The organism is Mesorhizobium sp. B2-5-11 (assembly GCF_006440835.1).
Classification (GTDB): domain Bacteria; phylum Pseudomonadota; class Alphaproteobacteria; order Rhizobiales; family Rhizobiaceae; genus Mesorhizobium.
Map to the genome: position 1 here is coordinate 112,275 of NZ_VFUK01000007.1, position 115,343 is coordinate 227,617.

Genomic DNA, 115,343 nt, shown 5'->3' on the forward strand with positions numbered 1-115,343 from the left:
CGCTGAACCCTTTGCCCTGTGCCGACGAGATCAGCCTGGCAAAAGCCGCGCTCTTCTGCTCGCAGGCACTGCCCGCCGAGCAGCCGACAATTGCCTGGTAGACCGGTGCCCACCGCGCGGCGACGGGAAAGTTATGCATGGACAACGCGACCGAGCCGAACACGCCGGGGATAATCGTTGCCGTCTTGATGGGATCAATTCCGACATTCGCAGGCGCCGGCGCAACGCCCGCTTGGGCATCGTCGATCGTGTAACTCATGGAAACCAGGTCGGGCTGGTATCCTACCGCCGATCGCCAAGGCTGGAATCTTTCCAGGGAAACGCCGCCCAGGCTGGGCGGCATCCGCACGTCTTCAACAAGCCCGCCGACCGAAGCGGTGTCCTCTAAATGGACGCTCGCGAGCGATGGCTGCGGCAGGCCTGCGAGGCTGATCGTCAGCAAGAGTAGCTTGAGGCCGGCTGTTCCCGGCGCGGTTTTTTCTTTTTTCATAACGCCCACCTTTTGACTGTGGACGGTATCGATCTTGTCTCAAATTATTGACAATGAAGGTAGATAATGGCGACGAAACTTGTTTCCCCTATTTTTCGTAAAATTTTATTTGAATTTATACTTCTATTTACCATGCAACCGGGGGCGAGGCCTCATCCGCACCGGCACATATCGACTTATATAACAGAATATATGCTCCCAGTTTACCACGCGTAAAAAATGCCATTGTAGGCATATAATGGTATATAAAGTAGATTGACGGACGGTTGCAAAGTAATGGTTGCCGCTGTCTCTTTCGGGGAAATGCCGGAGGGGTACAAGCAATGACCATCAATAACGAATTGGACGCCGTTTCGGGTTCGTGGGACGAGCATTCCATGGCCAGTGAACGTCACGACCAGACCTCGCCGGCAGAGTTCCAGGTCGCACAGGCGGCTTCGACGCAACAGGCCGCGCCGGCAGCGGCCGAACCAGTGCCGGTCGATGTGGGCAGTGGCGCGCCGGCGGAAGCACCCGCGGAGGCGAAGGCCCAGGCGGCAGCCGCGCCCCACGAATACGTCGCCGACGCCGGCAACGTCGTGAAGCTTCCGGCGAACGTCTCGATCGACAACATCAAGGTTGACGGCCACAATCTCGTGCTCGAACAGGCCGACGGCTCGGTCATCGTGATCAAGGACGGCGCGCTCAACGTGCCGACCTTCGTCCTTGGCGATGTCGAGGTGCCGCGCGTCGCCTTGATCGCCGCGCTCGAGGCGAGCCATGTGGATGTCGCCTTCGGCGCCGATGGTTCGATGTCGGCTGGCCCTGGAGGTTCGACCTCGAGCGCCGGTGGAAATTTTGAAATTCCTCCTGGCGGCATCGGCGATGGATTTGATCTTTCGGCGCTCTTGCCGCCGACCGATCTGCAGTTCGGGCAGGCCGAGAGGCGGGAACTGTTCCTTCCCAATGCGAACCCGGAATTTGGCGATCTCACCGTCCGCGTGTCGGAAGAAGGGCTTTCCGGCGCAAACCCGGACGGCGATCCCGGCTCACCCTTCGACGAATCGAATCTTTCGGTGATCAACGGCAGCTTCGGCGCTACGGATCCCAATGGCGATCCGCTGACCTACGGCCTCGGAGTGCCTGCCACGACGCTTACCTCGCACGGCACCGACGTCGTGTGGGAACTGGTCGATTCGACGCATCTCGTCGGCAGGGTCGGATCGGACGTCGTGATCAGCGTCACCATCACGGATGCGAGCACGGGAACCTTCCAGATCGCCCTGCTCGGTCCCCTCGACCACCCGCTGGCCGGTTTCGAGGATGACCTCTCCATCGTCGTCCCGGTTACCGTGCAGGATCCGTTCGGCGGCTCGGCAACGGCCAACATGACCGTGATCGTCGAGGACGACAGCCCTGCCCTGACGGTGGGCAACACGGCAGCCAGTTCCGCGGTGCTCGATGAAACCAATGCCGGTTCGCCGGCCGGCTTTCCGATCGATGTGACGAGCGCCAACCCGATTATTTCCGTTGCATCCAATTTCGGTGCCGACGGCGCCGCCGCCGGCGGCGGCATCGCCTATGCGCTGGGCCTGACCGGCAATGTCGCATCGCTCGATTCGGGCCTGAAGACGGCCATTGGCGATTTTGCGATCACGCTGCTGCAGACCAATGCGACGACGGTCACCGGCACTTATCAGAACGGCGGCACCCACACCGCCTTTACCATCGTCATCAACGGCAATGGCACGCTTACGGTCACCCAATACGCTCCGCTGGAGCACACTGTCGATGGATCGAGCGCTGCTGCCCATGACGACGTGCTGACCCTCTCGGGCAAGATCACAGCCTCGGTGACCGTCACCGACTTCGATGGCGACAGCGCATTCGGCGGTGCCCAGATCGGCGGCGCGATCCAGTTCCACGACGATGGACCTTTGGTAACAGTCGTCGCCGACGCCGGCGCCGTGGTCTCACTCGACGAAACGCAGGCCTTGAGCATGGCGGCTGCGATCAACACAGGAACCATCGTCAAGGGCGATGATCCCGATATCGGCGGTACCGGGGCGATCACCTCCGGCACCAGCAACGGCGCCCTGGTCAATGTGACGGCGCTGTTCGGCGGCGACGGCCCGGCGGCAAGCACCGCCACCGTCTATCAGCTGAGCGTCACGAACGCCGTTTCCGGCCTGACCGTCACCGACGGCTCAACGATCACCTTGCAGACGCTTGCGAACGGAGTGGTTGTCGGAGTCGTGCAGGGCGGCGCGTTCAAGGGCGAGGCCGCGTTCGCGCTGTCGATCGATCCGGCCACCGGCAAGGTGACCGTCGAGCAATATCTGTCGCTCCACCATTCCGACACCGGTAATCCCGACGACACGGTTGCACTCACCGCCGGCTCGCTGGCCGTGAAGGTCACGATCACGGATAGCGATGGCGACTCCGCCAGCGCCAGCGCCGACGTCTCGGGCCAGATCAGTTTCGACGACGACGGGCCGAAGGTGACGGCTGTCGCCGCCACCGGCGTTACGGTAGCGCTTGACGAGACGGCGACCACGAGCACCCCGGCTGGGATCGACACTGGTACGGTCACCAAGGGCGAGGATCCCGATGTCGGCGGCACCGGCGCGATCGCGCACGGCACCAGCGACAGTGCCTTCGTCAACATCACGGCGCTGTTCGGCGCCGACGGTCCGGCCGTTTCGGGCAGCACCGTCTATGCGCTAAGCGTCACCAATGCGGTCTCCGGCCTTGCCGTCACCGACGGCTCGCTGATCACCTTGCAGACGCTGGCCAACGGCGTCGTGGTCGGCGTCGTGCAGGGCGGAACGTTCGATGGCGATGCGGCGTTCGCGCTGTCGATCGATCCGGCCACCGGCAAGGTGACCGTCGAGCAATATCTGTCGCTTCATCATTCGGACGCCTCCAATCCGGACGACACGGTGGTGCTGGGCCTGCATTCGGTCGCAGTGAGCGTGACCGTCACGGATGGCGACGGCGACACCGCCAGCGCCAGCGCCGATGTCTCGGGCCAGATCAGCTTCGACGACGATGGTCCGAGCCTGACCATCTCGCAGCCGAACGGTGCCTTGAACGGCCTGTTCCTGGACGGCTTCGTCCCCAATGGCGACGCCTGGGGTGCGGGCAGCGGCACCACGACCGGTCCCGCCGGCGCCTGGACCGTCACGGCCTCGCCTTACGAGGGCGCCAGCAGCATCGAATTGCAGAAGGTCGGTGACGGCTATCGCGGTGCAGACAGCCCGACCAACAGCGTTATGGTCGACCTCGAGGCCAGCCCCGGCAACATCCAGATCTCGCAGACGCTGCATGGCCTCAGCGCCGGCGAATACCGCATCTCCTTCGAGATCGGCGCCGCCAACGACACCAGCCTCCTACACAGCGCCAAGCTCGAAGTGCTGTGGAACGGCGTCTCGGTCGGAACCTACGATCCCACGTCGGGCGTCATGCAGACCATCGCCATCGACGTCACGGCGACGGCCGGCGACAACTCACTGACGTTCCGTGAAATCGGCGAACAGGGCGACAACACCGGCACCTTCCTTGCCAACATCAAGGTCGGCGACATCATCGTTATCGACGAGACCGCAGGTGTCGATGCCGATTCCGACGACACCACCGATCCTGCCGTGGCGGCCCTGTTTGCCGGCGTCAATGCCGGGACCGATCCCGACATGCCGCTGCACCAATATGCGCAAGGCAGCGGCGTCGTGAACGCCACGGCGCTGTTCGGCGCCGACGGACCGGCAGCGAAAGCTTCGCTCGTCTATGCGCTCACCCTTGCCAGCAATACGGGCGTGGATTCCGGCCTGAAGACCACCGATGGCCACGCAATCTCGCTGTTCAACGACGGCAACGGCCACATCATCGGCGTCTATGACGCCAACAACAACGGCGTTACCGCCACCGACAAGGTCGCCTTCGCGCTGCATGTCGATGCCGCCACCGGCCAGGTCGCGGTTGCGCAATACGTCTCGCTCCACCATCCCGACACCAGCAGCAACGACGAGGGCATCGCGCTCGGCGCCGGCTCGGTCTCGGTCACCGTCACGGCGACCGACGGCGACGGCGACCACGTCACACAAAGCGCCGACATCTCCCAGACCATCGTCTTCGAGGATGATGGGCCGAAGGTCCTGAGCGGCCATGCCGCGCCGGTGACGATCGACGAGGACGACATTGCCAGCCTGCTGTCGCAGGGAACCTCGCCCTATGACGGGTCCGGCGACGGTTCGGGCACGGAATTCCCATTCGGTGCGGCGATCGCATCCGGCTCGCTGAACGGGCTTGTCGACTTCGGCGCCGACGGCCCGGCCGCCGGCGGCGGTTTCGGCTTCACCGGCACGGCGGCCGCAGACCTGACGGCCATCGGGCTGTCGTCGAAGGGCGTAGAGCTGAGCTGGGCGGTCCAGGGCAACACGTTGGTCGGCTTTGTCGACAGCAACCACAACGGCGCTTACAACGGGCTTAGCGACCGCACCGTAATGACGGTGACGCTGAATGCCTCGAGCGGCGCCTTCGTGGTGCGCCAGTTCGACCAGCTCGACCATGTCGCACCGGCGGCCGGAACATCGGACCAGAACACCGGGCTGCAGACGCATCTGGGCGGCAGCAGCGTGGCTGGCATCGACCTCGGCTCGGTGTTCCAGGCCAAGGACGGCGACGGCGATACGGTGACGCTGACCGGCAAGGCGACGGTCACCGTGGTCGACGACGTGCCGCAGGTGTTCATCGCCGCGACAGGCGTGTCGGTCGTGCATGACGAGACGGCGGGCAACCAGAACGACGACACCAGCAGCGCCTCGGTCGCGCACCAGTTCGATTCGCTTGGACTGGGCCCGGCAAGCCTGGGCTATGCGCATGGCAACCTGCCGGTGGTGCTGTTCGGCTCGCTGCCCGGCACGGACGAGCCGCGCGCGGCCGTGCTCAGCCTTGCGGTTGCAGAGCCAGGCACCGATTCGGGCCTGAAGACGACCGACGGGCACGAGATCTCGCTGTTCAAGGAAGGCAATCTGATCGTCGGCCGCGTCGACAACAACAATGGCACACCCAACGACAAGGGCGCTGTCGCCTTCGCGGTCTCGGTCGACCAGACCGGCCATATCTCGACGGCACAGTATCTGTCGCTGCAGCATCCGCTGGCCGGCAACGGTTCGGGCGGCTCTTATGACGAGCCGGTCAACCTGTCCGGCAAGATCAATGCGGTGGTCACGGTCACCGACTTCGACGGCGACACAGTCAGCCAGTCGCTCGCCATCGGCGCCAAGATCGTCTTCGACGACGACGGGCCGAAGGTCCTGAGCGGCCATGCCGCGCCGGTGACGATCGACGAGGACGACATTGCCAGCCTGCTGTCGCAGGGAACCTCGCCCTATGACGGGTCCGGCGACGGTTCGGGCACGGAATTCCCATTCGGTGCGGCGATCGCATCCGGCTCGCTGAACGGGCTTGTCGACTTCGGCGCCGACGGCCCGGCCGCCGGCGGCGGTTTCGGCTTCACCGGTACGGCGGCCGCAGACCTGACGGCCATCGGGCTGTCGTCGAAGGGCGTAGAGCTGAGCTGGGCGGTCCAGGGCAACACGCTGGTCGGCTTTGTCGACAGCAACCATAACGGCGCTTACAACGGGCTTAGCGACCGCACCGTGATGACGGTGACGCTGAATGCCTCGAGCGGCGCCTTCGTGGTGCGCCAGTTCGACCAGCTCGACCATGTCGCACCGGCGGCCGGAACATCGGACCAGAACACCGCGCTGCAGACGCATCTGGGCAGCGGCAGCGTGGCCGGCATCGACCTCGGCTCGGTGTTCCAGGCCAAGGACGGCGACGGCGATACGGTGACGCTGACCGGCAAGGCGACGGTCACCGTGGTCGACGACGTGCCGCAGGTGTTCATCGCCGCGACAGGCGTGTCGGTCGTGCATGACGAGACGGCGGGCAACCAGAACGACGACACCAGCAGCGCCTCGGTCGCACACCAGTTCGATTCGCTTGGACTGGGCCCGGCAAGCCTGGGCTATGCGCATGGCAACCTGCCGGTGGTGCTGTTCGGCTCGCTGCCCGGCACGGACGAGCCGCGCGCGGCCGTGCTCAGCCTTGCGGTTGCAGAGCCAGGCACCGATTCGGGCCTGAAGACGACCGACGGGCACGAGATCTCGCTGTTCAAGGAAGGCAATCTGATCGTCGGCCGCGTCGACAACGCGAACGGTACGGCCAATCCCGGCGGCGCCATTGCCTTCGCGGTCTCGGTCGCCCAGACCGGCCATATCTCGACGGCACAATATCTGTCGCTGCAGCATCCGCTGGCCGGCAACGGTTCGGGCGGCTCTTATGACGAGCCGGTCAACCTGTCCGGCAAGATCAATGCGGTGGTCACCGTCACCGACTTCGACGGCGACACAGTCAGCCAGTCGCTCGCCATCGGCGCCAAGATCGTCTTCGACGACGACGGGCCGAAGGTGACGGCTGTCGCCGCCACCGGCGTTACGGTAGCGCTTGACGAGACGGCGACCACGAGCACCCCGGCTGGGATCGACACTGGTACGGTCACCAAGGGCGAGGATCCCGATGTCGGCGGCACCGGCGCGATCGCGCACGGCACCAGCGACAGTGCCTTCGTCAACATCACGGCGCTGTTCGGCGCCGACGGTCCGGCCGTTTCGGGCAGCACCGTCTATGCGCTAAGCGTCACCAATGCGGTCTCCGGCCTTGCTGTCACCGACGGCTCGCTGATCACCTTGCAGACGCTGGCCAACGGCGTCGTGGTCGGCGTCGTGCAGGGCGGAACGTTCAATGGCGATGCGGCGTTCGCGCTGTCGATCGATCCGGCCACCGGCAAGGTGACCGTCGAGCAATATCTGTCGCTTCATCATTCGAACGCCTCCAATCCGGACGACACGGTGGTGCTGGGCCTGCATTCGGTCGCGGTGAGCGTGACCGTCACCGATGGCGACGGCGACACCGCCAGCGCCAGCGCCGATGTCTCGGGCCAGATCAGCTTCGACGACGATGGTCCGAGCCTGACCATCTCGCAGCCGAACGGTGCCTTGAACGGCCTGTTCCTGGACGGCTTCGTCCCCAATGGCGACGCCTGGGGTGCGGGCAGCGGCACGAACACCACGGGCACGGCCGGAGCCTGGACCATCGAGGCCTCGGAAACCCACGGCGCCACCAGCGTCGAACTGGAGAAGGTCGGTGACGGCTATCGCGGCGCCGACAGTCCGACCAACAGTGTTATGGTCGACCTTGAGGCCAGCCCCGGCAACATCCAGATCTCGCAGACCATGCTGCTCAGCGCCGGCGAATACCGCATCTCCTTCGAGATCGGCGCCGCCAACGACACCAGCCTCCTACACAGCGCCAAGCTCGAAGTGCTGTGGAACGGCGTCTCGGTCGGAATCTATGATCCCACGTCGGGCGTCATGCAGACCATCGCCATCGACGTCACGGCGACGGCCGGCGACAACTCACTGACGTTCCGTGAAATCGGCGAAGCAGGCGACAACACCGGCACCTTCCTTGCCAACATCAAGGTCGGCGACATCATCGTTATCGACGAGACCGCAGGTGTCGATGCCGATTCCGACGACACCACCGATCCTGCCGTGGCGGCCCTGTTTGCCGGCGTCAATGCCGGGACCGATCCCGACATGCCGCTGCACCAATATGCGCAAGGCAGCGGCGGCGTCGTGAACGCCACGGCGCTGTTCGGCGCCGACGGACCGGCAGTGAAAGCTTCGCTCGTCTATTCGCTCACCCTTGCCAGCAATACGGGCGTGGATTCCGGCCTGAAGACCACCGATGGCCACGCAATCTCGCTGTTCAACGACGGCCACGGCCACATCATCGGCGTCTATGATGCCAACAACAACGGCATCACCGCCACCGACAAGGTCGCCATCGCCCTGCATGTCGATGCCGCCACCGGCCAGGTCGCGGTGGCGCAATACGTCTCGCTCCACCATCCCGACACCCACAGCAACGACGAGGGCATCGCGCTCGGCGCCGGCTCGGTCTCGGTCACCGTCACGGCGACCGATGGCGACGGCGACCACGTCACACAAAGCGCCGACATCTCTCAGACCGTCGTCTTCGAGGATGACGGGCCGAAGGCCGTCGGAACCGCCTCGATCACGGCGAATGTCGACGAAGACGGGCTTGCCGGACACAACCCAGATGCCGGCAGGCCGGGTGAGACGGGAGCGATCGGCCTTTCCGCGACCGTCACGGGCGCTGCCGGCGCGCTGACCGCGCTCGTCGACTTCGGCGCCGACGGCCCGGGCGCCCAGGCGTTTCATCTTGCCTCGACGGCCGTGCCGGCGGATTCCGGCCTTACGTCGCAGGGCGCGCATGTGCTCATCGTATCCGATGGGAGCACCTTGCATGGTTATGCCGAGGCAGGAAACGGCGCCGGCTTCTCGGCCGGCGATCGCGAGGTCTTCCGGCTGACCGTGAAAGCCGACGGCTCCTATGTCTTCACGCTCAAGGATCAGATCGATCATCCGGCGCTGGACGGCCAGGCCAGAGACAATGGTGAAAACCAGCTGACGAGCCCGATCGATCTTTCCTCGTATATCGTCGCGACCGACGGTGACGGCGACTCCATCTCCCTTGGCACCGGGACCTTCCTGATCCAGGTCCTCGACGACATTCCGGTGCAGACCAGCGCCACCGTCTCCGGCAATGTCGGCGAGGACGCACTTTTGCTGGCGAACTCGAATGGTCATTCCGTCGGCAATCCCGACGGAGATGGCCTCGGCACGGTCGCGACCGGTTCGCTGAGCTCGCTGGTCTCCGCCGGGGCGGACGAACCCGGTTCCTTCTCGCTGATCCAGAACCCCGCTGGCTTGCCGGCGGCGACATCGAAGGGCGAGGCGATCGTCTACCACGTCGACGGCACGGTGCTGACCGGCTATGTCGAGAGCGGAACACCCGGCCTCGATGCGGGCGACCGCAAAGTCTTCACCCTCGATGTCCAGCCGAACGGCACCTACACCTTCACCTTGCTGGACCAGATCGACCACCTGCCGAACTCCCCTGCCAACGATGACAACCAGAAGCTGGTGCTCGACTTCACACATGCGCTCCAGTTCACCGACGCCGACGGCGACACGATCGCGATCACCGGCGAGACGACGACCACGACAGCCACAACAGGCATGAGCCTGCATCCCGGCCATTACGACACCTACACCGTAGGCGGGGTTACGTTCGATGGACTGACGTTCAAAGAGAATCCCGGTTCCGCGCACGATTTCAACAACGGCGCCGGCGGCGATTCCTTCAACGTTTCGGGTCAGGGCGTCGGCATCGGCGACAATCATATCCATGACAATGAGGGCTTCATCTTCTCGCGGCCCGGCACCGACGCGGTGAGCTTCACCATCAACGGCAACGGTTCGGGCACAATTTCCTGGGAAGCCTACAATGGCGCCGGCGTGCCGGTTTCCGGCAGCTCCGGTTTCCAGATAGGAACGATGACTGTGCCGGCCAACGGCTCAGTCGTCACGATCGACCCGGCGGGCACGTTCGACCATCTGGTGATCCGCTTCGATCTCGACAGCGGCGACAAGATCCGCGCCGAAAATTTCCTCTATACGTCGACCACCACCACCAGCGGCGGCGTCTTCACCATTGGCATCGAGGACGACATTCCGGTAGCGCTGAACGGCAGCGCCAATCTTCCGACCGTCTACGAAGACACGCTGACCGGCCTGTCGAGCGGAAATTCGGAAGGCGGCAGCCAGCCAACCTCGGTTACGTTTGGGGCATCGGCCTTCGTCCCACTGCTTTCGATCGGCGCTGATGACGACGCGACTTTCTCCTTCAACGTCGAAAAGAATGGAACTCAGGCGGGCGTGTCGTCGGGGGGATCGGCGGTTCATTTCGTTGTGGGTGTCGATGCCGTCGATGGCGTCGCGGCGGACGGTCGCACCGTATTCACGATTGCGGACAACAACAACGGCACCTTTACGCTGACGCTGCTCGATCACCTCGACCATAGCCTCAATTCCGGCGACAGCGGGACGATGGCGATCGACATCGGCTCGCTCTTCAAGGCGACCGACTTCGACGGCGACAGCGTCAACCTGGCCGGCACGTTGAACATTGTGGTCGAAAATGACAGGCCAGTGATCGTTGCGGCGGAGACCACCGTGGCGGAAAGCACCGCAGCGGGTTCCACAAACGCATTCAACGCGGCCTCCGCGACCGGCTCGCTGGGAATCTCGTGGGGAGCCGACGACGCCAATCCCAACAGCGGCATTCACGACCGCTCGGTTGCCTTCAATCCGGCGTTGGCCGGCGTCCAGGCTGGCCTGACGTCCAATGGCGATGCCATCACCTACACTCTGTCCAGCAACGACACCGTGCTGACGGCGACCGCCACGCACAACTCGGTCATCCGCACCATCTTCACCGTGTCGATCAACGATCAGACGAACGGCAACTATTCGTTCAACCTGCAAGACAATATCGACCATCCGGCTGGAGCCGACCACAATGGCAAGGCCCTGTCCTTCGGCTTCAACGCGACGGATTCGGATGGCGACAGCACGTCGTCCGCCTTCATCGTGCATGTCACCGACGACATTCCGGTCGTCACCAGCCCTGCGGGTACGGGCAATGTGTCGGAGAGCCTGCTGCCCCTGGTACAGCCGACATCCGGCGATCTCAACATCGACTGGAATGCGGACGACAAGGGATCGAGCCATCTCGAATTCGCGCGCGGTCCCGGCAACACTCTCATGGCGCCCGAAGAGCTGACCTCGGGCGGCGTTTCGCTGGACTACACAGTCCGTCTTGCCGCCAACGGCGTCGATGAGGAACTCGTCGCCTTCAAGCAAGGCGACACCGTATCCAATCCCGTCTTCATGGTGACCCTGAACGGCGTGGGCACCCCGACCTTTGTCTTCACCCTCTGGCAGCCGCTTGACCACGACCACACCGGCGGCAGCGACGCCTCGCTGCCGCTCGGCTTCACCATCAAGGCCGTCGACGGCGACGGCGACTCCGTCACCCAGAGCTTTACGGTCAATGTCGCGGACGACGTGCCGACGGCGTCGATGAACGCACAGGTTCAGCTTGATGACGATGCGCTGGCCGGCAATGCCGGCGGCACCGGCGATGTCACTCCCGACACAGCCCACACATCCGGTACGCTTGGTCACACCTATGGCGCCGACGGCGCCGGTACGATGCTGCTCACCGGTGCAACGCTGCCGGCTGCGGGCGGGTTCTCGGTGACCTCGAACTCGGGAACCGACCTGATCATCAGCCAGGTGCAGAACAGCGTCGTTGTCGATGTACTGAAGGTGCATCTTGCCGACACTACGTCCGGCGCCTACACGGTCACGCAGCTTCATGCGATCGATCACCCTGCCGGCGGCGACGAAAACGACGTGGCATTCACGGTCGGCTACACGACCACCGACCATGATGGCGACACGGTACCCGGTTCGCTGACGATCAACGTCGATGACGATACTCCGATGGCTTCGAACTACACGGGAGCGGCCTTCGCCGAGGGCAGCGGCGCGCACGACATTGGCGATGCGGTGATGCTGCTGGGCATCGGCGCGGGCGCCGACGGGTTGCAGGGAACGCTGCAAGGCCTGGCCTTCACCAACCAGGGCACGACCGGCGGAACGCTGTCGATCGACGGCGCCGGCCATCTGATCTACACCGCGCCGGCCAACGTCACCAGCGCCAGCACGGTGACCGAGACCTTCAGCTACATGGTCAGCGACAAGGACGGCGACACGGTCACCAGGCAGGTGACGTTCGGGGTCTCCGACGGTGCGGGCCCGGTGGCGGGCGCTCCGATCACGCTGGCGCTCGACGACCAGAACCTCGCCGACGGCTCGACGCCGGGTGCGACGAGCGACCATAACTCGATCACCTTCACGCCGGGTTCCGACGCGATCGCCTCGATCGCCTTCGGCACGGACCTAGGCGGGCTGAGCAATACGAACCTGACCTGGGAGCGGATGTCCGACACCCAGATCGTCGGCAAGGACACGGGCAGCGGCGTGACGGTGGTGACACTCGACCTGTCGGTTGCCGGCAATGTGGCGGCGGTGACGGCGACGCTGAACGACAATTACGACACGCATCCCGACATCACTCTCGACGATCTGGTCGACCTCGGCCATGTCGGCGTGGTCGCCACCGACACCGACGGCACCCAGGCAACGGGCACGGTCAACGTGACGGTGTCGGACGACGTGCCGACGGCATCGGCGGAGGCCTCGCAGGCAGTTGCGGAAGGCGCGACGGTGACGGGCACGCTGGACTTCGTCACCGGCGCCGACGGCGCGATGGTGACGCACATCAACGGCACGGCGCTGACGTTCGGCCTCAACGGCTGGACTGATGCGATCGACATCGGCGCGGGCACCATCAAGGTGAAGGCCGACGGTTCCTATTCGTTCACGGCCGATGCCTCGGTCAACAATGGCGGCGGCGCCGTGCCGGTCAACGCGACCTACACGGTCACGGACGGCGACGGCGACACCTCGACGGCGGGGCTTGCCTTCACCATCACCGACGGCGCAGGCCCGGCCGCAGGTGATCCGATCACGCTGGCGCTCGACGACCAGAACCTCGCCGACGGCTCGACGCCGGGTGCGACGAGCGACCATAACTCGATCACCTTCACGCCGGGTTCCGACGCGATCGCCTCGATCGCCTTCGGCACCGACCTAGGCGGGCTGAGCAATACGAACCTGACCTGGGAGCGGATGTCAGACACCCAGATCGTCGGCAAGGACACGGGCAGCGGCGTGACGGTGGTGACGCTCGACCTGTCGGTTGCCGGCAATGTGGCGGCGGTGACGGCGACGCTGAACGACAACTACGACGCACACCCCGTCATCAATCTCGACGATCTGGTCGCTCTGGGCCATGTCGGTGTGGTCGCCACCGACACCGACGGCACCCAGGCCACCGGTACCGTCACCGTCACCGTCTCCGACGACGTGCCGACGGCGCACGCCGATACCGACAGCACGCTTGCGGGCACTGCGACCGGCAATGTGCTTACCGGCGTGGGTACCACCAACTCAGGAGCGGACGCGCTTGGAGCCGACGGCGCCTCGATCACGGGCGTCGTGGCCGGAAACGTCGGCACACCGATCGTCAACGGCACAGGTGTCGGAACCAGCGTTTCGACCGCGCTTGGCACGCTGGTTCTGGGCGCCAATGGCAGCTACACTTATACGGCCAACGCCAATTCGTCCGGCACGGACGTGTTCTCGTATACGCTCAAGGACGGCGATGGCGACACATCGGTCACAACCCTGACGATTTCCGTCATCAACAGCTCGCCTTCATTGACGGCCGCGACATCAGCGACAAACGATGCGGCCGGCGATGACAATATCGTCAATTCCAATGTGGATGCTTTCGTCGCGCAGAACCAGACCGGCTCGATGAGTTTCAACTTCGGCGGCGACGGAGAGAACGCAACCACGCCATTCGCTTATATTTACGATGGCGGCCTGGGTTCGGCTGTCGCTTCGGAAACGATCATCGCCGGTCAGAAGGTCTTGACGCTGACGAGCGCGGCCTGGGTGCTTACCCTCAATGAGGTGACCGGCGCCTATTTGTTCACGCAGACCGCAGCCTACCAGCATGACGCGGGAGCTACCACCGACAGCGGCATCGTCACGGTCACCCTCACTGACGCAGATGGGACCACCGCGGCCAAGACCTTGACCATGACGATCGGCGACGATGTTCCGACGCTTGGGACCATCGACCACGGCACGGTGTCGAACGAAGCCAACATCTCAATCACCGGACAGTTGCCGATCGACGGCGGCGCCGATCACCCCCTCACGGCGAGCCTCGCGGGCAATGCCGATCCGGTTGGTCTGACAGTGGGTGGAAACGCCGTTCACTACTATGTCGATCCCACCCACCCCGAGACCCTGGTGGCCTATACGGGCTCCGACCACTCGCAGAACAACGTCTTTACCCTGACGGTCGATCCGACCAGTGGAACCTATAAATTCACCGAGCTGACACCGCTCGACACGTTCCACGCAAATACGCTGATCGGCGGCTCCTCATTCGGGTCCGGACCGCATGACTATCAGCAACTGACCGCCAGCGGCGGAGCACAACTGTCGATCGTCAGTGGTTGGGATACCAGTGGTTCGTTTGACCTCAATGCCTGGATGGCCGCCGGTGGGACCACGGCCACAACCGGCATCGTGTTCGACCAGGTCAACGGTTCCACTGGGGGTTGGGGTGTCCAGAACGCCAACTTCAACAATGGGGAGTTGCTCAGATTCGATTTCGGCAGTGTGACCGATTACGATGGAGCTGGGACGTTCGCTCCGCCAGCGGCCGCGTCGACAAATGTGACGGCCGCGACATTCAGTTTTGACGCCGCCGACGCCAACTCGATGGCCTATGTGATCCACTACACGGATGGATCCATCGCATCCGCCAAGTTCCAGCCTTCGGCGGCCGGAATTACCATACCTTCCAGCACGAACACGAAGTTCATCGACTACATCGAATTCTACGATATCAGCGCCAACAACAACAAGGTTCAGCTTGTCAGCGTCACGACTGTCGATAACAGCGGAACCAAGGACCTCACTTTCAACGTGACGGTCACCGATCACGACAATGACAGCGCTACTGCTACGATCGGCGTCACGGTCGATGGCGATCACACGTTCAACGCTGCTGCCAGCGTCAACAACGTCCTTGCCGGCGGATCGACCGCGGATACGTTGATCGGAGGCACGGGCAACGACTTGCTCATCGGTGGTGGCGGCAACGACACGCTGACCGGCGGCGCAGGTGCCGACCAATTCCGGATGGCGACCAACACCGGAACAGACACCATCACGGATTTTGCTGCGGGGACGGACAAGATAGGCCTGCTGGACGCCGGCATGAACGGCAGCGGCAGCGTCAATTTCGTCAACACGACGGGAACGTCCGCCGCCGCTGTTCTCAATGCCGCCGACTTCGCCTTCCGGGGTTCGATCGCCGCGATCACCGCCGCGGACTCCGCACACATCATCCAGATCACGGCGATGCAGACCCCAACGCAGATCGCCGCGGCGACGGTCGCGGTGGCAGCCAATGCCTATGTGCTCGTCTTCAATTCCACGACTCTCCACGGCGAATTGTGGTTCGATGCCGATTGGAGCACCGTCGGTGGTCGTACCCAGATCGCAACATTCAACAATATCACTTCACTGGGACAGCTAACCGCCATCACCAACACGGACTTTGTCGTCCACAACAGCACAGCCGACCCCATCATCCTCGACCTAAACCATGATGGCTTCGCCTTCTCGGACGTCAGCCACGGCGTCCAGTTCGACATCAACGCGGACGGGCACAAGGATCAGGTCGCCTGGAACACCTCGAATGACGGCATGCTGGCGGTCGATCTCAACCATGACGGCAAGATCGACGACGGCACGGAACTGTTCACGCCGAGCTTCGGCGGCGGCAAGTTCGCCAGCGGGGCGGCGGCACTCGCCTCGCTCGATGGCAATCATGACGGCGTCATCGATCACAATGACGCCGCCTTCGACAGCCTGCTGATCTGGAAGGACGCCAATACCAACGGCGCCAGCGATGCCGGGGAATTGTCGCACCTCGCGGATAACGGTATCGTCTCCATCAGCACGGCGGCCAGCCCGGCCGTGGGCGAAATCGACGGGCAGACCGTGACAGGCAACGGCACGTTCCAGATGGCGGACGGCACCACCGGCAACTATGTCGAGGTCGAACTCGACACCTCGCTCGGTGCCCCCGCACAGCCGACCGTCGCCTCCGACGGCACGAAGACCTTCGCCATCGGCTCTCTCGAGGTGACCGACCTGATCGCCGACTTCCATGACGGGGCCAAGGGTGACCAGATCGATCTTACGGCATTGCTGAAGGGCCTGGCCGGCGTCACCGATCTCGAAGCCGGCGGCTTCGTGGAGATCGCGCAGTCCTCCGCCAATGCGGCGAACGCCGAGGTCAAGGTCGACACCAATGGCGGCGGCGACAACTATCACACGGTGGCGGTGCTGGAGAACTATACGTTCCACAGTGCAGCCGAAGCAGTCAAAATACTCTATGACGACAGCCATGGTACCAAGCAGGACGTGGCCTAAGGGGCGAAAGGAACGGGGTGAGCAACATGAACAGAATCTTGCGGGTGGCTTTCGGGGCCGGTCTGCTGTCGATCTTGTCGACGGGCCTCAATGCCGCCGACATCATCGAAGGACCCACGGGCGATTATTGCGGTGTCGTCGGCACCTCCAACCTGGTGCTGAACGACAACATCGTCGATCTCAGGGATCAGGTGGTGAAGCTGATGGACGAGTCGGTCGCCGTCGCAAACAGCTCGGAGTGGATCAATTCGTCCCGGCCGGTTTTCGTCTGGGCCTCGGAAGCCAAGGTCGCCTGCGGCATGGCTTACGGCTATCTGAAGACGAACTACAAGGACGAGGACACGCTCAACAAATGCGAGTGTTTCCACGATCGCATGGTCGAGTACATGCACTGACCGGATAGGCAACCTGCGCCTGTTGGCCACCATGGCAGCGGACGGATCAACTCCTGAAGGCGATCGCCGCAACGATCGCCCTGGCCGGCATTGGCCAAGTCGTCACGCTGGCTTGCGCCGACCGGCTGGAGCAGCCTCCCATGGCACAACCTCCGTCGTCCGGCTCGGCGCAGCCGATCCCATTGTGACGCAACCGCAGTGTGGTCTGCGACAGACATTCAAGGCGTTCGCGAGCTATCAGCCGACCGTGCCGTTGCCGATGGCGACGTTCGGCGTTTCCGCGTTTTCGTCGGACCGCGATACCTTCTCAGGGCAAGCGCGACGGGGGCGCTGAGGGCCCGGCTCTTCGGCGGCTGAAGAAAAACAGGACGGCACGACCAGTTCGCCGTAACATGCGTCGGAGACCAGACCGGGAATAATAAGCCGGCGGTGAACAGGGTGGGACAATCATGGAAGCTGGCCGACGGGTCCGTGGGCTGAAGATTTGGGCAACCGCCTTCGCGCTCGCCGCGGTATTGTCGGGCTGCCAGTCGAAGGGGGGCGTTACCGAAGCGCTCGATCCGGCGGCGATTGCCGCGCCTGCCGGGCAGGACGGCGCCGCGGCCGCCGGCCCGGTCGAGGCAACCCAGTCGCTGGGTACCGGTTCGACGAAAATTACCATGCTGCTGCCGTTATCCGCCCCGGGAACGGCGGGGGAAAATGGCCGCAAGATGCTCGATGGCGCCAAGCTCGCGATGACCGATATCGGCAATGGGTTGCTTACGCTGACCGTGGAGGACACCAAGGGCGACAACGCACAGGCCGGCAAATTGGCGCTGCAGGCCCTGACGACCGGCACGAAAGTCGTCATCGGCCCGACCGAACTGCCGGCAGCGCAGCATATCGCCACATTGTCGGGATCGAAGCGGCCGCCCGTATTGGCGCTTGCCAACAATTTCGCGGGCGGCGCCGGTGTTTATGCCGTGCGCCTCAGCGAAGCGGACAGTGCGGCGGCGGGTGCCGCGGGCATCGCCGCGAAAGGCGGAAAAAAATTCGTATTGTTTGTCGCGGGTGGCTCGAACGCCAGCACGGTCGAGAAGCGGGTCGCCAACAGTCTCAGCATCTATGGCGCGACGCTCGCCGTCACTGTTCCATATTCGGCCGGCGACAGCGCCGCCAAGGCGGTCGACGAAATGGCCTCGCTCGTGGACACTCCCGACGCGGTCATCATTGCCAGCGGGGAGGCCAGCCCCTCGCCTATACTTGCCGCCCTCAAATCAAAGGGCATTGCGAGCAAAGCGACCTCCGTCGTCGGAACCAGCCGTTGGCTGGAGCATCCCATGGACCCATCTTTCGAGGGAGCCTATATCGCAACGCTCGATCCGGGCGAAACCGGGCCGATCGCCGACCGCTTCAGGACGACATACAATTATCCGGCCGACGTCAACGTAGCCTACGCTTATGATATGGTTGCGCTGACTGCCGGAATTGCCAGCGCGGTCGGACCTGACGGTTTCAGCAAACAGGTGCTCGAAAATCCGAGCGGATTTCGCGGATCGACCGGCCTGTTCCGCTTTCGCGCCGATGGATCCAGCCAAAGATCGATGCCATTCTATCGGATAGAAAAGGGTGCGCTCAAACTGGTTGCCAAATCGACCTCAGGGTTCTGACCGTCCGGTAACGAACGCTGTGCTGGCCCGCCTGGTCATTACGGTCGGAGGCCTCGAGCTGCTGTTCGGGATTGCCCTGATCATGCATGCCGGAGCCTTGCTTGCGACCGACAGGCCTGCCCTTGGGACTCGTGTCGAGAATGCCGGGCAACCAGCCCGGTCGCAGACGACTGTTCTCGACGGAAGATGGCGAGAAGCGCGCAGGGTTGCCGAGGGCATTGTCGCGCTGCCGTCGATTGACCTGCCCGAGATCGAGCGGATCGAAGCCCGGCCGCCGCTCGGCGACCTCGGCCTCGCCGTGCCCCCTAAAACGCCCATGCCAGATGACTGGCGCGAAACCCTGCTCTTCCGGCCAATGGCAACGTCATCGGCGACTTTCGAATCCATGGGACGCAAAGTGGCCGTCAGTGGCGTGGCCAGCATAGAACCGGAAGCCACCTGCTCGTTTCACGATGTCCGCTGGTCCTGCGGCCAGCGCGCACGCGCCGCCCTCAATTCCTGGCTGCGTGGACGCGCGCTGAAGTGCTTCATGCCGCCGGAGATCGAACGTTTTGCCATTGCCGCGCCGTGTAGCCTTGGCAAGCAGGATGTCGGCGCCTGGCTTGTGTCCAACGGCTGGGCGATCGCGCTGCCCACCGGCATCTATGGCAAGGCGCAAGCAGTCGCCGAGGACGCGGAGGTGGGAGTTTTCGGCCCGCCGCGATAGGCGAAATCGATTCACGATTCGCACATCGATCAAATTGTATGGTTTGCCGCAACTGAAATTGCGCATGCCGGCGCTATGCTCGCCGATCTGACAGGAGATTGGTAATGGCACAAGCCGAAACGACCGCCACCGAGCCGGTATGGAAGGGTGTCGCGTGGCTCGCCTTCCTGGGGACCGTTGGCAGCCTTGCCCTCTCAGTGGGCCTCAATTATCTGCTGTTGTTCAGCGATGTCTTGACGCCGTTCGGGCGCAGCATGGTCACTGCGGTGCTGCTGCCTCTGATCATCGGTCTGCCGCTTTTCGTATTGATCGGCTTGAAGCAGGCCCAGATCCGCGGCTACCGGCGGGAGCTCAACAGGGCCGAGACCTATGACAGGGTGACAGGCTGCCTGAACGGCCCGGTTTTCACCTCGATGGTCGAGCGGCGCGCGGCCAGGCCGTCAGCGCCAGGGCCGCGCGCCGGCGCCTTCCTGGTGATTCATGCCGAACACCTTCGCTCCATAAATCTTCGCTACGGTCCAGATTGGGGCGATGAGGCCTTGCGGCTCGTCGCCTCGGCCATTCAGTCTGCGGTCCGCAAGGAGGATATGGTAGGTCGCATAGGAACATCGATGTTCGGGGTCTTTCTTTCAGGTACGACCGAAGCGGAGGCCGCGGAAATTGGCGAGCGCATTCGGGCAAGCGTCGCACAGGTCTATTTCGCTCCCAAGGGGACCGAGGACGTTCTGGCGATCAGCCTTGGAAGCACCGTGTTTGAAACCGAGCTTGCATTCGAGGACATGTTTCGCTCAGCGGAAGCGCAATTATCCGCCCGCGCACCTGCCGAAACGCGCCCTGCAGGTCTCCAATAGCCCGGTGTAACGTGACCGAAGCCAATACCTGGCGGCAAATCGACGTTTGGACACATTTCTAAAGCTCAGCGAGCAGGGCCGCTCGACAGGCACAAGCATTTGATCGATCTCGTTGCCGGAAACCTCATCGGCGCGGAAAGAGAACCTCGCCCATTCCAAGCACCGCGTTGTCACCGCCATATTTATGTGGTGCGCTCCCCAGCAGCGGCCGTTTCAAAATGCCTTCTGCGATCAGATGACGATCGATGATGATGGCAAAAACGCTCTCCGGCGCGCCACACTCGACGAAGCTCGGTGACAGATGTCCTGGCGCGCGATCAAGAAGGATCGAACCGCGACGCATCAGGTAGCCGGGCATTTCACCGATGCCACCGGCTACCACCAGCGTGCCTGCGATCATGCGGCTGCCGGCATAGTCGCCCGAGCCTTTCAGCACCGAGATCAGACCGCGCCGCATCCGGTCCGCGGCGAAGGCGCCCGCCCTGCCCCTGACGATCAGCACGCCGCCATTCATGCCGGCCAGTTCGCCGACGAGCGGAGCGCCAAGGTGATCGCCGGCATTACCTGTTATCTCCAGCCTGCCGCCGCGCATGCCAGAGCCGGCGTGCGGCCCCGCATTGCCTTCGATCGTCAGCTTGCCGCCGCGCATGGCGCGCCCGGCCTGCGCGCCAGTATTGCCGATCACGCGAACCGATCCACCTCCCATGCCTTGCGCCACCCGGTCGAGGCGCGCGCTTCCACCTTCGAAGACGATGCTTAGCGGATCGCTGCCGGCGAGGCGAAAAATGTCGGCCACCTTCGATCCGTGCTTCGACATGCCGATTCGGATTTTTTCGATATCCCGTCTTTCGCTCCCAGCAAGCCGCTCCGGCGTCAGCGGCGACAGGTCGAGGCGCTCAGGCGGTTCGGCAACAAGAGTGAAGGTCAGCGCCTTCATGGCAACATATCCTTCAGCGAATAGATGAACTTACCGAGCTTGCCGCCGTAATTGCCGGCGCCGATGCGAACCGCGCCTTTCTTCGGTCCGATCTGGATGACGGCCTTGATGCCGGCCTTCATCGCCGCGGCAACGGCATCATTGGTCTCACCATCAATGACGATTTCCAGGACGGCGTTGATGTCGGGGCCGAGCTCACTCGCAACCACACCGCGCAGTGTCGGCGCGTAGGCTTCGTTGGCCGAGGCGATCATGCCCTTGTATTTGCCACCTATCTTGGAACCCGAACGGGCGATGCCGCCCGGGAACGGCACGATGGCACCGGGCACCATTCCGATCGCGGCGACCGCGGCCTCGGCCGCGACCAATGCGTTGGCGCTGCTTTCGGCCATGACAAAGAAATTGCCGCCGCCGACGGCTTCCTTCGTCAGTCCGGTTGTTGCCTCGCAGAGGAATTCACCATCCATGACGGGAATGCGCCAGAAATGCCTGTCGCCGATCTTCTTGGAAAGTTGCCAGCCGTCGCCGAAATAACGCAGTGCCGAACCGAGCTTGAGCTTAGCGCTGCCCTCCAGCCCGGCAAAGCAGGCGGAGCCCGGCGAAGTCAAAACACACTGCCCGACGCGATTGAGCAGTTGCTTCTGCAATTCATCGGTTCCCATCGCGAAGATCATCACGCGGCAGCCGGGCCGGCCATCCGGGGTGGCTGACGGCGGCAGGTCGGCATCGATTGCCGCTTCGCAGCCGCAACCGATTACCGAGGTGGCGAAGCCGGTCATCGTGATCGCCGCCTGCCGTGCCCATTTCCGGTTCGGCGCGGTGATGATGATGGCGGTTGCCCGCATCCCAAAGGCTTCGGCAAAAGTATCGTCGATCGTTACGCCATTTACGCTCACGTTCGGCATGGCACCTCGCCGAATGGCTGTTCACGCGCAATCGCGGAATCCGGGAAATTGAACCAATCCAAGGACAGGCCGTAGCGCTGCTGGTGATAGTCCTCCAGACGCCGCACCATCGCCTTGTCCACAGGTGGATTAAGCCTGAGGGCCTTGCCCCAGCGGTAATGGATGACCTCCCCGTCCTGCACGACGAGATCGCCATCCTTGAAAACATACGCTGCCCGTCCGAGCATTTTCGCAATACTTTCGTTCCTGCGATAGACAGCGATGTCGGCGATCGCGCCGACGCCGAGATGGCCTCGATCCATCAACCCGAGCAGCCTGGCCGGCGCTGCACGCGTCATGATGGCGATTTCCTCGAACGTGTATTCGCGGTCGATTGCGGACAGGGTAGAGAGCGCTAGGGCGGATCGTGAAAGTCCAGCGGCCATTTCGGTGCGCGCTTCCCGCCTCATCAGCAGCTCGAACAGAGCCGGATAAGCGGTAAAGGGTGCACCGTTGGGGTGATCGGTGGTGAAGAACACACGCCAGGGATCGTCGATGAGGAGAAAAAGCTCGAGCCCGATCGCCCACTGCATCGTGCCATAGAAGTCCTTGCCATAGCTGTAGGGCACGATGCCGCCGCCATTGCCATCCCCGTCATGAATGACGGTCTTTTTCGGATGCGCGCTGCCCCGCGCCGAGAACTGCCGCATGACGTCGGAGGAGACCGTGACCGTCTGACCGAACATCACCTGACCGATATCGATGGTGACTTCCGGCGTCGTGTTGACCAGTTCGGCAAGCCGCGCGGCAGCGGAGGAAAATCTTCGCTTTCCTTCCGTGCCATAGCCATAGAACTGGAGGTGGGCAAGGTGCAGCGGCTGCCCATCCGCCGCCGCAATCGTCGCGGCCGCCGTGTCCGCAGATCCGGGAATGCCCAGATTGTTGCAATGGACATGCAAAGGATGCGGCAGGCCAAGATTGTCGACGGCGGCCTGCAGCGTCTTGACGATGTTGCGCGAGCTGACGCCGTAGGAAGGCACCACATCGTCCAGCGCGAACGTGCGTGCGTTTTCCTTGAAGGCGGCCGCTGCACCGGCGTTGATCACCTTGACCCCGAGCGCTCGCGTCGAGGCGACCGTCCAGGCGACGTAGTCCTCGATCATTTGAGGTGTGGCGGTGTCACGGATCATTGACAGCAGGAAGTCGTCGTTGCCGAGAATGGCGAGCGTCGCCTTGTCGATGATCGGGATGTCGGCCAGCTCGAGATGGGTGTGGAGTGCAGATCCCGGCGACATCGCCGGTTCGACGACCGTCGTGAAGCCCATCTTGGCGTAGAGACAGCCGGTCTGGAAGGTCGACCAGCCGGCATTGGAGAGCGGCGTGGTCGCCGGTCGGGCCTGATGGGCGGCATGCTGTTCGGGCAAGAGAAGCCGCGCGGTATTCACGTTACCGCCGCCAATGTGGGAGTGGATGTCGATGGCGCCCGCCATCACGATGCAGCCGGCGGCTTCGATGGTCCGGTCGGCCACCCCCTCAGCCGGCGCCGCGACGATCTTGCCGTCCTTGATCCACAGGTCGCCCTTGCCGAGACGGCTGTTGACGGGGTCGACGATGTCGCCGTTGGCAATTTTCGTCAGCATGGCAATGCCTCGGCGAAAACCCGACTGGCGACCAGGCGAATGATCGTCGCGGCGGAGGGCAATTTCGAAGCAGCGCGGGTATCAGTCGACTTCAGCGAGCCGGTACGGCTGGAATAGACAACCGCATCGTGATCGACTCCAGCTTCGCCAATGGCGATGGTGACCGCGGCGCCTGTGACCGGCTCTTCCGTTTTAGCCAGCGCAATCAGTGCCATGCGTCCCCTTTTTCTCGGGAGTTGGGCAACCGTGGCGGAGATCCGCAGGTGCAGGTCGGCTTCGCCGGCGGCGATCATGCGCGCCACATCGTAACGCCAGGGATCGAATTCCGGGAAGCCCCGCGCAAAGCCCGTGCGCAATGGAAAACCTGTCATCCAGGTCGAGGCGAGCACGCTTCCCCACCCGTTTTCGCTCGCGGGCAGATGAAGACCAGATGCACGTGATTTGCGATTGAGATCGGCGATCAGCCCCTGCAGCATCTCCAACGCCAACCCATCGGTCGCATGGCCTGAAAACAGGAACACGGGAAAATGCGCAGCCGCCAGAGCCTTGGCGAAATCGTTGAAGTTCGACACCGGTCGCGATGTTTGCCGCCCCTTGTACTGCGCCCTCAGCGCCGCCAGCGTGGCGCCGAGGCTAGCCTGGCCACAGGAAAGGAGCGTTGCCTTGCGCCCGTTTTTCAACGGCGGCGCGGACACCCCGTTCGATCCCACCAGGAAGAACTCGCGCTCAATCCCGGTCGAGAGATCGGGCCTGGTCGAGAGATCGGGAACCGTGCCAGCGAGTTCGGTAACAAGATCATGATGGGTTTGTGCGAGTTCGCCCACGATCACCACGATATCGGCACGCCGGCGCGTCTCCCCAGGGGCGACGGTCATCGCGCCCCTGTCGGTAAAAAGCATGGTCTCTCGGGCAAGTGCCGCGCCGTCGGTGTGATCGTATGCCGCGCCAAGCCGCTCGGCCAGCGCGATCGCCGCCCTCGTGCCGTGTATGTCCGTATCAAAGCTGAAAACCGGGCACCGGCTTGACGATAACAGCGACGCGGCATGCGCAGCCGCGCGCTCGACCAGCGCTTCCCGGTTGCCTATCCAAGCAACCGCCATTCGCTACACTACTTTCTGGTGCCGGCCCGATCCTAGACGAAACTGGATTGGCCGTGAACCCCGCTTGCCAGCAGATTAACGAATGTTTTCATACGCTATCAACAAACTCCGACCGCGCTTAATCATATTTGATGTAAGCGAAGCGTTGATCGGTCGCCGGAGTTCCCTCCAGCGCTCCGCCTTCCTTGGCCGGCTGCCACTGGACAACGTCCTCGATCTTTCTCGCCAACTCGAAGTCCTTGTCGGTGATACCCTTCGCCGCGTGATTCATCAGGCGTACCTCGACCCAGGCATAGGAAGCGGTGATATCGGGATGGTGCCACGCCGCCTCGGCGAGATGGCCAACCGTGTTGATGACCATCAGCGTCGACTTCCAGCTGTGGGTCTTGTATTTGCGCCGGATCCAGCCGTTTTCGTAGCGCCATTTCGGCAGCTCTTTCTCAAGCCGGTCGGCAATCTCGGCATCCGAATAGACCTTCTCCTTGACCGTTTCGCTCATCTCGACCTCCCCTAATTGCTCGGTCCGTCAACACGACAGGCCAAGCAGAAACATGAATGCACTCTCTTTGGCTTGCTCCCTCGACGAAAACAGTTATCATCGTGTCGGGCACCTAAACTTCCATGATGCATCCATGATGCACCCATCGGGGGGCAGATGTCGAATTTTGTTACCGTACGAGTGCCCGCTCGCCTTCACCTTGGCTTCCTCGATCTCAATGGCGATGCCGGACGTCGCTTTGGCAGCGTTGGGCTTCCGTTGAGTGAACCCGAAACCGTTGTCACCCTGTCGCGGTCCGGCGAGACCATAGTCGAAGGTTCCGAGAGCGTTCGCGCCGGTGAGCACTTGTCGACGCTCTGCAGGCATCTCGGCATTCGCGGCCAGCACCATTTGGTGATCGAACAGTCGATCCCGAGTCACGCCGGCCTTGGGTCCGGCACGCAGATCGCCCTTGCCGTCGCCTCTGCATTGCGAACGCTCCACAACCTGCCTCTCGATGTCGCCGGCGACGCGACCCTGCTCGAACGAGGCGGCCGATCTGGAATCGGCATCGCAAGTTTCGAAGACGGCGGCGTGATTGTCGACGCGGGCAAGGACGAGCGTGGCGGACCGCCTCCGGTCGTGGCGCGGCTGCCGTTTCCCGAAGAATGGCGCGTCATCCTCATCCTCGACCATGCCGGGCATGGACTGCATGGCGAGGCCGAGGTCGCGGCGTTCCGTTCACTGCCACCCTTCCCGACGGCGGGCAGCGGCGAGATCTGCCGGAGGGTACTGATGGGTATCATGCCGGCCTTGGTCGAGCGCGATCTTGCGGCATTCGGCGCTGCCGTCACCGCGATACAGATGCTGATCGGCAGCCATTTCGCTCCGGCGCAGGGCGGTGTGTTCACCTCAAAGCGGGTCGAGATGGTCGCTCACCGTCTCAATAAAGCGGGCGCCGTCGGGATCGGCCAGAGTTCCTGGGGACCCACAGGGTTTGCCTTCGCGCCGTCGCATGACGCCGCGCTCAAATTCGTCGGCGCGGTTCAGAAGATAACCGTTGAAGACGGCCTTCAGATCAAGATCGTCAAAGGCAGGAACTCCGGCGCGAAGATCAGTTCGACCGGACTCGGTCTCGTCGGCAGCTGACGCTTCAGATTCCAAGCAGAAAGGCGAGAAATGGCCCGCAAACATATCCTGCATATGCTGACGCCGTTGAAGCACATGAGCCCGTTCGACGTGAACATGGCGCTCGACGCTGGCTTCGACAGCGTGGTCCCCTATGTCGATGTCGATCTTGGTGAGGTGACAGGCCTGGTTCAGGACGCGATCTTTTCGCGCCCGCCGGATGCGGGTGTCGATACCGGCATCTTTATCGCCGGGAAGGATGCTTCGTTGGCGCTCGACATGTTCGATGCCGCGAAGAAGGCGATGGTGCCGCCTTTCCAGGTTTCGGTATTTGCCGACCCGGCCGGCTCGTTCACCACGGCCGCGGCGATGGTGGCCAAGGTCGAGAAGGCGTTGGAGAAGAAATTCGAGCGCGGGCTGAAGGACACGAGGGTGGCTGTTTTCGGCGCCACCGGCGTGGTTGGCTTCTGCACCGCCGTCATCGCGGCAAGGGAGGGCGCCCGCGTCACGCTTGTCGGCCATGACGGCATCGAAAGGGTGAAGCAGATCGCTGCCGAGATCAAAAGCCGATTCAAGATCGGTGTCGATGCGGCTGACGGATCGACCGATGCCCGGAAAGCCGATCTGGTCGAAGCAAGTGAGGTCATACTGGCTTGTGCGAAAGCCGGCGTCCAGGTGGTTTCAAAGGCCCAGTTGAGAGGAAGCGGCTTGCTTATCGCCGCCGACGTCAACGCGGTCCCGCCCGCAGGCATCGAAGGATTGGCCGTCAATGCCAATGGCGACCCGCTAGAAGCGGCAAAGGTCGTCGGGATTGGCCCGCTTGCCATCGGCAACGTCAAATATAAGGTCGAGTCTGGCCTTTTCAAAAGAATGATCGAATCCGAAAAAACGATCGCGCTCGATTTCCAGGAAGCGTTTTCCCTTGCACGCGAGATTGCCAAATAGCGCCAGATCTCTGCTGATCGCGGCGATTTCAGGCCGGGCATTGGCCATGGCTGCGCGGCGTGCGGGCTACCGTCCGTTGGTCGCTGATTTCTTCTGCGATACCGATACGGTTGCGCTGGCAGAACGAACGACCAAGCTGCCGGGCAACCTACAGGACGGCATCGACGGCGAGCGCATCATCGAGACGCTTCGGGACCTGGTCGGCGAAGACCAGCCGGTCGCCGTCGTCCTGGGCTCGGGTTTTGAGCGGATGACGGAGACTGTCGACGCCGTCGCTCGCCATTTTCCGCTTGCCGGCAATCGCGGCGCGGCGATCAGCAGGATCAAGGACCCGCAATTGCTGGCCGCGGATTGTGCCGAACTCGGCATCCCACATCCGGAATTCCGGTGGGATCGACCGCCTGAGCCAGACAGCTGGGTGGCCAAGACCGTGGGCGGCGCCGGGGGTGGGCATATCAGACAGGCGGCCGGAGAAAGCCAGACCACCGGCCGCTATTTCCAGCGTTTCGTCGCCGGACGCAGCATCTCGGCCCTGTTCGTCGGCGACGGCCAGGCCGCGCGCATCGTCGGCTTCAGCCAACAATGGACTTCCCCCGTCTCCACGGCGCCCTACCGCTATGGCGGGGCCGTGCGGCTGAGACGCTTCGACCGCAAGCAAGCGGCGGTCATCGGCGGCTGGCTTTCAGCCCTGACGCGCCGTGCCGGCCTGGTTGGATTGTGCAGCGCCGATCTCATTCGCGGATCGGATGGCTACAAGCTCATCGAGATCAATCCGCGGCCAGGCGCCACGCTGGACATTTTTGACGAGGCCGACGCGCCGCTGATCGACGCACATCTGCGAGCTGCAACCGGCGGAACTTACCGTTTGCCATGCTTCGTCGATTCGATGGCTTCAATGGTGACCTACGCCGCGACGCCAATCGCGCGGTTTCCGTCGATTGCGTGGCCCGAATGGACCGCTGACCATCAGTCGCCCGGCACCCCTCTGATTGCCGGCGACCCCGTCTGCACCGTCTTCGCGCGCGGTCCGAACGCCGATTTGACCAGGCGGCTCATCAAGGGGCAAGCCCGCCGGTTGCAACGCCAATGGGAAGGAGACCGGACATGAAAGACGGTTCGGCATTCCTGAACGACAATGCACAGCGCATCGCTGACGGCATGATCAGCGACGCCGAACGGCTGCGGATCGCCGCTTCCAAGGGAACCTTGGGCGAGCTCCTTATCGATGTCGGCGCCAAGGCGCCCGGCAGCGTCGAGGCCGGGCTGCGCATGGCGGAGGCGGCGATGGGCGGTCTCGGCAGCGTTTCGGTGTTTATGGACCGCACGGAGCGGAAATGGCCGTTCACCGTCGAGGTGCGCTCGTCGCAGCCGGTACTAGCCTGCCTAGGCAGTCAATATGCGGGCTGGAACCTGTCTGCCCAGGACTATTTCGCCATGGGATCGGGACCGGCGCGGGCACTCGCCCGCGTCGAACCCCTGTTCGACGCGCTTTCCTATCGAGACACCGCATCGTCCGCCGTGCTTATCCTGGAGACTGCCAAACCGCCTCCCCCAGCAATCGTCGAGAAAGTGAGCAAGGCAACCGGACTGGCAACCGACAAGCTCACCTTCCTCTACGCGCCGACGCAAAGCCTTGCCGGCAGCCTGCAGATCGTTGCGCGCGCGCTCGAGGTTGCCCTGCACAAGGCCAACGATCTCAAATTTCCGCTGGAGAACGTCGTCGACGGCATCGGAGCGGCGCCAATCCCCGCCCCCCACCCGGATTTCCTGACCGCCATGGGCAGAACGAACGATGCCATCATCTATGGCGGCAGCGTCCAGCTCTTCGTAAAAGGGTCGGCAAAAGAGGCCAGCAACCTCGCGGAGAAACTTCCGAGCCGCGCCTCACGGGACTACGGTCAACCCTTTGCCGAGATCTTCAAGCGGTTCAAGGGGGATTTCTATGCCATCGATCCACTGTTGTTCAGCCCGGCCGAAGTGATCGTGACGGCGATCGAAACCGGCGATACGTTTCGCGCTGGCCGGCGTGATCCAAAGATGCTCGAACGGAGCCTCGGTTAGCATGGCGGCGCAAAGAGACCCGTCCGTCATCCGCCATATCCGAGGCACCACATGATCCCTCGCATCCTGATCGTCAGCGACAATTCGGACACCGGCTCAAGTGGCCTCGCGGCAAGGCTTGGTCGACGGGGCGCTATTGTTGCAACCGTGCCGCTGGCGGCGATCGCGTTCGACACCGGCAGCCCGGGCGGACTTTCGATCCCCGGTTTCGGCGGTGCGCTGCCCGATGCCGTGCTCGTCCGTTCGATCGCCGCAGGATCGTTCGAAGCGATCACCCGGCGCCTCGGGGTACTGCACGCGCTGAGCCGGCTGTCGGTTCCCGTGTGGAATTCGGCGCAGGCGGTCGAACGCTGCGTCGACAAGTCGATGACGACTTTCCTCTTGAAAAATGCTGGCCTGCCAACGCCACCGACATTCGCCGTCGAAGGACTTGCCGCCGCCAAGGAGATCGCGGCGCAGGAGCTTCGGGAGGGACCGCTGGTGCTGAAACCATTGTTCGGGGCGCAAGGCCGCGGGATAAGGCTGATCCGTACGCTCTCCGACCTTCCCGCCGCAGACGAGGTGAACAGCGTCTACTATCTCCAGCACTATGTGTCGCGCGCCGGCCCGCCCTTCCGGGATTTCCGCGTTTTTGTCTGCGCCGGCGAAACAGTCGCGATGATGAGCCGCAGCAGCGACGACTGGATCACGAACGTCAACCGGGGTGGCGTGCCGGAGCCGGTTTCGGGACCTGGCAAGGCTGAGCTGGCATCGCTGGCTGTCGCCGCGTCAGCCGCTGTCGGCGCGGATTTCGCCGGCGTGGACATCGTGCGAGCCGACGATGGCAGCTTGTTCGTACTCGAGGTGAACAGCATGCCCGCCTGGTCAGGACTGCAATCGGTGGTCGCTGTGAACATCGCCGAGGCGATCGCCGATGCCCTGCTGAAATTCCTGGCCGACCGCACCGAAGCGACCGCCGCGCCGCGGCCCTTCCGTTTCACCGCGCCGGCGAATTCGTAACGGAGCGGCAGGATGGCGTTATCGCGTGAACGCCTCCGGGCTAGCTACAAGGATGCCTGCCGGATGGAGATCGAAGCTCTGAAGCCGGGCAATGTCCACCTGTTCGCCGACGGACACGGCATGTCCGCCGCCCAGTTCATGATGAGTGCCGAGGTTTCGTCCGAGCCGCTGACCGATCCTCGCCTCTCGGTCGGGCAGCGCATGCTGGAGGCGGTGCGTGCGACACGCCTGGCGGTAGCAACCAACACCAATCTCGGCATCGTCCTCCTGGCGGGGCCTCTGATAGGCGCCGCCGAAATGAGGAGTGGCAGCTTGCAGGACAATCTCGACTCGCTGCTGCGCGCGTTGAGCATGGACGATACCAGGGCAGTGTTCGAGGCGATCGCCATGGCAGCGCCAGGCGGCCTGGGAGATGCCGCGAATGATGTGCGGCAGGAGCCGAAGGTTCATCTCTTGGAAGCAATGCGGGAGGCTGCCGACCGCGATATGATCGCCCGCCAGTATGACACCTGTTTCGGCGACGTGTTCGGGGTAGGGCTGGCCGCGTTGGTAGGGGCGCTAGCTCGCGGAGAAAGCGGCATGTGGCCGACCGTGTTCGCCTATATGGCGTTTCTCGCAGGCTTCCCCGACAGTCACGTGGTGCGCAATCACGGAATTGAAGTCGCAAATCAGGTGCGACAGGACGCTCTTTCCGTTCAGGCGACGCTCCATGCCAACGGCGACGAGCCGTCACGCATTCGCCTGCTCATGGAGTTCGACCGCCGGCTGAAGGCGGACAAAGTAAACCCCGGCACCTCGGCCGATCTGACCGTGGCTACTCTTTTAGTCCACACTCTAGGCACTCGCTTGCATAATCGCGGCGTTGGTGCTTGACTTCCAAAAGCGGGAGCTGTGCTTCCGCGGCTATCTAGCCAACCGGTCCGGGCAATCCGGGCGCTGCCAACAAGGATAGCTGTCCATCGAGCGCCTGCTCGGTTGCAGCGTCCGTGGACATCATAATTGTGTCTTGGAGGAAATTGGCATGGCAAAAATCTCGAAGGTAATGGTCGGTGAATCGCTGGTCGGGGACGGCAACGAAGTCGCGCATGTCGACCTGCTCATCGGGCCGCGAGGGAGCGCAGTCGAAACGGCATTTTGCAACGCGCTCACCAACAACAAGGACGGTTTTACCTCGCTTTTGGCGGTGATCGCGCCCAATCTTCAATGCAAGCCCAATACGGTGATGTTCAACAAGGTCACGATCAAGGGCGCCAAGCAGGCTGTACAGATGTTCGGCCCGGCGCAGCACGCCGTTGCAAAGGCAGTGCAGGACAGCGTCGCGGACGGGACAATTCCGGCAAACGAAGCGGACGACGTGTTCATTTGCGTTGGCGTATTCATCCATTGGGACGCGGCCGACGACGCCAAGATCCAGAAATACAACTACGAGGCGACAAAGGAGGCCATCCAGCGCGCTATCGCAGGAACCCCGACCGCCGCCGAAGCCACCGCTCAGCGCGACAACGTCAAGCATCCGTTCGCGGCCTAGACAAGAGACAGCCCCGCACAGGAAAAGCCATCTTCCGAAACGGATGGTCTGTTGCGCCGGCTGAAAAGGGTTCTGGGCTTTTGAAGCGACACTCCCGAAGGGCGCCCGCCTTTCGGGGGTGAGGAGCAACTGTGATCAGGCGCCGAGCGACGCCAGGTGACTAGGTGTGAGCGTGGCGTTGTGCAGTGAGGTTGCGACCAGCGCTGCGGCGATGCCCATCGCTGACAATGCGTGGATATCGTTGTCATCGCGGACGCCGCCGGCCGCGATGACCGCGCGACTTCCCGCCTTGACCTTGACCTCCTCCAGCCGCCTGAAGTCCGGGCCGGCGGCCGCACCGACTTTGGTCAGCGTCATGACGATCACCTTTTGCGGCCAAAGCTCGGGCTCAGCGAGAAGAGAACGCGGTCCGCAAAAATCATCGCCAAAGAAGTCAAGGGACAGGATGAGATCGGGATGATCGCGAAAATGCCGGAGCAGCACATCGTCCTGCTGCGATTCGGAGCCCAACACGGGGTGCACCGAACGTTCAGCAAGCGCCGCCAGAAGCGTTTTCCTGTCTGCTGCGCCGGCATCGACCCAGAGCTCAGGCGGCTGCGTCATCGCCCTCAGCCGGGCAAGTGCGTCACTGTTTGGAGACCCGCCTCCGATGGCGTCCAGATCGGCGATGTAGAAGGTCGAAAAGGGATAAAGCGTGCGCAACCCTTCGGCGACGGCGAGGACATCGGAACTTCGGCTGAGCGGCGTAACGATCGGCCGGTAGCGATCGCGTTTTCCTTGCTGGGCGCGAACCACCTCGCCGCCTTTCAAGTCGAGAACCGGAATGATGCGCAACGTTTTTCTCGCCGACCAACTGCTGTCATGAAAGCTTGAAGTGTGGAAAAAAGAAAGAGCATCATTGCGGGCTTCGACATTGGCGGCGCGCATCTGAAGGTGACGCGCGCGCAAGGCGGCCGCATCGTCGGCGCGGTAACGATCGCCACGCCGCTTTGGCAAGGGTTGCATAGCCTGACCTCGGCCCTCGACGAAACAGCCCCGATCTATGCGAAAGCCGATCTCAACGCGTTCACCATGACGGGCGAACTATCGGACATCTTTGCGTCCCGCGATATCGGCGTGACGACGCTGCTGGGTCAGATTTCCAATCGTTTTCCCACAGGCGAAAAGCTGATCTATGCCGGATCATCCGGCTTTGTCGAGGTCGAGCAGGCAGCGCGGCTGAGCACTGATGTCGCCTCCGCCAACTGGCACGCGACAGCCTCTTTGGTGGCAAAACTGGCCGGCGATGCCCTGTTCGTCGATATGGGCTCCACCACCACCGACATTATCGCCATCAAGGACGGCGCCGTCGTCAATGAGGGCTACACCGATGCCGGACGGCTTCTGACTGGCGAACTGGTCTATACGGGATTTACCAGGACATTTCTGTTCGGCGTAGCCTCGTCTGCTCCTGTCCATCGAAGACTGACGCCATTGATGAACGAGTATTTCGCCTCGATCGCCGACGCGCACCGGATCCTGGGTGTGCTCGATGAGGAGGACGACATGCACCCTTCCGCCGACGGCAAGGAAAAGACCGTCCACGGCTCAATCGCGCGACTGGCGCGCATGGTCGGGCGCGACGCCGCTGAACTTTCGCCGCCGGAATGGGGTGAAGTCGCACGCTGGTTCAGCGAGCAGCAATTGCGGAAAATCCACGACGCAGCATCCCTGGTTGCCTGGGGTCTTGCTCAAGATGTTCCGATCGTCGGCGCCGGAACGGGCCGCTGGCAGATCAGGCGGCTGGCCGAGCGCATGGAACGTCGCTTTGTCGATTTCGCCGACATCGTCCCCGCCCATGACGCTGTTCGCGGCGAGGCCAGCCGCGCCGCACCAGCATCGGCGGTGGCGCTGCTGGCTGGATATCGATCACAAGCAGCGTAGCGGCGCTCGCGCCGTCATGCTCACGCGTCCCCGCTGCTGGACCCTTTGGCGGCCAGGTGATCGCTGACACGCTGCATCAGCCAACCCCAGGCTTCCCGTTCGTCGGCGCCGGCTGTCTTTTCGATAGAGATCGAAAGATACGCGATCTCGGCCTCGATCTTGTCGCGGGATAGCATGCCGAGCCGGCTGACCAGGATGGCCAGTTCCAGAACAGCCGCCTTGGCGCGGTTAAGGCCGGTGAAGGGCGCATGCATTTCCTCTCGAACCACGCGGCAGAAATGGCGAGGGCGCACGCCATCATCGTCAACGCTCTCGACTTCGAGAACCGAATGCGCCAGCGCAGTCGCCAACCGGGGAACCAGAAAATCTTCAAGGGGAACGGTCGGCCAGTCCTTGCGCCCGGTCAGGCATCCAGCGAAGACGCGCACGTCGTCGGTGTAGTTGGCGATGGCGAACGGCACCGCCGCCAGATTGTCGAGCGTAACCGAGGGACGAAACGGTGCGATGACCCAGCCGTCTTTTTCGGAGATTATGCCGATCGGCGCGATATGGACCTTTCCTGTCTTGTCGACAGTGGTGATGATTGTCTCGCGAATGTAAGGCACCTAGCCCTCCTTCTTCGCGCGAAGCGTTTCGCCCGGTTTGGCAAGACGGGTACGGTCGGTTTCGGGAGCCGGTGCGGCAACGCCCCATGCGAGCGGCTCGTCCTGAACATAGCGCTTGCCGAGGCGCCACGCGATCTCGGCCTTCGTCAGTTCCGCGCCCAGATAGAAAGCATGCGCACCATCGGTCTCCACGCCAAGTCCGGCGAAGAATTCGAACGCATCCGTGGCAACCGCGTGCCCTTTGCCGTTGAAAATATGAATGCCGTCCTCCGCTGCCGCGATACGGTAGTTGGCGTCGCGCACCTCGGCCGCCAATCCAGCGATATCATCGGTCGAGGCCGTGAAGGGCTTGCGATCGTGGATCTGCAGCAAGCCTGGGTGATAGCTACGCGGCAGTGCACCGTCATTGCGGGCGGCGAACATGATGCGACGGGCAATGTCGTGCTCCTCGATCGTCCGCACCGTGTGAGGGCTGACATGTACGGCTAGCACGTTTCGAATCCCGAGTTCCGAGCAGAGCCCCGTTAGAACGGCCGTAACGCCAGAACTGTCGGCGTCGGTAAGTTCGGTGAGATTGCCGGTGCCCATCAGCAATTCGATCTTCGGCCAGCGGCGGCGCGCCTCGATGAAGCGGCCGAGCGATTGGGCGAAGCCGAAGTGGATCGGATCCAACACGGGATCGGCGATAAAGGAAATGCCAGCCCTTTGCGCCGCATCGATAGCGCGGCCAAGCGAATCCAGATCGCCGGGGGCGGACGGGATCAACACTGCCGTAGCCCCATGGCCGAACACTAACGGCAGCGTGTTCTCGTCGAGGCTGAGAAGATAGTCCGCACCGGCGCGTGCACCGATCGACAGTTCGTCCGCGCTGGCCGAATCGACGCTGACCTGAAATCCTTGTGCCTTGAGCTCGCGCACAGCCTCCGACAGCAACGGAAATGGCGTTTCAGGCAGGCAGCCAAGATCGATGACATCGGCGCCGGCCGCAGCTAGCGTCCCCGCCCGCAGCGTGAGCGCTTCGATCGACAGCATTGGCGCATCGACGATCTCGGCGAAGATGCGCATATCGTGACGCGTAAGATCCGGCGGCTCGCCGACACGGCCGAGAAAGGCCGGCAGGTCCGCGATCTCGTCAGGACCGCGCGCAAAGGGCACGCCGAAATGGTTCGACAATTGCTCGATATCGCCGCGATAGCGCCCTGGCAGGATAAAGCGGTCAACGGCGTTGGGCGCGATGAGACGCCGCTTTATGATGTCTTCGGTCATCAGTGCGGCGACCTTGACACCTATGTCGACCACCTCCCACGAAAACTCCGTCTCGCCCAGACCGGATAGCAGCTTTTCCAACCGTGCCCTGGCCAGATGTCCCGTGAGAAAGACCAGCCGCTCAGCCATGGCCGGACAGCTCGGCCCGGCGTTGCTGAACCGCCGCGTTGAGGTCCGCGAGCGACTCGACGACCTGGGTTCGTTCGAACCCCTTCAGCCGCTCGGTGTTTTCCAGGTCAATCCTGCGCGGATAGACTTTGACCAGGCCATGCGGCGCCATGGTTTCGAGTTCGGGTGCGGTGTCGCAGGCAAAGACGATGATCGGCACGCGGCACTTTCCGGCTTGCGCAAAGACGTTGGTGGCAAGCGTATCGGATATACCCCAGACGCATTTGGCAACCGTGTTGGACGAGGCAGGCGCCACCACGACCGTGTGGTAGACGCCGTGGTAAAATTCGCCGACGGGAATGGCGCTCGCCGTCTTGTCGTGCAGCACGCGCGTCGTCTCCGGAAAATCGAGTTTGAGCTTGTACATGCGCAGCACTTCATTGGCGGCTTTCGACACGAAGACATCGCAATGTTCGAGTTGGCGAACAAGTGCGAAGCTCTCCGTGAAAAAATGCCCGGACCCCGTCAAAACCCACGCCCAGCGCGGCACGTGCAGCTTCACCATCGGCTATCCTGCCTTCTTTGCCGAGCGGGTCGAAGCCACAATCCCGATGCCGGGCAGCTTGCCCGATGCGAGTAGCGCGCCCGCCTCGGCGGCATCCTTCGGACCGGCGAGACGGAAATCGATGCCGTCGGGCAGCATGGCGGCAAAGCCTGGGTCGACAATGCCCCTGGCCTTCAGGCTGTCAGGGGTATCGTCGTCGAAGAATGCATCGGTCTGCTTGATAAGCAACAGCGCGTTCGCGCCAAGCTTCCCGCCAAGCCAGGCAGCCAGGGAATCGGAGGTAATGTCCCAAGAGGCCGGAAGGTCCGGTGCCGGCAACGCAAGTGACGACGGCAGCCACACCGGAACCTTGCCTTCGTCCAATGCTCGCACAATCTCCTCCAGCGATCGTGCCGGCGTCAGTCTTTCGTCCCGATCGAGGATGATTTGGCCGAACTGCTCCATGGCGAGGATCGCCATGGCATGTGCGGCGGTGTCGGAAAAATCCATGCGGGTCTGCGTCTCGCGCACCTGATCGGCAAACAGGCCGCCGCCGGGCACGATGACGATCGGTAACCTGGAACCCGCCAGCGCCGCGATCCAGCTCGTCATTTCCGCCGCATGGGCAGTGCTGCCGCCAAGCTTGACGACGGCCCGCCCGAGGACGTCGGAGCCTTGCTGGCGCGGCCGGGAAACACTGCCTCTGTCTTTTCGGCCGGCAGAGCCGGAGGCGACACCGCGTCCTGCCGATTGGCGCTTGCGTTCGATCTCGACGCCGACACCGCCAGGCCCGAGCTCGAGTTTTTCCACCCTTACCGTGACGCGCACGACGCGCTGGTTCTCCAGAACGTGCGCCGCCACTTGCTCGGCCAAAGCCTCGCTGAGCTGAATGTGCCCCCGCGCGACGATGGTGCGAATGCCATCCATGATGATGTCATAGGAGAACACATGGCGCATGTCCTCGGGATGGTCGGTGACTTGCAGCACGTCGGCGATCACATCAAAGCGCACCTTTTGAGTATGACCATGCTCGAAGCTGTAGGCACCGATCTGGACCGGCAGAACAAAATCCCGCACGAAAATCCTGTCCGTGCCCAGTGTCGGATCGGTGCCCGGCGAATAGCCTCTCGCTGCCAACAGGCGATAGTCGATGCTCGATTTACCGCCCGTCCCAGGCTCTGCCGGGACCAATTCGCGAATCTGCGAGACCGCCTCGGCGCTGATTGAACCCGCGCGGTCGGCATGGCCACACAGCGCGCCGCGAAAGCCGAGGAAATCGGGAGCGAAAGGCAATAGACGTGGAATATCCGGGGCTTCGAGCGATCCGCTCAGGCCAACCATCAGACCGAGCGACTTGGCTCGATCGACGAATCCCGGAATCCGCTCCGGTGGCAAATGGTCGAGCAGCCGGCCCTTTCCCTTCTGCGCGGTATCAACCATCACGCCGTGGAAGCGGTGCCTGCCGAATACCGGCAGGAGCTCGAAGTCCGGCGCCAGATCGGCAAAGAGCACAGCGATCAACTTCGTTCGCGCGGCCAGCGGTTCGAGCGCCTCCGCGCAGGCAGGGATGTGAGCCGATGGGAAAAACCCGATCTTGACATAATCGACGCCGGTCGCCGCGATCTCTTCAGCCTTGGCGCGGATCGTTTCGGGTTCCATCGGCAGGTCGCCGCAGACCGCGCTGACCGGAGCCCGACCAGCGATGAACGAAATCGTTCGGCGGATGGTTTCCGTGGGTACCGCGCCCAACGCTCCCGCCTTCGGATCCTTCAGATCGACGATGTCGGCGCCGCTCGAAAGAACGATCTCCGCCTCTTCGATGCCGGTGACGCTGGCCAGCATTCTGGTCATTTGAACAGTTTCTCCAGTTTGGAGGACAAGATCTTTTGTCCTTCGTCCGCTTGATTCTCGCGCACGTCGCGGATGACATAGCTGCGAACGACCTCGAAATCGAAGATGGCAATCTTTTCAGCCGCCATGGCATGTTTGTCAAAAAGACACCGAGCCAGGGCAGACGCGAAAAGTCGTCCGATAGGGTTTGATAAATTTTGCGGGTCGGCTAAGTTGACCATGGGCACCTGGACTTGGCGCTGCTCCGACACCCGTCGGACCTCAGCGCAAGAATGGGTAATTACTATCGATGACGAGCGCGGTGCCGGGCACTCTCGCCGCCTTTTTGTGCTTTTTTTCCCTGACCGTCAACGCTCCGGGCGCGATAGCCCAGGAAGCGGCGGCGAAGCCGGAAAAAAAGGTCACTGAAATCAAGATAGGGTATTTGCGGGCCTACGCGCCGCAATTGACGCTTTCCATGCTCGACCTGCCGCCGCGTGATGAAGGTGTCGCCGGCGCCACTGTGGCAATCGGCGATAACAACACCACCGGAAAATTCACCGACCAGAAATTCAGCCTCGACGTGACCGAGATCAAACCCGAAGCCGACGCGGTTCAGGCATTCGAGGACCTGATCGCCAAAGGTGACCACTATGTCGTCGCAGACCTCTCGGCCAAACAATTGCTGTCGATCGCCGATATAGCCCGCGACAAGGGCGTGCTGATCTTCAACATCGGTGCCACCGACGATAGCCTGCGCGAGGAGGACTGCCGCATCAATGTTTTTCATATCGCGCCGACGCGCAGCATGCTTGCCGATGCGCTGGCGCAGTATCTCATGGTGAAGAAGTGGCCGAATTGGGTGCTGCTCTACGGCTCGCATGAGCAGGACCATCTCTACGCCGACGCGTTGCGCCGCGCGGCAACCCGTTTCGGCGGCCAGATCGTCGCCGAGAAGGAATTCAAGGACACCGGCACGGCCAGGCGTACCGACACCGGCGCCACGCAGATACAGCAGCAGATTTCCGTATTCACGCAGGATCTGCCGGAGCACGACATTGTGCTTGTCGCCGACGAAAGCCAGGTGTTTGGCACCTACGTGCCCTACCGCACCTGGACGCCGCGGCTGGTCGCCGGCACGGCCGGGCTTGTTGCATCGTCGTGGCATCCCGCCAGCGAGCAATGGGGCGGCATCCAGATGCAGAGCCGCTTCCTGAAGACGACGGGCCGGCGGATGCTTTCCAAGGACATGTCGGCGTGGACAGCAGTGCGTGCCGTCGGCGAAGCCACCACGCGCACCAAAGGCGACGATGCCAAAAAGATCAGTGACTACATCCGGTCGGGCGATTTCTCGGTTGCCGCCTTCAAGGGACAGAAGCTCACCTTCCGCAAATGGAACCTCCAGCTTCGCCAGCCGATCCTGCTTGGCGACACCAAGTCGGTCGTGTCGACATCGCCGCAGGAGGGCTATCTCCACCAATTCTCCGAACTCGATACGCTTGGTATCGATCAGCCGGAAACGAAATGCGTCCTCAAGTAGGGCCAAAGGGGAGGAATTTGCGTGCAGACACGAGCTTGTGCATTCGCCATTCTCGCGGCCGGCCTCACGGCCAGCCCGGCATCGGCCTATACGGCCTACGTTTCCAACGAGAAGGACAACACGATGACGGTCGTCGACACGGCCACCATGCAGGTGGTGAAGACCGTCGAGGTCGGCCAGAGGCCACGCGGCATCACCATCTCGCATGACGGCAAACTCGTCTATCTTTGCGCCAGTGACGACGACACGGTCGAAATCATCGACACCGCGACGCTGCAGATCGTCGGCACGCTGCCATCTGGCCCCGATCCCGAATTGTTCGTGCTCTCGCCTGACGGCAAGACGCTCTATGTCGCCAATGAGGACGACAACCTCGTCACCGCCATCGACGTCGAGAGCAAGCAGGTCATGGCCGAGATTCCAGTCGGCGTGGAACCGGAAGGCATGGGTATCAGCCCTGATGGCAAGACCATGGTCAACACCTCGGAAACCACCAGCATGGCGCATTTCATCGACACTGGCACCCACGATGTAACCGATAACGTACTGGTCGACACGCGCCCGCGCTTTGCCGAATTCAAGCCGGACGGCTCGCAGGTCTGGGTCAGCGCCGAGGTCGGCGGCACCGTCAGCGTCATAGATAACGCCAAACGCGAAGTGGTGAAGAAGATCCAGTTCGCGATTCAGGGATTGCGGGCTGAGACCATCCAGCCGGTAGGCATCGCCATCAGCGCCGACGGCAAGAAAGCCTATGTCGCGCTCGGCCCGGCGAACCATGTCGCCGTGGTAAATACCGACACCTACGAGGTCGAGAAATACATCCTCGTCGGCCAACGCGTCTGGCACCTGGCCTTCACACCCGACCAGAAAACGCTGATCACCACGAATGGCAACTCCAACGACATCACGTTCATCGATACGGCGACCGACGAGCCGGTCCAATCGCTCACCGTAGGCCAGCAGCCTTGGGGTGTGGCCATTTCGCCCAAATAGCAGACATTGATCAAGGGGAGGATCGCGACATGAAATTTCGCCATAGGTTTATCTTCGCCGCGCTCGCCGGATTTGTGCTTGCTCCGATCGGCGCAAGCGCGGATGACGCAACGCCAAAACCCTCGCGTGCCAGCAAGAACCTGCCGGAATTGATTATCGGCTCGGCCGATTCCACCTATGCCGTCAATCAGAAGGATTTCGAACTGATCGCCGGCCAAGGCTATCGGTGGAAGATCACCTCCAAGGGCGGTTTCGAATACAAGTTCGTGACCGACCTGTTCCGCAATGTGTGGATGGACCAGATCGTCATCGACGATCTGGAGGTGCATATGGACGGCGGACCGGCCTGGCTGGAATTCGACGACGCGGGAACAATCCAGGTGCAATTCCACACAGTTCGCCCGGGCGAATATACCTGGTCGGTTCCCGACCTCGCCGACAAGGGCCTGAAGGGCAAGATCACGATCAAGTGAGACCAAAGGCAATCAGGCGCGCTAGATAGCAGTGCGTCCTGCCAACGCGTCCTGAAGGAGCGATCCGGGCATGCAGCATGTGAGAACAAGCGGACCGGGAGACGAGGCGGCGGCGCTCGACGTCAGTGCCGTCAGCCACTCCTATGGACCGAAGCGGGCACTCAAAGAGGTCTCGTTCTCGATCTTGCCGGCGACGTTCACCGTCCTGCTCGGCCTCAACGGGGCCGGCAAGACAACACTGTTCTCCCTGATCAGCCACCTCTATGACACGCGTCACGGGTCGATCCGCATCTTCGGCCACGACATCCGCAGCGCTTCGGGCGAAGGGCTCAGACGGGTCGGCATCGTGTTCCAGGCGCGCACGCTCGACCTCGATCTCAGCGTCTATCAGAATCTTTCCTACCATGCCTCGCTGCATGGCATTGGCGGACGCGAAGCCCGGCAGCGCATCGCCGCGCTGCTTGACACAGTCGACATGCAGGGCCGCCAGCATGACAAGGCACGCAGCCTCTCCGGCGGTCAGATGCGGCGCATCGAGATCGCCCGGGCGCTGCTTCACCGACCTTCCCTGCTCCTGCTTGACGAAGCGACCGTCGGCCTTGACATCGAGTCGCGTGCTGGCATCCTCGCCACCATCCGCAAGCTCGTCGAAACCGATGGTATCGGCGTGCTCTGGGCCACGCATCTGATCGATGAAGTCGACGATACCGATCATGTCGTCGTGCTGCGGCGGGGTGACCTGGTCGCCAGGGGCAAGGTGTCGGATGTCGTCCAGGCAAATGGAGGAAATTCCATTCGCGATGCCTTTTCGAAGCTCAGCCGCGTCGACGAGACGGGCATGGCGGAGACATCGTCATGAGCGCTCCTGCGATGCCCGGAAAAGTCGTCGGCATCAAACCGGTAGGGTCTGAACCATTCGGCCTCCGCCACTATCTCATTTGCCTGAAAGGCATCGTCCTGCGCGAGTGCCTGCGCTTCCTGCACCAACGCGAACGGTTCATTTCCTCACTGGTGCGGCCGCTCGTCTGGCTGTTCATCTTCGCCGCCGGCTTCCGCCAGGTGCTCGGCGTGTCGATCATCCCTCCTTACAAGACCTATGTGCTCTACGAGGTCTACATCACTCCGGGTCTGTGCGGCATGATCCTGCTGTTTTCCGGCATGCAGTCTTCACTGTCGATGGTCTACGACCGCGAGATGGGCAACATGCGCATCCTGCTGGTCAGCCCATTTCCGCGCTGGTTCCTGCTGATGTCGAAGATGTTGGCCGGCGTGGCCGTATCGATCGTGCAAGTCTACGCATTTCTGATCGTCGCCTGGTTGTGGGGCGTCAGGGCGCCGCCGCTCGGCTATCTCTACGTGCTGCCGGCGCTGTTCCTGTCGGGCATGATGCTTTGCGCGCTCGGCATGCTTTTGTCGTCCATGATCAAGCAGCTCGAAAACTTCGCCGGCATCATGAACTTCGTCATCTTTCCAGGCTATTTCGCGTCGCCGGCGCTGTATCCTTTGTGGCGTATCCAGGAGGCAAGCCCCCTGCTCTACAAGATCTGCCTCGCCAATCCGTTCACCTATGCCGTCGAACTGATCCGCTTCGCCTTCTATGGGCAGATCGACTGGCTGTCGCTGGGCGTCGTCGCCGGTTGCACGCTGTTGTTTCTGGGCGGCGCCATCATTGCGTACGATCCTTCGCGCGGCCTGATGACCCGCAAACAGGACACGGGAGGAAACGGCTGATGGCGCGAATGAGACTTGTGCACACCCTGGTTCTGGTCGCCATGCTTGTCCCGATGGACGCCAGGGCGGCAAACACCGATCCCGACTGGCCCTGCATGCAGCGCAAGGTGCCGCAGCTCTCGCTCGGCCAGATCTGGAATGGGCCGGAGCTTCCCCCGGCGGCGAAGGATTGGTCGAAGGATTCGGGCGTCTCCGCGCTGGTCGAGGCGGTGGCGGCCCGACGGACGCCGATTGCCGAAGCCCAGAAGGAGATCAAGGACTTCGCGGCTTCCCTGCCGGCGGAGCAGGTCGCACCAAAGATGGCGATGCTGGTGCAGGGAATGTTCGATCACATGGACGCCGAGCGTTCGCACGTGATTTCCGGCATTTCCCGCTATGCCCACAAGCAGCTCGAAATGGCGGCTGAATTGCGCAAGGAAGCATCCGACGTCGACGCCCTGCGTGCCAAAGCCGACGCCGATCCGGACGAAGTCGAACGGCGTGCCGACCAGTTGAATTTCGCGACGCGCATTTTCAACGAACGTGTCCAGTCGCTGACCTATGTCTGCGACGTGCCGACGATAATCGAGCAGCGGCTCTATCAATTGTCCAGGACCGTCTCGGAAACGCTCGGTCGGAAGAAATAGACCTTCAGTCGACCTTGCGACGGATTTCACGTCTCTTGGCCGGCGACACGTCCGGCGTCTCGCTCCGGTCGATTCCGAACGCCATCCGTCGGTCATCCCGCTCAGGAATCGGGATAAAGCTTACCGAACAGGGGCAGATACATCGCGCCCTTGCGCATCAGGAAGTCGTTGAACGTAGCCATGGCCGGCGAGATTGCGTGATCGGTTCGTATCACCGAGAACCACTGTCGGCGGATCGGCATGCCGACAACGTCGAGGATGACGAGCCGGCCAGCTTCGGTTTCCGCGGCGATCGTGTGGGCAGAAATGAAGGCGATGCCCAGACCAGCCATCACCGCCTGCTTGATCGTTTCGTTCGAGCCCATCTCGACGCCGAGTTCGTCGATGCGGCCAGGCACGTCGCTCAGGAATATTTCCAGCGAGATGCGGGTTCCGGAGCCGGGCTCGCGAATAAGGAAATGCTCCTCGGCAATGCGCTCTTTGGAGATATCGCGCGCCGCCGCCAGCGGGTGTTCGGGCGGCGCGATGATGACCAGCGGGTGATCGCCGAAGACCGAAGCACGCACCGGTACCTCTTTCGCCGGGCGCCCCATCAGCGCGATGTCGATGTCGTGATTCTTGAGGTTGTCGATTGTCTGGGCACGATTGCCGATGGCAAGCCGCATGTCGATATCGGGATGTTCCTTCATGAACGCAGCCATCAACCGCGGCGCGAAATACTTGGCGGTGGAAACGACGCCGAGCCTCAAGCTACCCGTACGAACGCCCTTGATGGCGTCGATCTTGTCTTCGAGCAGACCGAGATGCTCCTCGATAGCTTGCGCTGCCTCAACGACGGCCAAACCTGCGGCAGTGGGACGCATGCCGTCCGACGTCCGGTCGAACAGAGCCAGTTGGAATTCTTCCTCCATTTGCCGCAACTGAATTGTCAGTGCTGAAGGAGACAGACCTAACGCCTTGGCCGCACTCACAATTTTTCCGTGCCTGATGATGGCCTGGATGGTCTTGAAATGCTTGAGCGTGAGGTTTCTCATGTCTCATACTAAATTATTTTTAGTACCAACGTAAAGTTATTGAATTTTACTTATCAAGTGTCGTTTGTTTTCATTCCCCCGATCCAGCCGATCCGAGGAGACGCGGCTGGATCGGGAGGTTACGATGCCAGCGGCAACGCTCGACGCTTTTCTGAACTCCTATCTCGGCCAGCCGGACGAACTTCGCTCCGCGGTCGTAACGACTGTCCGTCAGCTGACACAGGCCGCCAGCAAGATCCGCAATACCATCAATCAAGGTGTGCTCGGCGCCGCCTTTGCCGGGACCCGTGGCGCCAACGCCGACGGCGATGTCCAGAAGGATCTCGACGTCTTCTCCGACGACATCTTCCTCGACGCCATGCGCCACGCTCCGGTCGCGCTCTACGCTTCCGAGGAGCTGGAGCAGCCGGTCCTGCTCGACAGGCAAGCACCACTCGCCATTGCCATCGACCCGCTCGACGGCTCTTCCAACATCGACACCAACGTGTCGATCGGAACGATCTTCTCGCTCCTGCCCGCAACTGGCGCGCCGGATGCCGATCCGGCCGCCTCTTTTTTGCAGGCGGGCGTGAATCAGCTAGGCGCCGGTTTCTTCATCTATGGGCCGCAGTTGGCGCTCGTCCTGTCGCTCGGCAGCGGTACGCATATCTTCGTCCTGTCGGCCAGGCTCGGCACCTTCGTCCAGGCATACGAGAGCCGGATCATTCCGCAACGCACCCAGGAGTTCGCCATCAACGCCGCCAACTACCGGCACTGGGACGAGGCCGTGCGGCTCTATGTCGACGACTGCCTGGAGGGCACCGAAGGACCGCGAGAGAAGGATTTCAACATGCGCTGGATCGCCTCCCTGGTCGCCGACTGCTACCGCATATTGATGCGCGGCGGCGTGTTTCTCTACCCCGGCGACCGGCGCAAGGGCTACGGTCAGGGACGGCTGCGCCTGGTCTACGAGGCCAACCCGATTGCCTATCTCATAGAACAGGCTGCCGGTGCGGCCACCGATACGATCAACCGCATCCTGGACATCGAACCCGACAGCCTGCACCAGCGCGTGCCGATGGTCTTCGGGTCGGCGCGGGAGGTCGCGCGCGTCACCCGCTACCACACCGAGCCGAGCAACATCGGCGAACGAGCGCCGCTGTTCAGCCGCCGTGGCCTCTTCAGAGCCTGAGCAGCACCATGTCAGCCAAGCACCCCATCATCACCATCACCGGCTCGTCGGGCGCCGGCACCACTTCGGTCAAGCGTATCTTCGAGCTGATCTTCCGGCGCGAGAACATCGAGGCCGCGTTCATCGAAGGCGACGCATTCCACCGCTACGACCGCGCCGCGATGAAGGCAAAGGTGGCCGAAGAGGAGAAGGCCGGCAATCCGAACTTCACCCACTTCCATGCCGCGGCCAACGAACTCGGGATTCTCGAAGAGGTGTTCGCGGAATACGGCCGCCGGGGATCCGGAAGAACCCGCACCTACATCCATGACGAGGAAGAGGAAAAGCAGTACGGCACGCCACCGGGAAGCTTTACCGAATGGCGCGAGTTCGGTCCCAGCGACCTGCTCTTCTACGAGGGGCTGCACGGCTGTGTCGTCACCGACACGATCAATTTGGCGAAGCATGCGGATCTCAAGATCGGCGTCGTGCCGGTCATCAATCTCGAATGGATCCAGAAGATCCATCGCGACCGTTCGACACGCGGCTATTCCACCGAGGCGGTGATGGACGTGATCCTGCGCCGGATGCCCGACTATGTCCGCTACATTGTCCCGCAATTCTCGCAGACCGCCATCAATTTCCAGCGCGTGCCGATCGTCGATACGTCCAACCCCTTCATCGCGCGCTGGATTCCGACGCCTGACGAATCGATGCTGGTTATCCGCTTCGCCAATCCGCGCGGCATCGATTTTCCATATCTGCTGTCGATGATCCACGACTCGTTCATGTCGCGGCCAAATTCCATCGTGGTGCCAGGCAACAAGCTCGACCTTGCCATGCAGCTGATCCTGACGCCGCTCATCCTGCAATTGATCGAACGCAAGAGCCGTGTGTCGTGAGGAGGACGCCATGACCAGCCAAACAGCACTAAAGCCTGCCGCCGCCGCCGTCGTCTCGGAGCTCGACATGGCGAACGCCATTCGCGTGCTGGCGATGGACAGCGTCCAAAAAGCGAATTCGGGACACCCCGGCATGCCGATGGGCATGGCCGATGTCGCAACGGTGCTGTTCAACCGCTTCATCAATATCGATCCTTCCAGGCCGGGCTGGCCCGACCGTGACCGTTTCGTGCTTTCAGCCGGCCATGGCTCGATGCTGCAATACGCGCTGCACTATCTGCTCGGCTATGAAGACATGCAGATCGAGGAGTTGCAGCGGTTTCGGCAACTGGGCAGCCGCACGGCCGGACATCCCGAATATGGCCACGCGCTTGGTGTCGAGACCACCACCGGCCCGCTCGGACAAGGCATTTCCACGGCGGTCGGAATGGCGCTGGCGGAGCGCATGCTTGCTGCCCGCTACGGTGCCGATCTGGTCAACCATCATACCTATGTGATTGCAGGCGACGGCTGCCTGCAGGAAGGCATCAGCCACGAGGCGATCGACCTCGCCGGCCACCTGAAGCTTTCCCGCCTGATCGTGTTCTGGGACGACAATGCGATCTCCATTGACGGGCCAACCTCCCTGTCCACGTCGATGGACCAGCCGGCGCGCTTCAAAGCCGCCGGCTGGGATGTCCAAACGGTCTCCGGCCACGACATGGAAGCTGTCGCCGCGGCTATCGAGGCGGCGCGGCAGTCGGATCGACCGTCGCTGATTGGCTGCCGCACTGTAATCGGCAAGGGCGCCCCCAATCTCGGCGGTTCGGAGAAGACGCATGGCGCGCCGCTGGGCGAAGCAGAGATCGCCGCGACCCGCGAGAACATCGGCTGGACCTTCGCGCCGTTCGAGGTGCCGGACGACGTGCTTTTCGCCTGGCGCGAAATTGCCGGCCGCGGCGAAGCGATGCGGGGTGCGTGGGAGCAGCGGCTTGCCGCCTCGCCGCAGCGAGAGGCCCTCGAGAACGCGGTCGCCGCCAGACTGCCCGACGCGGTCTTCGAAGCGCTCGATGCCTTTCGCCGAGAGCATGTCGAGAAGGCAACCAAGGTGGCAACGCGAAAAGCTTCCGAAATGGCGCTGGAGGTCATCAACGGCGCCACGGAATTGACCGTCGGCGGCTCGGCCGATCTGACGCACTCGAATCTGACGATCACCAAGGGCATGAACCGCATTGCGCCGAGCGATTATGCCGGCCGCTATATTCACTACGGCATTCGTGAACACGGCATGGCCGCCGCCATGAACGGCATCGCATTGCATGGAGGCTTCGTGCCCTATGGCGGTACGTTCCTCTGCTTCGCGGACTATGCGCGTGGTGCGATACGGCTCTCCTCGCTCATGGGCCAGCGCGTCATCTACGTGATGACGCATGATTCCATCGGCCTCGGCGAGGATGGCCCAACGCATCAGCCGGTCGAGCACCTGGCGATGCTGCGTGCCACGCCGAACCTCAATGTCTTTCGCCCAGCGGATATCATCGAAACGGCGGAATGCTGGGAACTTGCGCTGAAGAGCAGGGATCGGCCGAGCGTGCTGGTGCTGTCGCGCCAGAACCTGCCGATGCTGCGTGAGGCGCACAGCGACGCGAACCGCTCCAGCCAGGGCGCATACATCCTGCGCGAGCCAGCCAGGCACCGTGCCGTCACCCTGATCGCAACCGGCTCGGAGGTCGAGATCGCGGTTGCCGCCGCCGAAAGGCTGGAGACCGAGCATGGCGTCGCCGCCGCGGTCGTCTCGATGCCATGCTGGGAGCTTTTCGAGGAGCAGGAAAGCGCCACCCGCAAGGCCGTTCTCGGCTCCGCGCCGCGCGTCGCGGTCGAAGCGGCGGCCCGGCTGGGCTGGGACCGCTGGGTCGGCGAGACGGGCGCTGTCGTCGGCATGGCCGGTTTCGGCGCCAGCGCCCCTGCCCCCGATCTGTACCGGCATTTCAACATAACGTCCGAAGCGGTTGCTGCGGCGGCGCTGAAGCTCATCATCTAGGAGGACCCACAATGGCCCGCATCACCCTTCGCCAGCTTCTCGACCATGCCGCCGAGCACGGCTACGGCGTCCCTGCATTCAACATCAACAACATGGAACAGGGCCTCGCAATCATGGAAGCGGCCAAAGCCTGCGACGCGCCTGTCATCATCCAGGCCTCACGTGGGGCCCGGTCCTACGCCAACGACGTCATGCTGGCCAAAATGATGGAGGCATTGACTGAAATGCATCCGACCATTCCGCTGTGCATCCATCAGGACCACGGCAACGACGAGGCCACCTGCCTTTCCGCGATCCGCCACGGCTTCACCTCGGTGATGATGGACGGATCCCTGATGGCAGATGCCAAGACGCCGGCAAGCTATGCCTACAACGTCGCCGTAACCGAACGAGTCACACGCATGGCGCATTGGGTCGGGGCTTCCGTCGAAGGCGAACTGGGCGTGCTCGGATCGCTGGAAACCGGCCAGGGCGAGGCCGAGGATGGCCACGGCGCCGAGGGCGCGCTCTCCCACGACCAACTCTTGACCGATCCCGATCAGGCGGTCGACTTCGTGGCCACAACCCAGGTGGACGCGCTGGCGATCGCCTGCGGCACCTCGCACGGCGCTTACAAATTTACCCGCAAGCCGGACGGCGACATACTGGCCATGCAGGTGATCGAGGCGATCCACGAGAAGCTACCCAACACGCATCTGGTCATGCATGGCTCTTCCTCCGTGCCACAGGAACTGCAGGACATCATCAACAAATATGGCGGCGAGATGCCCCAGACCTTTGGCGTCCCGGTGGAGGAAATCGAGCGCGGCATCCGCTACGGCGTGCGCAAGGTCAACATCGACACCGATTGCCGCATGGCCATGGCCGGGCAGTTCCGCCGCGTCGCGACGGAGAATCCGCGCGAGTTCGATCCCCGAAAATTCCTGAAGCCCGCCATGGATGCCTTGCACGATCTTTGCCGAGACCGCTTCGAGCGTTTCGGCACGGCGTCCAACGCCTCGAAGATCAAGGTCATCGCCATGGACGAGATGGCCAAACGCTATGCCGCGGGAAAACTCGCGCCCCATATCGCAACCGCGAAAGCCGCCTGAGCAACAAACAGGAGACCTGTCATGAACAAGATCGATATGCTGCCAGCGGGTACGCTCAAGGAAGGCAAGGAACGCTACAAGTCAGGGGTCATCCCTTACAAGAAGATGGGCTACTGGGAGCCGGACTACAGGCCCAAGGAGACCGATCTGATCGCGATGTTCCGGATCACGCCGCAACCCGGCGTCGACCACGAGGAGGCAGCGGCCGCCATCGCCGGTGAATCCTCAACCGCGACTTGGACCGTGGTGTGGACCGACAGGCTGACAGCCTGCGAGCTCTACCGCGCCAAGGCGTTCAGATCCGAGCCGGTTCCAAACACCGGTCCCGGCACCAAGACCGAGCAACAGTACTTCGCCTACATCGCCTACGACCTCGACCTGTTCGAGCCGGGCTCGATCGCCAACCTGACCGCATCGATCATCGGCAACGTGTTCGGCTTCAAGGCGGTCAAGGCGCTGCGACTGGAAGACATGCGTATCCCGGTCGCGTATCTCAAAACCTTCCAGGGACCCGCAACCGGCATCGTGGTGGAGCGTGAGCGGCTCGACAAGTTTGGCCGTCCGCTGCTCGGCGCGACGACGAAGCCGAAGCTCGGCCTGTCAGGCCGCAACTATGGCCGCGTCGTTTACGAGGCCCTGAAGGGCGGCCTCGACTTCGTCAAGGACGACGAGAACATCAACTCGCAGCCCTTCATGCACTGGCGCGACCGCTTCCTCTACTGCATGGAGGCGGTGAACAAGGCTTCAGCTGCCACTGGCGAGGTCAAGGGCCACTATCTCAACGTCACCGCCGGCACGATGGAGGAGATGTACGAGCGCGCCGAATTCGCCAAACAGCTTGGCTCCTGCATCATCATGATCGATCTCGTCATCGGCTACACGGCGATCCAGTCGATGGCCAAGTGGGCACGCCGAAACGACATGATCCTGCACCTGCACCGCGCCGGCAATTCGACCTATTCGCGCCAGAAGAACCACGGCATGAATTTTCGCGTCATCTGCAAATGGATGCGCATGGCCGGCGTCGACCATATCCACGCCGGCACTGTGGTCGGCAAGCTGGAAGGCGACCCGCTCATGATCAAGGGGTTTTATGACACGCTGCGCGAGGAGCGCACGCCGCAGAATCTCGAGACCGGGCTGTTCTTCGATCAGGACTGGGCCTCGCTCAACAAGGTGATGCCCGTCGCCTCGGGCGGTATCCATGCCGGCCAGATGCACCAGTTGATCCATTATCTCGGCGAGGACGTCATCTTGCAGTTCGGTGGCGGCACGATCGGCCATCCCGACGGCATCCAGGCAGGCGCGACGGCCAATCGCGTTGCATTGGAAGCGATGATCCTGGCCCGCAACGAGGGACGCGATTATTTGCGCGAAGGAACCAAAATCCTCGAACAGGCGGCCAAATGGTGCACCCCGCTGAAGGCTGCCCTGGAGACCTGGAAGGATGTCACCTTCAACTATGAATCGACCGACACGGCCGACTTCGTGCCAACCGCAACGCCCAGCTTCTAGAAGAAAGGAACCGTCGCCATGATGACCAATCCGGGAAACAAGGTCACGCAGGGACAGTTCTCGTTCCTGCCCGACCTGACCGATGAGCAGATTTCGGCGCAGATCAAATATGCGCTGAAGAACCACTGGGCCGTCAGCGTCGAGTACACGGACGATCCGCATCCGCGAAACACCTATTGGGAAATGTACGGCAACCCGATGTTCGATTTGAGAGACCCGGCGGGCATCCTGCTCGAAGTCAACGCTTGCCGGAAAGCCTGTCCGAACATGTATGTCCGGGTAACCGCCTTCGATTCGACCAAGGGATGGGAAGCGCCGCGCATGTCGTTCATCGTCAACCGGCCGCCCAGCGAACCCGGGTTCCGGCTGCTGCGCCAGGAGCGTGACGGCCGCAGCCAGGGTTATTCGATCGTGCCTTATGCGACCGACAGGCCCGAGGGCGAGCGGAGCTAGCTGAGCCATGCTGGACACGATAGCAAAGGGCGCTGGCGCGCAGGACGAATCGGTTGATCTGCAGGCCGAGTTCGAAGCGTCCAACATCGACGAGGTGATGGACAAGCTCGATCGCGAACTCATTGGCCTGAAGCCAATCAAGAACCGCATCCGCGAGATCGCGGCTCTTCTCCTGGTCGACCGGCTTCGCCGCAAGTTCGGACTGACGTCGGGCGCACCGACGCTGCATATGAACTTTACGGGAAACCCCGGCACGGGCAAGACCACCGTGGCGCTGAGGATGGCCGAAATCCTGCATCGACTCGGCTATGTCCGCGAAGGCCACCTGGTCGCGGTGACGCGCGACGATCTCGTCGGCCAGTATGTGGGCCACACCGCACCCAAGACGCGCGACGTGATCAAGCGTGCCATGGGCGGCGTGCTTTTCATCGACGAGGCCTATTACCTCTACAAGCCCGAGAACGAACGCGACTACGGCCAGGAATCGATCGAGATCCTGCTGCAATGCATGGAAAATAATCGTGACGACCTGGTCGTGATCCTTGCCGGCTACAAGAACAAGATGGATCGTTTCTTCGACAGCAATCCCGGCATGCGGTCGCGCATCGCCCACCACCTCGATTTTCCCGACTACGGCGTCAGTGAGCTGAAATCGATCGCCGGGATCATGCTGGCGGAGCAGAATTATCGCCTCAGCGAGGCGGCCGCCCAGGCCCTCGAAGAGTATCTTCCGATCCGAATGAGGCTGCCGCATTTCTCCAACGCGCGCTCGGTGCGCAATGGGCTGGACCGGGCGCGGCTTCGCCAGGCCAATCGGCTTTTCGCATCGCGAAGCCGTGCCCTGACCAAGGCAGACCTTATTACCATCGAGGAATCCGATATCCGCGGCAGCCGCGTATTCGCGGAAGGGAAGCTCGAAGGCGAACCGGAGACGAAGACGCGCTGAGGGCGAAGCCGGCTGGCGGGCGGCGACCCGACACGGAAGACAGAAATTGGAGACGACGACCATGGTCACCAGGACAATCATCGCGCCCTCCGTGCTTTCCGCGGATTTCTCGCGGCTCGGCGACGAGGTCGAAGCTGTCGTTCAGGCGGGCGCCGACTGGATCCATCTCGACGTGATGGACGGGCATTTCGTGCCCAACATCACCTTCGGTCCGCCGGTCATCAAGGCGATCCGTGGTCGAACGGACAAGATCTTCGACTGCCATCTGATGATCGCGCCGGCCGACCCCTATCTGGCCGCCTTCGCCGATGCCGGTTGCGACATCATCACGGTGCATGCCGAGACTGGACCGCATCTCGACCGCTCATTGCAGGCGATCAGGAATCTTGGCAAGAAGGCCGGGGTGTCGCTCAATCCGTCGACGCCGGAGAGTGTCATCGAGTATGTGCTCGACCGGCTCGATCTGGTGCTGCTGATGACGGTCAATCCAGGCTTCGGCGGCCAGGCTTTCATTTCAGCGGTCGTCGAGAAAGTCAGACGGATCAAGGCTTTGGTTGGCCATCGCCCGATTGACATCGAGATCGACGGCGGAGTCACGGCCGAGACCGCCCCGCTGGTCACCGCGGCTGGCGCCAACGTACTGGTCGCCGGTTCGGCTGTATTCAAGGGATGCACCGAGGCAGCCTATCGTGCCAATATCGGCGCCATCAGACAGGCGGCCGATGGCGCGATCCGGAAAGCCGCGTAAACCGTTGTCGGGGAGACGAACATGGCTGCGGTCCCACCTGTATGCGATTTCGGCTGGCCCGCCATCGATGCCGTTTTGCCCGGCGTCGACGGCACGTCGCATTCCATCTTCGGTCACGCCGGCCCGAATGGCCTGGTCGTGGCCTTCATCTGCAATCACTGCCCTTATGTGAAGGCCGTGATCTCTCGCATCGTGCGCGACGCCAATGACCTCAAGGCCGAAGGTATCGGCTTCGTCGCCATCAACTCCAACGATGCCGACACCTACCCGGACGATTCCTTCGACCACATGAAGCGCTTCGCCGTGACGAACGGCTTCAGCTTCCCTTACATGCACGACGAGGCCCAGACTGTAGCGCGCGACTACTCAGCGGTGTGCACTCCCGATTTCTTCGGTTTCAACAGCGAACTGAGACTGCAATACCGCGGCCGGCTGGACGCGTCGCGACGCGAATCTGGACCGCTCGGGCTGCGACGCGATCTGTTCGAGGCGATGAAGCAGGTTGCTCGAACCGGGGATGGTCCGTTCGACCAAATCGCCTCGATCGGCTGCTCGATCAAGTGGAAGGATGCTGCATGAATGTCGGCGCGGGTAGGTCGCTTCGACCGCCGAAGGCGATCCTGTTCGACCTCGACGGCACACTGGTCGATTCGGCGCCTGATATAACGGCCGCCGTCAACGAGTTGCTGGCCAGCCGCGATCTGCCGCCGTTGCGCCTGGACCAGGTCAAGGCCATGATCGGTGGCGGCGTCAGGAAATTGGTCGAGCGGGCCTTCGCGGCGTCGGGAGCGCCGCTCGTCGGCAACGCGCTCGATGAGGCCAACCGCGTCATGGCGCCGATCTACAGCCGACATCTGACCGGCCTGACAAGACTGATGCCTGGCGTCAGGGAGGTTCTCACACACTTCTACGCGAAGGGAATGGCCATGGGCGTGGCGACCAACAAACCGCAGTTGGCGACTCGCGAGATCCTGCTGCATTTCGGACTGACGGAATATTTCCGTGCGATCATTGGCGGAGACGCGGTGACATGCCTGAAACCCGCGCCCGATGCTCTGCTGCTGGCGCTCGCCCAGCTTGGAGTCGACCCCTGTGACGCGCTGCTGGTCGGAGACAGTGGCGCCGACGCAGGCGCCGCACGCGCCGCCGGCATGCCCGTCATTCTGCTGCGCGGCGGATACACCCATTTTCCGGTTGAAGAGCTTGGCGCCGACCAGGTTTGCGACAGCCTTTTCGACCTGCCTGCGGCGATGCAGGGGCTGCAAGCCGGTGCTTGATCGGGGCGAACGCCGGCCGGACGCAAGTTCGAACGGCCGGCGGCGCCGCTATTTAGAGAATTGCTTCAAATAGGCGATGACGTTGGCGATGTCTTGGTCCTGCTTGAGGCCGACGAACGCCATCTTCGTTCCTTTGACCATGGCCTTGGGATCGCGAAGGTAAGTCGTCAGCGTGGGTTCGTCCCATTTGACGCCGGACTTGCCTGCCGCGACCATCGCTTGGGAGTAACTGAACCCCGGGTGTGTGCCAGCCGTCCGGCCGATGACGCCGTTCAACGACGGGCCGACCTTGTTCTTGTCCTGGTCGGCGACATGGCAGACCTTGCATTTGGCGAAGACCTTCTCACCCGCCGCGGCATCCTGTGCCTGGGATTGGCTTGTAATGAAGGACACAGCAAACACGACTGCGAAAAATGCGATTGCGCGCATGGCATTTCCTCATGGATCGTCTGGGTGCCCTGGACGATTTTGCGCATGCCGATCTTTCATCCATTGGCATGCACCTTACGCGGTGGGGTGGAGTATCCGCTTTCCCTTTGTGAAGCGGCGCCGCGCGAATCGAAAAGCTAGTTGGCGTGGGGTGAAAGTCAATCGTATAAAGGTATAGAGGCTTGGGTACCCAGGGTACCGGTATTCGTCTTTGTTGACGGCTATCGGGCGAATGCGTAGCTTCAAGACATCCGGTTTCTCCACTGGCACCTCGGGAATCCGGCAACTGGCGATTTTGTCCAGGCTCCTCATTGGGCCGGACCAGTCGAGACAGGCGTCCCGGAGCGCAAGAGGTGCTAAATGGATATGGTCGATCTCATATTAACGGTGTGCCTCAGCACCAATCCGGGCAATTGCCGAGACGAACACCTCTATTTCGAGAGCCGCGGCTCTCTGCTCCAATGCATGTTCCTTGCACCCAGCGAGATCGCGAAATGGTCTCAGGAACACCCGGCCCTCAAGGTCATGCGCTGGAAATGCGCCTTTCCGAGCAAGGAACGAGCGATCTGATTGACGTCCTGGAGCCCGGGGAGGAGGTGTCATGATGATTTCACGGCGCAACACGCTGCGTCTGGCGGTTCTCGGCACGGTCGCTGCTCTTGCCGCAAGGCCTGTCTTTGCAGCAGCCAGGATTCGCGTTGGTGTCCTGAAGTTTGGAACCGTGAGTTGGGAACTCGACACGTTGAGGCAACACAAATTCGATGTGGCGAACGGGATCGATCTGGAGATCATCGATTTCGCCGGGGAGGACGCGACCAACGTCGCCTTGCTGGCCGGTGCGATCGACATGATCGTCTCCGACTGGTTGTGGGTCTCGCGCCAACGGTCGGAAGGCGGCGACCTCACATTAGCCCCCTATTCGACCGCCGTGGGGGCGATCATGGTGAAGGAGGGGTCGCCGATCCGGACGGTCGCCGACCTCAAGCACAGGAAGATCGGCGTCGCCGGCGGCCCGCTCGACAAGAGCTGGCTCCTGATACAGGCTCTGACCAGACGCGACTACGGGGTCGACCTGTTGGCAACCAGCGACATCATCTTTGGCGCGCCACCGCTGATTTCGGAAAAGGCCATGCAGGGCGAACTCGATGCGGTGCTGAATTTCTGGCATTTTTGCGCCCGTCTCGAGGCCAACGGCTTTCGTCGATTGATGGGCGTGAACGATGCGGCGCGTGCGCTCGGCGCCTTGGGACCTGTGTCGGCACTCGGTTACGTCTTCCACGACCAATGGGCGAACGAGAACCCGGAGGCCGCCAGGGGCTTCGTCAGGGCCTCCGCGCAAGCCAAGGACCTGCTGGCCAGATCCGACGAGGAGTGGCTGCGCCTGGCGCCGATCATTCGCGCGGAAGGCAAAGAACTGGAAAAACTGCGCGACCGCTACCGCCAAGGCATCCCCAGGCGGGCGGTCGCCGAGGAAGCGGCCGACGCCGGCAAGCTCTATCACGTGCTGGCGGCGATCGGTGGCGCGAAGCTGGTCGGCAGCGCGCCCGAGATGGCGCCCGGCACATTCTGGCAGGACCGCACGGAATGACCGCACCGGAAACCAGCAACGGCACGCGAGGTGCCCCGACGAGCATGTCCGGGCGATCCAGCTTGGCGACAACGCTGATGCCCGCGCTGACCGTGGCGGTTTCCTTGCTCGGGCTTTGCCTGCTGTGGAGCCTTGCGGCGAGTGTCTGGCGGAGCCGTGCCCTCCCGGGGCCGGGACAGGTCTGGCAGGTGCTCCTCAGGGAGGCTGCGAGCGGCGACCTCTTCTATCATCTCGGCGCGACCCTCGGCCGGGTCGCCGCGGCCTATATCGTCGCGATGATCATAGGATCGGTCATCGGCGTTCTGCTCGGCAGCTATCGTCGCGCCGACCGCTTTTTTAACCCATGGGTAATTCTATTCCTCAACATCCCGGCGCTGGTCGTCATCGTCCTCGGCTATATCTGGTTCGGACTTAACGAGGCCGCGGCGATCGGCGCGGTGGCGGTGAACAAAATCCCGAATGTCGTAGTGACGATGCGTGAGGGCGCCAGGGCGCTTGATCCGAGCTACGCCGAAATGGCCACTGTCTATCGCTTCGGTCCTCTCGATCGCATCCGCCACATCCTGCTGCCGCAATTGCAACCCTATCTTGCCGCCGCGTCACGATCCGGCATCGCCCTCATCTGGAAGATCGTCCTGGTCGTCGAACTGCTCGGCCGGTCGAACGGCGTCGGCTTCCAGATCCATCTCTATTTCCAGCTCTTCGACGTCGCCGCCATTCTTGCCTACACACTGGCTTTCGTGGCGGTGATGCTCGTCATCGAACTTCTTCTGGTGCAACCCGTTGAACGACATGCAACCCGTTGGCGCCGTCGTCCCGCTTAGGGTCGATATCGCTGAAAAGACTTTCAGGTCCGCGCAAGGCGTCTCGATCACGGCGCTTCAGGACCTTTCCTTCGAGGTCCGGCAAGGCGAATTCGCCTGCTTGCTGGGACCGTCGGGCTGCGGCAAAACCACGACGCTGCGTATCCTGCTTGGGTTGGACAAGGATTTTTCCGGATCCTTCCAGTTGCCGCAAGGAGGCTCCAACCGCATTGCGGCCGTGTTCCAGGAGCCGATCTTGCTGCCGTGGCGAACGGTGGAGCAGAATGTCAGGCTGGCCTTGCCGAAAAGCTTGAGAACGAAGAACCTCGACGGTCTGTTTGAAACTCTCGGCCTCGCCGGCATGCGCTCGCTCTATCCTGCGGAACTGTCGCTCGGCCTTGCGCGCAGGGCAGCACTTGCCAGGGCCTTCGCTACCGAGCCGGCGATGCTTGTCCTGGACGAACCGTTTGTCTCGCTCGACCACCAGACCGCCGAGCGGCTTCGTCACCTGCTTCTGTCGGTGTGGTCGGCACGGCCTACGACCGCCTTAATGATAACGCACGATCTGCGCGAGGCGCTGATGCTGTCGGATCGCATCATCGTGCTCGCGCCGCGACCAGCACATGTGCTGGGCGTGTTCGACGTGCGGTTGCCTCGGCAACATCGCAATTCACAGGTGATGAGCGACCTTCTGCGGTCGTTCCGGCAAAGGTTCCCGGGCGTCACCTGAACGCCCTGATGGCGAATGCATATCGGAGGACCCCATGTCGATTGATCGGCTACGACGCAGGGTTGTGAGTGGGTTTGCCTGCACCGCCGTCAGTGCTGCCTTGCTGCCGTGCTGCCTCGGACGAGCCGCCTTGGCCGCGGCCGGCGGCCTGCGGTTCTCGGTCCGCCAAATCGCCGACGGCGTCTTCGCCTTTCAGGGCGTGGATGAATTGATGACTACAACCAACGACGGTGCGATCTGCAATCTGGGGGTCGTCGTCGGCACCGATGCAGTTGCCGTCGTCGACAGTGGCGGCAGCCTGATCGAGGCGCACGCCTTGCTCGCCGCGATCGGAAAGATAACCGCAAAACCGGTTCGCTTCCTGATCAACACCCACATGCATCCCGACCACATTTTCGGCAATGCGGCATTCCGGGAGATCGGCGCGACCATTGTTGGCCATCGCAATCTGCCGCGTGCCCTCGAGGCGCGTGGCGCGTTCTATCTGCACAATTATCGCGAACAGGTCGGCGAGGCGCTTATGAAGGGAGTCGAGATCGTTTCGCCGGCGATGCTGGTTGACGATCGCCTGGAACTCGACCTCGGCGGGCGCATGCTCGAACTGCGGGCATGGAAGGCTGCGCACACCGATAACGACCTGACCGTCTTCGACCCCGAGACCAGCACGCTCTTTGCCGGCGATCTCGTGTTCATGGGCTCCTTGCCGACGCTCGACGGATCGCTGCTTGGCTGGCTCCGCCAGATGGATGCGCTCGCCGCGATCGGCGCCGCGCGCGTCGTTCCGGGTCATGGTCCGGTACCGGCCGACTGGCCGCAGGCGCTGGCAGGAGAACGGCGCTATTTCGAGATTCTGGCGCGCGATATCCGCAACGCGATCGTCGACGGGACGCCGCTCCGAGAGGCCGTCAAAACCGCCGCCGGAAGCGAACGGGGCAAATGGCACCTGTTCGACGACTACAATGAGCGCAACGCAACAGCTGCTTTTGCTGAACTCGAATGGGAATAGACCACACCGACATGCGCCAGAGATCATGAAGTGGGGCGATTTGCCAACGCGTCGTCAAAGGCATATTCTAAATGCCAGCCTGGGCACCACCTCTGTTGCATTGGTGGAGGCATCGAAATGCAAAATCACGCTTACGCGAGCAGGCAGTTCGCCTTGTCGCTTGCACCATTCTTGGCCGCAATCATCTTGACCATCGGTACGCTGTTCGGCGTCTCCTCAGCCGCCAACGCACAGCAAACAACGGCTTCTTCGGAGAAGATCTGGGAAGACTTGAAAGGCGACGTATTCGGCGACCGAGCTATTCTGGTCGATACCGGCGTGGTCAGGATCGAAGCGCCAAAGCGGGCGCAAGATGCCGCCATCGTGCCTGTCGACATCTATGTCGACCCAGCCAAGGCGCCGGACGGCATCAAATCCGTGACCTTGATCATCGACGCCAATCCTGCGCCGGTGGCGGCAACGTTCCAGATCGGCAAGGACGCCGGGGTGACACATCTGTCGACACGCGTGCGCGTCAACGATTATTCCTATTTGCGTGCCATAGCGGAGACTCAAGGCGGCCAACTCCACATGGCTCAGACCTTCGTCAAGGCGTCAGGCGGCTGCTCCGCCCCTGCGGTCAAGAACCAGGACGAGGCCATGGCGACGATGGGGCAGATGAAGTTGCGCCAGTTCCCACCCCAAGAGACGATGAGCAAGGCAGAGGAGTTGCAGTTGATGATCCGCCACCCGAACAATTCGGGCCTGCAGCGGGATCCACTGACCCAGTATTTCATTCCCGCGCATTTTGTTCAGAAGCTGTCGATCTCGCAGGCCGGCCGGCCGATCCTCTCGATGGAAGGTGGAATATCGATTTCGGAAGACCCCAATTTCCGATTCGATTTCACGGCGCACGGCAATGGTGAAATCCAGGTCGAAGCGATCGACACGGATGGCAAGGTATTCCGCAATCAGTGGCCGCTGGAGAAAACGGGGCTCTGAAGTCTCGAAATACGGTATGCCGCACTGCCACCGCGATGGGCACGCTTGATCTTTAGAAGCAACGCACGTCGGCTTCAGACTGCGCACGCTTCAGCTCTGTACGGGCTGCCTTCGCCGGTGCGCTTTCGCGAAACAGCCCCGCGTTTTCCCCCGTCGTCAAAGACATGCTCTTGAAGGTCTCAGCCGTCTCATAGTGGTCGTAGGGAAGGATCGAGGCGATAACGTCGATCGAGCAGGAACAGCTTTCCAGCGCCTGACGCGTCTGGCCGTTCGTTCGCATGCAGCCGAGCACGTAGTCGACAACCGTTACCGTGGGATAATCTCCCGCAGCACCCGCCGGGTTTGCGATGGCCAGCGTCGCGGTGAAGAGCAGCGGCAAGGTCGAAAATCCAACATATCTGATCATGAGGAACCTCCGGTTGGTCCGGGTTCGATGCGCCCGGACGGGATCGGCGTGCCAGTTGGCAACGCGCCGTAAAGCCAGTCAAGCACCCATGAGTTCCGTATACGACCAAAGGAGGAAAGGGCTGTCCACGAGCGATAGCTGCGGATGACGACTTGATCACCGGCTCCGCGCCCAGGCTCCTACGACCGCTTCGCATCTCGCTCAATACCGGGCAACGGCGAGACTTTTTACATGCCATCCAAGATGGGCGCCGATAAACATTATCAAATAACCTTGTTGTATATTAAGATCAAAAGATCGACTGTAAGCCTACCTTAATACCGTTCTCGGTCTCCACGGAGGCGTAAAACACTTCATATTAATCTTGTAGTTCTGTTCATTTCTGTATATTGCAGTGCATCATTTAGAATATTGCGGCGCAACAATGCACTAGGCCTTTTTTGCTTGCCTAGCCTTTTGGGATGACATAGCCTTTCCCTGTTTCCGGCTTCAAGGGCGTCACCGTCATTAGGGAGCGGCGACAGTCTTTCGTAGGCCAAAGTGAGGTGGGCAGTAACGGTGCCCTCTGCACATCTGGCTTAGGTCGTGACACGCTGCCGGAAATATTTCCCCCCCGTGAATCGCTTGGGCGAGCCCTTGTGGGCCTGACAGTCGATTCATCACTGTGAACCCCGGGAGGAATTCGGATGCGTGTACTTACGAAAGCTACGTATATTCTAACCACTGCGGCGTTTCTGTCGCTCGGCGCGGCCTATACGGCGTCGGCCAACGAGGATCTTGCAAAGCTCGCTTCGGATGCGAAGAACTGGGCGATGCAGACGGGTGACTACGCCAACACCCGCTATTCCAAACTCAACCAGATTACTGCGGATAATGTGAAGAACCTGCAGGTCAAATGGACCTTTTCCACCGGCGTGCTGCGCGGGCATGAGGGTGGACCGCTGATCATCGGCGATGTGATGTATGTCCATACGCCCTTCCCAAACAATGTCTTTGCGCTCGACCTCAAGAATGACGGGAAGATCCTCTGGAAATACGAGCCCAAGCAGGATCCGAATGTCATTCCGATCATGTGTTGCGATACGGTCAATCGCGGTGTTGCCTATGGTGACGGCAAGATCATTCTCAATCAGGCCGACACCACGGTCGTCGCCCTCGATGCAAAGACCGGCAAGGTCGTCTGGTCGGTCAAGAATGGCGACATGACCGACGGCGGCAAAGGCGAATCCGGCACGGCTGCCCCCGTCGTGGTCAAGGATAAGGTACTCATCGGCGTGTCCGGCGCCGAATTCGGCGTTCGCGGCTGGCTGGCCGCCTACAATCTGAAAGACGGCAAACTTGCCTGGAAAGCCTATTCGGAAGGTCCCGACGCCGACACCCTGATCGATCCCGAGAAAACCACCCAGCTGGGCAAGCCGGTAGGCAAGGATTCCGGCACCAACACCTGGGAAGGCGAGCAATGGAAGACAGGCGGCGGCACGACATGGGGATGGTATTCCTATGATCCCAAGCTGAACCTGGTCTACTACGGCACCGGCAATCCCTCGACATGGAACCCGGTCCAACGGCCTGGCGACAACCGCTGGTCAATGACGATCATGGCCCGCGATGCCGATACCGGTGTTGCCAAATGGCTCTACCAGATGACCCCGCATGACGAATGGGACTATGACGGCATCAACGAGATGATCCTCGTCGACGGCATGGAGGTCAATGGCGCCAAACACGACGTGCTGGTGCATTTCGATCGTAATGGTTTCGCCTACACCATGGATCGCGCCACCGGCGAGCTTCTCGTCGCCAAGAAATACGATCCAGCGGTGAACTGGGCGACGGAAGTCGTCATGGACCCAAAGAGCGAACAGTATGGTCGCCCGCAGGTCGTGGCGAAATATTCGACCCAGCAGAACGGCGAAGACACCAACTCGACGGGTATTTGCCCGGCGGCGCTTGGAACGAAGGATCAACAGCCGGCTGCCTATTCGCCGAAAACCGGCCTGTTCTATGTTCCGACCAACCATGTCTGCATGGACTATGAGCCGTACAAGGTAAGCTACACCGCCGGTCAGCCTTATGTTGGCGCCACAGTGTCGATGTACCCGGCACCTGGCGGCGACGGCAGCATGGGCAACTTCATTGCCTGGGATGCGGCCAAGGGCGAGATCGTCTGGTCGAAGCCTGAGAAGTTCTCCGTGTGGTCGGGCGCGTTGGCGACAGATGGCGACGTCGTCTTCTACGGCACGCTCGAAGGCTACATCAAGGCGGTCGATAAGGACGGCAAGGAACTTTACAAGTTCAAGACCCCGTCCGGCATCATCGGCAACATCACCACGTACGAGCATGACGGCAAGCAGTACATCGCCGTTCTGTCCGGCGTCGGTGGGTGGGCAGGTATCGGTCTGGCAGGCGGTCTGCTTTCGCCTGACAACGCTGCTGCCTGGCATGGCGCCGTCGATCAGGGCCGTGCGCAAGGCGATCAGTCCGCGGTCGTTGGTACCGCTGGTCTGGGTGCCGTCGGCGGCTACGCGGCACTTGCCGACTATACGACGCTGGGCGGTCAGCTCACCGTCTTCGGTCTCCCGGACTGACGGGCGGGGAACCTTAAGCACGCCTCAGGTCTTGTTGGACCGGAGGTTTGAAAAACGAGAGCCCGGATCATCCGAAACCATGGCCGGGCTCTCGATGCGGTTGCACCCCCGACACACCGATCAATGCCGGCCACGGCAGCAAAACCGTGTCCACGGCAAATGAAGGAAGCGTTTGAATGTCCGTTCGCATTGTAATTTCGGCTTTCGTCCTGGCTCTGCTGCCTCTGGCAAGCTCAGGCGTGGCGTGGGCCGAGGACAGCATGGAAAAAGCCAAGGCGGTGAAGCAAGAAGGCGGCAAGTATTTGGATGCGGATGGAAATCCGACCTACAAGATCGAGAACGGAACCGTCGACTGGTACACGTTCAGCGGCTACCGCCGGTATCACTCCGATTGCCATGTCTGTCACGGACAGGATGCGACAGGTTCGAGCTACGCGCCGGCCCTGGTCAACAGCTTGAAAACCATGGACTACGCCACGTTCCTCTCGATCGTCGCCGAGGGCCGCAAGAATGTCGGCGGCGGCAAGGAAAACGTCATGCCTGCCTTTGGCGACAACAAGAACGTCTATTGCTACCTGGACGATCTCTATGTCTACCTGCGCGCGCGCGCCGATGGTGCGGCGCCACGCGGCAGGCCGCCCAAGCACGAAGACAAGCCGCAGGCGGCGAAGGATGCCGAAGCATCCTGCATGGGCGGATGACATGAACGGCTGCGGTGCATTGAAGCTGCGCGTCGTTCTGCCGATTCTAGGCGCGCTGGCCTTGTTGCCATCGAACGCGCAGGCGCAAGGCGCCGGCCTCGGCGCGGCGGGAGAACTGGTCGATCCCGACATTCTGCGCGTCTGCGCCGATCCTTCGAATATGCCCTTCACCGACAAGAGCGGCGAAGGCTTCGAAAACAAACTTGCCGAACTGGTAGCCGCGAAAACCGGACGGAAGTCCGTCGCCTATACCTGGTTTCCACTTGTCACCGGCTTCGTTCGCAACACGCTGGGGGCCAACCGATGCGACATCATCATGGGCTATGCCCAAGGCGATGAACTGGTGCAGAACACCAACGCCTATTATCGCTCCACCTATGTGCTGGTCTACCCGAAAGGCAACGATATGGAGGGCGTCGAAACGATCGAGGATCCCAAACTCACGGGCAAGACGATCGGGGTTGTCGAGCGCACGCCGCCAACCGCCAACATGGCCGCCAACAAGCTTCTGCGGACCGCCAAGATCTATCCGCTTGCGGTGGATACGCGTGTCACCCCCTCCATGGGGGAGGTCATGATCAAGGACATGCTGGCCCACAAGATCGACGCGGCGGTCCTGTGGGGACCGATGGCAGGCTACTATGCCAAGCAACTTGGAGCCGATGTGGCGATTGTTCCGCTGGTAAAGGAAAAAACCGGCTCGCGCATGTCCTACCGCATCACCATGGGCGTACGTCCGTCCGACCAGGAATGGAAGCGGACGCTCAACCGGGTGATCAGGGAAAACCAGGCGGAGATCAACAGGCTCCTGCTGAGTTACAACGTGCCGCTGATCGACGAACACGACAAACCGATCACCCAATGAAGGGAAGGGAGGCTGTTTTTTTGCTGGTCGCTGCGAGCCTTATGGGTCTGGCCGAACCGACGCGGGCTGGCGAGATCGCCGAACCCAGGGGGTATCGGATGGACGACTATCGGGCGCCGGTGCCGCCGACGCTGCAAGGCGCCAGGGTGGTGACGACGGCGGAAGCTGAAGCGCTGTGGCGAGCGAAGAAAGCAGTCTTCTTCGACGTGATGCCGAACACGCCCAAGCCGACCAATTTGCCGGCAGGAACGATATGGAGAGATAAGGTTAGAAAGGACATTCCAGGCAGTACATGGCTGGCCAACGTGGGATACGGCGCTATTCCGCAAGAGACCGCCGGCTATTTTCGCCAAGGCCTCGAAGCCAAGGCCGGCACGGACAAATCGCGAGCGATTCTGTTCTATTGCATGACGAATTGCTGGATGTCCTGGAATGCCGCCAAACGGGCGATCGAGTGGGGCTACAGTTCGGTAATCTGGTATCCTCTCGGGGCCGATGGGTGGGAAGGTTCAAATCTTCCGCTGGAGGTGAAAAGACCATATGAAACGAACAATTGAAGGAAGGTTATGCAATTATTCCCGGTAGTTTTGCTTTTCGATTTTTCAAAACCTACTTTTTCGTTTGTCCATTTTGAGACGTGATGGACGAGCCATTGCTTCGGTGCCCTGCAATGGTTGGCTAACAACAGGGATCGGTCCCTACGGACTGGTATAAGAGGAGAAATGTCATGAAGAAGAACTGGAAAAAACCGACCATGTGCCAGGTTGCTGCGGGCATGGAAATTTCTCGGTATCTGCCTGCCGAAATTACTCCCAAGAGGTAGGCCGCAGAGGTGCGTGTCCCTGGCAACAGGGGCACGCATCCCCGCAAGGGTTTTGGCGAAAGGTTTTGACGCGTGTAGGGCGCGCGCGGCACTTTTCAGGGCTGCAAATTGCCTGCTGGTCAGAGAAGCCGCGGGGCGGGCATTTTCATGCGTTTGAGGATCATCGGATCGGCGGCAGGCGGCGGCTTTCCGCAATGGAATTGCAATTATCGTCTCAGTCGTGCGGCCCGCTCCGGGATGGCTGGCGTGCATTCACGAACCCAATCAAGTGTCATCGCCTCGGCGGATGGGGTCGGCTGGGTCCTTTTCAATGCCTCACCCGACATTCGCCAGCAGATCGCGGCAACGCCAGAGTTGCAACCTGCGGGCGACGCGCCGCTGCGCTCGACCCCTATCCGCGCGGTGGTGCTGACCAATGCCGATGTCGATCATATCGCCGGACTGCTCAGCCTGCGCGAGCGGCAGCCTTTCGCCATCTATGCAACGGCGCAGGTTCTGGCGACGCTGGAGGCGAATTCGATTTTCAACGTTCTCGATCCGGCGGTCGTGCCGCGGCGCATCCTGCCGACAGCGAAAGAATTGGTCATCTGCGATGCCGAAGGCAGCGAGACCGGCGTGATGATCGAGAGCTTTCCGGTGCCTGGAAAGATAGCACTCTATCTGGAGGACAAAGACCATCCGGATGCCAATTTCAGCTCCGACGCCGGTGACACGATTGGAGTCCGAATTGCGGGTATCGGCAGCCGCGATTCTGTCTTCTACATCCCAGGCTGCGCGCGCATCGATGCGACGCTGCGCGCGCGTCTTTGCGATGCAGCCTGTCTTCTGTTCGACGGCACTGTCTACACCGACGACGAGATGATCGTCGCCGGCGTCGGTCAGAAAACCGGCACGCGCATGGGGCATCTGGCGATTTCGGGAGACGCGGGTTCGATCGCCAGCCTGGCCGATGTGAGGCTGGGCCGCCGCGTCTTCGTCCATATCAACAACACCAATCCGATCCTTGACGAGAATTCGGCCGAACACGCGGCGGTCAAGGCGGCAGGCTGGGAAGTCGCAGGCGACGGCATGGAGATGGAATTTTGAACGATTTCCGCGATGCGGCCAAAGGCGGCCTGTCCACGAGCGATCTCGAAGCCGTGCTGAGGCAGGTCGGCGCCGAGCGCTACCACAATCATCATCCCTTCCATCACAGGATGACCAGCGGCGCGCTGTCGAAGGCCGAGATGAAGGCCTGGGCGCTGAACCGTTATTGCTACCAGGCTGTCATCCCGCGCAAGGATGCCATGATCCTCGCACATGCCGAGGATCCGGCGTTTCGCGCCGCCTGGCGCAAACGTATCGAAGACCATGATGGCGAGGACGGCTGGAGCGGCGGTATCGCGCGCTGGCTGCATCTGGCAACCTCGCTCGGCCTGGATGCCGAGGCCGTGAAGAGCGAAAGGCTGGCACTGCCGGCGACACGGTTCGCCGTGGGGGCATACCTCTCCTTTTGCACCAACCGAACGCTGTTCGAGGCGGTCGCGTCGTCGCTGACCGAGATGTTCTCACCGCTTATCATCGGCGAGCGCGTACCGGCGATGCTGGCCAAATACGATTATATCACCGAGGATACGCTGGCCTATTTCAAGCAACGGCCCGAACAAGCCTCGCGCGACGCCGACTTCGCCCTCACCTACGTGCTCAGCCATGCTGATACGGCGGAACGCCAGCAGCAGGCAATAGATGCGCTGGTGTTCAAATGCGATATACTCTGGGCCATGCTTGATGCGCTTCAACACGCCTATGGCGAGCCGGGAAACATACCGCCCGGCGCCTTCCGCCCCGAGGCAGCCCCATGATGATGCTGCGCGAAAGAGCCTTGGTGTCGCTGGGATCGATACCCTTCCTGCCGAAGCACGTGCGCATACAGTACGATTCCGTGCGGCAGGCATTCGCCGTGCTGTCACCGGAGAGAATATTCTGGCCGAACGATATCAGCCTCGACATATTGCGGCGCTGCGACGGACGGTCCACGGTCGGCGAAATCATCGCCGGCCTTGCCACGGATTATGAGGCCGAGGAGGAGGCCGTGGCGGCCGACGTCATCGCCTTCCTGCAAGAGTGGTCGGACAAGCTGCTGGTGAAGCTATGAACACGCCCCTCCTCCCTCCTATCGGCATGCTGGCGGAACTGACACATCGCTGCCCGCTGCAATGTCCTTATTGCTCCAACCCGCTCGAATTGCAGAAGGCCAATCGCGAACTCGACACACAGACCTGGCTCAGCCTGTTCTCGGAGGCCGCCGATCTCGGTGTTCTGCAGGTGCATCTGTCAGGCGGTGAGCCGACGCTGCGCCGCGACCTCGAGCAATTGATCGCCGGACTTTCAGCGCGCGGCGTCTATACAAATCTGATTACCGCGGGCGTCGGCATCGCCGAAGGCCGCATCGAAGCATTTGCCGAAGCCGGGCTCGACCATCTGCAATTGAGCTTTCAGGGCGCACGGCCTGAGACCACCGAACGCATCGGCAACCACAAAGGCAGCCACGACAAGAAGCTGGAGACGGCACGCCGCGCGCGAGCTGCCGGCTTGCCTCTCACCATCAACGCGCCGATCCATCGCCATAACATCGAGGAGGTACCGGAGTTCATCGATCTTGCCCTTTCGCTGGACGCGGAGAGGCTCGAGATCGCCAACGTCCAGTACGCTGGCTGGGCTTTGATCAATCGCGATCAGCTGATGCCCGAGCGTGCAGCAGTCGACCGGCAGGCGGAAATCGTCGCGGAAGCACGCGAGCGGCTGGCCGGCATTATCAACATCGATTTCGTGACACCAGACTATTTCGCCATCTACCCCAAACCGTGCATGGGTGGCTGGGCGCGTGACGCGTTCATGGTGGCGCCTGACGGCACCGTGCTGCCGTGCCATGCCGCGCAGACGATCCCGTCGCTCAGCTTCGAGCGTTTCAAACCACACACCCTCTCCTCGATCTGGGCCGATTCGCCGGCGTTCAATGCCTTCCGCGGCACGGACTGGATGCAGGAACCCTGTCGCGGCTGTGAACGACGCGAGATCGACTGGGGCGGTTGCCGCTGCCAGGCGATGGTGATCGCCGGCGATGCCGCCGCAACGGATCCGGCTTGCGCGAAGTCGCCGATCCACGCGCGCATGGCGATGCTGATCGACGAAGCCAAGCGTACCGCGACAGTTCCTTCGGAGGACGAACCATTCACCTACCGGCGTATCGGCGTCGTGACCGAGCCCGCCTGACAGGTTCTTTCATTCCGCCGTATTCTCGCGCTCGCGCACTGCGTCGGCGAAAGCCAGGGCATCGCGATTGATCCCGACATTGTGCACACGAAAAATCGAAGCACCCTTCAACCGCAGGATGACGCTGGTTGCAGCTGTGCCAACGTCCCGCCCTTCGTCGCTTTCGCCGACCAGGTGATGGGCAAGCCGCTTGCGCGAGGTGCCGACGAGCCATGGAAAACCAAGAGCGCGCAGTTCGCCGAAGCGAGCCATGAGTTCAAGGTTCTCCTCTCCGCTCTTGGCGAAAGCGAAGCCTGGGTCCAGCACGATGCAGTCGTCCGGAATGCCGGCGTTGCGAGCGATCTCCAGCGATCTGTTCAGAAACAGGAACTGGTCGGCGATTACATCGGCCAATTTTTCCCGGTCGCGCCCGGTGTGCATGATGACCAGGCCAGCGCCAGCTTCCGCCGCGACGTGCGCAATGTCGGGTTCGCGCTGCAGGCCATGTACGTCGTTGACGATATGTGCGCCCGCCGCGACCGCGAGACGCGCCGTCTCGGCCCGATAGCTGTCAACCGAAACGATGCAGTCGCCGTCCGACGACAGCGCCTCGATGATCGGGAGGATACGCGATTGTTCCTCAAGCGCCGAAACGCTGCCGGCGCCGGGCCTGGTGGACTCGCCCCCGACATCAATGATCGCCGCGCCCTCGCCGATCATACGCCGTGCCTGTTCGAGTGCCCGCTCCGGCCGATCGAATTCTCCACCGTCGGAAAAACTGTCCGGCGTAACGTTCAAGATCCCCATCAGTAACGATCTCGCACCAAGATCGAGATACCGTCCATGAGCAAGTTGCCAACGGTTCATCGGGCGAGCGCGGCGAGCATCGACGCCACGCCTCCCTGGTGATCGCTCGGACATAGTCTGCCGGGTGCATTCTCGCGAGGGATGCTGAGCTCCATGCCACGCAATACCGCAGTTGGTGTCGTGGTCATCGTCATTGTGGAATTCGCGTCGTATTCGATCTTTCGGTCGCCCAGGCTATCATAACCCCACAGTGCGAGAAGCGAATGTTCGGGCGCCGCAGGGTGTGCGAAAGCCGCCGAGGAAGGAACCACGGAGATGGCAATGGCAATTTCGATTTTCGGCTGGTGTCGTCAGTTCGGGCCAGAGATTAACGGAGCCATCGCTGCATAGGCGTCTGCCTCAATGAGTATGGACGGATTCACTCATGCGCAATATGTATGAGGATTAAGCCTGCCGTGGCGCTCACATTTTTGCCCGCGTCGCTAAGGCAAGTAATGCTCGTTCAATGACGCTGCTAACGCCGCCCGCCTAAGTGTCGATATCAGGGGATCTGGTCAATGACCGACAACAAGTCAGACGTTACCAAGGATTGGCAAGCGACGCAGGGCCAGAAGTCCTCCGCCACGCGTCTTCGTCTTTTCGCCGCACTCTCGTGGATCGTCGCCATTGGCGGCGAAATCTACGGGATTATGCTGCTTCGCCAGAACAAATTCGATCAGGCACACCTGCCGCTGATCATCGGCCTTCTGGTCGGCATCGCGATTTTCGCAATCGCCGGCAACTTGCTGTGGAAGGCGGCAAACAGGCACGATCCGGCCCGTGCATCCGACACGGCCAGGTTCTTCTTCCAAAACCAGCTCGGCGCAATCATCACGCTGATTGCCTTTCTCCCGCTGGTTTTCCTGATCCTCACCGACAAAAACATGGATCCGCAGACCAAGAAGGTTGCCGGCGGCGTCGGCGCTGCGCTGGCCGTGCTCGCGACGGTCATGGGGATCAGCTTCAAACCCCCGTCTGTCGAACAATACACCCAGGATATGAACGCATGCGCAGCCCAGATCAAGTCGGGGCAGCCCACCACCGCCTGTTCCCCCGACGTCGCCGCTCAGGCGCAGGCGATCGCGACGGACACCGCGGCGGTGGCGGCGGCGACGCGAGACGCGAGCCACCCCGCAGGCCAGGATGTCGTCTACTGGATCGCGCCCGAAAACGGAGCCGCGAAGTCCACCGAGCCGCATGTTTTCCACCTCTGCGAAGGCGTGAGTCCGCTGAAGGACAAGACCGTGAATAGTGGCTCCGTGACGGAAGCCTACGCACAGAACGCCGTCCGCATCACGAAGCAGATCGATATGGAACGGAAGCAGTGCGGGTTCACCGCCACAACCAGCACCAATTGAACCTGCCTGCGCTCGATCGCGTCCAGCCGTTGGTCTTGTCGAGAGAATGGCGCGCAAGCGCAGATCAGTATCGACTCGCCGGAGCAACGCTATTGGGCATGGCTCAGAGCCCTAGCAGTCCGGCATCGCGTTGCTTGCCAACAGTGACGGCCCGATGTCTCGGTCGAGCGTAAAGCGCTCGCAACGCTCGCCGTCGGACTCATCGATGAAGCTCTCGACATGTTTGAATCCAAGCTTCGCAAATATCCGCACCGAGGCAAAATTGCGCGCCGCCGCTTCGCCCGTCACCCGTTCAAGTACCAGAGTTTCGAAAGCGTAGCGGAGGACTTCGCGCGCCGCCTCGCTGCCCAGTCCGTGCCCCCAATGCGCACGCGCGAGCACAAATCCCAATGCGGCTGCCTTGGCGTCGGTTGCGCCGAAGGACAGGGTTATTGTCCCGATCGCTTCCGAAACTCCTACTTGATCTATGGACCACTGGATCGCCGTACCGTCAGCGAAACGCTGACGCGAACGGGCGAACCATCGCTCGCCCGCGCTTATGTTGTCGGGAACAGGATCGCCGGCAAGAGAGGCGGATTCGACATCCGTCGCGCGCGCAAACCATGCCGGGATATCCCGTTTTCTCGGCGCCCGAAGCACGAGCCTTGGTGTCGTGAGCTTGGGAAATCGGACAGTTTCCATCGAAGCATTTTCCACCTGAGGCGGCGCCAATGATAGCCGGAAAGCGGCGATCATAAGCAGCCGGCAAGCCCCCCGAAAAGCCGTCGGCAAGGCAGGCCGTCAACCCGCCAGGCGTCAGTCGCGCGATATGGAAAGTCCCGCGAGAAGCGGAGCGTACGCGGCGAGCCTGCGGGATACGAATTCCGTGAAGAGCCGCACGCGCTTCGTCTTGCGTGTCTCCCCCTGCGTGAGAAGCCAGAGCGTTCCGTACATGTGCAGGTCGGTACCCGGCACCCTCACCAGCAGGGGGTCGGCATCTCCGACGAAGCACGGCAGTGTCGTGATCCCGAGCCCTTGCCGTACCGCAACGATCTGTGCCTCGGCGTCCGTGGTCCTGAATGGAACCTCCGTGGTGCGAACCTCGCCCTCGCGAGCCCAGTCCGGAATTCCATGAATGCTTATGACGATCCACCGGACGGGATCGGGCGCGCCCGCATGCCAGGCGGCAAGTCGATCGCGGGACATATAGACGCCGCCGAACAACTCTGGCCCCTTCAGGCCGTGAAGATTGAGCGGCAGGGTTTTGCGGTCATAGACGACGCGGATCGCCACGTCGGCCTCTCGGTTGGTCAGATTTGCCAGCTCCCCGGACGACAAGACGTCCATCTCGATGTCCGGATGCAGACGCGCGAACTCGGCGAAATCAGGCATGAGCAGGTGTGTCGCAAGGGTCGGAGCCAATGTCACCCGCAGAAGCCCGCGCACGCTCTGGTCGCGCCCGAAGACGCGTGTCTCCAACTGGTGCGACGACGCTTCCATCTGGTTCGCGAGCTCGAGCACCTCCTCGCCCGCAGCCGTCAGGCGGTAGCCCGAAGGCAGCTTTTCGAACATTTGCGCCCCGAGGCGTTCCTCGAGCTGTGCAACGCGTCGTAGCACGGTCGAGTGGTTCACACTGAGGCGCTCGCCGGCGGCCCGCACCGAGCCTCCGCGCGCCACGGCCAGAAAATAGCGAACATCATCCCAGTCGATCATGGCGCGATCCCGCACCGCGCGGTGCGCTTTCCAAAGCCCGTATCCAACGCAGTCGTACAGCAGTGTGGGCGGTTATCATAGCTTATGTCGACGAGCGCGGCCCAATTCCGAACGACGGACACCAATTCGTCGCGGCTGGCGGCAGTCGTCCGACCGGATCGATTTTGCACCACCGATGTGCGCACTTCCGCACTCAAAGCCTGACCCCTGCAGACTTATTTCCAGGCTCTCGGGGTTCTTCCCGAACGATCAAAGGCAGAGCCTGGAAGGAAAAGTCATGGGAAAGCTAAACGGGAAGGTTGCAGTCATCACCGGCGGCGCTACCGGCATCGGCCGCGCCGCGGCAAAGCGCTTCATCGAGGAGGGCGCCTTCGTCTTCATCTTCGGCCGCCGGCAGGAAACGCTCGACGCGGCTCTGGCCGAGCTCGGGCCAAATGCCCGCGCGGTGACGGGCTCGGTCTCGGATGAGGCCGACCTCGACCGACTCTACGCGACGGTGAAGGCCGAGCGCGGAACCCTCGACATCGTCTTCGCCAATGCCGGGGCGGGAAGCCAGCTTGCGCTCGGCGAGATCACCGCCGAGCACATCGACGAAACCTTCGACACCAATGTGAAGGGTACGATCTTCACTGTCCAGAAGGCGCTGCCGCTGATGGGCCAAGGCGGTTCGATAATCCTGACCGGATCGAGCGCCGGCACCACGGGCGCCCCGGCAATGAGCGCCTACAGCGCGAGCAAGGCGGCAGTGCGCAACCTCGCGCGGACCTGGGCGGAGGACCTGAAGGGCACCGGCATCCGGGTCAACGTGCTGTCGCCCGGGGCGACCGCGACCGAACTCGCGAAAGAAGCGCTGGGCGAGGAGGGCCAGAAGGTCTTCGCCGCGATGACACCGCTCCAGCGAATGGCTGATCCGGCGGAGATCGGGGCCGTCGCCGCCTTTCTCGCGTCGTCGGACAGCAGCTTCATGACCGCCAGCGAGGTCGCCGTCGACGGCGGCCTTGCGCAACTCTGAGGCGCCACGCCCGGCCGGCACTCCATTCAATTAACCAGCGCCGTTGAGGGCCGGGAATCGACATCAACACGGATCGGAGAAGTATTATGAGCTATGCAATTGTAGGATTCGGCAAGATAGGCCAGGCCCTCGCCCAGGCCTTCGCCCGTAAGAAAATCAAGGTGGCCGTCGCGAGCCGCCGGCCGCCCGAGGCATTGGCGCCGCAGGCTCGGGCGATTGGACCCACGGTCATTGCCAAGTCGCTGCGGGATGCGCTCGAGGCCGACACAATCATCTTGGCGGTCCCGTTCTGGGAGCATCGCGAGGTCGCGAAAGCCCTGCCGAACTGGGAAGGCAAGACGGTCATCGACGCGATGAACACTTTTGGAGTTCTCCCCGAAGAGCTGGACGGTCTGCCGTCCTCCGCCTTCGTCGCGAAGGCGTTCACCGGCGCCAAGCTCGTCAAAGGGTTCAATCACCTGGCTGCGGCCACCCTGGCTGCCGATCCGATCGTCGAGGGCGGCCACCGGGTCGTCTTTCTGTCTGGTGACGACGAGGACGCGACCGCCGCCGTGGCGGCCTTGGCCAAACAACTCGGGTTCGCACCCGTCAAGCTGGGAAAGCTCGACGAGGGTGGCGCGCTTGTGCACGCACGCGGCCGCACTTGGGGCCACCTCATCTTCCAGGATTTGTTCAAGAAGGAGCAGTAGTCAATCTACGACCGCGTGATCAACGCCGAGACCTGGTCGCGCGCTAACTTCTTCGAGCAGCGCGCGACCGAATATTTGAAGACCACAAGGTCGCGAAGGCTGGCGTGGGATTGACTGCGTATGGGCGCCGTTCGAAGAGCGGGGAGCGGCCAAGCGTGCGCCATGCGGCGGCCGCAATTGGTCGTAGAGCTTTGGGCTGCGGACTGACCGATTGCGCCGGCAGCAATGCCATGCGGCGGCGCGAAAAGGCACTTGGTTGCTGGGCAACGCCCTAAAAGGGCGGAAGTACCGCGGTCAGTCTAATGATCCCTGACCAGCTGCATGAAAGCCTCTATCGGACGTAGCGTTTGGCGAACCTTCAGACACGCCGCGAAGGATTGCGTGAACGGCTTGTGATCCGAGATCGAAAGCGCCGTCAAACGATCGTCCGGAAGGTACTCGGTCCTGGAAACAATACCGGCGCCAAGGCCGGCGGCGACAGCTTCACGAACGCCGTCGCGTGGAATTTCCATCACCACATTGGGCCGCACGCGATTCCTATCGAGTACCTCTTCCAGTGCGCGCCGTGTCATCGAGCCCGGTTCGCGGAAGATCAGGCGCTGCCCGTCCAGTTCCTCCAACTCGATCTGCTGGCGCCCGCCCCAGGGGTGGTCGCGATGCACGAAGATGATCACTTCATGGCTGCCGAGTTGGACAAGATCGAGACGCGGATCATCATAGTCGCGGCCGATGATGGCGACGTCGACCTCGTAGTTCAGCAATTTGTTATAGATGACATCGGAATTACCGCTCTCGAGGAAGACCTGCATCAGCGGGTATTTCGCGTGGAAGGCACTGAGCAGTTCCATGACAAAGAACGGGCCAACGGTGCCGACGCGCAGCTTGCCCGATATCTGGTTGCCCTCGGCCTGCAGAATGCCGACCGCCTGCTCCTCCAGCGAGAAGATCTGGCGGGCAACGATAAGCAGCGCTTCGCCTGCGTCGGTGAGCTTGAGGCCGCGCGGCGAACGCAGGAAAAGCTGAACGTCGTATGTTTCCTCCAGCGCCTTCACTTGCGTCGTCACCGTCGGCTGACCGACACACAGCAGATCGGCCGCCTTGGTGAAACTCAGTTCGCGTCCCACCGCATAAAATGAACGCAGCTGGCTGAAATTGACGAAATGCAGCTTGTTAGAGCCACTCAACCCGTTTCTCCTCCCTGCGGAACGCTTGCGCCAACCGCATGATCCCTTCGGCTATTTCCGACCGCTCCTCCAGCAGATCGCATAGGACCGTGTAGTGGTTTTTGTCCCGCAGCGAAACCAGTTCGGCATGCTGGCCGGCTGCACGCCAATGTTCGACGAACTGTCGCGACTGCCCCGCAAAGTCCGATGTTTCGGCGGCCCCGACAAAGGCCGTCAACGGGCAAGCCATCGGCCGGCGGCGTATCGGGCTGAGTTTTGCGGCTCGCTCCTGATCCAGCTCCAGAGCCGCATTGAGCGACGTTTCCACCAGAGGCTCGAGATCGAAGATGCCGCTGATCGGCGCACAGGCCGCGAGCGCCACATTCGCGGCGTGGCTCGTCATTGCCAGCATCGCGGCGAGATGCCCTCCCGCCGAATGGCCAGTCGCGATCCAGAACGGCGGCGGCGGCCGGAGCGCTTCCAGGACCATTGGCAGGCAGCCGCGGACGCTTTCGACGATCTCCGCGACGCCGGCAGCCGGCGCAAGCGGGTAGTTGAGCAGCGCCACCGAGAAACCACGCGGCACGAGCGCCGCCGCGACGAACGAATAGCGATCCTTGTCGAGGCTCTGCCAATAGCCGCCGTGAACAAAGACGACCAGCGGCGCGCCGTCACTTCCTGGAAACAAGTCGAAGATCTGGCGAGGATGCGCGCCATAGGGCACGTCGCGGCGGCATGGAAAGGAAGCGCGCGCTGCGGCGCTCGCCTCGTCGAACCGGCGATAAACATGCTCGCGCTCCGGATAACGGTCGCGGAAGACGTAGCCGGCTTCATTGGCAAGCCCCATGCCGCTCACTCGAAGTGGACGACACTGCGAACAGTTTCTCCCGCCCGCATCAGGTCGAAGCCGCGATTGACCTCATCGAGCGCAAGCGTGTGGGTGATCTGCCGGTCCAGATCCAGCCGACCCTCCATATAGAAGTCGATCAGGCGGCCGAGCCCGCTGCGCCCCTTGACGCCGCCGAAATAGCTGCCGCGGATGCTCCTCCCGTAACGGACACCGACCGGCGGAAAGCCCAGTTCCGTACCTGGAGGCTCGACACCGAGCAGCACCGCCGTACCCCAGGCAGGCTGGCAGCAGTCGAAAGCTTGGCGCATGACCGGGACAATGCCGGTGCATTCGAAAGCCACGTCGACGCCGCCGTCCGTCAAGTCGCGGATCGCCTGCACGACCTTTGCGCCTTCGCGGCCGGCATTGACGAAGTCGGTCATGCCGTAGGCTCGGGCAAGCGCGTTCTTGCGATCGGTGACATCAATGCCGATGATAGTCTTGGCGCCCGCCAACCGCGCACCCTGCACGACATTGATGCCGATGCCGCCCAGGCCGAAAACGGCGACGGCGTCGTCTTCGCGAATTTCGGCCAGCGCGGCGCCCACGCCGGTAGTGACGCCACAGCCGAACAGGCAGACTTTATCAAGCGGGGCATCCGGCCGTATTTTGGCCAGTGCGATCTCCGGGACAACCGTATAACGAGACAGTGTCGATGTTCCCATGAAATGATGCACGGGCTGGGTCTCGAATGCGAAACGCGACGTGCCATTCGGCATCACGCCTCTGTCGCGCGTCGGCTTGATCGTCCAGCAGAGATTGGTGCGGCCGCTGCGGCACATCCGGCAATGCATGCACTCGGGACCGTAGAGCGGGATAACGTGATCGCCGGGTTTCAGGTCGTAAACCCCCTCGCCCACCTCGAGCACGCGACCCGCGCCCTCATGGCCCGGGATCAATGGATAGACACAGGTCGCGTTGACGCCTTCCAGCGCGGTCAGATCGGTATGGCAAAGGCCGGAAGCGACAATCTCGACCAGTGCTTCACCATGGCCGGGCGGCGCCACCTGGACCTCTTCGACGGCCAGTGGCTTGTTCGGCTCGAAACAGATCGCGGCGACAGAGCGGATCACAATGCCAGCCTTTCAGGCTGAGCTGCGCCAAATGCCGCAAACCCCTTCCCTGCGAGTTCGGCAGGATTCAGTCGGCCGCCGGTCCTGATCGTCTCGCGAGCGATGCGGATGTCGCGTCCGCAGGCGACGCCGATAGCGCCGACAAGACGCTCCGCATCGGCAAAGTAGGCGAGATAGGTGCGGTCGCCCGGCCTGCCGCGCTCATAGGCGGGTTCCCGATCGCCTGGTATTCCCGCAATCTGGATGTTCAGGTCGTATTGGTCGGTCCAGAACCACGGCACCTCGTCATATGACGCCGGGGTGCCGCAGATCTGTGCGGCGACGATGCCGCCCTGGTCTTCGGCGTTCTTCCAGGATTCGAGCCTCCAGCGCCTACCGAACAGACGATTCTCATGGGAGGCGACGTCCCCGGCGGCGAAGATATCGGGATCGCTGGTCTGGCCGAACTCGTTGACCACGATGCCGTTGTCGACGTCGAGCCCGGCATCGCGGGCGAGCTGATCGTTCGGTGTTCCACCGATGCCGACAAGCACGACGTCGGCCTCGATCTGGGTGCCATCGTTCAGTCGGAGCAATGTCTTGCCACCCAACGGCTCGGAAGCAGCGACCTGCCTGCCGCAGAGAATCCTGACGCCCGCCTGCCGATGAACGCCCGCCAGCCATTGCGACATATAAGGCGGGAGCAGCCTGCTCAGCGGACGATCCGCTGTTTCCAGCACCGTCACGGTCGCACCGCGCTTCACTGCGCTCGCCGCGACTTCCAAACCGATGAGCCCTGCCCCCACCAGCACCACCGAAGAGCCGGGCAGGATGCGGTCGCGCAAGTCGAGCGCGTCCTGAAACGAGCGGAGATAGGCGACCCGGTCCGCGACCGGCTCCAGCGATTCGATGCGGCGCGGCGAGAGCCCGGTCGCGAGCACCAGCTTGCGGTACGACAGCCCGCTGCCATCGGCCAGCATCACCGCCTTGGCCTGCCGGTCGATGCTGGTCGCCTCGGCACCGAGATGAAACCTGACACCGAGCTCGCTCCAGCGAGCCGGCGGCAGAAGATAGGCGTTCGCCGGAACCTCGGCCGCGGTCAGCACGCTCTTCGATAGCGGCGGGCGCTCATATGGCAACTCGTGTTCGATCCCGATCACATCGATCGGGCCAACGAAGCCACCGTGCCGCAGCCGCTCGGCGGTACGACCGCCGCCATGTCCTGCGCCGACGATCACCACGCCGGCCGTTCGTCCCAAACCAGCCACGGCCGATCAAGCCTCCTGGCCGGCTGGTGCGGCGCCGGGACGATCGTTCTTCAGCACTTCGCGGATTATCTCGCGATGCACCTGGATGTATCCCTTGCTGACGCATTGCAGATGCGGCGAAACCTCACTGTGAAGGTCGCCGAGCGCATGGAACGGCACGGACGAGGCCAAGTGGTGCTCGGCGTGGAACGGCATGTTCCAATAGAGCATCCGCAGGACCGGATTCGCCAGGGTGGTGCGGGTGTTGGCGAGCAGGTTAGGGCTTTCTTCCGCACCGGTATGCTCGGCCATGCGTATGGCGCGCAGCACCGGTTCGCCCATGATGCGCGGTAGCAGCCAGTAGACCAACGCGATCGTGCTTCCGTAGTAGATCGAGAAGACAGCGACGACGACGTAAGCCAAGACCAGCAGCCGGATCTCCAACATCACCTGCTTCCAGACGGATTCCGGCAGGAATTCGCGCTCTTCTTCGGTGAAGCGCCCGATCGAGCCACGCCATAGGGTACCGGCGAGCTTGGGCCAGAAGGACAGGCCGAGTATCTGCCCGAAATAGTCGCGCAGCGAGGTGGGGAACGGCACGATATCGGGATCGTGGTCCTCGTGCTGGGTGTAGGTATGGTGCGCGGCATGGCGGTATTTGAAATACAGAAAGGGCCGGAAGGTGAACGCGGCGACGGCGAAGCCAATGAGGTGATTGATCCAGCGCGAGTGAAAGGCCGTGCCGTGCGAGCATTCGTGCAGCGGTGCAAACAACAGCACGATAACGACGCCGTAGACGAACATCGCCGGTATCTGGAGCCATGGCGTGCCTGACGACAGATAGACGGCGAGAGCGCCAAGCACCAACGCGCTGATGTGCACCGCGAGCCGGACAAGGCCCGGTCCGTTGGTGCGCGTGCGAAGCCTTTTCAGCTTGTCACGCGAAATGATCTCGGGTCCCGTCAGCGGCCAAATCTTGCTGCCGATGCCGCCGATGCCCGCATAGCTGGCAGAATTATCGCCCTGCATGCCGATCCTCCTTCAAATTAATCGTTATCGAGGAGACCTACCGACCCGGATGGGAAATAGAAAATTCATTGTTTCCATACCGTTATCGATCCTGCGTTCAGGCGACGAAACAATGAGCTATCGCCTCGGCCGAGAATTCCTTGCGCTGGAAATGCCCGGTTATCCGACCACGGCTCATGACCAGGATACGGTCGCAAGCGTCCATCATTTCCTGCAGCTCCGTGGTGAGCAGCAGCACCGCTTTGCCTTCATCGGCAAGGCCCTGGATCGCACGCCAGATCTCGAATTTCGCGCCGACATCGACACCCCGCGTCGGATCTTCGGCGATTACGATATCGCCGCCGCGCGCAATCCATTTGCCGATGACGATCTTCTGCTGGTTTCCGCCCGAGAGCTGGGAAGCGGGCTGCGACAGGCCGCTGGCCTTGATAGCAAGCTTGCGCACCAGGTCATTGGCTGATGCATTTTTCCGTCGGCGCTTGAGAAAGCTGCGGCGGCCAAAGCTGCGCAGGACCGTCAGCCCGAGATTGTCGCCGACGCTCATCGGCAGGACCAGCCCCTCACCCTTGCGGTCGGCCGGCATGAAGGCGATGCCGGAAACGATTGCATCGCGCGGTGAGCGAAACGCCACGCTCTTGCCGTGCACAAGAATTTCCCCGCGGTCGATCGATGAGGCGCCGAAGATCGCACGCGCGACGGCTTCACGCTGGCAGCCAAGCAGGCCGGCGATGCCGACGACCTCGCCGGCACGCACCTCAAGGGATATGTCGTCAAACACCCCGGCCTTGCCGATCGCCTTGGTCTCCAGGGCGACGGAACCTTGCCGGCGCTCCTTGTAAGCGCTCTGGCCCGGCTTGTGCTCGCGCCCAACCATCAGAGAGACGAGCGCCGTCTCGTCGAGGTCGGCAACGTCGCGCGTGCCAACGACACGGCCGTCGCGCAGCACGGTCACGCGATCGGCTATGTCCAGCACCTCGCCGAGCCGATGCGAGACATAGACTATGCCGAGGCCACTTGCCTTCAGCTTGCGGATGATGGCAAGCAGGTGACCCACCTGATCATCGTTCAACGAAGCGGTCGGCTCATCGAAAACCAGCACTTTCGGCCGGCTTGCCAGCGCACGGCAGATCTCGACGATCTGCTGCTCGTTCAGACTGAGTTCGCCGACCGGACGCGAGGGATCGAGGCTGACATGGATTTCGTCGAGGAGTTCCCGCGCCATGCAGTTGAGCGCCGCCCGGTTGTTGCGGCCGAGGCGGGCCGCGGGCTCGCGGCCGAGGAAGATGTTCTGGGCGACGCTGAGGTTCGGGCACAGCACCAGTTCCTGGTGGACCAGAGACAGTCGGTTCGCCAACGCGACCGTCGGATCGCTTAACACGACCGGCTGGCCATCGATGCGGATCTCCCCGCTGTCCGGCGCGATCAGGCCGTTCATGACCGACAGCAGCGTCGACTTGCCCGCGCCGTTCTCGCCAACCAGTGCATGCACCTCCCCGGCCTTCAGGTCGAAGGTGACGTCGGCCAGCGCGACCACGCCGGGAAACGTTTTACGGATCGACTGGACCTCGAGCAGCGGGGTATCCATCGCTGTCATCCCGAATGGTATTGGTTGAGCAGGGCGCGATGACGATCCATGTCGCCACGCAAATTCTGATAAATCGAGGACCAGACCTCGAAGAAATCCTGGTAGCGCTCGTGCAGCTTCGGATCCGGGTCGATTGTCTCCTTGATACGCACGATGCTTTCGAGGGGCTCGATCGGCGACTTGTATATGCCAGCCGCAACGCCCGCGAGGATGGCGTCGCCGATGGGCGCTGCTTCGCCGATGTCCGGCACCTTGAGCGGCAGATTCACGACGCTGGCGGTGATCTGGTTCCAGAAACGGCTCTTGGTCGGGCCGCCGTTCAGGATCAGCCCATCGACATTCACGCCGGCCTGATTGGCGATACGCACGTTCGAGTACAGGTCGAATGCAACGCCTTCGATAAGCGACCGAATGAAATGCGCGCGCGTCGTCGTCGGGCGCACGCCGAAGAAGACACCCGCGGCGCTGCTGTTCCAGTTCGGCGACAGCGTATTGCCGAGATACGGCAAATAGAGCAGACCGTCGGAACAGGCGGGCACATGCTTGGCCTGCTCTGTGAAAAGATCGAAGACATTGTGACCCATGCGCTCGGCCAGCCGGAACTCGGAATCCCCGAACTGGTCGCGAAACCATTTCAGCGATGCGCCGGTGAAGGCCATCGGCCCGTCGAACATGGTCAGGCCGGGCAGTACGTGCGGCCATTTCAAGATGCGATATTCGTGGACGTCCTGCTCGGTCGGGATCATGATGCCGAGGTTCGAGCCAGTGCCCATCGAATAATAGGCCTCGCCGGCCTTGGTTACACCAACGCCCAGTGCCGCCGAGCTGATGTCGGTGCCGCCGGCCGCCACGATGGTGCCGGGGCGCAGTCCGGTCTCTTCCGCCGCCTGCCTGGTGACTTCGCCCACCACCTCGTGAGACTGGTATAGGCGTGGGAATTTCTCCAGTGGGATGCCGATCGCCGTAGCAATGGATTCGTTCCAACGCTCCTTCTGGTACTCGTACGCATAGGCCAGGCCGGCGTCACCGGTGTTCATCGTGAAGTTGCCGCACATGCGGTAGGTGCAGTAGCCGGATGGCGACAGGAACTTGTGCGTTGCGTTGAAGATGTGGGGCTCGTGTTTCTTGATCCACAACGCCTTGGGATCGATGAACCATGGGGCGACGCGGTTACCGTTGTTCTTGTTGATGGTCGCCTCGCCGACGCTGCGGCGAATATCCTCGCATTCTTCTTCCGAGCGGGAATCCATCCATATCATCGCCGGACGCAGCGGCTTGCCCTGATCGCTGACCGGCAACGTGACGCCGACCAGGCCAGACAGCGCGATCGCCGCGATGTCGTCGGAAAACCGGCCCTGCTCCAGGCACTGCCTGACGGCTGATACGACCGCCCCCCAATAGTTCGAGGCTTCCTGTTCCGCCCATCCGGGGAACGGATGGAACAACGGATGCTCCTGCGAGCCGAACGCCACCACCTTTCCCGTGTTGGTATCGAGGATCGCCGCCTTGACGTTGGTCGTGCCGATGTCGATGCCGAGCGTTAGATGTCCGCCCATGAAATGCCTCTCCCCATTATGGATGTGTCTTCTTGCGGCTCATCTTCGACAGGCCGACCGATGCGATGAGTGCGATGCCGACCGCCAGGTTCTGATACCAGGTGCCGACGCCCCAGATCGCCAGCAGGTTCAAGCCGGCGGCAAAGGCAACGCTGCCGAGCAACGTGCGCCATGGCGACCCGACGCCCCCTGAAAGCGCTGTTCCACCGATGACGGCGATGGCGATGGCCGTCAGTTCGTAGCCTGCCGCAAGCGGTGCGTCGACCGACTTCAGCCGCGCCGTAAAGACGACGCCGGCAATGGCGGCGCAGAGCCCGCTGATGACGTAGGCCAGCAGTACGTAGCGATCCGTCTTGATGCCGGCATAGAGTGCCGCTTTCTCGTTGCCGCCGACGGCGTAGAGGCGAGCGCCGCGCACAGTTCCGTTGACGAAGGCGATGAGCGCCAAGAGCACCGCGAGGAAGATCAGGAAGCTCACCGGCATACCGAGGATCTTGCTGTCGCCGATCCAGCCATAGAATGGCGCCTTGAGGTAATAGGGATGGCCGTTGGTGAGCACGTAGTTGAAGCCGCGCAGCGCGGTCAACGAGACCAGCGTCATGATGAAGGACGTAACCTTCAAGTAGGCAACGCCGACGCCGTTGATAGCGCCGGCGATGATGCCAGTCGCAAGCGCGATCAGAATCACCGGCACGATCGGCCCCGCATAGGTGTTGCCGCGCACCAACCAGCGGCTGCCCAGCATCGGCCCGATCTCCGCCATCACGACCACGCCGACAATGATCGAAAAGATCATCAGCGCCGCCACGGAGAGGTCGATGCGGCCGGTGAGCAGCACCACCGTCATTCCGAGCGACAGCAGTCCGATGACGGCCACGTTGCGCATCAGGTTTTCGAGATTCAGCGCGGTCAAATAGTATTCGGAGGTCAGCGCGCCGACCAGGAAGATAACAGCGATCAACCAAACGATCGGGTCGCGGAGCAGACCCTGCGGAAATGGGGCTGCACGGGACGACGACGGACCGGACAGTTCAATGGCACTCATTTCGCGATCCCCCGCTGCCGCATGCCGGGCAAGACCACCGCCAGGATGACCGCCGCGGTTACCACCTGCTGCAGGTATATGCTGACGCCAAACTGGTTGAGGAGGTTGTTGACGATACCGATGATGAGGGCGGCAACCAAAGTGCCCGCGATGGAACCTGAACCGCCGGCGAGTGCCGCGCCGCCCAATACCGTCACCGCCAGCACCGAAAGCTCCATGCCTTCAAGCCCGGCAGGATTGATGTAGGACAGCCGTGCGCTCTCCAGCATGCCGGCGAGCGCGGCACAGGCGCCCGAGATAATGAAGACAGTGGTGCGTACGCCTACGACATTGATGCCTGACAGCGCGGCGGCCCTGACGTTCCCGCCGGTGGCGTAGAGTTCGCGACCGAAGATCGAATACTTGGTCAGCGCGATCGCGGCGACGCCGAGAACGACAAGCAGCACGACCGGGACCGGAATGCCGGCGATATTGCCACGGCCAAACCAGAGGTAAGCACTAATGGCTTCGGGATAGAGCGCCTGCCCGCCGGACGCTATGTTGGCGAGCGCGCGACTTATCCCCAGCATGCCAAGCGTAGCGATCAGCGACGGAATGCCCAAGACGGCGACAAGCACGCCGTTCATCAAGCCGACGACCAGCCCGGTGAGAAGCGTAGCGCCGATGACCAGCACCGCCGATCCGGTCGGAATCAGCAGCCCTCCCACGACACAAGAGAGGATGGCCGCGCCGGCGACGGAAAGGTCGATCTCGCCGGTAATGACGACCAGCGTCATGCCATAGGCCATGATGCCGATCGCGGCCACAGCCAGCAGGATCACGTGGATATTGGCAAGGGAAAGAAAGGACGGCGCGATCACCTGCCCGAGGATGACGAGAGCTGCCAGCACCGCCACCCGGCTTATCGCTCCGATGCTCAGATGCCGACAAGCATCGGAAGGCCGTGCCGGCAACGCGGGCTCGACCACTTTTGTCTCAAGAGTATTCATCGTCATGACGCACTCGCCTGCCTTGGATCAGCAACCGCCGCCCCTCCCGCGAGAGGGCCGGCGGTCGTCCTGGGAGCGGATATCAGCCCGAGACCTCCGGGCCATATGCATAGGGCCATTCGTCGGGCGTCAGCGTCTCGATACCTTCGATGTTCATCTTTTCCTTGGTGATCATCGGCAGGTTCGGCGTCATGATAAGCTTGGGCGGCGCTTCGTTGAGGCTCGCCTTGGCGCCGATGTGCATGACGACGGCGCGGATGCCGATGTCGCCGATCAAGGGCGTGTAGGGCGATACCATGTCGATATTGCCGGCCTTGATCTCCTTCAACACCTCGCGGGCGTCGTCGTTGGCGAGTATCATGATCTTCTTGCCGCCCGGCGCGCTGTTCAGCCGGTTGGCTTCGCGGATCGCGTCGAGCGCACCCATGGCCTCCTCGCCGCCGGTGTTGAACGACACCGAGATGTCCTTAAAGGCCTGGAGGGCATCCGCTGTCGATTTGAACGCCAGCGTGCGCTGGCTGTTGGTGTGGTAGTTGGCCAGCACCTTGTAGCCGGCCGTGTTGCCGATCGCTTCGAGGAAAGCACCGGTACGGATCGAGTCCGCGGTGCTGCCGAGATCCTTGCGATTGAATATGATATTGCCGTCCGGAGCAGCATGCTTGAGGTAAAGGCCCTGCTGGAGACCGTTTGCATAGAAGTTGCCCAGAACCTCAGAGCTGATCTGCTCGGACGAGGTGCGGCGGTCGAGGCTGACGACCGGAATGCCCGCGGCGATGGCATGGTCCACGGGCGGGCCCATCGGCGCTTCACGGTTCGGCCACAGCACGATGCCATCATATTGCTTGGCGATCCACGTATCGATCACCTGACCCATCTTGTTGTCGTCGAACTCGGCGTCGATCACCTCCAGTTCGATATTCGGATGGCGCTTGGCTTCCCAGGCGGCGGTGTCGGCGAGGCTGATCAGCCAGGGATGGTTGAAGCCATGGAAGACGAGGCCGATGCGATATTTCTTGCTGGCGTCCAGCACCAGACCTTCAGGCAGCGGCAGATAATCCGTGAAAGGCGCCTTGATCTGCAGCTTGCTGTAAGGGCCGACGAAGCTGGCGCCCATGCCCGGCTTCCAGACGAATCCGCCGGCGAGGTCCCCGACCGGATAGACGTCGAGATAGTCCCGGAAACCGTCCTTTTCGAACAGCGCACTGACGTCGGCATTCGATATGCCCGCCTTGGCTTCGTCGGAGTATTTCTTGATCAGGCCATTGAGAACGGCGTGGACGGAGTCTTCGGCGAAGGCCGGAACTGTCGTCAGCGGTGCAGCAGCGAGAACGGAAAGCGCCGCGGCTGTCTTCAGCAGATGGCGACGTGATAATTTCAGCATTTTAGGTCTCCTCCCATATTTTGGTTTCAGCCCGGGATATGTCCCGACAAGTTCAAGTCACTCCTCCTTCCACCAGGATGTGGACGTAGCCGTCCGACACCTTGGTTTCGTAGGTCTTCAGCCGCTCGGTGACGGGCGGTGAAAGCGGTGTGCCGGTGGGGATGTGGAACAGTCCCTGATGCAAAGGACACTCCACCGTCTGGCCGTCGATATAGCCTTCCGAAAGGAAGGCGTGGGCGTGCGTGCAAATGCCTGAAGTGGCGTAGAACTTGCCGGCAAGATTAAAAATGGCGATACATACCCCCTGGTGCTCGATGCGCGTCGCATCGTCGACGGAAAGACTGTCGGCACGGATCGCCTGGATCCACTGCCTGCTTTCTGGATTAGTCTGCGCGTCCATGCGCCTCCCCATATCCGTTTTGTTTCGTTTATTTTCGTTCTCTTTCCTTCGCTCGCAAATTCATTGTGGGAATAGAGATATCGATGAACCCCATGCCGAGTGATCGACCACAGGCAAGCAAATCGCCGAAAATACAGCTGCATGGCAGCCGGACGCGGCGATATGTCAGGCACGGAGATCTATCGGAGAATTCGAACCGGTCGTGCCCGAGACGATGCGCCAAGCGCCAATCTGGTGATCAGAAATGGCCCTCACGGTCCATTGCGATGCCTCACGCGCCAATTTGCTGTCGGGGATCTTGATCCTGGAAATCACGTTACCATTCATTATTCTGCTCCATCAATTCTCGAGAACGGCCTGGGGCGTATTCCGAAAGCTGATGGCCATTCGGTTGTAGCTGTTCATCAGGCTGATCGCGATCGTCAGGTCGACGAGCTGCTTTTCATCGAAGACGGCACGCACGGCTTCATAGGCGGCGTCCGGAACCCCGGTCTGTGCAACATTGGTCACGCTCTCGGCCCAGCGAAGCGCGGCGCGCTCTCTCTCGCTGAACAGGCTGCCGCCTTCCTGCCAGGCTTGCACCAGCGCGATCTTCTCGATCTTCACGCCCTTCTTGACGAGGTCACGCGTGTGCATGTCAAGGCAATAGGCGCAGTTGTTGATCTGGGAGACCCGCAGATAGACGAGCTCGACCAGTTCGGCAGGCAAGCCGCTCTGGAGAACATAGCCGTAGACGGTGCCGAGCGCCTTGGCGCCGCTCGGGGCGATCTGGTTGTAGTCGAGCCTCTTGGCCATCGTTCCGATCCGTTCAATTGAGGGGAGTAGTGAGGGCCTTGTCGTCGGAATCGACGACGAAGACCGCAAGCAGCTTCGCCGGCCTGGTCTTGCTGGCGTTGCGGCTAACCGAATGGGTTGCGTTGGGCAGCTCCGACCAACTCTCGCCCGCTTTGTAAATGCGGGTCTCGCCATCGTTCACCTTGGACTCGATCTCGCCCGAGACGACATAGGCGAAGATAAAGGCGGACCTGGCATGCCGGTGCGGCTGGGAAGCGGCGCCCGGCGCATAATCGACCTCGACCACGGCCATCGATTTGCCGGGGATGTTCGGGATCACCTGCTCGAACTTCGGCGTGACCGTCTCCGATTGGTCGTCCTGCGCCCAGGCCGGCCCGACGATGGCAATCGCGGCGCAGGCGGCGGTGAAAATGGCACGAATTCGCATTGGCATCTCCTTGCACGGATAGATGCCGGCGAATCGGGCCAGGAAAAAGCACCAAGAACGCAAAAAAATCGTGTACTGAGGCTTCATGAGCAAGCCGCTGGACCTGGATTTGGACCGCGCCGCCAAGACTTCCCTTGCGGAGCAAATTCGCAAGGGCGTGGCCGTCGCAATCGAGGAAGGCGCGCTGGAACCAGGCGCACGGTTGCCCTCATGGCAGGACCTGGCAGCACAGCTGGGCGTCGCGCGCGGCACTGTCCGGACAGCCTATGAGAAGCTCGCGGCCGCCCAGTTGATCGAGGCAACGCCAGCCGAGGGAACGCGCGTCGCAAAGCGCCCCCGCGCCGTCGCGAGATCCGAGCCGGTGCCGGATGAAGGCTCCTTCATGCGGATTTATCAGGAGATGACGCAGGGTCCCGGCATCTTCCAGATGGGCATCCCCGCAAGCGATATCTTCCCCGCCACCTTGTTCGCGCGGATACGCGCGCACGCCATCCGCGCCGAAGCCGCTGCCGCCGCCCTCTACCCCGATCCTCGCGGCGAACTCGAGTTGAGGCGGGAAATCGCTGGCTACCTCGCCGTAGCACGGGGCATCATCTGTCTGCCGTCGCAGGTCATTATCACTGGAGGTTTCGGTGCGGGGCTCGGCCTGGCGCTATCCGTTCTGAAGCTGGCGGGGGAGACCGCCTGGATCGAGGAGCCCAGTTTCCCATGGACCCGAAAGGGGCTCGAACTCGCCGGTTTGTCTCTCGCTCCGGTCCCGGTCGATTGCAACGGCATCGATCTCGATGACGCACTGTGCCAGCATCCGACCGCGAAGCTTGCCCTGGTCACACCGGGTCAACATGCGCCGCTCGGCTCGACCTTGTCGCTCGAGCGGCGCCTGCGCCTGCTCGAATGGGCAGCTTCGACCCAGGCCTGGGTGATCGAAGACGATTATCTGAGCGAGCTTCAGCTGACCGGCAGGGCCGCGCCGGCGCTCGCGTCGCTCGACCGCGACGGGCGCGTCATTCACATCGGGTCCTTCAGCAAGACAATCAGCCCGACCCTTCGGCTGGGTTTCGCGATCGTGCCGGCCAGCCTCGTATGCGCTTTCGCTGAAGTCGCGGCGTGCTTAGCGCCCGCCCCGGGACCGGCAGTGCAGCTCGCGACCGCCGAATTCATGCGGGAGGGCCACTATATTCGCCATCTCCGCCGCACGAAGCGGGCCTATGTCGCAAGGCGCGCGACGTTGCTCGAGCAGCTTTGGGCGAATGTGAATGCCGACCAGATTGCAACGCCGGGCCTGGCCGTGCTGCTGAAGCTGCCGAGGGAAATATCGGACATTGCGGTGGCGCGCGAGGTTTCGGCCTTCGGGATGTCGCCCGCACCGCTCTCCGCGTGGTATGCGTCGCCCGCCACTGCCGAATCCGGCCTCTTGCTCGGGGTCGCCACCACGCCGGGCAAGAACCTGGCAAAATCCTGTGATCGGCTCTTCGAGGCGATTAGGCGAATCGACGGCGGACAGCCGATTTGAGACTGCTCCAAGTAAGACGTTGCTAGGCAGCGACACTCGTTGAAACAAGCGACCACTGAACGAGGCCGTCTATGGTAACGCGAATCTTCGCCGGCAGCGCCTTTGTCTGCGGCCACAGGACGCTGATCGGCAGTTCGCCGCCTGACAGGCCCTCCAGGACAATCTGAAGGGCCCCGTCTTGAAGATCGCCTTCCACCATCCATGACGGAAGTTGCGTCAGACCGTGTCCTGCCTTAGCGGCCATTAGCACCGTCTCGAAATCCTGCAGTTCATGCTTGACTGGGACGGCCTGCCGCGCTGTCGAGCCGTCGGGTTGCTTCATCAGCCAGGCGATGCGGTTGCCTTGCCGTCGTCCGACGATGCAATCGTGTCCGGCAAGATCGCTCCAGGATCGCGGAACGCCCCGCCGTGCGAGATAGCCAGGTGCTCCGACTATCACCGTCTGCTGGACCCCAATCTGTCGCGCGACGAGGTCGGTCGAATCCTCAAGATTGCCGATACGCACGGCGAGGTCGATGTTTTCGCCGATCAGGTCGACCCGCCGGTCGGTGAAGCTGACATTGAGGTTCAGCGCCGGATAGCGTTTCGCAACCCCTAACAGTACGGGCATGACGTGCAGTCGACCGAACGCCGTCGGGAGATCGATGCGGACTTCGCCGCCAGGCGTGTCCCGCGCGAGCGCGAGGGCGCTCTCGCCACGCTCAAGTTCGTCGAGTGCCGCGACGCAGTGCTCCAGCCAGGCCTCTCCGGCAGGCGTCAAGGTCAGGCGGCGAGTCGTCCGGTGGAGCAGCTTGGAGCCCAAGCGCGCCTCCAGACGCGACACCGCCCGGCCGATCGCGGACTTGGCCATGCCCATTTCCGCCGCAACCGCGGTGAAACTACCGAGCCGAATAACGGCTACGAATTCGGCGATGCCATCGAAACGCGAGTTCATCCGCCTATTGTAGCTTCAGACGCAATAGTGAGTCCACCAGGCCGGCACTAATCTGCTGAGGGGTATCCTTTATATCTTCTGGAGCTTTAATTCTCCACAGGAGCCGCCCCATGCCCTCTCTATTCGATTCCTTCGATCTAGGTCCCGTCCACCTCACGAGCCGCATCGTCATGCCGCCGATGACGCGCACCCGCACCTCCGAGGGTGCTCTTCCGACAGATGGCGACCTCCCGAACGAACTGACCGTCAAATATTACGGTCAGCGAGCTAGCGCCGGCCTGATCATCTCCGAAGTCAACGACGTGGATCAGTCCAGCCACGGCTACGCGCGGATTCCCGGGATTCACTCCGAAGCCCAGAAGCAGGCCTGGCGCCCGGTGACCGAAGAGGTTCATCGTCAGGGCGGCACCATCTTCATGCAGCTGTGGCATGTCGGCCGACTGGCGCATTCCTCGCTTCTGCCGAACGGCCAGGCGCCAGTGGGCGTGACCGCGGAACAGGCCGTCGGCTCAGAGGTGTTCGCCCATGGCCCGGACGGCCGGTTGCGCTTCATGGCGGCAGAGACGCCGAGGCCGCTCAGCACCGAGGAAGTGACGGCCATGGTGGGAACCTTCGCCAAAGCCGCCGCCAATGCGCGGGAGGTCGGGTTTGACGGCATCGAGATCCATGCCGCCAACGGCTATCTGATCGAGCAGTTCATGAACTCGGTGCTCAACACCCGCACCGACCGCTACGGCGGCGGCAGCATGGAAGATCGTGCGCGCTTCCTGATGGAAGTCGTCGACGCGGTCGTGGCGGAATTCGGCGCGGGACGCGTGGGGGTTCGCCTCTCACCGTTCGGCAAATATGGTTCAATGCCCGCTGATCCGCTCGTCGAGGAGACGTTCCTGTACATCGTCGAGCAGCTCGGGCGCCGCGGCGTGGCCTATGTCCATCTGCTCTACGAACTGCTGCCCGACGGCAACATGGAATCGGCCACGTTCGAGGCGCGCCATCTCGACCATGACATGCTCGCCAAGGCGCGAGCGTCGTTCCCCGGCGCGTTCACATGGTGCGGCGGCTTCAATGACGTCGAGCGTGCCCAAGCCGCGCTCGCTACCGGGCTGGTGGACCTGATTGCCTATGGCAGGACGTATATCGCGAACCCGGATCTCGTCGAGCGTCTTCGGAGCGGCTGGCCATTGGCCGTAGCGGACCGGTCCGTCTATTACACCCGCAATGGCGAGGTGGGGTACACGGACTTCCCCACCTATTCGAAGAATGGCGCCGCAAGCAGGGCCGCCTGACACGACGATAGGCCGAGCAGGAGTCCGGCGCAGCGCCACGCACTCCTGCCGGTCGAGACGACCTCCATAGGTTCCGGCGGAGTCGCCCTGTGCCCGCGCAGATCCTGGATCTGGGTGCGCCTGACCGCCCTTCTTTCACGACAGGCAGAAACATCATGACAAAGCGAACATTTCTCGTCACCGGCGCCAGCAAGGGCATCGGCCGCGCGCTCTCGGCGCGGCTCGCCGCCGACGGTCATCACGTTGTCGGCATCGCTCGTGGCGATGATCCAGCGGACGAGCTTGGCGTGAAGGCCATCGCGAAATGGAAGAGCAGCCCGCCTCGAGGCCATTGGCAGGAGGCGGGCGTGAGGATTAAATATTCGCTTGTGCTAATATAAAAATGACGTAACGTAATGTCCGGCATCTTGAGGATGCGCAACCGTGGGGGAGTACGATGAGAGTTGCTATATTTTGCGCGGCTATCATGATCGCTGCGACTGGTGGCACCATTGCCAAGGAAAAGAAAGTGGTGGTCGGTGATGCTGCGGCCCTGTGCTCTACGAAGCATTCGACCAAGAAGCCGGTGAGAGATCTGGACTGCGGTTTGACTGGCACGGCCAAAATGCCGGATGGAGCAACCCCGGAAAAGCCGCGCCTCGGATACGACACCGATCCGTGGATGGTCATTGGCTTTTAAAGCTGGCTGCAGATAGCCGCCAACTTGCGGCGTGGCCGATGGTCGCCAGGTACTTGGAATGACACTCGTATCAAATTCCAGTACAACCAAACGAATTACCGCAATCCACCAGCAATCCCCAATTGCCGTGAGCCCATCGGGCGCTTGGCGAATTGGGACGATGGTTTCGCACGACTACCTGCCGACAAAGTAGCTATCTGCGTGCCGATTGTTGCTGATTATCTATGGAATGTTTTACTTTTGTTTTCAGCACGTTACGTCGCGGGTTTCGGCGACGTTTGAGTGGGGGTCAGTAATGATCCGGTGGTGGGCCGAACTCGACGATCCTGCCACGATGCATGACAGGGAACCGCTCGCCAAAATGGGCGACGACGGCAACATGGCATGGTGCACCGGCTTGCATACGATCTGAGGCATCACGTTTGCACTCACAAAAAGCTTGATCTCGGCCCTGCGATATTCATGGATGAGGCGTAGGTGTAATAGTTGTGGTAAGGGAATGACGCTTTCTTTTCATGGAGATTGCGATGAGGGAGAGAACAATTGAAAGCGGCCTCAGCCCGCAAATGCAGGAGGCCATTCCGATAATTCGACGCGTTTTCAGACAACATGCGCCGAGGCGGCTTGAGCTTGAGCTTACTGCTGGAAAAGAGTGGTATAATCATTCCCGCTGGTCCCTGCATCATTCCGGCAATGCGGTTGATATTAGGACGAAAAAGCTGGCGGATCGCGGGACCGGTATGTTGTCAATCCTTTTAGGATACTTTTTGCAGCAGGAGCTTAACTCTGAACTTGGCAAGGCCAAGTATTTAGTCCTGGTGAACGATCAAGGGCCTATGTTTCCGCATATTCACGTTCAGTATAATCCAGGGGCCAGAATGAGCACACCCGGGGACTATGACGGCAAGCGACGGCGAGCGGTCTAGCAGCCCAAAGGAAACTCCTTTGCGTGCTTGGTTGCCTTTTGCACGCAAGCGCGGACAAAAGCCTCGCCGCGCTCTTTGCGCCATGCCGTGGAAGACATCCTTCAATCCACCGCGCGGATGCAAAGCCGTTTGATGCGCCGGTACCATCCGCCCAAATTACTCGAAGAAATAAGTAAAGCCCCCGTCGGAGGCTCCGACGGTCACCTTCGTCATCTTTTCACCGTCAAGCGACCGGTTGAGCACGCCGCGGCTTAATTCCGGCAGAAGCGTGTTGGTTAAGATGGCATCGATCATCCGCCCGCCGGATTCGATTTCCGTGCAGCGTGCCCTGACCAGATCGATGACGCCGTCGCCGATCACCAGTTCCGCGCCACTGGTTGCACGCAGCCGGCGAGCGATCCTGGCGAACTGATGACGGGTGATCGCCTCGATCATCGAATCCGACAGCGGGTAGTAAGGAATGGTTACCACCCGTCCAAGAAACGCCGCCGGAAAAACCTTCAGCAACGGCCGGCGCAAGGCCGTATCCAGATCTTCGAGGCCGGTCCGAACCGTGCCGTTCCTCGTCCGGTCCATGATGACTTCAGAGCCGACGTTCGAGGTGAGCAGGATCAATGTGTTCTTGAAATCGATGCGCCGCCCTTCGCTGTCGTCCATCATGCCCTTGTCGAAAACCTGGAAGAAGATTTCGTGGACGTCCGGATGCGCCTTCTCGACCTCGTCGAGCAGGATCACCGAATAGGGTTTGCGCCGAACCGCCTCTGTCAGGATGCCACCCTTGCCGTAGCCGACATAGCCGGGGGGCGCTCCCTTTAAAGTCGAGACAGTATGCGCCTCCTGAAACTCCGACATGTTGATCGAGATCAGGTTCTGTTCGCCACCATAAAGCGTCTCCGCCAAGGCCAGCGCGGTTTCGGTCTTGCCGACGCCGGAGGGGCCACAAAGCAGGAACACCCCCACCGGCTTTTCCGGCGCGCCGAGCCCGGCGCGGCTGGTCTGCACACGCTTGGCGATCATCTCCATGGCATGCTCTTGGCCAACCACGCGCTCGCACAGAGTGGCCGCGAGCCGGAGGGCTTTTTCGGTCTGGCTCGACAGCATGCGCCCCGTGGGGATGCCGGTCCAGTCCTGGACCACCGCGGCCACGGCATTTCGATCAACCGAGGGCAGGATCAGCGGCGCCTCGCCTTGCGCCTCGGCCAGTTCAGCCATGCGTTCGCGCAACCGGGTAAGATCGGCGACCGGATCAGGTGGAAGTCCATCGGCAACAGCCGTTTTCACTTTGGGATCGGATGCCTTGTCCTTGGGCGTTTGGATCTCAGGCAACTCAGACTCAGAGGCGTTGGCATCCGCTGGCGTTTCCATCGCATCGAGCGGCATACCGTCGCCGCGCAGTCGGGCACGCAATTCGAGTATCTCGGCAACTAAAACTCTTTCGCGGTCCCAACGTTGTTGCGCGGCAGCCAGCGCGACCCCTGTTTCGGCAAGTCCGGTGTCGACCCGTGCCTGCCGTTCGGTCACCTCGATCCCGATCGCCGCCTCACGATCGATGATGCCGTGCTCGACCTCCAGCGCCTGGCGCCGCCGTATGATATCCTCCAGCTCGGCCGGCGTGGCATGCTGCGAGATTGCGACCCGGGCGCAAGCGGTGTCGAGAAGGCTTACCGCCTTGTCGGGTAGTTGCCGCGCCGGGATATAGCGGTGTGACAGGCCCACTGCCGCCTCGATCGCCTCATCCAGTATCTGCACCCGGTGGTGCTGCTCGAGAACTCCGGCCACCCCGCGCAACATGAGAACGGCCACAGCTTCGGAAGGCTCGTCGATCTTTACCACCTGAAACCGACGGGTCAGCGCCGGGTCTTTTTCTATGTGCTGCTTGTATTCAGCCCAGGTCGTTGCCGCGACGGTACGCAGTTCACCGCGTGCCAGCGCCGGCTTCAGGAGATTGGCCGCGTCGCCGGTTCCAGCAGGGCCGCCTGCGCCGATCAAGGTGTGAGCTTCATCGATAAAAAGGATAACCGGTGTTTCGGACGACTGCACCTCGTCGATTACAGCCTTAAGCCGTTTTTCGAACTCGCCCTTTACGCTTGCCCCGGCCTGCATCAAACCGACATCGAGCATGCGCACGCTGACGCCCTGTAGCATCGGCGGTACATCGCCCTGGGCAATACGCAAGGCGAAGCCCTCGACGACCGCGGTCTTGCCTACCCCGGCTTCGCCCGTCAGGATCGGGTTGTTCTGCCGCCGCCGCATCAGCACATCAACGATCTGCCTGATCTCGGGGTCGCGGCCGACGACGGGATCGATCTTGCCGTCGCGGGCGCGCTGGGTCAGGTCGGTGGCGTATTTCGCCAGCGCCGAATCCCCACCCGGAGCCCGCCGTGGCATCTCCGTTGCGGAGACCGTGGTCGAGGTGCCAGCTTCGAGTGAGCCCTCCATGACATCGGCGAACCGCGCGATCACCGCGTCGGCGTCGATCTCGTCGAATGCGCCGCTGATCTTCGACAGCAGGCCTTCTAGGACCGGGGTCTTCAGGCAAGCGAGCAGAATATGCGCGCTGCGGACTTCCTCGACGCTGAACTCAAGCGTCGCCAAGTTCCAGGCCTCCTGGATGGCATGAAAGATGTGGTCGGAAAATTCCTCGATCGATGTGGCGCCGTATGGCAGCTTGTCCACGGCGCGGGTCATATCGGCCGTGAGCCGGCTGGCATCCACTCCCGCATCGGCGATGATCATTTGCACGTCCGAGCGATCGGAAAGCACCAGTTGCTCGATGAAGTGGACGAGTTCGACGTAAGGGTTGCCGCGCAGCTTGGCGGTGTCCGCGGCTGCCTTGAAGGCGCGCACGCCGACAGGATTGAGCTTGCCGACCAGTTCCTTACGCTTGAAGCTCTGTGACGACCGGCGCTGTTCCATCGAACCTGCTCCTGCAATCTGCCAGTCGACAACCTGCCACATAAGCCGTCGCTTGACAAAGCGCCCGATGGACGGCGTCGCCAAGGCCGTTCGCGGGGCCGTCAGCCTTTGGAAGCCCGAACCACTGGCGGCAGAAGAATTCGCGCATCCGTGTGGTGTATTTTGCCGATTGGGTTCGGCAGTCTCGCCAAGCCATCCCATAGCGAACACGCGGTGGTCAGCTTTCGTTAGCTTTTAAGCAGCGGCTTTAATTGGCGTACGGCACATCAGTGTGGTAACCTTGGGTCAGGTGCCGTTGAGGGCCGGTCGCTGGGGGTCTGTGTGATTGATGTCGCACTTTGGCTTACTCCGCTCGACGGTGAAAATCCGTCAGGGGAGGATTTGCGCAACGACCCGGCCTTTCATGAGCTGGAGCGACTGACGGAACAGCAGAAGAAAGTCGAGTTCCAAGGCAGCAAAAACACTGAAGTCGACGTTCCGATAGACTGGCCTACCGTGCTTACCAGGGCTGAAGAGCTGCGGTCTCACGGCCGTGACCTGCGCCTTCTCGTCATTGTTACGCGTGGACTGGCCAACGAGCATCGGTTGGCCGGCCTGGCTGCCGGCCTGACCCTCATCGCGCAAACTGTCGATCAGCATTGGACGACCATGCATCCGGCCCTGCGGTCCGGTGCCACGCCGCGCGAAGCAGCCTTGCGCCGCATCAATGCGCTTACCGACCTTCAGAACGGCCAGGACGGTCTACTCAAAGATTTGCGGAAAATGACATTCTTTGCGCCGCGCGCCATTGGGCCGATCCTGGGCGCGGATCTGGAGAAGGGTTCGCTTGACGAGCGGGTCATGCTGCAGGAGGCTGCTTCGGGACTGAATGCGGCCGAGAAGGCGAAGCTGGCAAGCGAGCACAGCCAACTGGTGAACCGGGTGCGCAGCGCATGCGCGGCGCTGATTGATCAGGCCGGGCCAGAAATGACGTTGCTCATAGCCGACGCCCGCGCCGCGATCGCCGCTCTCGAGAGCGTCGAAGCCGCCTTTAACTCCCGCCTCGAAGGCGCTGGCGCCACGCTTCCCGAGTTAAAGCGGTTTCTGCAGCGTCTGCTGACGACCCTCGAACGAAACGCGACCGGTGCCACTGCCGCGAACGGCCTCGCAAAGCCGGTCGCGACGCCAGCAGAACCGGCAGCACGTGTTCGCAACGGCGATGGAGCCGATACGATGGCAAGCGTGGCAAGCTACGCAGAATCCGGCGACAGCGGCCTGCCCGACCGGATCTCCTCGCGCGACGATGTCGTCAAATGCCTCGATCTCGTCGTCGCCTTCTATGACAGCACCGAACCGTCCAGCCCGATCCCGCACCTGGCGCGGCGCGTGCGCCGAATGGTGCATATGGATTTCGTTGAACTGATGGAAGATCTCGCCCCGTCGGGACTGAAGGAATTTCGGCTTCTTGCCGGCGTTCCCGATGTCAAGAAGACGGCACAGAAAGATGAAAGGTAAGACACATGCCAGCCGAAAGCAAAGCCAAGGTCATCGAACGAAATCGCGCGCCACGGGTGCAGATCGCCTATGACGTGGAAACCTACGGCAGCCCGACGACGATCGAACTGCCGTTTGTCATGGGCGTGATGGCCGACCTTTCCGGTGCTTCGCAAACCAAGGAAGCGTCAAAGTCGGTTCTGGACCGCTCCTTCGTCGAGACCGACGCGAACCGCTTCCCCAAGTTCATGGAGGCGCTCGGACCCCGCGTCAAAGCGCGGGTGAAGAACACGCTGCCGCAGGCCGAAGGCCAAGAGCGCGACGAGGAACTGGCGCTCGATCTCACCTTCACCAAAATGGGCGATTTCGCCCCCGACAAGATCGCCGAGCAGGTTCCGCAACTGGCCGAGATCCTCAAGATGCGTCGTCAGCTCGAGGAATTGCTGGGCTTCATGGATGGCCGCGTAGACGCCGAAAAGCGTATCGCGCAGTTGCTGAACAACGAGCCACTTCTTGGCAAGATCGCCAGCCAGGCGCTGACTGACGACGACAAGGCGGGAGAATAAACCATGGCCGAACAGCAAAAGACCGCCACCCTCGCCGCCGAGGCCGAAGCCATAGACCTTGGAGAATTCAGTGGACTCCTCGAAAAGGATTTCAAGGTCAAGAAAGACGACAGCGAGAAGCTGCAGCAACTCGTGCGCAATCTCGCGCTCGCAGCGCAGTCCCGTTCCGACACCACAACCATCTCGTCCAATGCCATCAAGTCGATCAAGTCGCTGATCGCCGGTATCGACAAGATGCTGACGGCTCAGGTCAACGAGATCCTGCACGCGCCGGAAGTGCGCGAAATGGAAGGCACATGGCGCGGCCTGTGGTACCTCGTCAACAACACCGAGACCGACCAGAAGCTTAAAATCCGGGTGATGAACATCTCCAAGGAGCAGCTGGCCGACACGCTCGAAGACTACGAAGGCCAGATGTGGGATCAGAGTCCGATCTTCAAGAAAGTCTACACAGACGAATATTCGATGCTTGGCGGCGAGCCGATCGGCTGCGTGATCGGCGCCTACGAATTTTCCAACCACCCGCGCGACGTCGGTCTGCTACGCAACATCTCCGGCATCTGCGCTTCTGCGCATACGCCTTTTATCGCGGCCGCCTCGCCTCGACTGTTTCGTATGGATAGCTGGCAGGAATTGCCGAACCCTCAGGATCTGCAGCAGATCGTTTCCAACCCGGCCTATGCCTCCTGGCAGTCGCTGCGCGAAAGCGAGGATGCTCGCTACATTGGGCTGACCATGCCCCGCGTCCTGGCCCGGCTGCCATATGGCACGGACACCGTTCCGGTGAAGGGCTTCACCTTCGAGGAAGAGGTGCAGGGCGATCACAACAAGTATGTCTGGATGAACGCCGCCTTCCCGATGGGCGTCAACATCAACCGCAGCCACAAGCTGTTTGGCTGGGGTACCCAGATCCGCGGCGTCGAGAACGGCGGAACGGTGCTTAATTTGCCGGTGCACAGCTTCCCGACCGATGATGGGTCGATAGCGATGAAATGCCCCACGGAAGTCGCCATTGATGACCGGCGTGAGGCGGAACTCGCCAAGCTTGGCCTGATGCCGATCCTGCACCGGAAGAACACGGATCTTGCGGCTTTCATCGGTGCCCATTCGTTACAGGACGACGAAACGCGCGCCGGCCGACTGGTGGACCCCGATGCGCAGTCTAATGAGCGGCTGAGCGCCAACTTGCCCTACTTGTTCCCGGTTTCGCGCTTTGCGCACTATCTCAAAGCCATAGCGCGAGACAAGGTCGGGTCGTTTAAGGAACGCTCCGACATGCAGATCTGGTTGACCGAGTGGATCAACCGCTACGTGCTGGCCAACCCGGCCTTTGCCGACGACAAGGCGCGCGCCAAGCGCCCGCTCGCCGCCGCCGAGGTCCAAGTGGACAGCGTGGAGGGGCGGCCGGGCTACTACAACGCCCGCTTCTATCTGCGCCCGCATTACCAGCTGGAGGGCATCAATGCCTCGCTTCGACTGGTGTCGGAACTGCCGTCCGTTAAGACTTGATTGCAGCAACAACAATCTTTTTTTTGACAATGGTGGAGAGAGACAATGCCAGTAAAGATTGATGGTTTTCTGAAGGTTCCCGATATCAAGGGCCCCAGCACCCGCGACGGCCACGATGATGAGATCGAAATCCATGGCGTCGACTACAAGATGGTCGCACCCTATGACCCGAATTCGCTCTCACGTCGGGGGCGCGTGTCCATGGGCATGATCAAGTTCATCAAACACTACGACAAATCTTCGCCTTATCTCAAGAAAGCCTTGTTCGAGAACAAGGCCCTCGATGAAGTGGTGTTCTCGGCACGTCGGACGATCGATGGCGAGACTAAGGATTATCTGGTCGTCACCCTCACCGACGCCTCGATCATGGAATACGACATGTCGCAGGCCGAGGATGAGGAAGACCTGATCCAGGAAGAGGTCAGCTTCGCCTACAAGAAGATCAAGTTCGTCTATGACGGCAATGATGAAGCCGAAATGGATGTCTATGTCGGCAAGTGAGGGTCGGCGACCCGACGCTGGCAAGCAGCACAGTACCGGCAGCTTGCGGGCAAAAAGCGAGGCCGTCCAGCCGTCGCTTTGGGATCGCCTCGTCAATGACCTGCCTGGTCTGACCTCGGAGATAGACGGGCTGCGCCATGTCTTGCTCGACGAGCTTGGCGCCGACCGTGTCGACGCCCTCGTTGGCGCCAGCGCGCGGGCCATCGACGCTGATGCCGAACTCACAGCCGAGCAAAAACGGCGTCTGCATCGATTGGCCTTTCAGACCCAGCATCGGGTCGAGATCGAAAGTCGCGGCGTTGTGGTGTCAGCCCGCGTGCTCAGAGAAGCAGTGCGGCGTGACGTCGAGGCGCTCTTCAATACCGAGCGCTTCGAGGCCACGCCGCTCCTGTCCGATCTGGAAAATGAACAGGTATCGGACAACCCACCGTCGCTCGCAGATTTCCCGGAGGTGCGCCGGAGCGTGGTCAATTACGGCGTCCCCTCCTTCTCGGGCAGGTCTTCGCGCGACTTTGATCGCGATGTGCTGGCGCGTGAGATCCGTGCGGTGCTAGCCACCTTCGAGCCCCGCCTCAAGGAAAGCGCAACAAAGGTCACAGTGACGCTTGGCGACAAGACCGCGGGCCTCAAGATCGAGATTGACGGTGTGCTGATCATAACCCCGACACCGGAACGCATGCGCCTGCGCACTACGATCAATCTCGATAACGGCGCGGCGCGGACCGAAATCAGGGACGCCTGAGATGGATCGGGTCTTCGTCGAATATTACGAGGAGGAGTTGACCCACATCCGCGGCCTTGCGGCCGAATTTGCCGATATGCATCCAGCGGTCGCGCGCAACCTTTCCCTCGACACGGTCCCCTGTCCGGACCCCTATGTTGAGCGGCTGCTGGATGGCGTGGCTTTCCTCGCGGCGCGCACCCGGCTAAAGGTCGACGCCGAGCGTTCGCGATTTTCGCGCAGTGTGCTCGACGTTCTTTATCCCGATCTGGTCACCCCGGCGCCGGCAACGGCGATGGTGGTGCTCAAACCAGGCCAGCAGGTCCAGACCATGCTCGACGGCCACGTCGTCAGGCGCAACACCCGGCTGGTTTCCAGCCTGCGGCCCGGCCTTTCGACGCGCTGCACTTTCTCGACCGCGCAAGAGACGACCCTGTGGCCGATAGCAATCACTTCGGTCAGCTATTTTCAGGACCGCAGCGCGTTGGCGGCGGCCGGGATGGCCACGGTCGGCGGTGTGCGCGGCGAGGCGGCGCTCCGCATCACGCTGGCCCCGACCGGAAAAGGCAAGCTCCACGAATTGACGCTCGACCGGCTCGATATTTATTTTGCCGGGCGAACCAAGGCGCCGCTGCTATTCGACGCGATCTTCGGCACTTGCTCAACCGTTGGCGCACGCGCTGAGGGCAAGACCAACCCGTTGTCGCCCTTGCCAGCGCCCGAAATGGTTGGCATCAGCGACGACGAAGCCTTGATGCCGCGTACCCGCCCGACATTCGAAGGATATCGCCTCCTGCGAGAATACTTCATAATGCCCGAGCGCTTCCACTATGTGCGGGTTTCGGGGCTACAGCCTGTCGTGCGTCGATGCGACGGAGGGCTTGAGATCGTCTTCCAATTCAGGCGTCCGGTGCCAGAGTTGGCCGATCTGACATCGGCCGACTTCGAACTTTTCGCAACGCCGATCATCAATCTTTTCGAACGTGAGTGCAACGTCGTCGAGATCGATGCGCGTAAGACACGCCAGGTTTTGCATGCAGACCGCACGCGGGCGCGCGACTTTGAAATCTATCGGATCATTCGTGTTGAGGACGCCGACACCGAAGGCAACGACGCCGAAATTCCGGAACTGTTCAGCCTGGGGCAGAACAGCGGCAGTGGGTGGGTCTACTCAACCGAGCGGCGCCCTCGGCGCGCGACCGAAGACGAACGGCGCGACGGTCTAACGCGCACGTCATACACCGGCGACGACGTTTTCCTGGCCGTATCGCGACCGCTCGCTAGCCCGGCGTACCGACCTCTGAAGCGTCTCGACGTCGTAGCACTGTGCACCAATCGTGACCTGCCGATCCTCGATGACAATCCCACATTGACGCTTGAGGCCGGCGACCCGGTCGAAATCGTCAGGCTCCTTGGAGCCCTGCGTCCACCGCAGCCGGCGATCCCCGCAGCACTGCCCACAGGGGCCGAGGGTGAATCGCGCGCCGACGATCTCGCCTGGCGGCTGGTGGCACAGCTCATGCTTAACTTCCTCAGCCTTGCCAAGGAGGGCCGCGGCGTCGACCCGTTGCATGCGCTTCTCGATATCTATGCCGACCGAGGCGATCCCAGCCTGGCTCGCAATGTACATTCGATCGCCCGCATCGACTCGCGGCCGGTCGTGGAGCGGCTTCAGATCGAGGGGCCGATGTGCTTCGGACGCGGCACCGAGGTTACGTTGCATGTCGATGAATCCATCCTGGCTGGCCAAAGCACTTTGCTGCTTTCGGCTTTGCTGGCGCGGCTGTTCGCCCGATATGCCGGAATAAACGGTTTCGTGCGGACCCGCACGCGGCTGCTGCAGAAGCAGGAGGATGTGCCATGGCCGATGACGCCCGGCAATCGCTCCCTGATCTAGACAAGCCCAGCCCAAACCCCGCTGAAGGTCTGTCCGAAGGGTTCGACTTTTTCGAATTGCTGCGCCGTCTCGAACAGCAAAATGCCGTGTTCGGCCATTCCGGCCGTCCCGACCGTGAGCCGGCAAGGCTTGGCCAGCATGTGCGCCTCGCCTTCTCGGCCAGGGACCTGGTCTATTTCCGCGAAGCCGACAACGGCAAGCCGGCCCGGGTCACGATTGCAAATCTGGGTCTCTTGGGCCCCGAGGGTCCAATGCCGCTGCATCTGACGCGCTGGGTGCTCGACCGGCTGTCGCAGCGGTGGTTCGCCGGGGCCAACGCACAGCTGACCAGCGACACTACTTTCGTCGATTTCGTCAACATTCTGCAGCACCGCATGATCGCCCTTTACTATCGGGCGTGGGCGGATGCGAATCCGGCCGTTCAGGTTGAACGCGCGGTCGGTGGCCGGGTTCGCGCCATGCTTGCGGCCATGGCCGGTATCGGACTTCCCGGCACCCGAAACATCGATCTCGACATGGTGAAGCTTCGCCAGGCGGCTTCGCTCGCCAGCCAGGTCGAGGGCCCGGAACGACTGACACTGTTCCTGGCGGAAGCCTTCAAGGTGCCGGTAAAGATCAAGGAATTCGTCGCCGCCTGGACAATCATACCAGCAGGCCTCCAGACCCGCCTCGCAAAATCCTTTGCTGTGCTCGGTCGGGGGGCGACGATCGGCCCACGCGTTTTCACCCGCCAAAGCAGGATCGAACTGCGGGTCGGCCCTTTGAAGTATGATGATTTCAAGACATTCCTGCCGGGCAGCCAGCGGCTCAAACTGTTCCAGCACGCGGTTCGCGACGTGGTCGGAGAATCTCTCGATGTCGATCTGCGTATCGTGCTTGCGCGTGAAGCAGTGCCGCCGCCCCGTATTGGAGCGGTGCAGCTCGGCCGAACCGCCTGGCTTGCGCGACCCGCTGAAAGGGGAGATGCTGATGATATGCGGCTGCGCACAATCGTCGGATGGCGGCCGGAAATGGCGGGGGGCGCGGCATGAGTCTGCTGCTAACGCTAGAGCAAGGGCCACGCACCCAGGCGGTGCGGCAAACTCGCCTGGACGAAGGTGAGCTGGTGATCGGCCGCAGCGCCGATGCAGGCTGGCAGATCGATGATCCCGACATGTTCGTTTCACGCGCTCACTGCAAAATCTCTGGCGGGCGAGATGGATATTTCGTCACCGACACATCGAGCAGCGGTTTGTTCATAAACGATTCCGATAGCCCGCTTGGTCCAGGCAAGTCCGCACGCCTTCAAAGCGGCATGCGGCTCAGGCTGGGCGATTACGTCGTCTGTGTCGACCTGCAGATCGCGGCCGCTCAATCGCCCGCAGTCATCCAGCCGGTCCCAGAACGTCTGCCAGCGGCATCGCGGGCGCCGGTAAGCATCGGCCGCGATGACTTCTTTTCCGCCAAGGTCGAAGAAGCGCCGCAACGGCCTCGACCTGCTGATCTGCCGAACCCATTCGAGCAGCCGATCCCAGGGGCGTTCGAGCGCGCGTCCTCCGGCCAGCGCAACTCGCCTGCTTTCGACGACCCGTTCAGCCTCGATCCGGTTTCAACGCCGGTGTCGAAAAACGCCGCCGTTTATGTCGAGCAGGGCGGGGTGGGCAGCCGGGCGGATCCATTCAGCCTCGACCGGCCCCCCCCTCCCAGCCACGGAGCTGAATCCGCAGCGGGAAAGCTGTCCGACTTCAACGATGATTTTGGTTTCGGACCGGTCTCCTCGCCCAGTTCGACAAATAACTCGGCCTCGACCGGCCAGCGCGAGCGCATTGCCCAACGGCCACCATCCGCCAATCCCTGGGATATTCCCGCGCAACCGGCCGATGTCCTGCCTCCAGCGCGCATGGGTGCTGCTTCCAAACCTGCCCGCCCGCCGGCAAGCGCGCAGCCCGCCGAGATGGCGCTCCGCGCCGCCTTCTTGCGCGGCATGGGCGTCGAGGAAGCCGATTTCCCCGGGCGCGACAGCATCGTGGAAATGGAGAAGTTCGGCCGCGAATACCGGCTGATGATGGAAGGGCTGATGCAGCTTCTGCGCAAGCGGGCCGAGGAGAAAGGAAATGCTCGCGTCGCCCAGACAATGGTCGGTGCTTCCGAAGTCAATCCGCTCAAATTTCTGCCGACGGTCGACGACGCCATCGTGACGCTGGTCGCTGAGCGCAGCCCCGGATTTCTCGCCGGGGAGGCGGCAATCGCCGATGCAGTTCGCGATCTCGCGCAACATCACGTGCGCGCTTGGCGAGGCATACAGGCCGCTTTGCGACGGATGATCGATCGTTTCGATCCCGCAGCGATCGAGGACGAGCTGAAATCGAATTCGGCGATCGGCACCCTGCTTTCGGGCGGGCGCGGCGCCAAGCTGTGGGAGCTCTATCAAAAACGCCATCGCGAAATCGCCGAAAGCGCGGAAAAAAGCTTCCTTGGCGAAATCGGCACTGATTTTCGAGATGCATATGAGGAGGAGTAAGCCATGATCGACCGACGTGAATTGATGATTGCCCTGGGCGCGACCGGGCTGGTTGCAGCGTGCCAGAGCGGTCCGCCAAAGCCGTCGGTGATCACCGTCAACGTGACCGGCGGGGCCGGCATGAATCCGGGGCCAGGTGGCGGCGACCGGCCGGTGACGGTTCTCGTGATGCGGTTAAAAAGCACCGGCAAATTCAATTCCGCCGACTATTTTGCGCTGCAGGGGGATGCCGGCAGCGCACTCGCAGGAGATCTTATCGGTTCCGACCAGATCGCCGTCGGGCCCGGAAAATCCGCATCCAAGACCATCACTGTCGAGCCGGACGCGACGGCTCTGGGCTTCGTTGCACTGATCCGCGAACCTGGCGGCAGGAACTGGCGGACAACCAAGTCGGTGTCGCCGGGATCAAAGTTCACCATCAATGTCACGTTGGGCAGCGGCGGCATCTCCGCCTAGCAGCCAAGGTAAGGGAGCTCAATGCAGAGAGTAGCGGCATGAGCGATGCAAACAGGGTGCTATGGTCCGAAGGACTTTTCCTGCGAAGCCAGCATTTCCAGCAGCAGGATCGTTTCTTCGAGGCGACGGTGCGCGGCGCGTTGCAGGCCGGACAACTGCATACGTTCGGCTTTCGACAGCTGACGCTGGACCAGGCATTGCTGGAATCCGGCCAGGTCGCGATCCTGTCGGCCCGGGGCATCTTCCCGGATGGGACACCTTTTTCCATTCCGGATTGGATGGACGCGCCGCGACCGCTGCCGGTCACCCCCGAGACGGGCGCAGGGCCGGTGCTGGTCGCCTTGCCGCTGGAGCCTCCCGGTGGTGTCGGCTTCGATCCGGCACACGCCGCCGCCTCTGGAGCGCGATATCACGGGCGGATCGTTTCGGTGCGCGACGCTGTCCAGGGCGGTTCGGATCCTGAAGAAATAGAAATCGCCCGTCCGCAGGCGCTGCTGCTTGCACCTGGCAAGTCGGTTGGTGGCTACACCGCCTTGCCGATAGCCGACCTCAACGGAGTTCGAGCCGATGGCGGCGTCTCTCTGGACGAGACCTTCCTGCCACCGGCACTGGTTACCGGCGCGGTGGCCTGGTATCGGCAATTGCTTCTGGAAGTTGTCACCGGCCTCGACCAGATCGCCGAGGCGCATGGCAAGATGGTCATGGGCGGGCCTGGGCGCAGCGTCGAAGATCTGTTGATGCTCAATCTCGCCAATGCGGCGCGTCCGCGTCTGGCTCACATGCTGGCGCAGGATGTCTTCCATCCGGCCGAGCTTTACCTGGAACTCGCCGGGCTCGCCGGTTCGATGGCAACTTACGGATCGAGCGCGCGGCGGCTGGGCGAGTTGCCCGCTTACGATCACATGGCGCCCGGCCCTGCCTATTCGGCGCTGGCGGACGCGCTGCGCTCGCTCATTCTCAGCCTTCGTTACATCGAGCCGAAATCGCGTGCGCTGCCTGTCATGCGGCACTCGACCAATGTCTGGAAAATTCGCATCGACAACCCAAAGCTGCTGGTGGCCAGCCGCATCGTCATCCGGGTCGGCTCGGAGCTGTCGGAGGATGCCCTGCGCAAGATCTTCGTCAATCAGGCGACCGTCGGCTCGGCCGACGAGTTCGAGGGCCTGTGGAAATCGCGCTTGCCCGGCATTCCGCTAAAACCGCTTCATTCCCAGCCACGCGAAATCCCTTACGACGGCGATCGACTGTGCCTCGAATTGGATCAGAAAAGCGAACACTGGGCCTCGCTGCTCGACGCACCAGGCTTCGTCATCGGTGTTTCGGGCGTGTTGCCAAGCGAGCCGCAGGTGGACTGCTATTCGGTGAACAGGTGAGATCATGAGCCGCGATGATCCTTTCGGACTGTCGGAGGATCGCGAACGCACTCGCATACGATTGAGCGGCGCGCCGATGCCAAGGCCCATGGCGCCACTTTCGCCGGGCGCACTGGTAAAACGCTCTCGCACCCACCCGAACGCGCTTGTCAACGCCTTTGCGCCCTTGCTCGAGTTCGCCCCCGAGCTCGAAAGCGCAATGCCGCCAGACAATCCGGAAGTCTTGCGCACCCGTTTGCTCGAAGAACTGGTTCGGGCACGCGACACGGCTATGTCGACGGGGTCCTCGATGGAGCGAGCCGACCAGGCAGCCTGGGTGGTGGCTGCGTTGCTCGACGATCTGGCCCTGAACACGCCTTGGGGCGGGGCCAGCGCCTGGCCGCGGCAGCCGCTCGTCGTCATGCTGCGCGGCGATGTCGATGCCGGCACGCAATTCTTCACGCGACTCGACGAACTGGAACGACATCCTAACCGGGACCGAGAATTGCTTGAACTGCAGTACCATTGCCTGGCGCTCGGCTTCCGTGGCAAATATCGCGTGCCCGGCCGCTCAGGCGACCGCTCGCTCAATGCGGTTCGCGTGGCGGCGGCCCGCTTCCTGCGCAATGCCGACGCCGAAGGCGCGCCTTTAGCGCCAAACTGGAAAGGTGTCATCGCCTCCGACCAGCCGCAGCGCTTCATCGTGCCGATCTGGGTCATGGCGCTCGGTGCTGCGGTTGCAGCCGCGGCGATCCATATCGGGCTGTCGATGGGACTGAGCAGCCAGGCGGTCGAGCTTTCCGCACTTGTTCGTGCCCTGCCACCGCCTGCCCGCGGCGACATCACCCGCGCGTCGCCCAAAGTCGACGCCCCGCCACCGGAAAAAGTGGATTTTGCGCTGTTGCCGGAATTCCAGGCGGGGGCGCCGGCCGAGCTCAAATCTGCTCTCAGCGGCACGGAGAGCGTTTCACTGGCCAAGCTGATCATCCAGGCCTCCAACCCCGAACTATTCCAGTCATCGCGGCCACAATTGACCGATGGTTTCGAACCCTTGATCGGTTCGATCGCCAAGGTGATCCTCGCCAATCAGGAGCTGATCGGAAACATCACGGTGGTCGGCCATACTGACAGCGTTCCTTTGCAAAAGACCAACCCGCTGTCGACCAACCAGCGACTATCCGAGGCTCGCGCCCGGACGATTGCCGACATGCTGGTTCAAAACGGAGTGCCGCAGGATCGCGTCCATTCGGAGGGCCGGGCTGCCACCGATCCTGTGGCCAGCGACAGCACGCGCGAGGGGCGAGCCTTGAATCGCCGCGTCGAGGTGCTCGTCGAAAAGAGGCTGTGAGATGTTCATCCTGCGCTTCCTCTGGGCGGTCCTGACATCGCGCTGGCTGTGGACGCTGATCGGCCTGACGCTGCTATCCCTGGTTATCTGGATCTTCGGTCCGATCGTCAGGGTTGGTCCCTACGACCCCTTCGCCTCCGAAAATGTGCGCATCGTCATCATCGCGCTGCTGGTCATCTTCTGGCTGGTCTGGCTGATCGTTGCCCAGCGCCGGGCGATCCGCGCCAACCGCATGTTCGTCGCCGAGATTGCCGCGCCAGCGGTGGAAAAGCCGCTCAGTCCAGGCGAAGAGAACGTCGCCGCCGTGGGCGCCAAGTTCGCCGAGGTGATGACCGAACTGAGGCGCCGCAAGCTGGGCGGGCGCAAGTTCCTGCGCGAGATGCCTTGGTATGTGATCGTCGGGCCGCCGGCCACCGGCAAGACCACCGCCTTGCGGCAGTCCGGACTGAATTTTCCGATCGACCTCACAGACGACTTGCAGGGGGTCGGTGGCACGCGCAACTGTGACTGGTTCTTTTCCGAAAACGCGGTTCTAATCGACACCGCCGGCCGCTATGTCCAGCAGGAGAGCCAGCCGGATGTCGACGCGGCCGAATGGCTCGGTTTCCTCGACCTCTTGAAGAAACATCGCGGCCGCCGTGCGCTGAACGGCGTGATCGTCGCGCTTTCGATCGACGTCCTTTCCGAGGGCGACGAGGCCATCAAGGCGCACGGGCGCAAGATCCGCCGCCGGTTGGCCGAGCTCAACGACCGGCTTGAAATCCGCCTGCCGGTCTATCTGATGCTGACCAAGGCCGACCTGATCAAGGGCTTCGAGCCCTTCTTCGGCGGCCTGTCGACCGCCTCGCGCGAACAGGTGTGGGGGACGACGTTCGCGCTGGATGCGCGCGTGGATGGCAAGACCATCGAACGAGAAATCGCGACGCTGGCGACCGAACTCGAGCGGCGCCTGGTGACGCGCCTGGAGGACGAGGACAAACTCGCCGCCCGTGCCGAAATCTTCAGGTTTCCCGCCCAACTGACAAGCTTGTCCGAACCGATTCAGGTGCTGGTCGAAGCCATGTTCGGCGAAAGCCGGTATGAGGAGGCTGCCTGGCTGCGCGGCCTCTACCTGACATCGGCGACGCAGGAAGGGGCGCCTATCGACCGGCTGACCGCCGCGCTGTCTTCCTCCTTCGGTCTTCCACCGCGGCGCGCCCTGCCCGCATCTCGGGTCGAGAAACGCAGCTTCTTCCTGAAGAACCTCCTCACTGAAGTCATCTTCAAGGAAGCAGGCCTCGGTACATTTGACCCACTGGCGCAACGCCGCCGAGCCTGGATCTGGCGCGGCGCCGCTGCCGCATGCGCTGCGGCGGCGTTGCTGGCAGGCGGCCTGTTCACCTGGTCCTATTTTGACAACCGCCATGCGATCTCGGCGCAGGCAGGCCAGTTCGAAGCGCTGCAAACGCCGCTGACCTCCGCTGCCGCAACCCCGGCATCGGTGGAGCGGCCTGCCATGGACGGCGCGCTCGAGGCGATGGACGCGGTCGCAAATGCCCGGACAGCACCGCCGGGCGCTGCCCACGATCTGCTTGGCCCATCGGCCTCGGCGGAACTGGTCAGGGCACAGGCCGACACTTATGACCACGCCCTCCGCAACGTGCTCGAGCCCCGGATGGTGGCCCTGCTCGAGGCGACGATGTGGCGCCAGATCCGCGATCCCGACTTCATGCTCGGTGCGCTCAAGACCTATCGCATGATGACGGGCCTGTCGCAGATGGATCCAGACTACGCCCAGAACTGGTGGGTGAACAGTCTGCCCGAATTCGCGGCCGCGGCGCCATTTCCGACAGCCGACGCCGAAGAGCATCAGCTTGCCGCGATCCGCCGGATGACGGTCGACGAAAGCTATGTCGCGCCGGACCAGGCCCTGGTTGCCGAAGCTCTGAAAACGGTCTGCACGATTTCGTTGCCGGCGCGTGGCTACAAGCAGTTGTTGGCCGATCCGGCAGTGGCCGGGCTGAAGGAGTGGATACCGGCCAATTTCGCCGGCCCAAACGGCGGCAAGGTGTTTGCACGGCGTTCGGGCAAGACATTACGCGTCGGCATTTCGGGCGCTTTCACCTATTCCGGCTTTCACGACGTCATTCTCGACCGCATCGACGATGTCGCCGCCCAGGCGGCGCTCGATCGTGCGGTTTTCGCCGGCGGTTGCTCGGAAAATTCCGAGACATCCGTCTCGGCGCTGTCCGAGGATATTCTGAAGCTCTACTACGACGACTACATCGCGCAATGGGACAGCTTCCTGCGCGACACGAGGCTTGCATCATTGACCGATCTCAATGTCGCCGGCGAAAATCTGAAAGATCTCTCGAGTGCTGATTCAGCGCTGAAGCGGCTGCTTACGGCGGTCGTTCAGGAGACAGAACTGACCCGTTCCGACGAAGCGCCTGCCGACGACAAGGCGGCAGCCAAGGGCGCTTCGAAACTGCTCGGCAAGCTGGGCAAGCTGGGCAAACTGGCGACGTCGGGTGCGAAACTACTTCCCCGCGCGGGATCCGCCAGTGAGGTGGACCTGACCGGCAATCTGGTGGCCGAACATTTCAAACCGCTGAAGAGCACCATCGCAGAGGTCGACGGCCAGCCACCGGCGCTGGATGCTGCCGTTGTCGCACTGACCGCGCTTTCGAACGTCCTGCAAACGGTCACCGCGAACCCCAATCCACAGGACGCCATCAAGAAACAGGGGGGCCTTGCCGAACTGACGGGCGCGGTGGCAAGGCAGGCCCAGATTCTGCCCGATCCCATCAACAGCTGGTTGGGCGGGATAGCCGGCGACACCAGCAATTTGACTCAAAAGGCGGTCACTTCGGAACTCAACGCCATCTGGCGGGCCGACATACTGCCTTTCTGCCAGGCGGCGCTGAACAATCGCTATCCCTTCAGCGAAGCCAGTGCGGTCGACGTCAACGTGCACGATTTCGCCCGCCTGTTCGGGCCGGCCGGGCTGATCGACGGTTTCATCAACGACCACCTGATCAATTATGTCGACACGACCGGCGAGCCTTGGAAGTGGCGCGCCGATTTCGGCCTCGACCCTTCGGCGCTGGCGGCGTTCGAGCAGGCCAGGCACATCCGCGACGATCTTTTCCCCGGGGGTGCCGGACCGGTGATGAGCTTCACGCTCGAACCGAAGGATTTGTCTCCCAACCTCACGCGCGTCACGCTCAATCTCGATGGCCAGAGCCTCGTCTACTACAACAACGCAACGCGGCCGCAACCGATGACCTGGCCCGGCAAGGACGGCACCGGGGTCATTTCGCTCGCTTTCCAGCCGATCGACGGATCGCCCGAAATCATGCTCAACGAGACCGGCAGCTGGGCATGGCTGAGGATGCTGCGCAGCGGCCGCTTCGCCGGCACGGCGCTGACTGACGTCTACACTCTGCGCCTAGGCACGAAAGGCATGTACGCCGATTTCGAGCTCAAGGCCGCCAGCGTCGAAAACCCCTACAACCTCGAAATGTTCAAGAAATTCACATGTCCACCGCAGATATGAACGCGCCCGGCTTCTACGGCAAGATCCCGGCGACGGGGGATTTCGTCGCTTGGAACCTGCCGCGGACTTTTATCGACCGCTGGGACCGCTGGATGTCGATGGAATTGCTGGCGCGGCCGGATGAAGGTGAGTTGGACTCGCGTGTCTGGCGCTTTACCATGCAGCCCGGTATTTTTGGTGACCTGCCCTGCGCCGGCGCATGGCGCATGAGCGAGGACCGTGTCGGGCGCCGATACCCCTTTGCCATTGTGCGGCTTGGACCGCCACCGGAGCCTACCGCCAGATGGTTTGACGAAATCGCCGCCTGCCTTAACGGCGCTGTGGAAGGAAACTGGTCAACCACCAAGCTAGCAGAGACGCTGGCCTTGCTGAGAGAGACGAGCACGGGCGACGCTTCCGCCATAACGTTCTGGTGCGATGACTTCGACGTCATCGAGTTTAGCTTCGCTGATATCCACGACCTCGCCGACAACGCCTTGCCGAAGCTGCGCGCCACCAAGCCCGCAATCGAGGATGTCTGACGATGGGCTTTACTGCCTTCGCTGAGAGCATGGGCTTCTTTCATAGGGGAAGTGGTGGCAAGGGCATTGCGCCAGGCGACGTGACATCTGTCTCAGCCCTCTTCCGCCAACGGCGGCGCTCACGCCCCTTCCGGCCTCAACGCCGGCGCATTCCCGCGACCACGGCTGCCGTCCTCAGGCCTGTTTCGGACGCTATCTCGAGCATCGCTGCAGACCCCGGCGCATAGTTTTGTCGCATGCCGTCCGCCGCCAGCATCAACGCCAGCGCACCTGCCGCAGCACCAACCTCGCCGACGGTCATCGCCGGATACGCCGTCGGGGTCAATTCTCGCAGCGTGCGATAGAAGCGCGGGTGCACAACCAGTTGCTCGAGTGCGCGATGACGCTCGCCGTTGGAATTGCTGACGACAAAGGAAATGTCGGATTCCTTCGGCCCGTTGCTCGCAACCGCCGCGCGCAACGCGCTCAGCATGGCACGGCCCTGACTGAAACGGTCGGAGAGGACACTGTCTTCCTCGCGCGCGACGCCGATATTGACGACAGCGGGAGCAACTGCGCCATTACCCTCCGGCGCGCTAGTCAGCCTGACGAAGGCCGCCGCTTCGCCGGGGACCAGACCCTGAGCGCCGTCCGACGACTTCAGGCGCCCGCTTTGCCGCAGTCGGTCCAGGTCGACGTCGTTGAGGAAACTGTCGACCCCGCCCAGGATGATCTGTTCGACACCCGGCCTGCTGAACAAGTCTGACGCGCGTTCAAGCAGGCTGATACTGGCCGCCGCGCCGCCATCCACCGCGATCGACGCCGGATGGAAGCTGCCGCCGCAACCTAGCATCACGGCAGGCAGAAAATCGACAAACGGTACGGTCGCAAAAGCCGGATGGCTGCGAAAGCTCTCAGGCGGCGAAATGACGAGCGCCGTCGCCGCCGCCGCGAACGGCCCCGAACGGAGTGCTTCCATGATGGCCCGAACGGCCATGTTCACCAGCCACTCACCATCGGTTTTGCGCAGTTTCCAGGTCGTCGGTACGCGTGCGGCGATCTGGGTAGCGGGGAATGGCTCGACCACGATTTCATTGAATGCCGACAGGCCAGCGCGAATGGCCGCCAGTGTCTGGCGCGCGTTCAACCCGGCGGCCGTGACCGCGCCCGCGCCCGCGAGGTAGACCGGCGCCTTCACGGTTGCCATAACGGCCGGTCACGCAATGTCCCGTTGCCGCCATAGTGGCTGAAATACTGCTTGCGCTTGCGCTTCGCCGCGAGCAGCGCGGGCGTGACTTGGCCGAAAACGATTGCACGCAGCGCGGGCGCGTTGCGGCGGGTGAGGAGCGCGATGCGCGATTTCAGGGTGATGCGCCAGAGGTCCGGCTCGATGATGGCCGTGTCGGCCACAAACTCGCGCTCCTCGACCCGGTCGGCGAAGAGCAGGCGGATCGGCGCGATGACACGCGGCATCCGGAAATCCCAGCAGCCGGACGGCGTCAGACCGATGAGCCGCACGTCTTCGCCGCCGACGATGCGCGGCAGGTGCTGGTCGGGGGGCGTGCTCATGTGGTGCCGCAGATCGAAATCCTTGGGCGGTAAGGGCCACTGGTTGTCGATCCAGGCCTGGTCGTAGGTGCCCGCATATTGGAGGCGCTGCCGCCAATTCCTGCCAATCGGCCCGAAGCCTGCGGCCCTCGGCCGATCCTGCGGGCCGCGGAACATCTGGTCCGGATAGGTGATGTTGGGCGCATGTGTCCTGACGGACGGGTCGGCCGAGACAGCATGGCGAAAGCCGATGCCGACTGGGTTTTCGGCATCGGCTGCGGCGGTAGTCATGCCGCCAAAGGCGCGTTCATAAATGACCGGCATGGTTCGGAAAGGGTGCGGCTCACTGTAAGCGCCCGCGTCGTAGATGCGGTCCCCGATCACATGTAGCACCTTCTGCAGGCCGTTGACGCGAAAGCCGACCTGCATCTCATGCGCCGGCTTGCCCTTCGGCGAATAGGCGGTGCCGTTGACGACGATCTCGGAAGCCGGCTTTCGCGGGGCGATGTCGGCGTCATAACGGTTTGACGATAGGCCCGGCACGCCAAGCGGCACATCTCCGAGGATCACGGGCAACTGAGCCGCCGCAATGTCCAGCCTGGCGTCCCGTTCTGGCGCCTCGAAGCTCGCCGAAAACATTGCGACGAGCACCTCCTGGCCGTCCGCGTCATGCTGGACATGGGTCATGGCGCTGAATGGTGTTCGGTTCTCGACCTCGACATCGAACGACATGGGTCACGTCCAGTTGCCGTTCTCGTCAAGACCGATCGGCCAGTACGGCATACACGTTATCAATTGCACATAATCCTCGTGCTTTTCCTCGACCAGCCATTGCAGCATCGCGACCTGCGGGGGTACGCGATCGGCCGCGGGCAACGAGCGGTTGACCTCGTCGAATTCGAGCCAGTAGTTGCGAAAGAACCAGACGACTTCGGGCGCCGATGCTGGACCGGCCAGACGCTTGTCGAATGCCAGGTCAACCGCCTCGTCGTGGTCATAACCTTCCTCAACCAAAGCCTGCACGTTGCCCTGCCACCAGTTGTCCGCGACCTTGTACGCAACCTCGAAGTTGGCGATGTACTCTGCGTACATTTCCCTGTGCTGCTCGGTCGCTTCGGCAATCGGCTTGGCTTTGCCCTGCTCCGGCACCTGGCCCGCGAGATCGTTGGGCGCGTTCA

The 115,343-nt window shown here is 62.2% G+C and carries 99 protein-coding genes and 1 pseudogene (2 of these 100 cut by a window edge); 64 read left to right on the forward strand and 36 right to left on the reverse strand.

Annotated features, from left to right (window positions below; translation table 11 throughout):
- On the reverse strand, positions 1-490 hold the 5' portion of the coding sequence (locus tag FJ490_RS21960; protein ID WP_140628857.1) for a transglutaminase-like cysteine peptidase. The gene continues 479 nt to the left of window position 1, outside the view; 490 of the gene's 969 nt are visible here — the first part of the coding sequence; its start codon is at positions 488-490; its stop codon lies beyond the left edge, outside the window.
- Positions 491-813: 323 nt separating this feature from the next.
- On the opposite strand from FJ490_RS21960, the gene FJ490_RS21965 reads away from it, so the two are divergent.
- The 5 genes from FJ490_RS21965 (at position 814) to FJ490_RS21985 (ending at position 20,221) form a co-directional block, all read left to right on the forward strand.
- Positions 814-16,620, forward strand: coding sequence for a DUF5801 repeats-in-toxin domain-containing protein (locus tag FJ490_RS21965; protein WP_140767666.1), 15,807 nt, complete (start codon positions 814-816; stop codon positions 16,618-16,620).
- 26 nt (positions 16,621-16,646) lie between these two features.
- Positions 16,647-17,015, forward strand: coding sequence for a hypothetical protein (locus FJ490_RS21970; protein WP_140498145.1), 369 nt, complete (start codon positions 16,647-16,649; stop codon positions 17,013-17,015).
- Positions 17,016-17,464: 449 nt separating this feature from the next.
- The gene (locus tag FJ490_RS21975; RefSeq protein ID WP_140729083.1) at positions 17,465-18,664 is read left to right on the forward strand and encodes an ABC transporter substrate-binding protein; all 1,200 of its coding nucleotides are present in this window, start codon (positions 17,465-17,467) and stop codon (positions 18,662-18,664) included.
- A 19-nt stretch (positions 18,665-18,683) separates the two neighbouring features.
- Complete coding sequence (locus FJ490_RS21980) at positions 18,684-19,370, forward strand: thermonuclease family protein (protein ID WP_140515168.1); 687 nt, start codon at positions 18,684-18,686, stop codon at positions 19,368-19,370.
- 104 nt (positions 19,371-19,474) lie between these two features.
- Complete coding sequence (locus FJ490_RS21985; protein ID WP_140515167.1) at positions 19,475-20,221, forward strand: GGDEF domain-containing protein; 747 nt, start codon at positions 19,475-19,477, stop codon at positions 20,219-20,221.
- A gap of 124 nt (positions 20,222-20,345) precedes the next feature.
- Here the strand turns inward: FJ490_RS21985 and FJ490_RS21990 are convergent, their stop codons facing one another.
- The 5 genes from FJ490_RS21990 to FJ490_RS22010 form a co-directional block, all read right to left on the reverse strand.
- Positions 20,346-21,158, reverse strand: a complete 813-nt coding sequence (locus tag FJ490_RS21990) for a formylmethanofuran dehydrogenase subunit C (RefSeq protein WP_140498155.1) — start codon at positions 21,156-21,158, stop codon at positions 20,346-20,348.
- Positions 21,155-22,063 carry a formylmethanofuran--tetrahydromethanopterin N-formyltransferase gene (fhcD, locus tag FJ490_RS21995; RefSeq protein WP_140729084.1) on the reverse strand — a complete coding sequence of 303 codons (909 nt, stop codon included), beginning with the start codon at positions 22,061-22,063 and terminating at the stop codon, positions 21,155-21,157. The genes FJ490_RS21990 and fhcD overlap by 4 nt, the downstream gene beginning before the upstream one ends.
- On the reverse strand, positions 22,051-23,682 hold the full coding sequence (locus FJ490_RS22000) for a formylmethanofuran dehydrogenase subunit A (protein WP_140729085.1): 1,632 nt from the start codon (positions 23,680-23,682) through the stop codon (positions 22,051-22,053). The genes fhcD and FJ490_RS22000 overlap by 13 nt, the downstream gene beginning before the upstream one ends.
- Complete coding sequence (locus FJ490_RS22005) at positions 23,676-24,782, reverse strand: tungsten formylmethanofuran dehydrogenase (protein WP_140498161.1); 1,107 nt, start codon at positions 24,780-24,782, stop codon at positions 23,676-23,678. The genes FJ490_RS22000 and FJ490_RS22005 overlap by 7 nt, the downstream gene beginning before the upstream one ends.
- A 118-nt stretch (positions 24,783-24,900) precedes the next feature.
- Entirely contained in the window at positions 24,901-25,281 is a 381-nt protein-coding gene (locus FJ490_RS22010; RefSeq protein WP_140498164.1) for a 4a-hydroxytetrahydrobiopterin dehydratase, read from the reverse strand.
- A gap of 156 nt (positions 25,282-25,437) precedes the next feature.
- On the opposite strand from FJ490_RS22010, the gene FJ490_RS22015 reads away from it, so the two are divergent.
- From FJ490_RS22015 to fae, 7 genes are all read left to right on the forward strand, one after another.
- Positions 25,438-26,409 carry a beta-ribofuranosylaminobenzene 5'-phosphate synthase family protein gene (locus FJ490_RS22015; protein ID WP_140656746.1) on the forward strand — a complete coding sequence of 324 codons (972 nt, stop codon included), beginning with the start codon at positions 25,438-25,440 and terminating at the stop codon, positions 26,407-26,409.
- A 30-nt stretch (positions 26,410-26,439) separates the two neighbouring features.
- On the forward strand, positions 26,440-27,333 hold the full coding sequence (locus FJ490_RS22020; RefSeq protein WP_140498168.1) for an NAD(P)-dependent methylenetetrahydromethanopterin dehydrogenase: 894 nt from the start codon (positions 26,440-26,442) through the stop codon (positions 27,331-27,333).
- Between the two features lie 46 nt (positions 27,334-27,379).
- The gene (locus FJ490_RS22025; protein WP_246672731.1) at positions 27,380-28,441 is read left to right on the forward strand and encodes an ATP-grasp domain-containing protein; all 1,062 of its coding nucleotides are present in this window, start codon (positions 27,380-27,382) and stop codon (positions 28,439-28,441) included.
- Positions 28,438-29,394 (forward strand): methenyltetrahydromethanopterin cyclohydrolase, encoded by a 957-nt coding sequence (gene mch, locus FJ490_RS22030; protein WP_140515161.1) that lies wholly within the window; start codon positions 28,438-28,440, stop codon positions 29,392-29,394. The genes FJ490_RS22025 and mch overlap by 4 nt, the downstream gene beginning before the upstream one ends.
- A 51-nt stretch (positions 29,395-29,445) precedes the next feature.
- The gene (locus FJ490_RS22035; protein ID WP_140515160.1) at positions 29,446-30,393 is read left to right on the forward strand and encodes a RimK family alpha-L-glutamate ligase; all 948 of its coding nucleotides are present in this window, start codon (positions 29,446-29,448) and stop codon (positions 30,391-30,393) included.
- A gap of 12 nt (positions 30,394-30,405) precedes the next feature.
- Positions 30,406-31,266: a triphosphoribosyl-dephospho-CoA synthase gene (locus FJ490_RS22040; protein ID WP_140515159.1), complete on the forward strand. Its 861-nt coding sequence runs from the start codon at positions 30,406-30,408 to the stop codon at positions 31,264-31,266.
- A gap of 148 nt (positions 31,267-31,414) precedes the next feature.
- Entirely contained in the window at positions 31,415-31,921 is a 507-nt protein-coding gene (gene fae / locus FJ490_RS22045; RefSeq protein WP_140498176.1) for a formaldehyde-activating enzyme, read from the forward strand.
- Positions 31,922-32,056: 135 nt separating this feature from the next.
- On the opposite strand, the gene FJ490_RS22050 is transcribed toward fae, so the two are convergent.
- Positions 32,057-32,848 (reverse strand): HisA/HisF-related TIM barrel protein, encoded by a 792-nt coding sequence (locus tag FJ490_RS22050; protein ID WP_140729086.1) that lies wholly within the window; start codon positions 32,846-32,848, stop codon positions 32,057-32,059.
- Between FJ490_RS22050 and FJ490_RS22055 the strand changes: the two genes are divergently transcribed.
- On the forward strand, positions 32,798-33,844 hold the full coding sequence (locus tag FJ490_RS22055) for a hydantoinase/oxoprolinase family protein (protein ID WP_140729087.1): 1,047 nt from the start codon (positions 32,798-32,800) through the stop codon (positions 33,842-33,844). The genes FJ490_RS22050 and FJ490_RS22055 overlap by 51 nt on opposite strands.
- Before the next feature lie 20 nt (positions 33,845-33,864).
- On the opposite strand, the gene FJ490_RS22060 is transcribed toward FJ490_RS22055, so the two are convergent.
- Genes FJ490_RS22060 through FJ490_RS22080 form a run of 5 tightly spaced genes read right to left on the reverse strand, consistent with a single transcriptional unit; the run spans position 33,865 to position 38,469 of the window.
- Complete coding sequence (locus tag FJ490_RS22060; protein WP_140729088.1) at positions 33,865-34,449, reverse strand: DUF447 domain-containing protein; 585 nt, start codon at positions 34,447-34,449, stop codon at positions 33,865-33,867.
- On the reverse strand, positions 34,450-35,844 hold the full coding sequence (locus tag FJ490_RS22065) for a DUF6513 domain-containing protein (RefSeq protein WP_140560486.1): 1,395 nt from the start codon (positions 35,842-35,844) through the stop codon (positions 34,450-34,452).
- On the reverse strand, positions 35,837-36,388 hold the full coding sequence (locus FJ490_RS22070) for a flavoprotein (protein WP_140515154.1): 552 nt from the start codon (positions 36,386-36,388) through the stop codon (positions 35,837-35,839). The genes FJ490_RS22065 and FJ490_RS22070 overlap by 8 nt, the downstream gene beginning before the upstream one ends.
- A gap of 3 nt (positions 36,389-36,391) precedes the next feature.
- Entirely contained in the window at positions 36,392-38,218 is a 1,827-nt protein-coding gene (locus FJ490_RS33170; RefSeq protein WP_140729089.1) for a (5-formylfuran-3-yl)methyl phosphate synthase, read from the reverse strand.
- A complete protein-coding gene (locus FJ490_RS22080; protein WP_140560484.1) occupies positions 38,215-38,469 on the reverse strand; it encodes a hypothetical protein in 255 nt (84 codons plus the stop codon). The genes FJ490_RS33170 and FJ490_RS22080 overlap by 4 nt, the downstream gene beginning before the upstream one ends.
- 38 nt (positions 38,470-38,507) lie before the next feature.
- Here FJ490_RS22080 and FJ490_RS22085 point away from each other — a divergent pair, with 38 nt between their 5' ends.
- The 6 genes from FJ490_RS22085 to FJ490_RS22110 all read left to right on the forward strand — a co-directional run bounded on the left by FJ490_RS22085 (position 38,508) and on the right by FJ490_RS22110 (position 43,560).
- On the forward strand, positions 38,508-39,737 hold the full coding sequence (locus FJ490_RS22085; RefSeq protein WP_140656737.1) for an ABC transporter substrate-binding protein: 1,230 nt from the start codon (positions 38,508-38,510) through the stop codon (positions 39,735-39,737).
- A 21-nt stretch (positions 39,738-39,758) separates the two neighbouring features.
- A complete protein-coding gene (locus FJ490_RS22090; protein WP_140729090.1) occupies positions 39,759-40,730 on the forward strand; it encodes a YVTN family beta-propeller repeat protein in 972 nt (323 codons plus the stop codon).
- A 29-nt stretch (positions 40,731-40,759) separates the two neighbouring features.
- Complete coding sequence (locus tag FJ490_RS22095) at positions 40,760-41,203, forward strand: hypothetical protein (RefSeq protein WP_140498197.1); 444 nt, start codon at positions 40,760-40,762, stop codon at positions 41,201-41,203.
- Between the two features lie 70 nt (positions 41,204-41,273).
- Complete coding sequence (locus FJ490_RS22100) at positions 41,274-42,062, forward strand: ATP-binding cassette domain-containing protein (protein ID WP_140729091.1); 789 nt, start codon at positions 41,274-41,276, stop codon at positions 42,060-42,062.
- A gap of 11 nt (positions 42,063-42,073) precedes the next feature.
- On the forward strand, positions 42,074-42,934 hold the full coding sequence (locus FJ490_RS22105) for an ABC transporter permease (protein WP_181165322.1): 861 nt from the start codon (positions 42,074-42,076) through the stop codon (positions 42,932-42,934).
- Complete coding sequence (locus tag FJ490_RS22110) at positions 42,934-43,560, forward strand: hypothetical protein (protein ID WP_140581029.1); 627 nt, start codon at positions 42,934-42,936, stop codon at positions 43,558-43,560. Before FJ490_RS22105 ends, FJ490_RS22110 begins: the two co-directional genes overlap by 1 nt.
- Positions 43,561-43,661: 101 nt before the next feature.
- Here the strand turns inward: FJ490_RS22110 and FJ490_RS22115 are convergent, their stop codons facing one another.
- Positions 43,662-44,594, reverse strand: a complete 933-nt coding sequence (locus FJ490_RS22115) for a LysR family transcriptional regulator (protein WP_140498205.1) — start codon at positions 44,592-44,594, stop codon at positions 43,662-43,664.
- Positions 44,595-44,718: 124 nt separating this feature from the next.
- Between FJ490_RS22115 and FJ490_RS22120 the strand changes: the two genes are divergently transcribed.
- The 10 genes from FJ490_RS22120 (at position 44,719) to gph (ending at position 54,696) form a co-directional block, all read left to right on the forward strand.
- Positions 44,719-45,765, forward strand: coding sequence for a class 1 fructose-bisphosphatase (locus FJ490_RS22120; RefSeq protein ID WP_140515144.1), 1,047 nt, complete (start codon positions 44,719-44,721; stop codon positions 45,763-45,765).
- 8 nt (positions 45,766-45,773) lie between these two features.
- Positions 45,774-46,646: a phosphoribulokinase gene (locus tag FJ490_RS22125; protein WP_140498210.1), complete on the forward strand. Its 873-nt coding sequence runs from the start codon at positions 45,774-45,776 to the stop codon at positions 46,644-46,646.
- Between the two features lie 10 nt (positions 46,647-46,656).
- On the forward strand, positions 46,657-48,666 hold the full coding sequence (gene tkt, locus FJ490_RS22130; protein ID WP_140729093.1) for a transketolase: 2,010 nt from the start codon (positions 46,657-46,659) through the stop codon (positions 48,664-48,666).
- An 11-nt stretch (positions 48,667-48,677) separates the two neighbouring features.
- The gene (gene fba / locus FJ490_RS22135; protein WP_140498214.1) at positions 48,678-49,757 is read left to right on the forward strand and encodes a class II fructose-bisphosphate aldolase; all 1,080 of its coding nucleotides are present in this window, start codon (positions 48,678-48,680) and stop codon (positions 49,755-49,757) included.
- Positions 49,758-49,778: 21 nt separating this feature from the next.
- Complete coding sequence (locus FJ490_RS22140) at positions 49,779-51,272, forward strand: ribulose-bisphosphate carboxylase large subunit (RefSeq protein WP_140498217.1); 1,494 nt, start codon at positions 49,779-49,781, stop codon at positions 51,270-51,272.
- 18 nt (positions 51,273-51,290) lie between these two features.
- The gene (locus FJ490_RS22145; RefSeq protein WP_140498220.1) at positions 51,291-51,725 is read left to right on the forward strand and encodes a ribulose bisphosphate carboxylase small subunit; all 435 of its coding nucleotides are present in this window, start codon (positions 51,291-51,293) and stop codon (positions 51,723-51,725) included.
- 7 nt (positions 51,726-51,732) lie between these two features.
- Positions 51,733-52,671 carry a CbbX protein gene (gene cbbX, locus FJ490_RS22150; RefSeq protein ID WP_140498222.1) on the forward strand — a complete coding sequence of 313 codons (939 nt, stop codon included), beginning with the start codon at positions 51,733-51,735 and terminating at the stop codon, positions 52,669-52,671.
- Between the two features lie 61 nt (positions 52,672-52,732).
- Positions 52,733-53,419 (forward strand): ribulose-phosphate 3-epimerase, encoded by a 687-nt coding sequence (gene rpe, locus FJ490_RS22155; RefSeq protein WP_140498224.1) that lies wholly within the window; start codon positions 52,733-52,735, stop codon positions 53,417-53,419.
- Positions 53,420-53,440: 21 nt separating this feature from the next.
- On the forward strand, positions 53,441-53,998 hold the full coding sequence (locus FJ490_RS22160; RefSeq protein ID WP_140498226.1) for a thioredoxin family protein: 558 nt from the start codon (positions 53,441-53,443) through the stop codon (positions 53,996-53,998).
- On the forward strand, positions 53,995-54,696 hold the full coding sequence (gph, locus tag FJ490_RS22165; protein WP_140498228.1) for a phosphoglycolate phosphatase: 702 nt from the start codon (positions 53,995-53,997) through the stop codon (positions 54,694-54,696). Before FJ490_RS22160 ends, gph begins: the two co-directional genes overlap by 4 nt.
- Before the next feature lie 48 nt (positions 54,697-54,744).
- Here gph and FJ490_RS22170 read toward each other — a convergent pair whose 3' ends face one another.
- Positions 54,745-55,125, reverse strand: coding sequence for a cytochrome c family protein (locus FJ490_RS22170; protein WP_140498230.1), 381 nt, complete (start codon positions 55,123-55,125; stop codon positions 54,745-54,747).
- A gap of 360 nt (positions 55,126-55,485) precedes the next feature.
- Between FJ490_RS22170 and FJ490_RS22175 the strand changes: the two genes are divergently transcribed.
- The 6 genes from FJ490_RS22175 to FJ490_RS22200 all read left to right on the forward strand — a co-directional run bounded on the left by FJ490_RS22175 (position 55,486) and on the right by FJ490_RS22200 (position 60,233).
- Positions 55,486-55,695, forward strand: a complete 210-nt coding sequence (locus FJ490_RS22175; RefSeq protein ID WP_140498232.1) for a hypothetical protein — start codon at positions 55,486-55,488, stop codon at positions 55,693-55,695.
- 31 nt (positions 55,696-55,726) lie between these two features.
- Positions 55,727-56,713: an ABC transporter substrate-binding protein gene (locus FJ490_RS22180; protein WP_140498234.1), complete on the forward strand. Its 987-nt coding sequence runs from the start codon at positions 55,727-55,729 to the stop codon at positions 56,711-56,713.
- Between the two features lie 77 nt (positions 56,714-56,790).
- On the forward strand, positions 56,791-57,537 hold the full coding sequence (locus FJ490_RS22185; RefSeq protein ID WP_224519073.1) for an ABC transporter permease: 747 nt from the start codon (positions 56,791-56,793) through the stop codon (positions 57,535-57,537).
- The gene (locus FJ490_RS22190; RefSeq protein WP_140498534.1) at positions 57,506-58,246 is read left to right on the forward strand and encodes an ATP-binding cassette domain-containing protein; all 741 of its coding nucleotides are present in this window, start codon (positions 57,506-57,508) and stop codon (positions 58,244-58,246) included. The genes FJ490_RS22185 and FJ490_RS22190 overlap by 32 nt, the downstream gene beginning before the upstream one ends.
- Positions 58,247-58,280: 34 nt before the next feature.
- Complete coding sequence (locus FJ490_RS22195; RefSeq protein ID WP_140566580.1) at positions 58,281-59,252, forward strand: quinoprotein relay system zinc metallohydrolase 2; 972 nt, start codon at positions 58,281-58,283, stop codon at positions 59,250-59,252.
- A gap of 117 nt (positions 59,253-59,369) precedes the next feature.
- On the forward strand, positions 59,370-60,233 hold the full coding sequence (locus FJ490_RS22200; protein ID WP_140515257.1) for a quinoprotein dehydrogenase-associated SoxYZ-like carrier: 864 nt from the start codon (positions 59,370-59,372) through the stop codon (positions 60,231-60,233).
- Positions 60,234-60,285: 52 nt separating this feature from the next.
- On the opposite strand, the gene FJ490_RS22205 is transcribed toward FJ490_RS22200, so the two are convergent.
- On the reverse strand, positions 60,286-60,639 hold the full coding sequence (locus FJ490_RS22205) for a hypothetical protein (RefSeq protein WP_140498241.1): 354 nt from the start codon (positions 60,637-60,639) through the stop codon (positions 60,286-60,288).
- Between the two features lie 686 nt (positions 60,640-61,325).
- On the opposite strand from FJ490_RS22205, the gene FJ490_RS22210 reads away from it, so the two are divergent.
- From FJ490_RS22210 to pqqE, 8 genes are all read left to right on the forward strand, one after another.
- Entirely contained in the window at positions 61,326-63,227 is a 1,902-nt protein-coding gene (locus FJ490_RS22210) for a methanol/ethanol family PQQ-dependent dehydrogenase (protein WP_140498243.1), read from the forward strand.
- Between the two features lie 176 nt (positions 63,228-63,403).
- A complete protein-coding gene (locus FJ490_RS22215; protein WP_140515133.1) occupies positions 63,404-63,928 on the forward strand; it encodes a c-type cytochrome, methanol metabolism-related in 525 nt (174 codons plus the stop codon).
- Positions 63,900-64,793: a substrate-binding domain-containing protein gene (locus FJ490_RS22220; protein ID WP_140515132.1), complete on the forward strand. Its 894-nt coding sequence runs from the start codon at positions 63,900-63,902 to the stop codon at positions 64,791-64,793. The genes FJ490_RS22215 and FJ490_RS22220 overlap by 29 nt, the downstream gene beginning before the upstream one ends.
- Positions 64,790-65,350 (forward strand): PQQ-dependent catabolism-associated CXXCW motif protein, encoded by a 561-nt coding sequence (locus FJ490_RS22225; RefSeq protein WP_140729094.1) that lies wholly within the window; start codon positions 64,790-64,792, stop codon positions 65,348-65,350. Before FJ490_RS22220 ends, FJ490_RS22225 begins: the two co-directional genes overlap by 4 nt.
- A gap of 413 nt (positions 65,351-65,763) precedes the next feature.
- Positions 65,764-66,702 (forward strand): pyrroloquinoline quinone biosynthesis protein PqqB, encoded by a 939-nt coding sequence (gene pqqB, locus FJ490_RS22235; RefSeq protein WP_140665679.1) that lies wholly within the window; start codon positions 65,764-65,766, stop codon positions 66,700-66,702.
- Positions 66,699-67,457, forward strand: coding sequence for a pyrroloquinoline-quinone synthase PqqC (pqqC, locus tag FJ490_RS22240; protein ID WP_140498254.1), 759 nt, complete (start codon positions 66,699-66,701; stop codon positions 67,455-67,457). The genes pqqB and pqqC overlap by 4 nt, the downstream gene beginning before the upstream one ends.
- The gene (pqqD, locus tag FJ490_RS22245) at positions 67,454-67,750 is read left to right on the forward strand and encodes a pyrroloquinoline quinone biosynthesis peptide chaperone PqqD (protein ID WP_140665675.1); all 297 of its coding nucleotides are present in this window, start codon (positions 67,454-67,456) and stop codon (positions 67,748-67,750) included. Before pqqC ends, pqqD begins: the two co-directional genes overlap by 4 nt.
- Complete coding sequence (gene pqqE / locus FJ490_RS22250) at positions 67,747-68,868, forward strand: pyrroloquinoline quinone biosynthesis protein PqqE (protein WP_140498258.1); 1,122 nt, start codon at positions 67,747-67,749, stop codon at positions 68,866-68,868. The genes pqqD and pqqE overlap by 4 nt, the downstream gene beginning before the upstream one ends.
- 9 nt (positions 68,869-68,877) lie before the next feature.
- Here the strand turns inward: pqqE and folP are convergent, their stop codons facing one another.
- The gene (gene folP / locus FJ490_RS22255; protein WP_246672728.1) at positions 68,878-69,654 is read right to left on the reverse strand and encodes a dihydropteroate synthase; all 777 of its coding nucleotides are present in this window, start codon (positions 69,652-69,654) and stop codon (positions 68,878-68,880) included.
- A 557-nt stretch (positions 69,655-70,211) separates the two neighbouring features.
- Here folP and FJ490_RS22260 point away from each other — a divergent pair.
- Entirely contained in the window at positions 70,212-71,051 is an 840-nt protein-coding gene (locus FJ490_RS22260; protein WP_140729096.1) for a hypothetical protein, read from the forward strand.
- Between the two features lie 111 nt (positions 71,052-71,162).
- On the opposite strand, the gene FJ490_RS22265 is transcribed toward FJ490_RS22260, so the two are convergent.
- Together FJ490_RS22265 and FJ490_RS22270 are read right to left on the reverse strand one after the other, a co-directional pair.
- Complete coding sequence (locus FJ490_RS22265) at positions 71,163-71,732, reverse strand: GNAT family N-acetyltransferase (RefSeq protein ID WP_140729119.1); 570 nt, start codon at positions 71,730-71,732, stop codon at positions 71,163-71,165.
- A 114-nt stretch (positions 71,733-71,846) separates the two neighbouring features.
- Positions 71,847-72,743, reverse strand: coding sequence for a LysR family transcriptional regulator (locus tag FJ490_RS22270; RefSeq protein ID WP_140560465.1), 897 nt, complete (start codon positions 72,741-72,743; stop codon positions 71,847-71,849).
- 277 nt (positions 72,744-73,020) lie between these two features.
- Between FJ490_RS22270 and FJ490_RS22275 the strand changes: the two genes are divergently transcribed.
- Together FJ490_RS22275 and FJ490_RS22280 are read left to right on the forward strand one after the other, a co-directional pair.
- Positions 73,021-73,755: an SDR family oxidoreductase gene (locus FJ490_RS22275; protein ID WP_140498268.1), complete on the forward strand. Its 735-nt coding sequence runs from the start codon at positions 73,021-73,023 to the stop codon at positions 73,753-73,755.
- Between the two features lie 86 nt (positions 73,756-73,841).
- The gene (locus FJ490_RS22280; RefSeq protein ID WP_140557393.1) at positions 73,842-74,444 is read left to right on the forward strand and encodes an NAD(P)-binding domain-containing protein; all 603 of its coding nucleotides are present in this window, start codon (positions 73,842-73,844) and stop codon (positions 74,442-74,444) included.
- Between the two features lie 299 nt (positions 74,445-74,743).
- On the opposite strand, the gene FJ490_RS22285 is transcribed toward FJ490_RS22280, so the two are convergent.
- From FJ490_RS22285 to FJ490_RS22345, 13 genes are all read right to left on the reverse strand, one after another.
- A complete protein-coding gene (locus tag FJ490_RS22285) occupies positions 74,744-75,628 on the reverse strand; it encodes a LysR substrate-binding domain-containing protein (protein ID WP_140581050.1) in 885 nt (294 codons plus the stop codon).
- Entirely contained in the window at positions 75,615-76,454 is an 840-nt protein-coding gene (locus FJ490_RS22290) for an alpha/beta hydrolase (protein WP_140632201.1), read from the reverse strand. The genes FJ490_RS22285 and FJ490_RS22290 overlap by 14 nt, the downstream gene beginning before the upstream one ends.
- 5 nt (positions 76,455-76,459) lie before the next feature.
- On the reverse strand, positions 76,460-77,566 hold the full coding sequence (locus tag FJ490_RS22295) for a zinc-binding dehydrogenase (protein WP_181165318.1): 1,107 nt from the start codon (positions 77,564-77,566) through the stop codon (positions 76,460-76,462).
- A complete protein-coding gene (locus FJ490_RS22300; RefSeq protein WP_140581057.1) occupies positions 77,566-78,816 on the reverse strand; it encodes an FAD-dependent oxidoreductase in 1,251 nt (416 codons plus the stop codon). Before FJ490_RS22300 ends, FJ490_RS22295 begins: the two co-directional genes overlap by 1 nt.
- Positions 78,817-78,822: 6 nt before the next feature.
- A complete protein-coding gene (locus FJ490_RS22305; protein ID WP_140581060.1) occupies positions 78,823-79,824 on the reverse strand; it encodes a fatty acid desaturase in 1,002 nt (333 codons plus the stop codon).
- Positions 79,825-79,921: 97 nt separating this feature from the next.
- Positions 79,922-81,409: a sugar ABC transporter ATP-binding protein gene (locus tag FJ490_RS22310; protein WP_181165315.1), complete on the reverse strand. Its 1,488-nt coding sequence runs from the start codon at positions 81,407-81,409 to the stop codon at positions 79,922-79,924.
- 5 nt (positions 81,410-81,414) lie between these two features.
- Positions 81,415-82,965 (reverse strand): FGGY family carbohydrate kinase, encoded by a 1,551-nt coding sequence (locus tag FJ490_RS22315; RefSeq protein WP_140581066.1) that lies wholly within the window; start codon positions 82,963-82,965, stop codon positions 81,415-81,417.
- Between the two features lie 16 nt (positions 82,966-82,981).
- Positions 82,982-84,010, reverse strand: a complete 1,029-nt coding sequence (locus FJ490_RS22320; protein WP_140729098.1) for an ABC transporter permease — start codon at positions 84,008-84,010, stop codon at positions 82,982-82,984.
- Positions 84,007-85,005 (reverse strand): ABC transporter permease, encoded by a 999-nt coding sequence (locus FJ490_RS22325; protein ID WP_140632209.1) that lies wholly within the window; start codon positions 85,003-85,005, stop codon positions 84,007-84,009. The genes FJ490_RS22320 and FJ490_RS22325 overlap by 4 nt, the downstream gene beginning before the upstream one ends.
- 76 nt (positions 85,006-85,081) lie before the next feature.
- Entirely contained in the window at positions 85,082-86,380 is a 1,299-nt protein-coding gene (locus tag FJ490_RS22330) for a sugar ABC transporter substrate-binding protein (RefSeq protein ID WP_140729099.1), read from the reverse strand.
- 52 nt (positions 86,381-86,432) lie between these two features.
- A complete protein-coding gene (locus tag FJ490_RS22335) occupies positions 86,433-86,780 on the reverse strand; it encodes a non-heme iron oxygenase ferredoxin subunit (RefSeq protein WP_181165314.1) in 348 nt (115 codons plus the stop codon).
- 339 nt (positions 86,781-87,119) lie between these two features.
- A complete protein-coding gene (locus FJ490_RS22340) occupies positions 87,120-87,575 on the reverse strand; it encodes a carboxymuconolactone decarboxylase family protein (RefSeq protein WP_140498278.1) in 456 nt (151 codons plus the stop codon).
- A gap of 13 nt (positions 87,576-87,588) precedes the next feature.
- Positions 87,589-88,002, reverse strand: coding sequence for a cupin domain-containing protein (locus FJ490_RS22345; RefSeq protein ID WP_140632215.1), 414 nt, complete (start codon positions 88,000-88,002; stop codon positions 87,589-87,591).
- 85 nt (positions 88,003-88,087) lie between these two features.
- Here FJ490_RS22345 and FJ490_RS22350 point away from each other — a divergent pair, with 85 nt between their 5' ends.
- Positions 88,088-89,515, forward strand: a complete 1,428-nt coding sequence (locus FJ490_RS22350; protein WP_140632217.1) for a PLP-dependent aminotransferase family protein — start codon at positions 88,088-88,090, stop codon at positions 89,513-89,515.
- A gap of 22 nt (positions 89,516-89,537) precedes the next feature.
- Here the strand turns inward: FJ490_RS22350 and FJ490_RS22355 are convergent, their stop codons facing one another.
- Positions 89,538-90,449: a LysR family transcriptional regulator gene (locus FJ490_RS22355; protein ID WP_140498281.1), complete on the reverse strand. Its 912-nt coding sequence runs from the start codon at positions 90,447-90,449 to the stop codon at positions 89,538-89,540.
- A 110-nt stretch (positions 90,450-90,559) separates the two neighbouring features.
- Between FJ490_RS22355 and FJ490_RS22360 the strand changes: the two genes are divergently transcribed.
- The 4 genes and pseudogenes from FJ490_RS22360 to FJ490_RS22375 all read left to right on the forward strand — a co-directional run bounded on the left by FJ490_RS22360 (position 90,560) and on the right by FJ490_RS22375 (position 93,340).
- Positions 90,560-91,735, forward strand: coding sequence for an alkene reductase (locus tag FJ490_RS22360; protein ID WP_140729100.1), 1,176 nt, complete (start codon positions 90,560-90,562; stop codon positions 91,733-91,735).
- Positions 91,736-91,890: 155 nt separating this feature from the next.
- Positions 91,891-92,007, forward strand: a pseudogene (locus FJ490_RS22365) (SDR family NAD(P)-dependent oxidoreductase); the annotation flags it as partial.
- A gap of 194 nt (positions 92,008-92,201) precedes the next feature.
- A complete protein-coding gene (locus tag FJ490_RS22370) occupies positions 92,202-92,414 on the forward strand; it encodes a hypothetical protein (protein ID WP_181165313.1) in 213 nt (70 codons plus the stop codon).
- 527 nt (positions 92,415-92,941) lie between these two features.
- On the forward strand, positions 92,942-93,340 hold the full coding sequence (locus FJ490_RS22375; RefSeq protein WP_140498284.1) for a hypothetical protein: 399 nt from the start codon (positions 92,942-92,944) through the stop codon (positions 93,338-93,340).
- A 156-nt stretch (positions 93,341-93,496) separates the two neighbouring features.
- On the opposite strand, the gene tssH is transcribed toward FJ490_RS22375, so the two are convergent.
- Entirely contained in the window at positions 93,497-96,256 is a 2,760-nt protein-coding gene (tssH, locus tag FJ490_RS22380) for a type VI secretion system ATPase TssH (protein ID WP_140524738.1), read from the reverse strand.
- A 321-nt stretch (positions 96,257-96,577) separates the two neighbouring features.
- Here tssH and tssA point away from each other — a divergent pair, with 321 nt between their 5' ends.
- Genes tssA through tagF form a run of 13 tightly spaced genes read left to right on the forward strand, consistent with a single transcriptional unit; the run spans position 96,578 to position 112,638 of the window.
- Positions 96,578-97,750 (forward strand): type VI secretion system protein TssA, encoded by a 1,173-nt coding sequence (gene tssA / locus FJ490_RS22385; RefSeq protein WP_140557377.1) that lies wholly within the window; start codon positions 96,578-96,580, stop codon positions 97,748-97,750.
- A gap of 5 nt (positions 97,751-97,755) precedes the next feature.
- The gene (gene tssB, locus FJ490_RS22390; protein WP_140498287.1) at positions 97,756-98,295 is read left to right on the forward strand and encodes a type VI secretion system contractile sheath small subunit; all 540 of its coding nucleotides are present in this window, start codon (positions 97,756-97,758) and stop codon (positions 98,293-98,295) included.
- 3 nt (positions 98,296-98,298) lie between these two features.
- Positions 98,299-99,804: a type VI secretion system contractile sheath large subunit gene (gene tssC / locus FJ490_RS22395; RefSeq protein ID WP_140498288.1), complete on the forward strand. Its 1,506-nt coding sequence runs from the start codon at positions 98,299-98,301 to the stop codon at positions 99,802-99,804.
- Positions 99,805-99,849: 45 nt separating this feature from the next.
- Entirely contained in the window at positions 99,850-100,305 is a 456-nt protein-coding gene (locus tag FJ490_RS22400) for an Hcp family type VI secretion system effector (RefSeq protein WP_115143971.1), read from the forward strand.
- Entirely contained in the window at positions 100,292-101,047 is a 756-nt protein-coding gene (gene tssE, locus FJ490_RS22405) for a type VI secretion system baseplate subunit TssE (RefSeq protein ID WP_140498535.1), read from the forward strand. The genes FJ490_RS22400 and tssE overlap by 14 nt, the downstream gene beginning before the upstream one ends.
- A gap of 1 nt (position 101,048) precedes the next feature.
- The gene (gene tssF / locus FJ490_RS22410) at positions 101,049-102,923 is read left to right on the forward strand and encodes a type VI secretion system baseplate subunit TssF (RefSeq protein ID WP_140557375.1); all 1,875 of its coding nucleotides are present in this window, start codon (positions 101,049-101,051) and stop codon (positions 102,921-102,923) included.
- Positions 102,887-103,954: a type VI secretion system baseplate subunit TssG gene (gene tssG, locus FJ490_RS22415; protein ID WP_140623890.1), complete on the forward strand. Its 1,068-nt coding sequence runs from the start codon at positions 102,887-102,889 to the stop codon at positions 103,952-103,954. The genes tssF and tssG overlap by 37 nt, the downstream gene beginning before the upstream one ends.
- Positions 103,951-105,423, forward strand: coding sequence for a type VI secretion system-associated FHA domain protein TagH (tagH, locus tag FJ490_RS22420; RefSeq protein WP_140624042.1), 1,473 nt, complete (start codon positions 103,951-103,953; stop codon positions 105,421-105,423). Before tssG ends, tagH begins: the two co-directional genes overlap by 4 nt.
- Before the next feature lie 3 nt (positions 105,424-105,426).
- Complete coding sequence (gene tssJ, locus FJ490_RS22425) at positions 105,427-105,879, forward strand: type VI secretion system lipoprotein TssJ (protein WP_140498291.1); 453 nt, start codon at positions 105,427-105,429, stop codon at positions 105,877-105,879.
- A 38-nt stretch (positions 105,880-105,917) separates the two neighbouring features.
- Positions 105,918-107,252, forward strand: coding sequence for a type VI secretion system baseplate subunit TssK (gene tssK / locus FJ490_RS22430; RefSeq protein ID WP_140729101.1), 1,335 nt, complete (start codon positions 105,918-105,920; stop codon positions 107,250-107,252).
- Between the two features lie 4 nt (positions 107,253-107,256).
- Positions 107,257-108,579, forward strand: a complete 1,323-nt coding sequence (gene icmH / locus FJ490_RS22435) for a type IVB secretion system protein IcmH/DotU (protein ID WP_140623892.1) — start codon at positions 107,257-107,259, stop codon at positions 108,577-108,579.
- 1 nt (position 108,580) lies between these two features.
- Positions 108,581-112,117, forward strand: a complete 3,537-nt coding sequence (tssM, locus tag FJ490_RS22440; protein ID WP_140729102.1) for a type VI secretion system membrane subunit TssM — start codon at positions 108,581-108,583, stop codon at positions 112,115-112,117.
- Complete coding sequence (tagF, locus tag FJ490_RS22445; RefSeq protein WP_181165312.1) at positions 112,114-112,638, forward strand: type VI secretion system-associated protein TagF; 525 nt, start codon at positions 112,114-112,116, stop codon at positions 112,636-112,638. Before tssM ends, tagF begins: the two co-directional genes overlap by 4 nt.
- 136 nt (positions 112,639-112,774) lie before the next feature.
- On the opposite strand, the gene FJ490_RS22450 is transcribed toward tagF, so the two are convergent.
- The 3 genes in view from FJ490_RS22450 to FJ490_RS22460 are tightly spaced (at most 3 nt apart) and all read right to left on the reverse strand, a layout consistent with a single transcriptional unit that may run on beyond the window.
- Complete coding sequence (locus FJ490_RS22450) at positions 112,775-113,824, reverse strand: hypothetical protein (protein ID WP_140729104.1); 1,050 nt, start codon at positions 113,822-113,824, stop codon at positions 112,775-112,777.
- Positions 113,812-114,897: a DUF2169 domain-containing protein gene (locus tag FJ490_RS22455; RefSeq protein WP_140729105.1), complete on the reverse strand. Its 1,086-nt coding sequence runs from the start codon at positions 114,895-114,897 to the stop codon at positions 113,812-113,814. The genes FJ490_RS22450 and FJ490_RS22455 overlap by 13 nt, the downstream gene beginning before the upstream one ends.
- Before the next feature lie 3 nt (positions 114,898-114,900).
- A protein-coding gene (locus tag FJ490_RS22460) for a hypothetical protein (protein WP_140729106.1) crosses the window boundary here: on the reverse strand, positions 114,901-115,343 show its 3' portion. Its footprint extends 49 nt past the window's final position; the window shows 443 of its 492 coding nt (coding positions 50-492); its start codon lies off the right edge, out of view — the gene reads right to left on this strand; its stop codon occupies positions 114,901-114,903.

Coding starts and splice junctions, on each gene's coding strand:
- FJ490_RS21965 (WP_140767666.1), top strand. CDS start 814: ATGACCATCAATAACGAATTGGACGCCGTTTCGGGTTCGTGGGACGAG.
- FJ490_RS21970 (WP_140498145.1), top strand. CDS start 16,647: ATGAACAGAATCTTGCGGGTGGCTTTCGGGGCCGGTCTGCTGTCGATC.
- FJ490_RS21975 (WP_140729083.1), top strand. CDS start 17,465: ATGGAAGCTGGCCGACGGGTCCGTGGGCTGAAGATTTGGGCAACCGCC.
- FJ490_RS21985 (WP_140515167.1), top strand. CDS start 19,475: ATGGCACAAGCCGAAACGACCGCCACCGAGCCGGTATGGAAGGGTGTC.
- FJ490_RS21990 (WP_140498155.1), bottom strand. CDS start 21,158: ATGAAGGCGCTGACCTTCACTCTTGTTGCCGAACCGCCTGAGCGCCTC.
- fhcD (WP_140729084.1), bottom strand. CDS start 22,063: ATGCCGAACGTGAGCGTAAATGGCGTAACGATCGACGATACTTTTGCC.
- FJ490_RS22000 (WP_140729085.1), bottom strand. CDS start 23,682: ATGCTGACGAAAATTGCCAACGGCGACATCGTCGACCCCGTCAACAGC.
- FJ490_RS22005 (WP_140498161.1), bottom strand. CDS start 24,782: ATGGCGGTTGCTTGGATAGGCAACCGGGAAGCGCTGGTCGAGCGCGCG.
- FJ490_RS22010 (WP_140498164.1), bottom strand. CDS start 25,281: ATGAGCGAAACGGTCAAGGAGAAGGTCTATTCGGATGCCGAGATTGCC.
- FJ490_RS22015 (WP_140656746.1), top strand. CDS start 25,438: ATGTCGAATTTTGTTACCGTACGAGTGCCCGCTCGCCTTCACCTTGGC.
- FJ490_RS22020 (WP_140498168.1), top strand. CDS start 26,440: ATGGCCCGCAAACATATCCTGCATATGCTGACGCCGTTGAAGCACATG.
- FJ490_RS22025 (WP_246672731.1), top strand. CDS start 27,380: ATGGCTGCGCGGCGTGCGGGCTACCGTCCGTTGGTCGCTGATTTCTTC.
- mch (WP_140515161.1), top strand. CDS start 28,438: ATGAAAGACGGTTCGGCATTCCTGAACGACAATGCACAGCGCATCGCT.
- FJ490_RS22035 (WP_140515160.1), top strand. CDS start 29,446: ATGATCCCTCGCATCCTGATCGTCAGCGACAATTCGGACACCGGCTCA.
- FJ490_RS22040 (WP_140515159.1), top strand. CDS start 30,406: ATGGCGTTATCGCGTGAACGCCTCCGGGCTAGCTACAAGGATGCCTGC.
- fae (WP_140498176.1), top strand. CDS start 31,415: ATGGCAAAAATCTCGAAGGTAATGGTCGGTGAATCGCTGGTCGGGGAC.
- FJ490_RS22050 (WP_140729086.1), bottom strand. CDS start 32,848: ATGCGCGCCGCCAATGTCGAAGCCCGCAATGATGCTCTTTCTTTTTTC.
- FJ490_RS22065 (WP_140560486.1), bottom strand. CDS start 35,844: ATGGCTGAGCGGCTGGTCTTTCTCACGGGACATCTGGCCAGGGCACGG.
- FJ490_RS22070 (WP_140515154.1), bottom strand. CDS start 36,388: ATGGTGAAGCTGCACGTGCCGCGCTGGGCGTGGGTTTTGACGGGGTCC.
- FJ490_RS33170 (WP_140729089.1), bottom strand. CDS start 38,218: ATGACCAGAATGCTGGCCAGCGTCACCGGCATCGAAGAGGCGGAGATC.
- FJ490_RS22085 (WP_140656737.1), top strand. CDS start 38,508: ATGACGAGCGCGGTGCCGGGCACTCTCGCCGCCTTTTTGTGCTTTTTT.
- FJ490_RS22095 (WP_140498197.1), top strand. CDS start 40,760: ATGAAATTTCGCCATAGGTTTATCTTCGCCGCGCTCGCCGGATTTGTG.
- FJ490_RS22100 (WP_140729091.1), top strand. CDS start 41,274: ATGCAGCATGTGAGAACAAGCGGACCGGGAGACGAGGCGGCGGCGCTC.
- FJ490_RS22105 (WP_181165322.1), top strand. CDS start 42,074: ATGCCCGGAAAAGTCGTCGGCATCAAACCGGTAGGGTCTGAACCATTC.
- FJ490_RS22110 (WP_140581029.1), top strand. CDS start 42,934: ATGGCGCGAATGAGACTTGTGCACACCCTGGTTCTGGTCGCCATGCTT.
- FJ490_RS22115 (WP_140498205.1), bottom strand. CDS start 44,594: ATGAGAAACCTCACGCTCAAGCATTTCAAGACCATCCAGGCCATCATC.
- FJ490_RS22120 (WP_140515144.1), top strand. CDS start 44,719: ATGCCAGCGGCAACGCTCGACGCTTTTCTGAACTCCTATCTCGGCCAG.
- FJ490_RS22125 (WP_140498210.1), top strand. CDS start 45,774: ATGTCAGCCAAGCACCCCATCATCACCATCACCGGCTCGTCGGGCGCC.
- tkt (WP_140729093.1), top strand. CDS start 46,657: ATGACCAGCCAAACAGCACTAAAGCCTGCCGCCGCCGCCGTCGTCTCG.
- fba (WP_140498214.1), top strand. CDS start 48,678: ATGGCCCGCATCACCCTTCGCCAGCTTCTCGACCATGCCGCCGAGCAC.
- FJ490_RS22140 (WP_140498217.1), top strand. CDS start 49,779: ATGAACAAGATCGATATGCTGCCAGCGGGTACGCTCAAGGAAGGCAAG.
- FJ490_RS22145 (WP_140498220.1), top strand. CDS start 51,291: ATGATGACCAATCCGGGAAACAAGGTCACGCAGGGACAGTTCTCGTTC.
- cbbX (WP_140498222.1), top strand. CDS start 51,733: ATGCTGGACACGATAGCAAAGGGCGCTGGCGCGCAGGACGAATCGGTT.
- rpe (WP_140498224.1), top strand. CDS start 52,733: ATGGTCACCAGGACAATCATCGCGCCCTCCGTGCTTTCCGCGGATTTC.
- FJ490_RS22160 (WP_140498226.1), top strand. CDS start 53,441: ATGGCTGCGGTCCCACCTGTATGCGATTTCGGCTGGCCCGCCATCGAT.
- gph (WP_140498228.1), top strand. CDS start 53,995: ATGAATGTCGGCGCGGGTAGGTCGCTTCGACCGCCGAAGGCGATCCTG.
- FJ490_RS22170 (WP_140498230.1), bottom strand. CDS start 55,125: ATGCGCGCAATCGCATTTTTCGCAGTCGTGTTTGCTGTGTCCTTCATT.
- FJ490_RS22175 (WP_140498232.1), top strand. CDS start 55,486: ATGGATATGGTCGATCTCATATTAACGGTGTGCCTCAGCACCAATCCG.
- FJ490_RS22180 (WP_140498234.1), top strand. CDS start 55,727: ATGATGATTTCACGGCGCAACACGCTGCGTCTGGCGGTTCTCGGCACG.
- FJ490_RS22185 (WP_224519073.1), top strand. CDS start 56,791: ATGCCCGCGCTGACCGTGGCGGTTTCCTTGCTCGGGCTTTGCCTGCTG.
- FJ490_RS22190 (WP_140498534.1), top strand. CDS start 57,506: ATGCAACCCGTTGGCGCCGTCGTCCCGCTTAGGGTCGATATCGCTGAA.
- FJ490_RS22195 (WP_140566580.1), top strand. CDS start 58,281: ATGTCGATTGATCGGCTACGACGCAGGGTTGTGAGTGGGTTTGCCTGC.
- FJ490_RS22200 (WP_140515257.1), top strand. CDS start 59,370: ATGCAAAATCACGCTTACGCGAGCAGGCAGTTCGCCTTGTCGCTTGCA.
- FJ490_RS22205 (WP_140498241.1), bottom strand. CDS start 60,639: ATGATCAGATATGTTGGATTTTCGACCTTGCCGCTGCTCTTCACCGCG.
- FJ490_RS22210 (WP_140498243.1), top strand. CDS start 61,326: ATGCGTGTACTTACGAAAGCTACGTATATTCTAACCACTGCGGCGTTT.
- FJ490_RS22215 (WP_140515133.1), top strand. CDS start 63,404: ATGTCCGTTCGCATTGTAATTTCGGCTTTCGTCCTGGCTCTGCTGCCT.
- FJ490_RS22220 (WP_140515132.1), top strand. CDS start 63,900: ATGCCGAAGCATCCTGCATGGGCGGATGACATGAACGGCTGCGGTGCA.
- FJ490_RS22225 (WP_140729094.1), top strand. CDS start 64,790: ATGAAGGGAAGGGAGGCTGTTTTTTTGCTGGTCGCTGCGAGCCTTATG.
- pqqB (WP_140665679.1), top strand. CDS start 65,764: ATGCGTTTGAGGATCATCGGATCGGCGGCAGGCGGCGGCTTTCCGCAA.
- pqqD (WP_140665675.1), top strand. CDS start 67,454: ATGATGATGCTGCGCGAAAGAGCCTTGGTGTCGCTGGGATCGATACCC.
- pqqE (WP_140498258.1), top strand. CDS start 67,747: ATGAACACGCCCCTCCTCCCTCCTATCGGCATGCTGGCGGAACTGACA.
- folP (WP_246672728.1), bottom strand. CDS start 69,654: ATGGGGATCTTGAACGTTACGCCGGACAGTTTTTCCGACGGTGGAGAA.
- FJ490_RS22260 (WP_140729096.1), top strand. CDS start 70,212: ATGACCGACAACAAGTCAGACGTTACCAAGGATTGGCAAGCGACGCAG.
- FJ490_RS22265 (WP_140729119.1), bottom strand. CDS start 71,732: ATGGAAACTGTCCGATTTCCCAAGCTCACGACACCAAGGCTCGTGCTT.
- FJ490_RS22270 (WP_140560465.1), bottom strand. CDS start 72,743: ATGATCGACTGGGATGATGTTCGCTATTTTCTGGCCGTGGCGCGCGGA.
- FJ490_RS22275 (WP_140498268.1), top strand. CDS start 73,021: ATGGGAAAGCTAAACGGGAAGGTTGCAGTCATCACCGGCGGCGCTACC.
- FJ490_RS22280 (WP_140557393.1), top strand. CDS start 73,842: ATGAGCTATGCAATTGTAGGATTCGGCAAGATAGGCCAGGCCCTCGCC.
- FJ490_RS22290 (WP_140632201.1), bottom strand. CDS start 76,454: ATGGGGCTTGCCAATGAAGCCGGCTACGTCTTCCGCGACCGTTATCCG.
- FJ490_RS22305 (WP_140581060.1), bottom strand. CDS start 79,824: ATGCAGGGCGATAATTCTGCCAGCTATGCGGGCATCGGCGGCATCGGC.
- FJ490_RS22310 (WP_181165315.1), bottom strand. CDS start 81,409: ATGGATACCCCGCTGCTCGAGGTCCAGTCGATCCGTAAAACGTTTCCC.
- FJ490_RS22315 (WP_140581066.1), bottom strand. CDS start 82,965: ATGGGCGGACATCTAACGCTCGGCATCGACATCGGCACGACCAACGTC.
- FJ490_RS22320 (WP_140729098.1), bottom strand. CDS start 84,010: ATGAGTGCCATTGAACTGTCCGGTCCGTCGTCGTCCCGTGCAGCCCCA.
- FJ490_RS22325 (WP_140632209.1), bottom strand. CDS start 85,005: ATGACGATGAATACTCTTGAGACAAAAGTGGTCGAGCCCGCGTTGCCG.
- FJ490_RS22330 (WP_140729099.1), bottom strand. CDS start 86,380: ATGCTGAAATTATCACGTCGCCATCTGCTGAAGACAGCCGCGGCGCTT.
- FJ490_RS22335 (WP_181165314.1), bottom strand. CDS start 86,780: ATGGACGCGCAGACTAATCCAGAAAGCAGGCAGTGGATCCAGGCGATC.
- FJ490_RS22340 (WP_140498278.1), bottom strand. CDS start 87,575: ATGGCCAAGAGGCTCGACTACAACCAGATCGCCCCGAGCGGCGCCAAG.
- FJ490_RS22345 (WP_140632215.1), bottom strand. CDS start 88,002: ATGCGAATTCGTGCCATTTTCACCGCCGCCTGCGCCGCGATTGCCATC.
- FJ490_RS22350 (WP_140632217.1), top strand. CDS start 88,088: ATGAGCAAGCCGCTGGACCTGGATTTGGACCGCGCCGCCAAGACTTCC.
- FJ490_RS22355 (WP_140498281.1), bottom strand. CDS start 90,449: ATGAACTCGCGTTTCGATGGCATCGCCGAATTCGTAGCCGTTATTCGG.
- FJ490_RS22360 (WP_140729100.1), top strand. CDS start 90,560: ATGCCCTCTCTATTCGATTCCTTCGATCTAGGTCCCGTCCACCTCACG.
- FJ490_RS22370 (WP_181165313.1), top strand. CDS start 92,202: ATGATCGCTGCGACTGGTGGCACCATTGCCAAGGAAAAGAAAGTGGTG.
- FJ490_RS22375 (WP_140498284.1), top strand. CDS start 92,942: ATGAGGGAGAGAACAATTGAAAGCGGCCTCAGCCCGCAAATGCAGGAG.
- tssH (WP_140524738.1), bottom strand. CDS start 96,256: ATGGAACAGCGCCGGTCGTCACAGAGCTTCAAGCGTAAGGAACTGGTC.
- tssB (WP_140498287.1), top strand. CDS start 97,756: ATGCCAGCCGAAAGCAAAGCCAAGGTCATCGAACGAAATCGCGCGCCA.
- tssC (WP_140498288.1), top strand. CDS start 98,299: ATGGCCGAACAGCAAAAGACCGCCACCCTCGCCGCCGAGGCCGAAGCC.
- FJ490_RS22400 (WP_115143971.1), top strand. CDS start 99,850: ATGCCAGTAAAGATTGATGGTTTTCTGAAGGTTCCCGATATCAAGGGC.
- tssE (WP_140498535.1), top strand. CDS start 100,292: ATGTCGGCAAGTGAGGGTCGGCGACCCGACGCTGGCAAGCAGCACAGT.
- tssF (WP_140557375.1), top strand. CDS start 101,049: ATGGATCGGGTCTTCGTCGAATATTACGAGGAGGAGTTGACCCACATC.
- tssG (WP_140623890.1), top strand. CDS start 102,887: ATGGCCGATGACGCCCGGCAATCGCTCCCTGATCTAGACAAGCCCAGC.
- tagH (WP_140624042.1), top strand. CDS start 103,951: ATGAGTCTGCTGCTAACGCTAGAGCAAGGGCCACGCACCCAGGCGGTG.
- tssJ (WP_140498291.1), top strand. CDS start 105,427: ATGATCGACCGACGTGAATTGATGATTGCCCTGGGCGCGACCGGGCTG.
- tssK (WP_140729101.1), top strand. CDS start 105,918: ATGAGCGATGCAAACAGGGTGCTATGGTCCGAAGGACTTTTCCTGCGA.
- icmH (WP_140623892.1), top strand. CDS start 107,257: ATGAGCCGCGATGATCCTTTCGGACTGTCGGAGGATCGCGAACGCACT.
- tssM (WP_140729102.1), top strand. CDS start 108,581: ATGTTCATCCTGCGCTTCCTCTGGGCGGTCCTGACATCGCGCTGGCTG.
- tagF (WP_181165312.1), top strand. CDS start 112,114: ATGAACGCGCCCGGCTTCTACGGCAAGATCCCGGCGACGGGGGATTTC.
- FJ490_RS22450 (WP_140729104.1), bottom strand. CDS start 113,824: ATGGCAACCGTGAAGGCGCCGGTCTACCTCGCGGGCGCGGGCGCGGTC.
- FJ490_RS22455 (WP_140729105.1), bottom strand. CDS start 114,897: ATGTCGTTCGATGTCGAGGTCGAGAACCGAACACCATTCAGCGCCATG.